Raw genomic sequence first — 114014 nt, 5'->3', positions numbered from 1 at the left:
TGATTAACCGCTACACCGCCGATCGCAAGATTCGCTCCGACGATGCTTACACCGCAGGTGGCAAGGCGGGCAAACGTCCCGACCGTGCCAGTGCCGTGTATAGCCAGCGCTGCCGGGAAGCGTTCAAGGATGTGCCGATCGTGCTGGGCGGCATCGAGGGGTCGCTGCGACGTATCGCCCACTATGATTACTGGCAGGACAAGGTTCGTCATTCCCTGTTGCTCGATTCGAAGGCTGACATTTTGCTGTACGGCAACGCCGAGCGCGCCATCGTCGAGGTCGCGCAGCGGATCAGCCGTGGAGAAAATGTTCAGTCGATCACCGATGTTCGCGGCACCGCGTTCGTGCGCAAGGACACCCCCGCAGGCTGGTTTGAACTCGACTCCACTCGGGTTGACCGCCCTGGCAAGGTCGACAAGATCGTCAATCCCTACGTCAACACCCAGGATACCAGCGCCTGCGCCGTGGAGCAGTCCAAGGGCCCGGAAGCCGAGGCGAATGATACCCAGGTCATCCATCTACTGCCGAACCCACGGTTGGAGCGGGACCGGACGGTAATTCGCCTGCCGTCCTACGAGAAGGTCAAGAACGACGCGGTGTTGTATGCGCACGCCAACCGCGTGTTGCACCTTGAAACCAATCCCGGTAACGCGCGTGCCCTGGTTCAGCGAGACGGCGAGAAGGACGTGTGGTTCAACCCGCCGCCGATTCCGCTTGATACCGAAGAGATGGATTACGTCTTCGGCTTGCCTTACGCCCGGGTGCCTCATCCGACCTATGGGGATGCGAAGATTCCTGCCTATGACATGATCCGGTTCTCGGTGAATATCATGCGCGGGTGTTTTGGTGGCTGTACCTTCTGCTCCATAACCGAGCACGAGGGACGGATCATCCAGAACCGCTCGCATGATTCTATCATTCGTGAGATCGAGGAAATCCGGGACAAGGTGCCGGGTTTCACGGGGGTTATATCTGACCTCGGCGGGCCGACTGCAAACATGTACCGGCTCGCCTGTAAAACCCCCGAGATCGAGGCGTCCTGTCGCAAGCCGTCCTGTGTATTTCCGGGCGTGTGCAGTAATTTACAGACTGACCATTCCTCTCTGATCGGGCTTTATCGCAAGGCACGTGAGCTGCCAGGCGTCAAGAAGGTGCTTATCGCCTCCGGATTGAGATATGACCTGGCGGTCCTGTCTCCCGAATATGTCAAAGAGCTGGTCACCCATCATGTAGGCGGTTATCTGAAAATCGCGCCGGAACATACGGAAGCTGGCCCGCTGAATCAGATGATGAAACCCGGGATCGGCTCCTATGATCGATTCAAGCAGATGTTCGAGAAGTACACCAAGGAGGCGGGTAAGGAGCAGTACCTGATTCCCTATTTCATCGCTGCCCACCCGGGTACGACCGATGAAGACATGATGAATCTGGCACTCTGGCTCAAGCGTAACGGCTTTCGTGCCGATCAGGTCCAGGCTTTTTACCCTTCGCCGATGGCGACCGCGACGGCCATGTATCACTCCGGCAAGAATCCGCTGCGCAAGATCGGTTACAAGAGCGAGGCGGTGACGGTCGTCAAGGGCGAGCGGCAACGTCGGTTGCACAAGGCGTTCCTGCGCTATCACGACCCCAAGAACTGGCCTCTGCTGCGCGATACGCTAACGGAAATGGGTCGCGCTGATCTGATAGGCAACAGTAAGCAACATCTGGTGCCAACCCATCAGCCTGCCTTGGAAGGCTATCACAGCGCGCGGCGGAAGAATTCCACCCCCCAGGGCAGTAAAAAAGTAGGTCGCATTCTGACGCAACATACCGGACTGCCACCGCGCGACACGGGCGGAGGACGCAAGAGTACCAGCACAAAAGGCAAAGGCAGGGGCGCTGGCAGGACTGCGGGCTGACGACTATGGTGGCGATCGGAACTGGCTATTAGCGCAGGCTGCCGATCCCGTTTAACCTTTGGCAAGGTAAATGGGGAGGCGGCCGTCATGTCATTGCTTGTCTTGTTGCACCGATTTCTCGCGTCATATGCGGCGGCCTCGGCTGGCGTCACGGACGATGGGTTAACGTGGCCTAGTTCTTGACTGCCGCGTCCATGCCACTTGAGCGGCGGTGAGTCCAGAAATCCAGTTGTTCCTTGAGTTCGGCAAGATTGACCGGTTTGGCCATATGACCGCTCATCCCGACACGACGTGCCTTGTCCTGATGTTCCGGCAGAATGTGCGCAGTCAACGCGATGATGGGCACGGCGGGACGGTTGTTTGATCGCTCCCACGCCCGAATCTGCTTGGTCGCTGAGTAGCCGTCCAGTTCTGGCATCTCGCAGTCCATCAGCACCAGGTCGTAATTACCTGCTTTGACCGCAGCAACCGCCTCCTGGCCGTTCGGCACAGTGTTGACCGTTACCTTGAGCTTGGTCAGCATGCCACAAATGACCTTGGTGGAGATGAGGTTGTCTTCCGCCACCAGCACCTTTATTTCGCTGTTTTGAGGTGGCTCGGCCGGCTCAACGGGCTCGGTGTCAGTGCTACGTGCGCGCAGCCATTCATCCACCAGGGTCGCCTTGAGGGTGTAGCTCGCAACCGGCTTGGTCAGTGTGCGCCGTATGCCAGCGTTGCGTGCAGCGATTCGGCTGGGCGTCTGGTTGGCTCCGGTCAGCATGACTACGATCAGATCGGCACTGCTGGTGGAGTCCTTGTGAACGCGCTGGGCCAGTTCCAGCCCGGTCATGCCCGGCATTGACTGATCGACAAGCATGAAATCAAAAGGCATGCCCAGATTCTCCTGGGCGCGCAGCATGGCCAGTGCTTCCTTGCCATTCGCCGCAGTGTGGGTTTGCATACCCCAGGCGGCGGTTTGTTGCTGGATGACCTTGCGGCAGGTGGCGTTGTCGTCAACGATCAATACCGAGCGATCAGCCAGGCACAGACCTTCGGGATCACGCTCATTCGCCTGCGGGATAATCTCGGCAGGTAGCGTCAGCCAGACGGTCGTGCCCTGCGCGGTGGAATGATGCACGCCAAGGCGACCATTCATCATCGCGACCAGTTGTCTGGTGACCGCCAGTCCCAGGTAGCTGTTATCCGTCTGTTCCAGCAAGCGCGAGGTATTGATGTCATGGTCCAAGAGACTGTCGAGCGCTTCCTGGGGCATGCCGTTGCCGGTATCCAGCACGGCTATTCGCAGTATCTCCTGCTCGTTGTCGTCTGCTTCGCGACCTACCACCAACAGGATCTCACCATGTGTAGTGTGGCGCAGTGAGTTGGCCAACAGGTTCATGAGGATCTGGCGCAGGCGTGTGGGATCGCCCTCCATAGTACGCGGCACGTCTGGGTGCACGAAGCTGACCAGCTCAATGCCCTGAGCTTCAGCGCGACTACGAAGGATATCCAGACAATCATTGATGAGCGCATGCAGATCGAACTGCACTTTCTCCAGCGTCATCTGGCCGGACTCCAATCGCGAAATATCCAGAATCTCATTGATCAGGTTGAGCAAGTCCGTGCCAGAGCCGTGAATCGTCTGGGCATAGTCCCGCTGCTTGGCCGACAAGGCGGTATCCAGCAGTAGCTCTGTCATGCCCAGCACCCCATTCATGGGTGTACGGATTTCATGACTGATGCGCGCGAGCAGCTCGGCTTTTGTCCGCCGTTCAGCTTGCTTGGTGGCGTCCACGTTGCGACGATTCAGAAGGGTGGCCACAATCCTTTGATAGCGCAGATGCAAGCCCCACGCGTAACACACCAGGCTTGCCCATATCAGTAGATCCGGAATGCTCTCGCTGAACAGGTCCCAGGATATGAATTGCCCCGCCACCCAGCCGGCAAGCAGCAATATATGGCCAGCAAGCATTGGTCGGCCAATTTTCGAGCCGGAAAAACGTAAATATACACTGATGCCCAGGGCGACTACTGGCACGCCGAGCTGGATCAATCCATCAAGCAGCCCGAACATGATGGGCTGGAAGACGGCAGCCAGCACCGTCAAGCCGAAGCCCGCCAACAATAGCCATAGTAGCGGCTGGTAGCGTATGCGGGTGATGCTGAACAGCATCATGGCAATGGCTGGGTAAGCCGCCAGGGCGAGCAGGTCACCGGCTCGCTCATGCATGGTCGGCAAGCGAATGATCAGCCAGCTGATATTGGTCAGGCTGCTTAAACCGAGCATGAGGCTGGCCAGCGCCAGCCACCTATGTGGGTGATCACGCCCGAACCATCCCTGCAAAAAGCCATGCAGCACCAGAGCCAGGAACAGGCCGGCAAGTAATCCCTGAAATGCCTGGTATTGGCCGTGAGCGAGCACGGCCGTGCGCGGCGCTGACAGCTCAAGGTCCGTTCTGAGTGGATGCTGATGCTGCAGCCGCACATACAGGACAGGTTCAACAAGGCCCGCAGTTTGTAACGGAAGGACGACGCCGGGATAGGGCATGGGCACCAGAGCGGGGGAGGACGGTCGGGCGGCCGGGTAGCTTAGCCTTATGGTTTCGCCTTCCAGAACGAACACCTGAAGCTGCTTTATGGCCGGGTTGTCCAATTCCAGGAACAGCAGGGCATTGCTCGGGATCGGGACTTGCACCCATAGCGCTGCCTCGCCACCAGGCAGCGTCAAGGCGCCCTCATACCCGGGGACAAAGCGGTTGGCGTAACGGTTGGAGAGAATATCTTCAAGTGCCAGGCGCCCACTGGTATCGACAAACAATCGATACTGGGAGTCCGGCACTTCCCCGGCTGCGCCAGGGGAAAGCACCAACAAGAGGCTTAACAGACTGCCAAACAGAAGCCAACTGACTTGCTTCACAACGTTCGTCCTGTCCTTGGCTTATAGAAAGCGGTGATATCTGCGGTCGAACAGTATAGCCCACCACAGGCTCAGGTCGGCTGCCGTCCTTCAGCTAATCGTCCGCCTCGCTACCATCGACCTTCCCTCTGGCGCTGTGCTGCGGAACTGACGATTAGCTTTTCCGTGCAATGGCGCGATAGCCGATATCGCTGCGGTAAAAGCAACCGTCCCAGTCGATACGACAGGCCAGATCATAGGCTCGGCGTTGGGCCTGTTCGATATCCTCACCGAGCGCGGTGGCGCACAGCACCCGTCCGCCCTGGGTGACGACCTGTTCACCCGCCAGTATTGTCCCTGCATGAAACACCTTGGCGTCGGCGTCTACAGCGTCGTTCAGGCCTTTAATAGCCACACCCTTGGCGTAAGGGCCCGGATAGCCGCCTGCGGCCAGGACAACGCCAAGACTTGGTCGAGGATCCCACTGCGCTTCGATCTTATCCAGCTCACCAGCCAGTGCCGCCTCGATCAGCGCTACCAGACTGGATTGCAGACGCAACATGATCGGCTGGGTTTCCGGATCGCCGAAACGGCAGTTGAATTCGATGACCTTGGGATTGCCCGCCTGGTCGATCATGAGGCCAGCATACAGAAAGCCCGTATAGGTATTGCCTTCCGCGGCCATGCCTTTGACCGTCGGCCAAATGACTTCATCCATTACCCGCTGGTGAATCGCCTGGGTGACGACAGGCGCAGGGGAGTAAGCGCCCATACCGCCGGTATTCGGACCGGTATCGCCATCCCCGACGCGCTTGTGGTCCTGGCTGGTTGCCATGGGCAACACGTGCTCACCATCGACCATAACGATGAAGCTGGCTTCCTCACCATCAAGAAATTCTTCGATAACTACGCGTGAACCTGCCTCGCCGAACGCATTGCCGGCCAGCATGTCGCGTACTGCCGCTTCGGCTTCTTCGAGTGTCATGGCGACGATGACGCCCTTGCCGGCAGCGAGACCGTCCGCCTTGATGACGATGGGCGCGCCTTGCTGCTGCAAGTAGGCCAGCGCTGGCTCGATATCCGTAAAGTTCTGATAGCTGCCGGTGGGTATCTGATGCCGCGCCAGAAAGTCCTTGGTGAAGGCTTTGGAGCCTTCGAGCTGGGCGGCGCTGGCGGTTGGACCGAAGCACGGCAAGCCGCGCTCTCGGAACAGGTCCACAACCCCGGCAACCAGCGGCGCTTCGGGCCCGACGATAGTCAGCGCCACGTTGGCGGCCGCAAAGTCGGCCAGCCGATCGAGCTCCAGCACGTCAATCGCTACGTTCTCGCATTTCGCCTCGATGGCGGTTCCGGCGTTACCGGGTGCAACGAAAACCTTTTCGACCCGCTCATCCTGGGCTGCTTTCCATGCCAGTGCGTGCTCGCGACCGCCACTGCCAATGATCAAAATATTCATCCAATACTCCTCAAAGAGTAATTCATTCAGGGTCTTAGCCCTGACGACCTCTCGGAAAGAGGTCGCGATCAAGCTGGTATATGCAAGGCGTCTGGGGCTTCGACACGCGCAGTTGCCTGGTGGCAATGAGCATTGGCGAAGCCGCGGACGACGCAGCAGATTCCGGCTTCAGCGCGGCCGTTATCTATTTTCAGTGTCTGAAGTGGCGCATGCCGGTAAACACCATGGCGATATCTGCCTCGTCTGCGGCGGCGATGACCTCCGCATCGCGCATGGAACCACCTGGCTGGATCACGGCGCGGATGCCCACCTTCGCAGCGTTATCGATACCGTCGCGGAACGGAAAAAACGCATCCGAAGCCATCACCGCCCCTTCGACCGACAGTCCGGCATGTTCAGCCTTGATGGCAGCGATGCGGGCCGAGTTCACGCGGCTCATCTGACCGGCGCCGACGCCGATGGTCTGCCGCTTGCTGGCGTACACAATCGCATTGGATTTGACGAACTTGGCGACCTTCCAGGCGAAGACCAGGTCGTGGATCTCCTGTTCGGTCGGGGCACGCTTGGTCACGATCTTCAGGTCCGCTTCGGTGATCATGCCGGTGTCGCGGCTCTGCACCAGCAGTCCGCCGTTGACGCGTTTGTAATCCCAATCGGCTTGCCGCTCCGCCGTCCACTCGCCACATTCGAGCAGGCGTACATTGGCTTTGGCGCTGACCACTTCACGGGCGGCGGCGCTGATGCGCGGGGCAATGATCACTTCAACGAACTGGCGCTCGACAATAGCCTTGGCGGTCTCGCCGTCAAGTTCACGGTTGAAGGCAATGATGCCACCGAATGCGGATTCGCTGTCAGTCGCGTAGGCCAGCTCATAGGCCTGGCGGATGCCACCTTCGTTGTCCGGCACGACGGCGACGCCACAGGGGTTGGCATGCTTGACGATGACGCAGGCCGGTTTGGTAAAGCTCTTCACGCACTCCAGCGCCGCGTCGGTGTCGGCAACGTTGTTGTAGGACAGCTCCTTGCCCTGAAGCTGCACTGCGGTGGCAATGCTGGCATTGGCCGGGTGCGCTTCACGGTAAAAGGCTGCTGCCTGATGCGGGTTCTCGCCATAGCGCATGTCCTGCACTTTCAGAAACTGACTGTTGAAGGTGCGTGGAAACGCGCTACGTTCTTCGGTGCTCAACGTCTCGCGGGTCTGGTCAATGGTGCCCAGATAATTGGCGATCATCCCGTCATAGGCCGCGGTATGCTCGAAGGCCTTGAGCGCGAGATCGAAGCGCTCGGCATAACTCAAGCCGCCGGATTTGAGCGACTCGATGATGCCAGCGTAATCGCCGGCATTGACCACGATGGCGACATCCTTGTGATTCTTCGCCGCGGAGCGAACCATGGTTGGGCCACCGATATCGATATTTTCGATGGCATCCGGCAGGCTGCAGCCGGGCTTGGCCACGGTGGCAGCAAAGGGGTACAGATTGACCGCGACCAGATCGATGGGCTGAATGCCATGCTGCTGCATGACCTCGCCATCGATAGCGCGTCGACCCAGGATGCCGCCATGAATCTTCGGATGCAGGGTCTTGACGCGCCCATCCATCATTTCCGGAAAGCCGGTGTAATCGGCGACTTCCACGGCCTCGATACCTTGCTCGCGCAGCAGCTTGAAGGTCCCGCCGGTGGACAGGATTTCCACCCCAAGGGCGCTGAGCTCACGGGCAAATTCTACGATTCCGTTCTTGTCCGACACGCTGATAAGCGCGCGACGTACCGGTAAGCGGGTAGTTTGGTCGGTCATCTTGGATCCAGAGTCAATGGGTTGGTCATTTCGGTTTCGGGCTGATGAAGGTATAAAACAGGAAACTGGAAGATCAGGCTTTTTGACGGTCGCTGGAGCCAGAGGCGTCACTGCAATCAATCTTCCTTCCGGGCTCCTCGCTTCCAGCTGCTTTTACAGCAGCCCGTATTGTTTGAGCTTCTTGCGCAGGGTGCCGCGGTTCAATCCAAGGACTTCAGACGCGCGGGTCTGGTTGCCTTTGACGTATTCCATCACGCTTTCCAGCAGCGGGGCTTCGATCTCGGCGAGCACCATGTTGTAGACGTTGGTCACGTCCTGGCCGTCCAGATGCTTGAAATAATTCTGCAGAGCTTGCTCGACACTGTCACGCAGGGTCTGGTCTCGCTGCATTGCGTCGTTCGAGACATAATCCATGGAGGGGTCGGTGGTCTCGTTCACAGGAAGGGTTCCGTCGATCGGGGATGTATTGATCAGGCTCATGCCGCCAGGTCTCCTTCCTGCAAGCGGTTGAAAAACGTTTGTATGCCCCGCCGTTGTTGCATGGCGCAATCAATCCGATTGAATGTGCGACGGAAATCTTCCGCGCCTGGCATGGTCTGCAAATACCAGCCCACATGTTTGCGGGCAATACGCACCCCGTGCTCGCTGCCGTAAAAGGCGTGCAAGCCGTCGAGGTGTTCGAGCATGATGTCTTGCTGCCAGCTTAACTCCGGGGTCGGAAGAAAAGCGCCATGGCGCAGATAATAGTCAATCTCCCGGAAAATCCAAGGCCGACCCTGTGCCGCTCGGCCGATCATCACCGCGTCGGCACCAGTATAGTCGAGCACCTGGCGAGCCTTGGCAGGGGAGTCGATGTCGCCGTTAGCGAATACCGGAATATCAATAGCCTGTTTGATTGCGGCAATGGTGTCGTATTCTGCGTCGCCCCGGTACAGGTCCGAACGGGTGCGACCGTGCACGGCCAACGCCTGGATGCCGCTTTGCTCTGCGATACGGGCCACCTGAACCCCGTTGCGGTGGTCGGGATGCCAGCCGGTGCGAATTTTCAGCGTCACTGGAATACTGACCGCCGCGACGACCGCTTCGAGAATATCGGCTACCAGCCGTTCGTCGCGTAGCAGTGCGGAACCGGCGGCCTTGTTACAGACCTTCTTCGCTGGGCAGCCCATATTGATATCAACGATCTGTGCACCCATCTGCTCATTCTGACGAGCAGCTTCGGCCATCATCTCAGGGTCGCCACCAGCGATCTGAACCGAGCGGGGCTCGGCTTCGCCTGTATGATCCAGGCGTTGACGAGACTTTCGGCTATTCCACAGACGGGTATCACTGGTCACCATCTCCGAGACTACCAGTCCCGCACCCAGACGCCGACAGAGCTGGCGGAACGGACGATCCGTTACACCTGCCATCGGGGCAAGAATCACGCGGTTGGTCAACTGGTAAGGTCCGATACTGATCACTGCTTATCCATCCCTGTATTGTCCAGTGTTTCGAGGCACGCCCTGAAGTCACCGCTACGTCTCAGGACCGCCGGGCAGGGTTAGAAGCATGAAAGGGCGCTAATCATACCCGCTCTGAATGACCTTATAAAGACTGTGCTGGTTGAAATTCGAACAGTAATGTCACGGCGTGCCGGTTAAGCGTGCCTTCCGGGTTGCAGTTCAAGGGGTTACGAATCCGAGGGTATAGCTGACCGCCTGTTCGCCCGGATCAAGCATGCTCAGCGCCACGTGGATCGGTGTTTGCGGCGGCATCAGCCTGGCCCCAGCCAGTTCCCCGGAAAGATACTCCTCTGGGCGGAAGCGGCGGACGGCCACCTCGTGACCGTGGGTATCGGTGAATTGCATCCGCAGCACCGGGAAGGGCTGGGCGAATTCGGCCCGGTTGTAGATGATCACGTCGATAGCCAGCGCCCTGGGGAACTCCGGATGCGGACGCACCACCAGGTTGCTGCTGCGCAGCATGCTCACATCGACCCGCGCCGGCAGTTCACAGCCGGCCAGCAGGCACACGGTTTCCATCATCGGTCGGGTGCGTTCGTCGTGGGCCAGCTCGTCGAGGTTATAGAAAATGAACTGGCCAATCAGCGCGAGCGCGGCGAGGACGCTCAGGGTTGTCCAGAGCGCGGTATGTTTGCGCCGCCTGCGGGGAGGCCTGCGCTCATCGAGTAACAACGGCTCGTCATGGATATCAGGGATATCGAACTCGCCCAGTTCGGGCTCGGGTTCGGCCGCTGCGGCTTTGCGATCAAGCGGCTTGATCCTTGCCGGCGGCGCTTCGATTGGCGGGTCGTCGGGCTCATCGTCAAGCTCATGCCAGTCGAGCTTTGGCGTAATGTATTCGGGACGATCGCGCATGAAGATGCTGGGTTCATCATCTTCGTCCGTTACCGGTTCGTTCGTCACCGGGGGCAGCGCGGTCTCCTGTCGGCTTTTTTCCAGCGAGGGTGCGACCCAGCTGTCGAGGTCGTCATGTTCCTCAGCAGGTGGCGTAACGGGGGCCGCCGGTGGAACCTGGGTAGGCTCTTCATGCAGATCGAAATAGGGATCGGCTGGAGGTGACGTGCCTGCTTCATCTTCCTCTGGCTCATCTTGCGCAGCGGCCTCATCCCAGCGCTCGTCCGGCTCAGGTGCGCCGGGCATCACTGACACGGGTCTGACATCCTCAAGGGGGATGTCCACGATGTCCGGCGGGTTGACTTCATCGATCAGCGATTCATCAAGACCGAGCGCTTCGAAATCCAGTTCGTCGAGGTCCAGGTCATCATGGATGAGAAAATCATCCGGGTCGCTACGGGGAGAAATCGGCTCGGCCGGCGCTTCAGTGACTGCGTCTGGCTTGTCGTCAGCTGCTTGCTGCCGCTGCTGTTCGGCGGCTACCGCCAAGGCGTTGTAGACCTTCAGGCATGCACCGCAACGGACATTGCCTGCCGCCGCACGCAACTGTTCTTCAGACAGGCGGAAGCGGGTCTGACAATTCGGGCATTGTGTGACCAGCGTTGCGCTCATTTACCTGTGATCCTTAGGGTCTGTTGCCATTTCATCGCGAGCCGCGTTGCTGTGTCAAATGGCACCAGGCAAGGCGCGGGACGCAGGTAATGGTTGTTCCCTTGCCAAGTCCTGCAACGCCGCATGGCGTCATTTGACGCGCAACCCGAAGGGACGGGGCCCGTTTGCCGCAGCACTGCGTTACTCGTCGCTCATTTGGAACAACCAAACTTCACTCCTCGCGCCTTGCTCTGCATCAAGCGGGCCTCCGTCGCGGCCGCGATGAAACGGCAACAGACCCTAACTCCGCCGTTACCCGTTCTTCTTGCCGGCTGTGCGCCGGCAGACATCAACAGCCTATTGTGCCTCCATGCTGGCGACTGTGTCACGGTCGACGCATGCCACTGACCCTGATCCACCCGTCGCGATCGGCAATGGGAGCGAGTACGAAGGTGTCCCGATAGGCGGCAACGATTTCCTCGGTCTGCTCGGCGAGTATGCCGGACAGCGCGATCAGCCCCCCGGGCTTGACCAAGCTGGACAGTTGCGGAGCCAGTTTGACCAGCGGGCCGGCAAGTATATTTGCTACGACGATATCAGCCGGCTCGGGCGAAAGGTCTTCCGGAAGATACAAATCCAGCGATTGTTCAGGCAGGCCGTTACGCTGGGCATTGTCGCGCGATGCCTCAAGGGCCTGCGTATCGATATCAGTGCCGACGGCATGTTCCGCGCCGAGCAGCAAGGCGGCGATGGCCAGGATGCCGGAGCCGCAACCGAAGTCGATGACGCGTTTGCCCGCTATCGCAGTACCGTCCAGCCATTCGAGGCATAGCGCGGTGGTCGGGTGGGTGCCGGTACCAAATGCCAGACCCGGATCGAGCAGCAGATTGACGGCGTCCGGTTCAGGGGCGTCGTGCCAGCTCGGTACGATCCATAGCCGTTTACCAAAACGGATCGGCTGGAAGTTGTCCATCCAGCTCCGCTCCCAGTCCTGATCCGCAATGTCCTCGAACTCATATTCGGGCAGCGGGTGCTGCCAGCGCGACTGCAAGGTCTCGATCAGTGTCTGAGGGTTGGTACCCGCTTCGAACAGCGCCAGCAGATGGGTATTGGACCACAGCGGCGTGGTGCCCAGATCAGGTTCGAAGATGGGCTGGTCTTCGGCGTCCATGAAGGTCACAGAAACGGCATCCAGGCCGAGCAGGGCGTCTTCCAGCGATTCGGCTTGTTCAGGTTTGATGGCGAGGCGCAGTTGTAACCAGGGCATAACGGGTTCCTTCAGAAAAGAGGGTGGTGCTGAATGAAAAAACCGGAATGCAGTGGTCCGCATCCCGGCTTAGTCGATAAGCTCATTCTGGTTTCTAGCGAATCAGCTTATACCCAATTTATGCTCGAGGTAGTGGATGTTCACGCCCCCCTTGCAGAACTCGGGATCACGCACCAGCTCGCGATGGAGCGGGGTATTGGTCTTGATGCCGTCCACTACCAGTTCATCCAGCGCATTGCGCATGCGGGCCAGCGCTTCATCACGGGTCGCGCCGTAGGTGATCAGCTTGCCGACCAACGAATCGTAATTCGGCGGAACCTTGTAGCCGCTGTACAGGTGCGAATCGACCCGCACACCGTTACCGCCGGGCGCGTGGAAGAACGTGACCGTTCCCGGAGAGGGCATGAAGGTCTTGGGATCTTCGGCGTTGATCCGGCATTCGATCGAGTGGCCTCGAATGACCACATCCTCCTGGGTGATGCTCAGGGGGTTGCCCGCGGCGACCAGAATCTGTTCCTTGACGATGTCGATGCCGGTCACCATCTCGGAGATGGGATGTTCGACCTGGATCCGCGTGTTCATCTCGATGAAGAAGAACTTGCCATCCTCGTACAGGAACTCGAAGGTACCGGCGCCGCGGTAGCCCAGATCGATACAGGCCTGGACGCAGCGAGCCTGCACTTCAGCCCGAGCCTTTTCATCAATGCCCGGTGCTGGCGCTTCCTCGATGATCTTCTGGTGCCGGCGCTGTAGCGAGCAATCCCGGTCACCCAGGTGTACTGCGTGGCCCTGGCCGTCAGATAGAACCTGAACCTCGACGTGGCGCGGATTGGTCAGAAACTTTTCCATGTAGACCATGGAGTTGCCGAACGCCGCGCCCGCTTCACTGCGGGTCATGCTGATCGACTTCATCAGCTCGGACTCTTCATGCACGACGCGCATGCCGCGTCCACCACCGCCACCGGCGGCCTTGATGATCACCGGATAGCCGACGCGGCGTCCGGCCGCCAGGCATTCTTCTTCATCGTCAGACAGCGGGCCGTCCGAGCCGGGCACGGTGGGTACGCCGGTTTTCTTCATCGCAGCGATTGCCGACACCTTGTCGCCCATCAGGCGAATCACATCAGCGCTGGGGCCGATAAAGGTGAAGCCTGAACGCTCGATCTGTTCAGCGAAATCGGCATTCTCGGCGAGGAAGCCGTAACCCGGATGAATACCGTCGGCTCCGGTCACTTCAGCAGCGCTGATAATCGCCGGAATGCTCAGATATGAGTCGGTGGCAATGGCCGGACCGATACACACGGTCTCGTCAGCCAGCGCCAGATGCATGAGTTCACGGTCAGCCGTGGAATGCACGGCTACGGTCTTCAACCCCAGCTCCTTGCAGGCGCGAATGACGCGCAATGCAATTTCACCGCGGTTGGCTATAAGTACTTTTTGCATCGCAGCCTCCGGGCCGGGCTCAGGCGATGCTGAACAAGGGTTGATCGAATTCCACCGGCTGGCCGTTATCCACCAGGATGGCCTGAATCACGCCGCTCTTGTCGGCTTCGATGTGGTTCATCATTTTCATCGCTTCAACGATACACAGCACCTCGCCGACCTTGACCGATTGGCCAACTTCCGCAAATGACGGCGAGCTCGGGTCGGGGGAGCGATAGAAGGTGCCAACCATGGGCGAGCGAACCAGGTGACCGGCGGGCTCAGCGGGCGTCAGGTCAGCCGGCGGAGCAGCGGCGGCAGGCGCGGCAGCTGGAGCAGCCGGAGCCGCGGCGGGCGGGGCAGAAAAATAGTGCTGCGGGCCAGCCGGTTGCTTGCTGTGACGGCTGATGCGGACCGATTCTTCGCCTTCGTGAATTTCCAGCTCGTCGATGCCGGACTCTTCAAGGAGTTCGATGAGTTTCTTTACTTTGCGTATATCCATTGATGCATGCGCTCCAGAGCAGATTAGTCGCGTTCAGATTGTTCGATTCGGTGTACAGCCGCTTGCAGCGCCAGGTCGTAACCCTTGGCACCCAGCCCGCAGATGACGCCTTCAGCGATATCGGACAGGTAGGAGTGACGGCGAAAAGGTTCGCGTTTGTACACATTGGATAAGTGGACTTCGATGAATGGGATGCTCACAGCCAGCAATGCGTCACGTATTGCGACGCTGGTGTGAGTAAAGGCTGCGGGGTTGATCAGTATGAAATCGATAGCCTCATCCCGTGCAGCATGAATACGTTCGATCAGCTCGTGCTCTGCGTTGCTCTGCAGGCACAGCAAATGATGCCCCGCGGCGGTGGCTTGCTCGCGCAGGTGCTGGTTGATCTGTTCAAGGGTAGTGGCCCCGTAAACGCCTGGTTCGCGGGTGCCAAGAAGATTCAGATTGGGTCCATGCAGAACCAGAATGCTCGCCATGTCGTTCCCACAGTCGCTTTATTGTTGGCCGATTTTAGTGCTGACCGGACAGTCAGGTGCAAAAGGGCGATTTTGCAGCAATGCCGGCACGCTGTCCAGAATACGAAGGTTATCATCAGATGCCCGCATGATGTCAGCGTTAACGCCGAAAATTAGCGGGAGGCTGTACTTACACGCGCGAGGAACTCTTCTTGAGTCACTTCGCCTTGTATCCGGGCGGCGGAAACGTCCTGACCGTTAGCATCGAAAAACACAAAGGCAGGGGGCCCGAATAGCGACTGGGCTGAAAGCCATTCACGCTGGTCCGGGGTGTTGTCCGTCAGATCAAACTTTATGCGGGTGAAGCCGTCAAGCGCGCTGCGTACGCTCGGATCGCTGAGTACCTCGCGTTCAAACACCTTGCAGCTGATGCACCAGTCGGCGTAAACCTCGACCACAGCTGGCGCACCCGCGGCGCGGGCGTCGTCGAGTTGACGTTGCAGGGCAGCTTGATCGGTGACCCGCGTGAAATACGCGCTCGATGTTGCTGGGCCTGCCACTGACGTTCCAGTGAACGGCTGCAAGGGACGCAGTGGATCAAACCCGCCAGCCAGTGCGCCCAGCAGTGCTGCACCCGAATAGAAGGCGGCAAGCAAGGCCAGCGTCTGGCTCACCCGCCCTATACCGTTGCGCGGCGTCCGATCGAACAGGCCAAGCTGCACGGCAATACCGGCCGTCAGCGCCGCCCATAGCGCCAGGCTCACTGGGCCTGGAAGAATGCGCTCCAGTAGCCATATCGAGACACCCAGCAGGCCGAAGCCGAAGAGCTGTTTGACGTTGTCGAGCCAGGCCCCCGAGCGGGGGAGCAGGGCGCTGCCGAACACGGCGACCAGCAGTAGAGGCAGTCCCATGCCCAGTGCCAGCGCAAACAGACTGGCGGCGCCGCCCAGCGCATCGCCGGTGGCGCCGATATAGATCAGTGCGCCGGCCAGCGGTGCGGAAATGCAGGGAGAGACCACCAGCGTCGAAAGAACACCCATGACCGCCGCACCAGGTACCGAGCCGCCCCGCGTCCGGCTGCCCAGGCGTTCCAGCGGCTCGCGCATGAAGGCCGGCAGCCGCAGCTCGAAGAGTCCGAACATGGCCAGCGCAAAAACCACGAAAAATACGGCAAAAGTGCCAAGCACCCAGGGCGACTGCAGCCGTGCCTGAATATTCAGGGCGGCGCCAAACAGGCCAATCAGGGCGCCGACCAGGGCAAAGCTGATCGCCATACCCAGTACATAGCTGAGGGCGAGAATGAAGGCGCGTGTGCGATCGATATCCTTGCGACCCAGCACCAGGCTGGAGAGGATCGGCAGCATGGGTAACACGCAGGGGGTAAAGGTTAACCCCAGGCCGGCGACGAAGAACAGCAGTAGCGCCAGCTCAAACCGGTCGCCGGTAAGCAGATCCTGCATGCCGGGCGATCCAACGGCAGTGCCTGTGCCGGTCGCAGCGGCGGCATCGGATGCGGTGTTGCCTGCATCGGGAAGCTCGAGCACTACTGTCTCTGGCGGGTAGCAAAGGCCTGCGTCAGCGCAGCCCTGGAAACCCACTTCCAGCTGAGTGGCTGGGTCACTGCCGGGTGCCAGTTCAATCACTGCTTCTAGCTGGTCGTAATACACCTCGACATCGCCGAAATACTCATCAGTCTTGTGTTCACCATCCGGCAGGATCACCTGCGCAATGGTTCCGTCACCGCCCAGCAGCTTGAACGCCAGACGATGTCGGTAAAGGTAATATTCAGGCGCGATATCGAACTGCACCCGCAGCTGTGAATCGGTGACGTCGACTATGCCGGGGCGGAAGGCTTCGTGTACCGGCAGGAAATCTGACTGCCCACCGCTGCCATTCAATAACCCGCCGAGGCTCTGGTTGCTCGGAGAGGCAAACTGGCCCTGCGCGGTAGTGGCGGCCAACAGGCATAGCAAAAGCAACAGGCGACGCAACAGCATGATTAATCCGGATTGAAGAGCGAGCCGACATCATAATGCTTGGGGATCGACTTGCCGAGCGACAATCGGTCTCACCGCGTAGCGGGCCTGCATAATTTTCCGGAACTATTGAGGCGCCCGGGTTCAAAGCTCAATTAGGCGGCTGCGATGTGGAAACGCATGACCGGTGATATGCTGAGGGCAATCCACAGACAGGAGCGGGAAATGAAATTCGGGAACAGGGCATCCGGCTACTCAGACGGCGGTTTCAGGGCAAAATTCGGGACCGCGGTCGCCTATGGTAAGGGTACGCTCGGCAAGTTGATCCTCGGATTGCTGGTCGCGCTGTTGCTGATTTTGTTGATTGTTGGCTGGTACTGGAGCCGGGAACCGGGGCTGGAGCCCTTGGCGCCACCGCCATCGATCGAGGCACCGCAGGTTGTCGGCAGCACCACCGCGCGCACCGTGCATGGCTTGATGACCACCCTGCTGGACAAGCCGGGCGGTTTCCTGAGTAACGACATCATGCCGCCGGGTGTATGGCTGGATAACATGCCGAGCTGGGAGTTTGGCGTGCTGGTCCAGGTGCGCGATATGACGCGCGCCCTGCGCCGCGATATGGCTCGCTCACAATCGCAGTCCGCTGAAGACCCAAGCCTGGCGATTGCCGAGCCGCTGTTCAATTTCGATAACAACAGCTGGGCGTTGCCTGCCAGTGAAAGCGAGTACCGTCGTGGAATGGATGCCCTGTCTGATTACGTCACGCGACTGGAAGCAGGTGATGCGGAGTTCTATGCGCGCGCCGACAGCCTCGCCAGCTGGGTGGGTGACGTGAGTACCCGACTCGGCTCGCTGTCCCAGCGGTTGTCCGCCAGTGTCGGGCGCGCTGAGGTCACCGACGAAGGGCGCACCTACAAGCGCACGCGCTGGATGCGCATCGACAACGTGTTCTACGAAGCGCGCGGCTCTGCCTGGGCTCTAGTGCATCTGTTACAGGCGGTTGAGCGCGACTATGCCGAGGTGCTGGCGCGCAAGAATGCGCTGGTCAGCCTGCGACAGATTATCCGTGAACTGGAAGCTACCCAGCGGCCCATGCGTAGCCCAATGGTGCTCAATGGCAGCGGATTCGGCATGACCGCCAACCATTCGTTGGTCATGGCCAACTATCTGTCCCGCGCTAACGCGGCGATGATTGATCTGCGCCGTCTGCTCGAACAGGGGTAAAAGTGGATCGACAAGCAATAAAGGCCTATCTGGCTGCCTCCGAAGCCGAACAGGTCTACAGCGTAGACCGCCATGACAGCTTGCTGGACGTGGTGCCGCGGCATCAGGTGCAACGTGAACGATTGATCACCCGCTGCACCTATGTGTTCGTATTCAATACCCGTGGCGAGCTGTGCATGCATCGCCGGACGATGCATAAACGCCTCTACCCCGGGTATTGGGATGTGGCGGCGGGCGGCGTGGTCAGCGCAGGCGAAAGCTACCGCCAGGGCGCCGCGCGGGAGCTGAAAGAGGAGCTGGGCGTATCCGGTATTCCCCTGCGCGAGCATTTTCGCTTTCACTACAATGCGCGGGAAAGCCGGATCTGGGGCGGCGTATTCAGTTGCGTGTGGGACGGCCCGGTGCATATGCAGCCGGAGGAGGTCATGGCGGTTCGCTGGGTAGACCCGCGTACACCCTGGAAGCAACCGACCGAATGGTATTCGCCGGACTCATTGCTGGCGCTGGAACTCCTGTTGTCGAGACATATCCGGAATAATCTGCATGAGCAATAAACAGAAAGGTCTTCAGGCGTTGAGTGGCCTAGTTTATTCAACGGAAGCCGGGCGTATGTGTCCGGACTGCAGGCAGCCGCTCGATGCCTGTGTCTGCGGCGCGCCGACGCTGCCCGAGGGCGATGGCATCGCCCGGGTACGACGCGAAACCAAGGGTCGCGGGGGCAAGACGGTCACCACAATCATCGGCCTGCCTCTGGTTCCGGAAGAGCTCAAGGCGCTGGCCAAGCGCATGAAGACGCGCTGCGGTTGCGGCGGTGGGGTCAAGGACGGCGTGATCGAGATCCAGGGCGACCAGGCTGAACTGCTCTGCCAGTGGCTGATCGAGCAAGGCTTCAAGGCCAAGCGCGCGGGTGGCTGAGTTCTGTTGACGCGTAATCGCAGTCGCGAGGGAACCAGGCGCCTTGAATCTTGAATAAAGCCGAGCTGCTTTCCTGCTGGCGGCATCAGCCCACGCAGCGCAGGGTGTGGGCGCTCGCCGCACCGATGATTCTGTCCAATATCAGCGTGCCCCTTGTCGGTCTGGTCGATACCGCCGTGATAGGTCGAATGGATGCTGCCTATCACCTCGGCGGCGTAGCCGTGGGTGCCACCCTGATCACCTTCATTTTATGGGGTGCCGGTTTTCTGCGCATGGGCACTACCGGCTTTGCTGCCCAGGCTTATGGCCGTAGCGATGGCGATGCGCTGCGCCTGGTGCTGCTGCAATCGCTGTGGATGGCCTGTCTGATCGCGGTCGCGGTGTGGCTTCTCCAGGAACCGCTGTTCGCCGCCGGTGTGTATTTCCTCGACAGTAGCCCGCAGCTGCTGGAACAGGCGCGGCTGTATGTCGGGATTCGTCTACTGAGTCTGCCAGCCGCGCTGGGCAATTTTGTCCTGGTCGGCTGGTTTATCGGCGCGGGCAAAGGCCGCGCACCTCTTTTCCTTTTGCTCGCCGTCAACATTACCAACGTGCTGCTGAGTATCTGGCTGGTGGTAGGACTCGGTTGGGGCGTGGCTGGCGCCGCATGGGCCACCGTGATCGGCGACTATTGTGGATTTCTCTTGGGGCTGCTGTTGCTTGCGCCCGTACTCGCCGAGCTTCCGGGTCGGTTGCGCTGGCGTGCGGCCATGCGGTTACGTGGCGCCGCGCCCATGCTGCGAACCAGCCGCGACATTCTGATTCGCACCCTGGCGTTGCAAGCAGTGTTTTATCTGCTAATGCTGCAGGGTGCTCGGCTTGGGGATGAGATGGTTGCCGCCAATGCGGTGTTGCTGAATTTCCTGCTGATCACATCACATGGGCTTGATGGTATTGCACATGCGGTCGAGGCGCTGGGCGGTCAGGCGCTCGGTAAGCGCGACCGTGCAGGGTTGAAGCGGGTGCTGGTGGTCAGTCTAGGCTGGTCGCTGCTGATCGGGCTGGGCTTTGTGGTGGGGTTCAGCCTGTTCGGCGAGCTGATCATTGCGCTGTTGACGACTATTGAATCGGTGCGGGACACCGCCGGGCGTTATCTGCCGTGGATGGCATGGATGCCTTTGGTGGCAGTCTGGAGTTATGTGCTGGACGGGTTGTTCATCGGCGCAACGCGGGCCAGGGCAATGCGCAATGCCATGTTGATCGCCACAGTGCTGGTTTATCTGCCGGCGGCCTGGCTGCTGCTGGATCTGGCTAATCACGGGATATGGCTGGGCTTTCATTTGTTCATGCTGGCGCGCGGCGTGATCCTCGGGGGCTGGTTCTGGCATCTATGGCGATCCGATCGATGGATGCCGCGCTCGATTGGTTGATCAAAGATTGGCCGGGCGCAGCCACCAGTGCAGGTAACGACCCAGATGGCAGTACGCTGGATGCCGGCTGTAGAGTAGCTCCTGTTCAATGACGTCCTGCGCGTCAGCCTGTGACTTGAAGGGTTCGGGCATATAGTCATGGAATACACGGATGCCGCTCTGGTGGATGCGATCAAGTCCGGCACTCGTTGCCCATTCAAGCGCCTCGCGCGGGTCAAGCGGCTGTTGCGGTGTCAGGCTGCGCCCACCTTCGCCAGCCAGCTGGTTGCGCTTCAATTTGCGAAACTGGCCCTTGATCAGATTCTTGTAGATAAGCGCATCGCGGTTGTACAGCGCTAGAGAAACGGCGCCTTGGGGCGTCACCAACTGACGCAGATAGCCCATGGCTGCCGCTGGCTCGGCAAGCCACTCCAGCACCGCGTGACATATCACCAGATCAAAGGTCTGGCCCCGTTGCGGTAGATCCTGCAGCGGGGCCTGCAAATATTCGACCGGATAGGCGGATGGAATGCCATCGAGTCGCTCCCGCGCACCCTCAATCATCTCCGCCGAAGGTTCGCAAAGCGTTACACGGTGTCCGCGAACGGCCAGCCATTCGCTGATGTGCCCCAGCCCGGCACCGACGTCCAACACCCGTAACGACTGATCCGCCTCACCCAGCTCCCCGACCCATTCTTCCAAGTCACGGGTAAGCACCGCCAGGCGGATCGCACCCTTGGGGCCGGCGTATATCTTGCGCGCAAAATGCGCACCCAACTGGTCGAAGTAGCGGTCAGTCATGCCTAGAGCCTGTGCAAATGAAAGCTTTTATCAGCGAGCGCAATTTAACATTTCTGCGACGCGATATGCGCGGGGATCTTTTTTTATGTAGCTCCCGCTCTTCGAAAATAGGCAGGCATAATATTATTTATCGTCATCTCCGCAAAAAAGGGGGGGGCGGTTTCGATGATATTCAACGCGTAAAAAAAAGCACTGGACGTCGGGCTTTCTTTTTACAGACTGTTTGCGGCTAATTAGTCACTAAATTAAATAATTTAAGTTTATTGCTATTAAAAATTATAGAGCCTAGTTTGGGGGGTCAATTACGACACCTAATAAAGGGATTTGTATGAAAGCCAGCTTGATGTCTTTAGCTGTTGCAGCTGCTATTGTGGCTTGGACTCCCGCTACCTTTGCTCGCGAAGCCGTTGCGCTTCCTGGTGTGGTTGGAGCGGAAGGTGAACTTAACGGTGTCGATACCACAGGTAGTGGCTCGCTGAGCATTGCCGATGGTCAAAATATCAATACCAATGACGATCTCGGAGGCGCGTTTACTACTGATTCCCATAATACCGGAGAGCTGTTGTTCCTCGGTGACTCGGTGGTGACAGGGTCAACAGGACAGCCCGGAGTTCTGTTTCTAAATATCAGTGCCGGCGCTGCCGGTAAAACAGTTACCTTCGACGGAGATGTGTTCGCGACCACCACCCAGGTCAGTGGCGAAGGGACTGTCAATTTCAATGGCGATGTAATTTCAGCGCCCGTGTTTGTTGGTGATGGATTTCTTAACCTGGGAGCTGGCAAGCTGCTGACAGGCGCTATTACAACCAATACCGCCAATACCGGTACCTTGACGCTGAACAATGGCAGCCGCATAGACGGCGCTATCGGCGGCGCAAGTGGCTTGAAGCAGATCAACGTATCAGGTGGTGATGCGTTTATCACGGGCTCTGTACAAGCTCAGCACTTCAGTCTCGGTGCGAACACTCTGGCTATCACCGGAGCACTAACGACTAACGCCGCAGGCACCATTTCAACGTCCCTGGCGGGCGACACAAAATACGGTAATATTCAACCTTCCGGCTCTTCTAACATCAGTGCAGCCGGCATCACAGTGATCCCGAAAGTAACGGGTGTTATTACACCTGGCACTACCTTTACCATTGTGGGCGGCAAGTCGGGCACGAACGGCGCTACCGTAACTGTTCTCAATACCAACCCGCTTTATACCTTTTCGAGCGTGCCTACTACTACTGGCGATGTGCTTATCAAGGTTGAGTCGGTTTCGTTGGGCTCCCCTGTTGTCGATACGGTGGCCGGCGCATTGTTAGGTACGCCTGCTGTTGCGGGTTCCGATATCGAATCCGTTCAGGGCGCCGTGCTTTCTCTTTCCGACGCCGCGGCGGTCAAAAAAGCTCTGGTTCAGATGGCCCCAAGCAACACCAACCTGGCAGCCCCCTGGGTTGCAGGCGAGACAACCCGCCTGATGGGAGACATGTTGCATGCCCGCATGGACGATATCCACAACACAGGCTGTCTGAACGATGACCCCCGGAAGGCAGGAAGCTGTGTTCCTAACAGCCAGCAGAACAATTGGTGGGCCAAGACCTTTGGTAACCTGGCTAATCAAGGCAACATTAATGACAATCTAGGGTACGACGCTAACACCTACGGTCTTGTTCTGGGTTATGACCGCCCCGTGGCCGAGAATACCCGGGCCGGCGTCAACATTGGTTATGCAAACAGCAATATCGACGGTAATGACTCCTCGGGTGAGACCAGCATCGATTCGTATCAAGTGACTGGTTATCTGAATTACACTCCTGGTCCCTGGTATGTGCAGGGCGCTTTGACCGCAGGGGTGGATCGTTATGATGGTGAGCGTCAGATTGCCTTCGCAGATGTAAACCGGGTTGCCGATTCGGACTACGATGGTAAGCAGTATTCTGCTCTGTTGTCTGCCGGCAAGCATTTTTACTTTGAAAAGAACGTCACTGTTACACCTTTTGCTTCATTGCAGGCCTCGCGTATCAAGGTCGAAAACTTCAACGAGCGCGGCGCTGGTGCCTTGAACCACAGTGTGGATGATCAGGATTATGACCTTACTCGGTCAGGTCTGGGCGTCAAGATGGAGCGCTCCATTCGATCCGGCGCCTATACTTATGCTCCTGAAATGCACTTCAAGTGGTTGCATGACTTCAGTGATACCACTACAGAGCAGACTGCAGCGCTGAGCGGTGGTGGAGCGGCATTCAATGTAAAAGGCATAGAGCAGGATCGGAATCTTTATAACATAGGTGCGGGCGTTACGATGTTGTCCTGCAACTGTGAAAGCGATTCCTGGACGGTAAAGGGACAGTACGACTATAAGTGGAATGAAAGCGAATATAAGTCGAACCAGCTTTCACTCATAGCAAGTCTGCAGTTCTGATAGGCTATCAGCGAAGATAGCCTGCGGTGATCTATCCGATTTCGGGTAGGTCAGCGCAAAGGTCGAAAAGCAATGCCTGGTCAGGGTGTGGCCGAGATTAAGCTCGGTCGACGCCCTCTACCACCTCTCACAAATCCCACTATAAAATTCGCGCTCCCCATCGCGAGCTCTCGGTCACGCAACACCCGCCGGAGCATCAATATTGCCTATCAGCCGTTAATTTTCTGAAAAAGATAATACGCCTTTCCCTTCCTCTTCAGCTTTTTGCGATTCAAGCAGAAGCTCCGGGCATAAAAAAAGCCAGCTTGTGGCCGGCTTTTTAACTTGGCGAAACGCTTATTTTTGGTAAGCGTCTACTGCCTTAACAATTTCTGCGCGGGCTTCTTCAGCGCCGCCCCAGCGATCGATCTTGACCCATTTTCCTGTTTCGAGATCCTTGTAGTGCTCGAAGAAATGCTGGATCTGCTGGATCAGCAGTTCGGGTAGATCGGTGTATTCCTGAATATCCTGGTACAACACGCTGAGCTTGTCGTGCGGCACTGCAATAACCTTGGCGTCGCCGCCGCCATCATCGGTCATGTGCAGAACGCCAACCGGACGGCTACGAATCACCGAGCCAGGCGCTACGGGATGCGGGGTGACGACCAATACATCGAGCGGGTCGCCGTCGTCGGCCAGGGTATTGGGGATGTAGCCGTAGTTGGCTGGATAGAACATCGGAGTGGCCATGAAACGGTCAACGAACAGCACGCTGCTGTCCTTGTCGATCTCGTATTTGATCGGCGCGTGGTTCGCCGGGATCTCAATGGCGACATAGATGTCGTTCGGTATGTCTTTGCCTGCGGGGATCTGGTCGTAGCTCATGTGTTACCTGATTCGGGCATGGGGAAGTGGTTGCTGAACAGCCTGACTGAATATCGGGTCAGTTATTCTTCGGTCGCACCTGCAAAATCTTGGCCGGGATTATAGAGGCATTGACGCCATAGACCAAGCGCCGGACTATAAAACCATAGTCTAAGTACCCTTCGTAGCAGCAGGCCCCGTCGCGCTTGGTGGCGAAGAGCTCTGCCGTTACGAAAACTCTCGATCAGACCGAGAATTTCTCCAGCTTGCGCTCAACCGATACGTTTTTCAGACGCACGTAGTCGGGCATACCGTTAACGAAGGGTGGGAAGTCTTCACCCTGAATCAGCGGCGACAAATATTTGCGGCAGGCATCGGTGATATGAAAGCCATCCTCGGTGATGAAATCGCGCGGCATGAACTTCTCGACATTGGCCACGTTCTTCAGTGGCGCCTCGATGATATCCCACTCATAAGGGCTGTCTTGCAGGCGGCGGATTGCCGGCATGATGGCGTTCTTGCCTTCCAGCGCAATGCGCACCGCAGCCTGACCCAGGGCGTATGCCTGTTCCACGTCGACCTTGGCGGCAATGTGCCGAGCGGATCGCTGCAGATAGTCGGCCACGGCCCAGTGATACTTGTAGCCCAGTTCCTGCTGTACCAGCTTGGCGATGGTGGGGGCTACGCCGCCCAGTTGTGCATGACCAAAGGCATCAGTCAGCCCGGACTCGGAGAGGAACTTGCCGTCACCGTTCTTGATGCCTTCAGACACCCCGATCACGCAGTAACCATAGGTCTTGACGCACTCGTTGACCCGTGCCAGAAACGCCGTCTGATCAAACTCGATCTCGGGGAACAGCAGGATATGCGGCGGCTGACCTTCACCTTCATTGGCCAGACCACAGGCCGCGGTGATCCAGCCAGCGTGCCGGCCCATCACTTCGAGAATGAATACCTTGGTTGAAGTAGCGCACATTGACTCGACATCGAACCCGGCTTCGCGGATCGAGGTTGCCACATACTTGGCTACCGAACCGAAGCCCGGGCAGCAGTCGGTGATAGGCAGATCGTTGTCGACCGTTTTCGGTACGTGGATAGCCTGAATCGGATAGCCCATGGTCTCGGCCAGCTGGGAAACCTTGAGGCAGGTGTCGGCCGAGTCGCCGCCGCCGTTATAGAAGAAATAACCAATATCATGCGCCTTGAATACTTCAATCAGCCGCTCGTATTCAGCGCGGTTGGCTTCAACGCTCTTGAGCTTGTAACGGCAGGAGCCGAAGGCACCGGAAGGGGTATGACGCAGCGCTGCGATGTTTTCTTCCGATTCCTGGCTGGTATCAATCAGGTCTTCGGTCAGGGCGCCTATGATGCCGTTGCGGCCGGCGTACACCTTGCCAATCTTGTCCGGATGCTGGCGAGCTGTTTCGATTACCCCCGCTGCCGACGCGTTGATGACGGCGGTAACGCCGCCAGATTGGGCATAAAAGGCATTCTTGACTGTCATGCTGACTCCATGTTTTGAAAGCTGATGGCCTGGTGCAGATAGGCTCTCCCTGCAACGCCCGGCGGGCGCCGCGTTCAGCGGAGGTACTGCCTACGGCAAAATGGCGGCGATAATAGCGCAAAGCCGCACGCTTTGCATGGACCTCCGGCGGGCTGTAAGGTTGCATGGGTGTGCGTGATAGTATTCTCAGCAGCGCACCTCCACCTCTTTGGCAACCTGATTCTGGATAGACGATGCACCTGCATATTCTTGGTATTTGCGGCACTTTCATGGGGTCGCTGGCCCTGCTTGCGCGGGAGCTTGGGCATCAGGTGAGCGGCAGCGATGCCAACGTCTACCCGCCGATGAGTACCCAGCTTGAGACCCAGGGCATCCGCCTCATGGAGGGCTATCTGCCCGAGCATCTCGAGCCCGCGCCTGACCTGGTCATAATTGGTAACGCATTATCCCGCGGCAACCCCGCCGTCGAGCATGTGTTGGACAAGGGACTGCCCTATGTATCCGGCCCGGAATGGCTGGCGCGGCACGTGCTTCAGGATCGCTGGGTACTGGCAGTCGCCGGCACCCATGGCAAAACCACTACCTCCAGTTTGCTCGCCTGGATACTGGAAGACGCCGGCATGGCGCCGGGGTTCCTGATTGGTGGGGTGCCGCAGAATTTCGGTGTGTCCGCGCGACTTGGTGATACGCCCTTTTTTGTCGTGGAAGCGGACGAGTACGACAGCGCCTTCTTCGACAAGCGCTCCAAGTTCGTGCATTACCGGCCCCGCACGGCGATTCTGAACAATCTGGAGTTCGACCACGCGGATATCTTCGCGGACCTGGCGGCGATCGAGCGGCAGTTCCACCATCTGGTGCGAACGATTCCGGCGAGCGGGTTGATTATTTATCCCCATGGCGAAGCCGCATTGCAACGGGTCATCCAGATGGGCTGCTGGACGCCGACGCAAACCACCGGTGAGGGCGGCAACTGGCAGGCCAGACTGCTATCGGCCGACGGGTCACAATTTGAGGTTTGGCTTGACGGGGTATTGCAGGGTGTCGCCAACTGGTCGCAAACCGGGGACCACAGTGTCGCCAATGCATTGACTGCCATGGCTGCCGCGCGACACGTGGGTGTGACGCCGCAACAGGCGATCGCCTCGTTAGCTGAATTTCGCAGCGCCAAGCGGCGCATGGAAAAACTGCTCGAGGTGAATGATATCGTTCTGTATGACGATTTCGCGCATCACCCGACCGCCATCGCCACGACCTTGGCGGGGCTGCGCGCGCAAATCGGCGACGCGCAACTGATTGCAGTGATCGAACCACGTTCCAATACCATGCGCCTCGGCAGTCACATGGCTGCGTTACCCGCCAGCGTGTCGCAGGCCAGTGAAGTGATCTGGTATCAGCCCGAAGGGCTCGATTGGTCGCTGGACGCTGTAGTTGAAGAAAGTCCGGTGCCGGCACAGGTGGAAACCAGCATCGAGCGCATCATCGATAAGATCGTTACCAACGCCAGACCTGGGGCCCGGGTGGTGGTCATGAGTAACGGCGGCTTTGCCGGTATCCATCAACGCTTGGCGACAGCCTTGGTGGCGCGGCATGGATAATAGGCGCGTTACGCTGGCGGTGACCGGCGCCTCCGGTTCGCAATACGCGCTGCGGTTGCTGGAATGTCTGGTCCGGGCAGAGGTGGATGTATCCTTTCTGATTTCTCAGGCGGCTCAGCTGGTGGTCGCCACTGAAACCGAGCTGCAATTGCCGCCCAAACCGCAGGCGCTGGAAGCCTTTCTGACCGAATACTGTACCGCTCGGCCAGGGCAGATCCGCGTCTATGGCAAACAGGACTGGATGGCTCCGGTTGCCTCAGGCTCGGGGGCGCCGGCTTCGATGGTGGTGTGTCCCTGTTCGACCGGCACGCTGTCAGCGATTGCCACCGGCGCCAGTAACAACCTGATAGAACGTGCTGCAGATGTCGCGCTCAAGGAGCGTCGCAAGCTGATTCTGGTGCCGCGTGAGTCGCCTTATTCAACGGTGCATCTGGAGAACATGCTCAAGCTGAGCCAGATGGGGGCGGTGATTTTACCGGCCAGCCCCGGCTTCTATCACAAACCGCAGTCGGTGAACGACATGGTGGATTTTGTCGTGGCGCGCATACTCAATCAGCTGGGTATCGATCAGGATTTGCTGCCCGCCTGGGGCGAATGAGGGCGTCGAAAAGGATGCCGGGCCTGATGTGACCCGGCGCGCTACCTAGACGAAATACAGGCTCAGGCCTTCGGCGATGAAGGCCGGCTTGTCGACCCCTTCGATCTCCAGCGTCGAGCGCGCTTTTACCAGCCACTGACCGGGTTTCTTCTCGGTGACGTCCAGCACTTCGCTGTGCAGCCGCACGCGCGAGCCAACCCGTACCGGCTGGATAAACCGCAGGCTGTCGAGACCATAGTTGACGGCCATTTTCAGGCCTTCAGGCCGTAGAGCGATCTCGGCTGACAGAACCGGCAGCAGTGAAAGTGACAGGAAGCCGTGCGCAATGGTGCCGCCGAAGGGCGTCTGTTTGGCTTTTTCTTCGTCAATGTGGATGAACTGATGATCCCCGGTGCATTCGGCAAACTGGTTCACGCGTTCCTGATCGATCTGCAGCCACTCGGAATGGCCCAGATCTTTTCCAATGTAGGATGTTAACTCGGATACGGGTACGGCGGTCATAGCGTTCTCCATGGCGGCGATTGTTGTGGTCTCCCTGCGGAGTCGTACTGCATGGTTGCAACTGTGTGTGGTCCGGTCAATCGAGCGACCTGGTATATAGGTTTGCTGAATGACCTGACCGCCGTGCTTCGCTATCCTGAGACTAGAGACGCTTAACCGAGAGGCTGGAATGTCAGATCACTTTGCCCTGTTTCCTTTGAAAAGCGTGCTGTTGCCATCCTGCATCATGGATCTGCAGATATTCGAGGCACGCTATCTGGATATGATCAGTCGCTGCTTCAAACAGGATCGCGGCTTTGTTGTCGTCGGGCTTGAGTCCGGCCCTGAGACCGGGTCGGGCAACTTGAGATTCACTTCTCTGGGCTGTGAGGCGCGCATAATTGATTGGCAGCAACAGGATAACGGCTTGCTCGGCATCCGGATCCAGGGCCATCGGCGCGGCAAGATCCGGGACGTCGGAGTCGCCAATGATGGCCTGGTCACCGGTGGTATCGACTGGCTGGAGGAGTCTCCGGACATGGCGCCAACAGACGAGCATGCCGACCTGCTGGCGCTGCGCGACAGCCTGCTGCAGCACCCTATGGCAGCTGGCCTGGGGTTGCCATCGGTAGAGCACAGTCAGCAGGCGCTGGCTTACCAGCTGGCCTACCTGCTCCCTTTCAGTATTGATCAGAAGGCGGCGCTGTTGGCGATGGGTTCACCAGCTGCGCGGCTGGAGCAGATAACCGACTGGTTGCAGGCTCTGCAGTCTTGATTGCTCCTGTCTTTCTGCACGCTGAGTTGTCGATATTCGCCGCCAACACGAACCGCCAGCGCAGGGGCTGTCTAAAGCACTTTGCCCCTGAGCGAGGCTGGATATGACTACTCGAAAGCCTGTTTCCGATCGACCCTGCGATCACCATGGCAGCTCCACTGCCTCAACCCTTGCGCTGGTTACCGCTGCGCTTGCTGCCTCGGCAGCGGCGGCGCGTTATCGAACGATGCGTGCCGAAGAGGAAAACCCGCCGGCCGGACAGTTCGTCGAGGTCGAAGGTGTGCGGCTGCATTATGTCGAGCGGGGCTCGGGCGAGCCCTTGGTGTTGCTGCATGGTGCGGCCAGCATGACTGCCGATTTTCTACTCAGCCCCCTGGTGCAGATGGCCGCCGAGCGGTATCGGGTCATCATCTTTGATCGCCCCGGCTACGGTTACAGCGAGCGGCCACGTTCCACCGTATGGGGTCCCGTCACACAGGCTGCGCTGTTTGAGCAGGCGTTTCGCCAACTGGATATAGACCAGCCAATCGTATTGGGACATTCCTGGGGCGCGCTAGTCGCGCTAGCGCTGGGGCTGGAATTCCCCCAATCAATGAAAGGCCTGGTGCTGATGAGTGGCTATTTGTATCCGACACGCCGGCCGGAGATTGCCCTGACCAAAATCACCGGCGTTCCGCTGCTGGGCGATCTCTTGCGTTATACCTTGTCGCCGTGGCTGGTGCGCTCTGTCTGGGGGTTGGGCCTGAAGAATATCTTTGCCCCGGGCCCAGTGCCGGCGCACTTCAGACAATTTCCGGTGTGGCTGAGTTTGCGTCCATTACCACTGCGTACAGCAGCTGAGGAGTTTGCGTTACTCAATCCTGCCACGGATAGTCTGCATGGCCGCTATGCTGACCTCGAACCACCCTGCGTGATCCTTTCCGGGGACGGTGATCGTGTGCTCAATCCAGAGGATCATTCGGCGCGTCTGCATGCGGAGCTGCCCGACTCGGATTACTGGGTGATTCCGGGAGTTGGGCACATGCCACACCATGTCGAGCCGCAGCAGGTGATGGCCGCGATTGATCTGGCGACCGAGAAGGCCGCTGATCGCAGCTAGTGCACACTGCGCAAGGCTAGAGCGGGCCGGTCAGCAACAGTAGGAAGGCAATCAGCGGACTGAGGGGGAGCAGGTATCGCAGGGCAATCTGCGGGGCGCCCATTATCGCCCCCCGATCCACTAGCCACAGACCGAACTGGCTTGCTGCGCCGGCCAGCAGTAGCGCATCCAGAGCGATCAATGGCGACGTTGTCAGGCTTATCAGCGCCGAGCCGATCAGCAGTGCGCACATAGGTACCAGATAGATCAGCCAGGCGGCCCGGTGCCAGAAGCTCTGGTCGCGGTTGCAAATGATCGTTACCGCCATGCTCAGGGTAAGCGCGCTCGACAGGATCATGCCTTCATAGGTCAAGCCGGGCAGCCAGGCGAAGGCGATGCAGATAACCATGCTCAACAGACAATAGGCGAGCTGCCGCCAGTGCCGTAATAGCACCAGCGGGATGACGATCAGCATGCCTAGCAGCGCGGGATAGACAGGTGAGATCAGCGTTGTGACCGATGCCGTGAGGGCTTCGACGCTGGCGGCGTAGCCGGCGAGCCAGGTGGTCGCAGTGAGCTCTGCTATCGCAAACCAGGGGCGGGCGAAGTGCAGCAGCGGGACGCTGATCAGGGTCAGTGCCCCGGCGGCGAAAGGCGACCAGCGCTCCTGAAGACGCAGCAGGGTCAGCAGCACGAGCCCAAGCACCGCCAGCGCTGCAAGCAGACCCAGTGCCTGGGCCCAGAAGAATTCGGGTACCGGCCAGCGCAGGGCGCGCCCGGCATAGAATCCGGGCAGGACGTAGGCCGGCGCCCAGGCGAGGGCGGACAACAGATTGACCAGCACGAAGCGCCACACGGGCATGTCGAACATGCCGGCGACCATCGGAATGATCGGGCGTATCGGTCCGACAAAGCGGCCTATCAGGATACTGAGGACGCCATAGTGGCGGAAGAAGCGCTCGCCGCGATCGATCCATTGGGGGTGACGGCGGAATAGTGACAGCCGGCGGATGTCCTGGTGAAACACCCGGCCCAGCGCGAAGCTCAGCAGATCGCCAATCACCGCGCCGGCAAATGCCCAGGCGAGGGCAACGGACACGCTTAGATCCCCACCCCCGGCCATGGCAGTGGCGGCGAGCATCAATACGACCCCCGGTACCAGCAGGCCTGCGATGGCGAGGGACTCAACCAGAGCAATCAGGAAAATAGCCAAGCCCAGCCATTGTGAGTGCGTGCTGAGCCAGGCCATCAACGCCTCAATCAAGTTTGCAGACTCCGGCGCTTCCGAGATAGTGGTAGTGCTCACCCTCCAGACGGGTGCGGCCAAGTGGGTTACGGGTGCAGTGCCGCGCATAGTCGGCGTCGACAAAGCGGTACAGCAGGTGTTCATCGCGTCCGGTCGGAATACCCAGGCGGGTGGTCTGAATGATCTCGGCGGGCCGGTAGTCGTCATCGTCAACGAAGAAACGTGAGGTATCGAACTGCTGCGCCGTCCACTCCGGTACTTTCAGTCTCAGCGCCTTGCACAGCAGAGTTTGTCCGGCGCAAAGTTTTTCCAGCGGACGTTGCTCACCATTTCGCGCGGGATTGAGTCTGTGCATCAAGGCGAGACTTTCCGGGCCGCTGATGGCGTCGGTAACCGGATACGCTGACTTGATCAGGACCGCGTTGCCGGGACCGGCGGCGCTTATATTCAGTGAGTCGCCACCGCGAGCGTAATACATGTAGATGGTGCCACCGTCCATGAACAGTGCTCGTCGGGTGTGGGTGTAGCCAAGGGAGGCGTGGCTGCCCTTGTCTTCAAGCTTGTAGGCTTCCGTCTCGATGATGCGCGCGGACAGCCAGAGCCCGTCCACCTTGTGACGGATGACTTTGCCGAGCAACTCGACAGCCACCTGCCGAGATTCGCGATGGAAAAAACTGTCTGCCAACGGTCGGGCAGAGGGCCAGGGAAGATCAGTAGCTGACATATCCGAGATCATAGCAGGTTCGCCCTGTCCAGCACCCTGGCGGACCGCTATAATGCGGCTTTTGTTCCGGCAGGCATTTCAGTATGGGCATGAATACAGAGCAGGTAACCGAATACATGACCGGGCTGGGTGGTCAGGCCCGCCAGGCTTCACGTGTTATCGCCCGGGCCAGCACGGCTGTCAAGAACCAGGCATTGCTGGCCATGGCCGACGCCATCACCGATGCCCGTGCCGAGCTGATCGAAGCGAACGCGCTTGATGTGCAGGCCGGACGCGAGAACGGTCTGGATGATGCCATGCTCGACCGTCTGGCGCTGACGCCGCAGGGGCTTGAGTCGATGGTCGAGGGCCTGCGCCAGGTCGCTGGTCTGCCGGATCCGATTGGCGCCATTCGCGACATGAAGTTCCTGCCCTCGGGCATCCAGGTGGGCCGCATGCGCGTGCCGCTGGGTGTGATTGGCATCATTTATGAATCGCGTCCCAATGTGACGGTCGAAGCGGCGAGCCTGTGTCTCAAATCCGGCAATGCCTGCATCCTGCGTGGCGGCTCCGAGTCGATTCACTCCAATCAGGCGATCGCACGCTGCATACGCCGCGGGCTGGCCAGCGCCGGCTTGCCCCAGGAGGTCGTGCAGGTCGTTGAAACCACTGACCGTGCTGCGGTGGGCGCGCTGATCACCATGCCGGAATTCGTCGATGTCATCGTGCCGCGTGGCGGCAAAGGTCTGATCGAGCGGATCAGCCGCGATGCGCGCGTTCCGGTGATCAAACATCTGGACGGTATCTGTCACGTGTATGTCGATGACAAGGCGGATCTGGACAAGGCTGAAGCCATCGCCCTGAATGCCAAGACGCACCGCTACGGCGTGTGCAATGCGATGGAAACCCTGCTGGTACACCAATCCATTGCAGAATCCTTTTTACCGCGTATCGCCCAGCGTTACGCCGAAAAGAACGTCGAGCTGCGTGGCTGTGCTGTGACCTGTGCGATTGTTACAAGTGCCGTGCCCGCCAGCGAAGAAGACTGGAGCACTGAATATCTGGCGCCGATCCTGTCGATACGGGTGGTCGAGGATATGGATGCAGCGATTGAACACATCAACACCTACAGCTCGCAGCACACCGATGCGATGGTCTCGGAGGATTACACCCGGGCCCGGCGTTTTCTTGCTGAGGTGGATTCCAGCTCGGTGATGATCAATGCCTCGACACGGTTTGCTGACGGATTCGAGTATGGTCTCGGTGCCGAGATCGGCATATCCACCGACAAGATCCATGCCCGCGGGCCTGTGGGTCTGGAAGGACTGACCAGCGAAAAGTACGTGGTATTCGGCGACGGGCATATTCGCCAGTGATCCCTATGGGAACTGCTACATGAGCCGGCGTATCGGTCTATTCGGCGGTACCTTCGATCCGATTCACAATGGTCATCTGCGCAGTGCGCTTGAGGTCCACGAGTGGTTGGGGCTGGATGAACTGCGTCTGATCCCCAGTGCCCGTCCGCCGCACCGTGAGGTACCTGGCGCCACGGCGCAACAGCGCCTGGAAATGGCCCGCCTGGCGGTGCAGCATGCTGATGGACTGGTGGTTGACGATAGAGAGCTGCGCCGCGAGCGCCCCTCCTATACAGTGGACACCCTTGAATCACTGCGCACCGAGCTGGGCGATGACGTGGCGCTGTTCATGGTGGTGGGCTGGGATGCGTTCTGTGGGCTGCCGAGCTGGCATCGTTGGACAGAATTGCTTGAGCTGGCCAGTATTGTGGTATTGCAACGCCCCGACTACGATCTCGACGCGCCTGAGGTGCTCAAGGATCTGATGGCCGGGCGCAGTGTTAACGATGCCTCCGAGGCCACTGCCTGCCATGGACAGATTGTCGGCTTGACCCAGACCCCCCTGGCGATTTCTGCTTCGCATATCCGCGGCCTGATTGCTGAAAACCGCTCTCCACGCTTCCTGTTACCGGGCTCCGTGCTTGGCTATATTGAAACCAATGGGCTATACCAGCCCACTTAATGAGGATTTACCCCCGCATGCAGATTGATGACCTGGTCCAGGTAGTAGAAAGTGCATTGGATGAGCTCAAGGCCAAGGATGTGGTACGCATCGACGTGCGTGAGCTCACCAGTGTGACTGATTTCATGATCATCGCCAGCGGCACCTCCAACCGGCATGTCAGCTCGCTGAGCGACAACGTCGTGGAGAAGGCGAAGGCAGCCGGCTGCCGTCCATTGGGCGTCGAAGGCAAGGATTCCGGTGAATGGGTGCTGGTCGATCTCGGCGACATCATTGTTCACGTCATGCAGCCGGCGACTCGCGAGTTCTATGACCTCGAACGTCTGTGGCAGAGCGCCGAGTCGCGCCGCGCGCAACAACAGGCCGCTGCCGATCCAGAGTAAAACGGGTTGCGTATACGCTTGATCAGCGTGGCGTCACGCATGCCGCGCTGGGTGGAGGAGGGATACCAGGAATACGCTAAGCGCATGCCTGCCGACTTGCCGCTGGATCTGGTGGAAATCCCCCTGTCTACCAGGGGGAAGAATGCCGACGTCGCCAGATTGATCCGCCGCGAGGGCGAGCAGATGCTGGCTGCGACTCAGCCAGGCGATCGCATTGTCACGCTTGAAGTGACGGGGAAGAACTGGTCCACCGAGCAGCTCGCCGAGCAGCTCGAACGCTGGCGCCTCGAAGCGCGCAATGTCAATCTGATGGTGGGCGGGCCGGAGGGTCTGGCTGATGAAGTGGCGGCCCGGAGCGAGCAGCGCTGGTCGCTTTCGGCCTTGACGCTCCCGCATCCGCTTGTGCGCATACTGCTGGCTGAACAGATCTATCGCGCCTGGACCGTCTTGAACCGCCACCCTTACCATAAGTGACACATGGCCAAACCGATTCACCTCAAGGACCATAGCAAGGATGCGGGCATCGTTCGCCAGCGTCTGCTTATGGCTGCGGCGGTGGTTTTTCTGCTGTTGCTGGCGCTGGTCGCGCGGATGTATTACCTGCAGGTGATCCAGTTCGAGCATCACTCCACGCTGTCTGAGAACAATCGGGTCCATGTCCAGCCGATCCCACCCTCCCGTGGCAGAATTTACGATCGCAACGGTGTCGTGCTGGCGGAAAATCGCCCCAGTTTCAGTCTGAATATCACCCGCGAGCGCACGCCGGACGTGCCAGCCACCTTCGAGTTGCTGAAATCACTGCTGGCACTCGAGGATGAGGAGATCGAGCGCGCAAAACGGCGCCTACTGCAATCGCGCAGGCCCTTTGAATCGGTCCCGGTCATGTTTGAGCTGGATGACGAGCAGATCGCGCGCATTGGGGTCAATCGTTTCCGTCTGCCCGGCGTTGAAGTTCAGGCCAGCTTCGTTCGACACTATCCTCTAGGTGAGCATTTCGCCCATGCGGTGGGCTATGTCGGGCGGATCAATGAAAAGGAAATGCAACGTATCGACCACGTTGCCTACGCCGGCACGCACTATATCGGCAAGACCGGTATTGAGCATTTTTACGAGGAATTGTTGCACGGCACAGTGGGTTACGAGGAAGTCGAGACCAACGCCCGAGGTCGCGTGCTGCGCGTACTTGACCGTACCGACCCGGTGCCTGGCAGGGATTTGACGCTGCATCTCGATAGCCGGCTGCAGGCCGTTGCAGAGCAGGCACTCGGGAAGCGGCGGGGCGCGGTTATTGCCATTGAGCCGGAGACCGGCGGGGTGCTGGCTTATGTCAGTCAGCCGGGCTTTGATCCAAATCTGTTCGTGACCGGTATAAGCTACGCCGACTACGGTGCGCTGAGAGACTCACTCGATCAGCCGCTGTTCAACCGCGTCCTGCGTGGGCTCTACCCGCCGGGCTCGACCATCAAGCAGCTGATTGCTCTTGCTGGCCTGGACACCGGGACGGTAGGACGGAACAACCGGGTCTTTGATCCCGGGTTTTTCCAGTTGCCCAATCACAGTCACAAATACCGTAACTGGAACCGCGGCGGCGACGGCTGGGTGGACATGCGCCGAGCGATCGCCCGTTCCAATGACACCTATTTCTATGACCTGGCGCACAAGCTGGGCATCGACCGCATGCACGAATACCTGACCAAGTTCGGATTGGGTACCCGCGTGTCGCTGGATATGTTTGAAGAGGCCGCAGGGCTGATGCCGTCCCGTGAATGGAAGCGGGCTGCACGCCGCCAACCCTGGTATCCGGGTGAAACCGTGATCACCGGCATTGGTCAAGGCTATATGCTCACAACGCCCTTGCAGCTGGCCCACTCCACCGCACTGATTGCTAATCGGGGTGTGTGGCGTCGGCCGCGGTTGATGATGCACGCTGAAGGGATGCCTCCCGACGAATCAGGTACCCCGGACAACATTGAATTGAAGAATCCAGACGATTGGACCTTCATTACCGACGCACTGGAAGACGTTATGCATGCACCCCATGGTACCTCGCGGGCGGCAGCGCTCGGTGCGCCATATCGTATCGCCGGGAAAACCGGAACGGCGCAGGTCGTGGCCATCGCCCAGGGCGAGCGGTACGATTCTGCCAGCCTGGCTGAGCGGCACCGTGATCACGCTTTGTATGTGGGTTTCGCGCCGGCGGATGCACCGCGAATCGCGGTAGCAGTGATGGTGGAAAATGGTGAGTCGGGCGGCCGCGTCGCTGCGCCGGTGGCCCGTCAGTTGTTCGATGCCTGGTTGGTGCCGGTGGATACGGACGCCGCGGAAGTGACCGCTGAGGCGCAACCATGATGTCCTGGGCCAGTACCCGCGCACTCACCGGCGGTGAAAAGGGATTGCAGCGTCGCGAGCCGCTGTGGCACCGGCTGCACATTGATCCATGGCTGATGCTGCTGGTGCTGACGCTTGCTGCGGTTGCTGGCTTCGTCCTGTACTCCGCCAGCAGTATGAGTATGGCCATGATGTATCGGCAGGGCGCGGCTTATGCGGTAGGCATAGCGGTGATGATAGTGATCGCCCAGTTCCAGCCGCGCTTCATGCAGCGCTGGGTACCCTTTGCGTATATTGGTGCGGTCATCTTGCTGATTGCAGTGCCGCTGATTGGGGTAGAGGCCAAGGGTGCGCAACGCTGGTTGAGCATCCCCGGATTGATGCGCTTTCAGCCATCGGAAATCATGAAGTTGATCATGCCCATGAGCGTTGCCTGGTATCTGGCCAGGCGTGATCTGCCACCGAACTTCAAGTATGTCTGCTTCAGTTTGCTGATTATCGGGCTGCCCGTGCTGTTGATCCTGAAGCAGCCGGACCTGGGAACCTCATTGTTGATCGCGTGCTCCGGCCTGTTTGCACTGCTGCTTGCCGGTCTGCGCTGGCGTTATATCCTGGGCGCGGCGGTGTTGCTGGCTCCCGCTGCAACAGGCATGTGGTTCTTCGTCATGCATGAGTATCAAAAGCGACGCGTGCTGACCTTCCTCAATCCGGAAAGCGACCCGCTGGGCGCTGGCTGGAATATCATCCAGTCGAAGGCGGCTATCGGCTCCGGAGGCGTGCTGGGCAAGGGGTGGTTACAGGGTACCCAGTCACATCTGGACTTCCTGCCAGAGGGCCACACTGACTTCATCATTGCCGCGCTGGCAGAGGAGTTCGGCATGGTCGGAGTATGCCTGCTGCTGGTAGTGTATCTGTTGATCGTATTGCGCGGTCTGTACATTGCGCAGCACGCGCATGACAACTTTTCCAAGCTGCTTGCGGGCAGTGTCACACTGACATTTTTTGTATATGTTTTCGTCAATATAGGGATGGTGAGTGGCCTGTTGCCGGTGGTCGGCGTACCCTTGCCGCTGATAAGTTACGGCGGCACCTCGCTGGTAACCTTGTTGGCGGGTTTTGGCATCCTGATGTCGATCCATACGCACCATAAATGGATGGCACAGGGAAGATGATCAAGCTGTTCCGGGAGTCAGGATTCTGCATGATAAACAATTTGACGGGATGGTCACGGCAGCAGACTGCGGCCCTGGTGTTGGCCGGATTCAGCCCTTGCCTGGTGGCCGCCGATTATGGCGAAGAGCATGTTGCGGTTGCGCCCTTCGTTGCTGAAATGCAGGCAGAGCATGGCTTTCCCGCGCAATACGTGACCAGGCTGTTGGCGCAGGCGGAACGCAAACAAAGCATTATCGACGCTATTTCGCGACCGGCTGAGCGCGTCCGGCCGTGGCATGAGTACCGCAAGATATTCATTACCGACAAGCGGATCGCTGGTGGCGTTGAGTTCTGGGAGCGCAATGCAGAGGCATTGAGTCGCGCCGAGCAGGAATTCGGCGTTGAAGCTGAAGTGATTATTGCGATCATCGGCGTGGAGACCTTCTACGGCGGTAACAAGGGCAGCCATCGGGTCATCGATGCGCTCACCACGCTCGGTTTCGATTACCCACCGCGCGCTGATTTCTTCCGTCGCCAGTTGAAATCCTACCTGGTCCTGACCCGTGAACAGCAGGTCGACCCGCTTACTCTGACTGGCTCCTATGCAGGAGCGATGGGTTTCCCCCAGTTCATCCCCAGCAGTTATCAGGCCTTCGCCGTGGACTTCGATGGTGATGGGCAGGTTGATATCTGGAATAATCAGGTCGATGCCATTGGCAGCGCCGCGAATTACTTCGCTGAGCACAAGTGGCGGCACGGAGCTACCGTGGCGGTACCTGCCACCGTGACGGGTGACCAGTTTCGCGAGGGCCTGACCATTGAAGAAGGTCTTGAAGCGAGACGCACCGTGGCTGAGCTCAAGGCGCTTGGCTGGGATATCCAGCACGAGCTGGCGGACGAAGACGAGGTGATGGCCTTCGAGTTCGACGCGGATGGGAAAATGGAGTACTGGATTGGGCTGCACAACCTGCACGTCATCACGCGTTATAACCGCAGTGTGATGTATGCAATGGTCGTGCACCAGTTAGCTGACCTGATACGTGAGGCCAAGGATCAATGAGCGCGTTGATGCACATGCGGGTCGCAGGCATGTCGCTGCTGCTGGCATGGCTTGTGGGCTGTTCATCCGCCCCGCAACCCGGTCAGGGTTCGGTGAGCAAGCCACTATTGCGACCGCTGCACGATGGCGCGCCGACGCATATTGTGGATGTGTCGACCATCCCCGACGCAGTACCGACGCCGCATACCGGCCGCTACAAGGCGTCGCCCTATAAGGTACTCGGCAAGCATTACACACCAATGCAGAACGGGCACAGCTACCGCGAGACCGGCCCGGCATCCTGGTACGGGACCAAGTTTCACGGTCAGCACACGGCGAACGGTGAAGATTACGATCTGTACGGCATGACCGCCGCGCACAAGACTCTGCCGTTGCCGACCTATGTCAGGGTGACCAACCTGGAGAACCAGCGCACCGTTATCGTGCGCGTTAACGACCGCGGCCCCTTCTATTCGAACAGGATCATTGACCTGTCCTATGCGGCCGCCAGGAAACTGGGTTTCGCCGAGAAGGGTACGGCACAAGTTCTGGTCGAGGGTATTGATCCGGTGGCCTGGCAGCAACAGAACAACCCCGGTTATCTGGTCAAAAAGAATCCACCGGTGGAGACGCTAGCGTCTGAACCAAGCGGGCAGGTGTATCTGCAGGTGGGCGCTTTTGCATCAAGCCAGGCGGCCGAACAGCTGCGCAACCAATTGCAGAGTGCGGTCAATGCGACGGTCTTTGTGATGCCGGTGCAGCAAGCCAACGGCACATTTCATCGGGTACGTCTTGGCCCAGTAGCCGATCATGACGAGGCGCAGCGGCTGATCGAGACGCTGCGTCTGGCGAATCTCGGCAGCGCCACCCTGGTTACATCCAACAAATAAGTTCGTCCAGTACCTATACCAACGTGAGTATCATGCTTAAAAAATTCATTCAAACGCTGCTGATTACCAGCACTGCACTCGCTTCCTGTGTCGCCATGGCGCAGACCCCGACACCCACGCCCGTTCCGGGACCGGCTGCCGCCTCGATGCCGATAGTGCCGACGGCACCGACGCTGGCTGCAAGCAGTTATCTGCTGGTGGATGCCACCAGCGGAGAAGTGCTGATCGAACACAATGCGGACGAGGCGCTGCCGCCCGCCAGCCTGACCAAGATGATGACCAGCTACATTGCCAGCCTTGAGATCCTGCGCGGCCAGATCAAGGAAGAGGATATGGTTCTGGTCAGCGAAAAGGCCTGGCGCAAGGGCGGCTCCAAGATGTTCATCGAAGTCGGTACCCAGGTTCGGGTTATCGATCTGCTACGCGGAATCATCATCCAGTCCGGCAACGATGCCAGTATCGCGCTGGCCGAGCACATCGCCGGTAGTGAAGAAGCCTTCGCCGATCTGATGAATGCCCATGCCCAGCGTCTGGGCATGACGCAAACCAATTTCGAGAACTCCACCGGCTGGCCAGCTGAGGGTCATGTATCCAGTGCAAGAGATCTGGCGATCCTGGCCAAGGCAATTATTCGCGACGACCCCAAGCACTACGGCATCTACAAGGAAAAGGAATTCCTGTGGCAAGGCATCAAACAGCCCAACCGCAATCTCATGTTGTGGCGTGACAGTACGGTGGATGGCCTGAAGACCGGTCACACCGAAGAGGCCGGTTATTGCCTGGTCGCCTCGGCCAAGCGTGACGATATGCGTCTGATTTCTGTTGTGATGGGCACCAGCAGCGAAGCCTCGCGCGCAGCAGAAACCCAGAAGCTGTTGACCTGGGGTTTTCGTTTCTTCGAGACCCGTACCTTCTATGAAACGGGTGAAGTACTGTCCCAGGCGCGTGTCTGGGCCGGTCAGCAGGATGCAGTCGATGTCGGTCTGAGCGAAGGCCTGGTGCTGACGCTGCCCAAGGGTCAGCTCGACAAGCTTGAAGCAAGCATTGCCATGAACAGCCGCATCAAGGCGCCTATTGCTACGGGCGACGTGCTGGGACAAGTAGAGGTGCGCGACGGAGACGAAGTGGTGCATTCCGCGCCTCTGGTAGCACTTAATGACGTAGAGCAGGCGGGTATCTTTGGCCGTCTGTGGGATAACATCCGGCTGTTCTTCTACGGGTTGTTTGACTGAATAGGAGGCATCTCATGAGCGATACGACTAGCAATGCTCCCCGTATCGAGTTCCCCTGCCAGTATCCGATCAAGGTGATCGGCGGTGCCGGGGATGGCTTTGTCGAGTTGGTTAGCGAGATTGTCGAGCGACATGCACCAGATTTCGATCGTGACTTGATCGACCTGCGTGACAGCAAGAATGGTCGATTTGTATCGATCCGGGTGGTGATCATCGCGACTGGAACCGATCAGCTCGAAGCGCTGCACGCTGAGCTCAAGGCGTCCGGTCGGGTGCAGATGGTCCTCTGATGCCGGAGCTGATTATCCGCGAACTGGGGTTGGTTGAATATCTACCCACCCTTGAAGCCATGCGCCGTTTCACCGCTGAACGCGGCGCTGACACACCTGACGAGATATGGCTTTTACAGCACCCTGCGGTGTTCACTCAGGGGCAGGCTGGCAAGGCGGAGCATGTGCTGGCTGCCGGGGATATCCCTGTTGTCAGCGTCGAGCGAGGAGGGCAGGTGACCTATCATGGCCCGGGCCAACTGGTCGCTTATCTGCTGATTGATATTCGGCGCCTCAAGATGGGGGTGCGGGAGCTGGTTACCGTTATGGAGCAGAGCCTGGTCGGTATGCTCGCCGACCACGGGATCTGCGCCGCGCCGCGTGCCGATGCACCGGGCGTGTACGTGGATGGAGCCAAGATTGCCTCACTGGGCCTGCGCATCCGTCGTGGTTGCTCCTTCCACGGTCTTGCGTTGAATGTCGATATGGATCTGGAGCCGTTCAGCCGGATCAATCCCTGCGGGTACGCAGGTCTTGCGATGACGCAGATGCGCGAGCTTGTTAGCGATCGCGCTCCTGACATGACCGAAGTCGCCACACATCTGACCGGTCACCTGAAAAGGCAGCTCGGCTACGCCTGAGCTGGGTGTCTGTAGTAGCCCGGAAGGTTTTGCTCTGCAGCGGTTGACGGGTTAAGCCCCGCCAACGCATTGCATGGGGAATCTCAACTAAGCGAGCGGATCGGAATCAGATCGGCTTGGCTGGTCTGGCCGGGCACAGAGGCCGGTTCGGCGAGACCCAGATTGTTCTTCTCGAATACCCGGTCGGCGCGATAGCTTGAGCGCACCAGCGGGCCGGAGGGCACTTCCATGAATCCCTTGGCTAAGCCGATTTCACGGTAGCGATTGAACTCCTCCGGGGTCACCCAGCGCTTGACGGACAAGTGATTTTTGGTCGGACGCAGATACTGGCCGAGCGTCACAATATCTACGCCGATGGCGCGCAGATCATCGAAGGTGGCGAGGATTTCCTCTTCGGTTTCACCCAGTCCCAGCATCAGGCTGGTCTTGGTGATCACGCCCGGACGGTGCTGTTTCGCATGCGCCAGGACATCCAGCGTCTTGCGATAACCGGCACGGGGATCGCGCACTTCATAGGTCAGACGTTCGACTGTTTCGACGTTCTGCGCAAACACTTCCAGACCTGAATCGACCACGGCTTCGATGGCACTGTGCACGCCATTGAAATCGGGTGTAAGGGCTTCCACCACCACCTGCGGCGTACGCTGCTTGATAGCGCGAATGGACGCAGCGTAGTGGCCAGCGCCGCCGTCCGGCAAGTCGTCACGGTCAACCGATGTCAGCACGATATAGCGCAGGCCCATCAGCTCCACCGACTTGGCGGTATTCTCCGGCTCATCCTGATCCAGCCAGCCGTTGGGATTACCTGTGTCAACCGCGCAAAATCGGCATGCGCGGGTGCACACGGAGCCCATTAACATGATGGTCGCGGTGCCATTGGTCCAGCATTCACCCATGTTGGGACAATGTGATTCCTGGCAGACGGTGCTCAGTTTGTGCGAGGTAACGTTGGCCTTTACCGCCTCGAAACGGTCGCCCGCTGGAATCCGAGCGCGCAGCCATTTGGGCTTCGGCTCGAACATGACCGGTTCAGCAACTTCTGCGCGTCGCTTCTGGCCATCCTTGATAGCGCGAATGCCTTGCGAATTGCGAAACTTTTCGCCACTGGCGACATGCTTGGAGACTTCGTCACTCATGGATGCCTCTCGCTCCTGTTGAATGAAGCAGATTCAATGATGACCGGCGACCGGTCAGGTCGTTGTACGCGTCGAAGCTTAACACAGGCCATAGCAGAACGGCCCGGTACGACGCTGATAGCAGACCGGTCGCAGGTCGATATTAGCGCTCGCGTAACTGCTCCAGAAGCGCATAGGTCGGATAGCCATCGGCAGGTACGCCCAGCGTATCCTGGAAACGGCGAATCGCCTTGCGTGTATTGGCACCGATGATTCCATCAGCAGCGCCGGGATCAAAGCCGCTAGCGTCCAGCCGCTCCTGTAATTCGATGCGTTCGGTACGCGAAAGAGGGCGATCATCGCGGGGCCAACTGGCCTGAATATCCGATTTGTCCTGCAATCGATCGGACATCAGCCCGATTGCCAAGGCGTAACTGGTGGAATTGTTGTAACGCAGGATGCTGCGAAAGTTACCGGTGACAAGAAACGCCGGCCCGCGATAGCCAGCCGGCAACAGCAATGATACCGGCTGTTCGGCCAGGCGGGACGGTAGGCCGGACTCAGCGTTCAGGCGCACGCCAAGGGTCGCCCATTCGGCCACTGGCTTGCGAATCGCCATGTCCGCCAGCGCGAAATCGAAGTCTCTGGGTAAGCTGACTTCGGTTCCCCAGCGTGTTCCCTGTTGCCAGTTCGAAGCGGACAGGTAGTTGGCTGCCGAGCCCAGCGCGTCGGCTGGTGATTCCCAGATATCGCGACGGCCGTCGCCATCGAAATCCACGGCGTAACTATTGAAGGTGCTGGGAATGAACTGCGTCTGGCCCATGGCGCCAGCCCAGGAGCCCAGCAGTCGTTGCGGTGACACATCGCCCTGCTGCAGTATCTTCAGTGCTTCGATGAGCTGGGTATGGGCGAAGCTCGGGCGACGACCTTCATGGGCCAGCGTGGCCAGCGACCGGATCACTGACTTGTCGCCGATGTTATTGCCGAAATTGCTCTCCAGGCCCCAGATGGCCACCAGTATATGGCGGTTGACCCCGTAGCGCTGTTCGATGGCGTCAAGGATGTCGGCATACTGCGAGAGCGCTCGACGACCCTGCGCCAGTCGCTGGGGTGACACGGCTCCGTCCAGATACTGCCAGACAGGGCGGGTGAACTCGGGCTGACTTTGATCGGCTTGCACGATAGAAGGATCGGGCTCGATGCCTTTGAAGGCGTCGTCAAATACGCTGGGTCGGATACCGGCAGCGAGCGCCTCGTCGCGAAAGGCCCTGCGCCACTCGGCAAAGCTGGGCTGCTCTGGCGTGTACGAGGCTACGATTTCGGGAATGGCAGGGGTTGCAATGGATGAAGCAGCTGTATTCGAGGCTTCGGTCGAGGAATTAGCGCAGGCTGCCAGCAACATAAGACTGGCGCCAGCGACGGTCAGTCTGCGTCCGCTGGCACGGTAGCGCATTAGCTTGTTGAGCATTGATGATTCCGGGTGTGGGTATTTTGGGGAACTGTAGCATGGCATCGATGGTGCGGGGCAGTGCGCCAATCGTCTCAGGCTGGAGTGCCCAGGCATATCTGCGCGTCTGACGAACAGACTGTTGCGGCAAGTAAAAAACCGTTGCGCTGTGCTGTTAGCGTTGCCTTCTCCTGCTATAATGCTGCGATCTGCGGCCCCCTGGCAGCGAATCTGATTTCAGACAGACAAACAATTATAGGAAGAAATGGCGTCTTCTAAGGAATATCGAAGTTGGCAGTTATGGGCGCTCGCCCTCATGGTGCCCATATTCTCCGCGGCCTGGTTGAATCACCCATCCTACGCAATGGCTGATTTTGCCATCTCTGACTTTTCAGTGATCGACGAAAGCCAACAGCTGGACGACGTCCCTCTGTTCGAGCAGCAATTTGCTTCTTCAGATCTGGACGAGTTTGTGCACTCGCCGTCGGTTACTGCGCTGCCTGATGGCGGTCTGCTCACCGTCTGGTTTGCTGGTTCGCGCGAAGGCGCAGCGGACGTTGACATCCGCTCAGCGCGTTACGATGCACTCAGCGGTCAGTGGGGCGCTGAAACGGTGCTGGTCGATCGAGAGTTGACGCGTAGCGCAGTCGGTAAACCCATCCGTAAACTGGGTAATCCTGTTGTTGCGCTGGCCCCCGATCAGCGCCTCTGGCTGTTCTACGTATCGGTGTCGGTCGGCGGCTGGGCGGGCAGCGCCATAAACGTCATGGTCTCCGAGGATCTGGGCGACAATTGGTCCAGGCCTCGCCAGTTAGTGACCTCACCCTTCGTCAACATAAGTACGCTGGTGCGTACCTCTCCGGTATTTCATGCCGATGGCTCCATTGGTCTACCGGTCTACCATGAGTTTCTCGGCAAGTTTCCCGAGTATCTGTATCTGGATACGCAAGGCCGTATTCAGGACAAGTTCCGCATTGCCGACGGCGACAACTCGCTCCAACCGACCGTAGTACCGATCGACGGCAAGCGGGCGGTGGCGTTGTTGCGTCAGGCGGGGGAGAACCCCCATGTGCTGGCAACGGTCACCGAGGATGGCGGGCAAACCTGGCGCTCTGAATGGCCGGTTACGCCGTGGAACCCCAACGCGTCGCTTTCCGCCGTCAAGTCCCACCGGGGCACGTTGCTGGTAGCGCAGAACAACCTTGTCGACGGCCGATTCCGGCTCAGCCTGGACGAAGCGAATGCTAGCCTGGAAGAGTGGTCAATGATCGCCGAGATTGACGCATCCCCGGACCGGGAGGGAGATGCCATTCCGCGTCATCTGTACGAGCCGATGCTCGCCGAGAGATTTCTCAGCTCCAGTGGAGGCGTTCGCAGGAAGTTGGTTGATGCGTATATGGATGGACTTGATCGGCGCCTGTGCAAAAAGGATCTATGCGATTTCCAGTATGAATATCCGTCATTGATTCGGGCCGGCGACGGCCGATATCACCTGGTGTATGTCTGGAACAACAGCTTCATCAAGCATGTCGCCTTTAATCCTGCCTGGGTGGAGGCACAGCTATGATCATTTTGAGTCTCCAGACCTACCTTACCTTTTCCCTCGTCTTATTCCTGTTAGTGCCTCTCGGACCACTCAGCACAAGCCGGCGTATTGGTGTGCTTTTTGGCTTGACCGTGCTCGGCATGTTGCCGCTTGTTCATGGGATGTCCCCGGCGGGCTATGTGCGCGGCGTGACCGATGATCTGGCCTGCACCAGCATGGTATGGCTGGTTGCCGCGGCGCTGATGAGGCTGGGGTTCATCGCCCCCTGGGCTCGGCCGCAGCCCCTGCAGCTGTGGATTTGCTTTGCGGTGCTAGGGGTGGTGTTGTTCCCTGCAGCTATGGGCGTGGGGATGATAGACACATACGGTTGGGGCTTTACGCCGCGCCCCATGCTCATTGGCGTGGCCGGGTTGACGCTGGTTATGGTGCTGTTACGTAATGCCGCTGGCGCGTTTCTGCTGCTCGCTGCGACCGCTGCATTCATGCTCGACGTCAAGCCATCGGATAATTACTGGGACTACCTGCTGGACCCGTTCATTTTCCTGTATTCGCTGGGAGCGTTAGCTGTGAGCGGCATTCGCTGGGTGGTGTCGCGCAGGCCGCACCTCCCCGAGTCACTACCTGCAGCGCACGACGAACTTGGTCAATCAGGGCGCACCAACGCATAGCCTGTGGCTCCCGTGATGTGGTACTGTGCGCACCACTATTTCCTGGATGCGGCTGCTCTGTCATGGCGGGTCCTGCCCGTTTCGCGAGCGTCCATCAACTTACCGCACAGGCCATTTGAAATGCGCTGCTCTATCGGCGTTACGCCACCTTAGTATTCCCTCCCCAGCCCAAGGCGACGTTATCGCCTGGCTTTGTCTGTGCGCAAATTGATCTGCGCACGGCACTCGCCGCTTATGGACCGTAGCCAGGCTCGAATTGCTACCGTTCTTCACGGGTTTCAATTGTTCACCGCAGCGGGCTGAAGGAAATGCCTGCTCTGGATGGAATCACCATGTCTCAATCGATGTCTCTGGCTTTTCGTAACAACTTCATGGGCCAGGCGCCAGCCTGGTACAAGCGAACTATTGTTGCTTTCTTGCTGCTTAACCCGCTGGTCTTGTGGGTTGCCGGACCCTATGTCACCGGCTGGCTATTGGTCGTGGAATTCATTTTTACCCTGGCGATGGCACTCAAGTGCTACCCGCTACTGCCCGGCGGTTTGTTGGCAATGGAAGCGTTGGTCATAGGCATGACGACCCCGGAAGCCTTATATGCTGAGATGCAGGCCAATTTCCCGGTCATCCTGCTGCTGATGTTCATGGTGGCGGGCATCTACTTCATGAAAGACCTGCTGTTGCTGGTGTTTACCCGAATCTTGCTGGGCGTGCGTTCGAAATCCAGTCTGGCCCTGGTGTTCTCGCTGACCGCAGCGGTTCTCTCGGCGTTTCTCGATGCGCTGACAGTAACGGCGGTGGTGATCAGCGTCGCGGTAGGCTTTTATTCGGTCTATCACCGCGTAGCCTCCGCACCCGAGAAAGCACGGGCCGAGAACCTCGACGTTCAGGTTGAGGATGAGCCGCTGGAGCTGCACCGCAACGATTTGGAAACCTTCCGGGCGTTCCTGCGCAGCCTGCTGATGCACGGTGCTATCGGCACGGCGCTCGGCGGCGTATGTACTCTCGTCGGCGAGCCGCAGAACCTGCTGATTGCGCGCGTCGCCGGCTGGGATTTCATCGAGTTCTTTGTGCGCATGGCTCCGGTGAGCATGCCGGTACTGGCTGCAGGGTTACTGACGTGTCTGCTGTTGGAAAAAACCAGTGCGTTCGGCTACGGCGCCAAGCTTCCACGTAATGTTCGCCGCGTGCTGGAAGAATTTGCCGCCAGCGAGCGCCTCAAGCGTACCAGCTCGCAGAAGGCGCAACTGATAGTCCAGGCGATTGCCGCCGTGCTGCTGGTCGTCGGTCTGGCGTTTCATCTGGCCGAGGTGGGGCTTATCGGTCTGATGGCCATTATCCTCATGGCCACCTTCAATGGGGTCACCGACGAACATCAGATCGGCAAGGCCTTCCAGGAAGCGCTGCCCTTCACCTCGCTACTCGTGGTGTTCTTCGCGATTGTGGCTGTGATCCATCAGCAGCACCTGTTCAGTCCGATTATCGCTGCGGTGCTGGCGCTGCCCACGGCAGATCAGCCGGGCATGTTCTTCCTGGCCAATGGCCTGTTGTCGATGATCAGCGATAACGTCTTCGTTGCCACGGTGTATATCAGTGAGATCAAGCAGGCACTGGATGCGGGTGCGATCAGTCGCGCGCATTTCGAGCTGCTGGCAATAGCCATCAATACCGGCACCAATCTGCCCAGCGTGGCGACACCCAACGGCCAGGCGGCGTTTCTGTTTTTGCTGACCTCGGCCATTGCGCCGCTGGTGCGGTTGTCCTATGGCCGCATGGTGGTCATGGCGCTCCCCTATACCCTGGTATTGGGCGGTGTCGGTTATTTTGCAGTCGTGACGTGGCTCTGATCCTCGGCTGATCGGAAGCTGGGCATATCACCAAATGAACGAAGGGATGTGGTTTTGATTCAGACGATCAAGCAGGAATGGCTATCCAACATACGTGGCGATCTGCTCGCCGGCCTTGTCGTAGCGCTTGCGCTCATACCAGAAGCGATAGCGTTCTCGATCATCGCCGGGGTCGATCCACGGGTCGGATTGTATGCTTCGTTCTGTATCGCGGTGGTCATTGCCTTCACCGGCGGCCGCCCCGGCATGATCTCCGCAGCCACCGGCGCGATGGCGCTGCTGATGGTCACCCTGGTCAGGGAGCACGGTCTGGAATACCTGCTGGCGGCGACGATTCTGTGCGGTGTGCTGCAGATAATCGCCGGGTATCTCAGGCTGGGTTCGCTGATGCGTTTTGTCTCGCGCTCGGTGGTGACCGGTTTCGTCAATGCACTGGCCATTTTGATTTTCATGGCGCAACTGCCAGAGCTGACCAATGTCACCTGGCATGTGTACGCCATGACCGCTGGTGGGCTGGCAATCATCTACCTGTTTCCGTATCTGCCTAAGATTGGCAAATTGGTGCCGTCGCCGCTGGTGTGCATCGTGGTGCTGACGCTGCTGGCAGTGTTCCTTGGGCTGGATATCCGCACGGTGGGAGACATGGGTGAGCTGCCCGACACGCTGCCGATCTTCCTCTGGCCGGAAGTTCCACTGACCCTTGAAACCCTGATGATCATTTTTCCCTATTCCGCCGCGCTGGCGGTGGTCGGTCTGCTCGAGTCGATGATGACGGCCACCATCGTGGATGACCTGACCGATACGCCCAGTGACAAGAACCGCGAATGCAAGGGCCAGGGTATTTCCAATATTGGCGCCGGTCTGCTTGGCGGGATGGCTGGTTGCGCGATGATTGGTCAGTCAATCATCAACGTGAAGTCCGGCGGCCGCACGCGGCTGTCCTGTTTTACGGCGGGCGTCTTGCTGCTGGTGATGGTGGTATTTCTGGGCGATTACCTTTCTATTATTCCCATGGCCGCGCTGGTCGCCGTCATGATCATGGTTTCCATCGGTACCTTCAGCTGGGATTCGTTGCGCAATCTGAAGAAGCACCCGCTATCAACCAACATCGTAATGGTGGCCACCGTGGTCGTGGTCGTCGCTACGCATAACCTTGCCTATGGTGTGTTTGTCGGCGTGCTGTTGGCGGCTATGTTTTTTGCCAACAAGATCGGCCACTTCCTTTACATTGCCAGCGATGCCAATGAGGCTGGGCGTGAGCGTACCTATACTGTCGTAGGGCAGGTATTTTTCAGCTCCAGCGACAAGTTCATCTCCTCGTTTGATTTTAAAGAAGCCGTCGATCGAGTAGTGATCGACCTGGGCCGGGCGCACTTCTGGGATATCACCGCAGTCGCTGCACTCGACAAGGTGGTTATCAAATTCCGCCGCGAAGGTACTGAAGTAGAGGTGCGCGGTCTGAATGAGGCCAGCGCGACCATCGTCGACCGCTTCGGTGTGCATGACAAGCCGGACGCCGTAGATCAACTGATGGGTCATTAACCAGTAAGGAGAACAGCGCAATGACCGAACCAAACGTACTGGCGTGCATAGACGGCTCGCTTTCTTCGGAGGCGGTGTGTGATTACGCCGCCTGGGCCAGCCTGCAGCTGGGCGCGCCATTGACCCTCCTGCACGTGCTGGATCGGACGGCGTACCCGGGTGTATCCGACCTTTCCGGCAATATCGGCCTCGGCAGTCGCGAGCATCTGTTGAATGAGCTCGCTGCTCTGGATGAAAAGCGCGGCAAGTTGATGCGCGAACAGGGCCGGTTAATGCTTGAAGCGGTGATTGAACGTGCGCGGGCCGCAGGTGTGGTCGATCCACAGAGTCGTCAGCGGCATGGTGAGCTGGTTGAAACAGTGCTCGAGCTCGAAACTGAAACCCGTTTGCTGGTCATTGGGCGTCAGGGCGAGGAGGGCGATACGCTGGGTCAGCAGGTGGGCAGTCACCTGGAAAGTATCATCCGCACGATGCATCGCCCGATATTGGTGGCCGCCGGGGATTACCGCAAACCGCAAAGCGTCATGCTGGCCTTCGATAACAGCGCCACCACGCGCAAGGGTGTCGAGATGCTGGCGGATAGCCCGCTGTTCAGCGGCATGTCCATTCATCTGGTGATGGTCGGTGCGGACACCAACGACAGCCGCGAGCCGCTCAATGCAGCACAGCAGCGACTGGAACGCGCCGGGTTCAGTGTCGTCTCGGCTATCCGCGCAGGCGAGGTGGAGTCGGTACTGCTGGGTTATCAGCGCGATAACAACATCGACATGATCGTGATGGGCGCCTATGGCCATTCCCGGATACGTCAGTTCTTCGTTGGCAGCACCACTACGCATATTCTGCAGAAAACCAACAGACCCTTGCTGCTGCTTCGTTGATGCCCTGTGCTACAGCTTCAAGCGTACGCCGGATACTTCCACCGCGATGCGTGCAAGGCTGTCCCAGGCGGAGCCGGCGTGCTGGCCCTTGATCTGTTCGTCGGCCTGCTGGGCGATGCTTAGCCAGGCTTCCCAGGCTTGGGCAGGGTGACGTTGCAGGGCCTTGCTCAATAGGGGCTTGCGCTTGTCCCATACGGGCGGACGCTGGCTGGCGAAGATGCGCTCCAGCGGGATGCCGCGAGCCAGGTCCTGGGCCATGTTGGCCAGGCTGCGTAATTCCCGGGCAATGGCCCATAGCACCACCGGTGCTTCAACGCCTTCGCCCCGCAGACCGTGCAGTACCCGCAATGCCTGCTGCGCCTCACCCTTGAGCATTGAGTCCGCCAGATTGAATACATCGAAGCGCGCGCTGTCTGCTACCGCTTCCTGTACGGTCTGCGCGTCGAGCACACCACCGTTGCAGAACAGCTTGAGCTTTTCGATTTCCTGGGAGGCAGCCAGCAGATTGCCCTCGACGCGGGCGGACAGCAGCTCCAGGGCTTCCGGGCTGGCCTGGATGCCAGCACCGGCAAGGCGGTCTCGCATCCAGCCGGGCAACTGTTGAGCGTCTATCGGCCAGATCTGTACGAAGCGCGAAGCGGGGTGCTCGATGAGCGTCTTGGCCCACTTGCTGCGCTGCGCACTGCCGTCGAGTTTCGGCAAAGTCACCAGCAACGTGGTATCCGGAGGAGGGGTGTCAAGCCAGGCGATCAGCGCTTTACCGCCTTCGTCGCCGGGCTTGCCACCGGGAATACGTAATTCGATCAACCGTTGCTGTGCGAACAGTGACAGGCTGTGACTGGCATCATACAGCTGACCCCAGTCGAAGCTGCGATCTACGTGAAATACCAGCCGTTCTTCGCAGCCAGCCTGACGGCAGGCGTGGCGGATCTGGTCGGCGGTTTCGCCGGTCAGTAGCGGATCGTCACCGCTAACGACAAATACCGGCGCCAGCCCATCCTTGAGTTGCCGGGTGAGCTGGGTGGCGTTGAGTTTCATCGGCTGCTCAAGGCGCCAGTTGATCCAGTGCCCGCTCCCGCGCAGCCAGATCACGTTCGGTCAGGCTGGACAGCCGGAACAGTACCTGACGTGTCATGTCGCGGCGCATTTCCTCGCGCAACAGCTCTTCTTCCTCGGCAGTACCGACGATATTGTCGCGATCATTCACGTAGACGCGCTGAGTAGTGAGGGTTTCCGGACCGATCAAGGGTCGACCTTCCGAGTCGTTGATCTGGAAGGTCAGATGCTGACGGATCTCATATTCAGTGGCGGACACCCGGCTGGTGTAGCTGAGCGCGACGCGTTCATGACGATCACTCAGCAGTTGCAGATGGTAGTCCGCGGCATCGGTTATACGCACGCCGTCGGTCTCCAGTGCAGTATGCAGCTGGCGGTACGTCGGGCTGTGCTCATCCGGAGCGGTGAAGCGAATCTCTTCCAGTGTGACACTGTCGACACCGGTGCCGCGCAGGTGAAAGCCGCAGCCGCTAAGCAGTACGCTGGTCGCCAACATGGCGCAACTCAGCAGGTGACGGGGACGTTTCAGCAGCATGTTGGCTCTCCGTTGCATCTTAATTGGCGACGATATTGACAAGTTTACCCGGCACCACAATGACCTTGCGAATGCTCAGCCCTTCAGTGAAACGCACCACGTTCTCGTTCTGGCGAGCGGCCGCTTCGACTGCTTCACGGCTGGCGTGCGCTGCCACTTCGAGGTGGCCGCGCAGTTTTCCGTTAACCTGGATCACCAATTGCAGGGTGTCCTGGACCAGAGCCGACTCGTCGAGCTGCGGCCAGGGCGCGCTGATGACCGGATCACTATGGCCCAGCGCCTGCCACAGACCGTGACTGATATGTGGGGTGATTGGGGCCAGCAACAGGGCCACGGTCTCGAGGCCTTCCTGCAGTAATGCGCGATCCTGGTCAGACACCTGTGGCGCCTTTTCCAGCACGTTCATCAGGGTCATCACCGCCGCAATAGCTGTGTTGAACTTGTGATTGTGCCCAATATCCTGGCTCGCCTGTTTGATCGCCAGGTGAATCGAGCGGCGCACGGCTTTCTGTTCATCGGTGAGGCTGGTGGTAACCAGAGCAGTCGGGCGACTGCCCTGGGTATGCTGGCTGGCCAGACGCCAGACGCGGCGCAGAAAACGGTGTGCGCCTTCGACGCCGGTATCCGACCACTCCAGGCTCATATCCGGCGGAGAAGCGAACATCATGAACAGACGGCAGGTATCGGCGCCGTACTGCTCAATCATCGATTGTGGATCGACGCCGTTGTTCTTCGACTTCGACATCTTTTCCACGCCGCCGATGACCACCGGCTCGCCGTCACTGGTCAGGCGTGCGGCAACTATCTTGCCCTTGGCATCGCGTTCAACGGTGACATCCGCCGGGTTGAACCAGGTCTTGCCGCCGTTGGCTTCGAGGCGGTAATAGGTTTCGGCGATCACCATACCCTGGGTAAGCAGGTTCTTGAACGGCTCGTCCGAGTCAAGCAGGCCCTCATCGCGCATCAGCTTGTGGAAGAATCGCGCGTAGAGCAGGTGCAGGATGGCGTGTTCAATGCCGCCGATGTACTGATCCACGGGCAACCAGTGGTTGGCAGCCTTGGGATCAACCAGGCCCTGCTGATAGTGCGGCGATGCGTAGCGTGCGAAGTACCAGGAGCTTTCAACAAAGGTATCCATGGTGTCGGTTTCGCGGCGGGCCGGGTTACCGCAGGTTGGGCAGCTGCACTCATAGAATTCAGGCATGCGCGCCAGCGGTGACCCTGCGCCATCGGGCACGACGTCTTCGGGTAACACCACCGGGAGTTGATCCTCGGGTACCAGTACATCACCGCAGCTATCGCAATGGATAATCGGGATCGGGCAACCCCAGTAGCGCTGCCGGCTAATGCCCCAGTCGCGCAGCCGGAACTGCGTGCGGGCCTCGCCCAATTGCTTCTGCTTCAGTACGTCGCCGATAGCGGTCAGGGCGCTATCAAAATCCATTCCGTCGAATTCGTACGAGTTGATCAGCACACCTTTCTCGGCGTAAGCATCCTGCCACGGCGCGGGGGTTTCATCACCGGCGGAGGTGCGCACCACAGGTCTGATCGGCAGGTCGTACGCGTGAGCAAAGGCGAAATCGCGCTCGTCATGCGCAGGAACGGCCATGACCGCGCCTTCGCCATAGGTCATCAGCACATAATTGGCGATCCATACCGGGAGCTTTTCATCAGTGACCGGGTGACGCACGAACAGCCCGGTGGCCAGGCCTTTTTTCTCCTGGGTGGCGATGTCCGCTTCGGCGACGCCGCCGCGTTTGCATTCATCAATGAACGCCTGCAGCTGGGGGTTGGTGGCGCCCGCCTGAGTAGCGAGGGGATGTTCTGCCGCAACCGCAACATAGGTCGCGCCCATCAGGGTGTCGGGGCGGGTAGTGAAGACCTTGAGTCGACCCGCTTCGCCGATGCTGTCAACGTCGTAGGGAAACTGTACTTCCATGCCGACGGACTTGCCGATCCAGTTGCGCTGCATGGTCTTGACCTGCTCAGGCCAGCCGGGCAGATCATCCAGAGAGGTGAGCAGTTCTTCAGCGTAATCGGTGATGCGGAAGTAGTACATCGGGATTTCGCGCTTCTCGATGACCGCACCGCTGCGCCAGCCCTTGCCGTCAATCACCTGCTCGTTGGCCAACACGGTCTGGTCAACCGGATCCCAGTTCACCGTACCGTTCTTGCGGTAGATGACGCCCCGTTGGAACAGGCGGGTGAACAGCCATTGCTCCCAGCGGTAGTACTCCGGCGTGCAGGTGGCGAATTCACGCGACCAGTCCACCGCCAGCCCGAGGCTCTGAAGTTGGGTACGCATGTAATCAATATTGGAGTAGGTCCAGCTCGCCGGCGCCACATTGTTGTTCATGGCGGCATTTTCGGCGGGCATGCCAAAGGCGTCCCAGCCCATCGGTTGCAGCACATTCTTGCCCTGCATGCGCTGATAGCGCGCGATTACATCACCGATGGTGTAGTTGCGTACGTGTCCCATATGCAGCTTGCCGCTGGGGTAGGGAAACATGGACAGGCAATAGAACGTTTCCTGGTCGGGAGTTTCGTTGACCTGGAAGGCGTTGGTCCGATTCCACTCGGCCTGGGCGGCTGCTTCGATATCGCGGGGAGAATACTGTTCTTGCATGGCGTGGGCTGGTCGACTCGTCAATGGCACAAAAAGTAATGGGGCAGGATACACCACCGGCCCTGTCACAGGTAGTCATAGCCATTCGTCGCCGCGTCTATTACCGGCTGCTGCTGCGTCTATGCTCTCTAAGGGAAGTCAGTCAACAGTTGAGGAGGTATTTGATGAAGACACCGGAGCCGGAGCCGCTATCTTGCTGGAACCGGGATTCCTCCTACGGACGTCTATTGAGAAGGCTGGATCAAGCAATGGATATGGCGCGGACCCGGCAATGGCTTGATGGCCAGGCGCCGGGTCTTACCGAATTGGAACTCAATGGTTTAAGCAAGGAAGATGTAAGGCTGCTGTGGCGGATTCTGGATTCGCTCGAAACCGGCCAGCAGCCATTACCCAATCAGCTCGAACACCCTAGACCGCTCGACGTCTGAGCAGGCACAGCAACAATCCACCCCCCATTAATAATCCCAGGGGCCAGCTCCTCCAGAGTAGAAAGGGGGTCTGCCCCTCCATCGGTTGCACTTGGCCTTTCAACGCCTGCGCCTCGAACTGCGGTATCTGTGCACGTAGCTCGCCCTTGTGGTCGATGAGTGCTGTCACCCCATTGTTGGTACCGCGAATCATCCAGCGGGCGCTTTCGATCGAGCGCATCCGCGCCATCTGCAAGTGCTGCAGTGGTCCGATGGACTTGCCAAACCAGCTGTCATTGCTGATCGAAATCAGCAGCTGACTTTGCCCGGCCAGGCGCGCGGCGAAATCGGGATACACCGCCTCATAGCAGATGAACGGCGCCAGTTCATGACCCATGGCATTCAAGGGCGGCTGTTCGGCGGCGCCACGCGAGAAGCTCGACATGGGCAGGTCGAAAAAGGCAATGACGCCGCGCAGCCACTGTTCCAGCGGCACGTATTCACCGAAGGGCACCAGCTTGTGCTTGAGGTACTGATTGTCCTCATCGCCCGCCACCACGATCCCGTTATAGATACGCATCTGTTCGCCCTGGCCCTGATCCACCGGGATGCCGGTGATCAGAGTAGTGCCCTGTTCGGCCAGATTGCTCGCCATGCCGCGCACGAATGGCAGTGCCTGACTTTGCAGGACCGGCACAGCCGTTTCGGGCCAGACGATCAGATCCACCGGCCCCTGCGCGTAACTCATGTCGCGATAGGTTGCCAGGGTATGATCGATATGTTCCGGATCCCATTTGCGTGACTGGGCAATGTCAGCCTGAATCAGTGCGACGGTCAGCGGTTCGCCGGCCGGTGATGTCCAATCCACCGCGGTCAACAGCCATCCGCCGAGCCATATGGCAGCCAGGCTGATGCCAGCCAAGGCTGCCGGGCGCAGCGTGGTCCAGGTTCGGGTTTCGCTGAGCAGACAGGCGCTCAGAACGCTCACCAGACCGACCAGCCAGACGCCGCCTATCGGCGCCCAGCCTGCCAGCCAGGTGTCGGTATGCGCGTAGCCGTGGTACAGCCAGGGAAAGCCAGTGAGAAACCAGCCGCGGAACATCTCGGTGGCAATCCACAGCAAGGAGAAGCCGATACTCGCCAGCCACACGCCAGAGTCTGGCCGGAGCCAGCGTGACCAGATCCAGGCCATGAGCCCCGGGATCAATGCCAGCCCGGCGACGAACAGGGCAGTGAGTAGCCCGGCCAGAGCGGGCGGCGCATAGCCATGCACATGGATGCTGACGTAGACCCAGGAAACGCCTGTGGCGAACAGGCCCAGCCCCCAGGCCCAGCCGCGTAGCGTGGCCTGGGCACCGTTAACCCGTTTGAGCCCTTGATACAGCAGCGCCGCCGACACCAGGCCGAGCGGCCACAGGTTGAACGGATTCAGCGAGAGCGTGCTCAATGCTCCGGCCAGCAGGGCAATCAGATGCCCAGGCCAGCCGGGACTGCGCAGCCAATCAACGCATCGGGAAATCACGAATGGCATGCCTCAGGCAGGGACGACGGTTACCCGTAGCAGGTGAACGCGGCGGCTATCGGCATTGAGCACCCGCACGCGGAAGCCATCCAGCTCGACCACTTCGTTGCGTTTGGGCAAATGGCCAAAGGCGTTCATTACCAGGCCCCCGACGGTGTCGAACTCTTCATCCGGAAACTCCGTCTCGAAGTGTTCGTTGAACTCGTCGATGGGCGTCAGACCCTTGATCAGAAAGTCGCCACTGGGAAGGGGCTTGATGAAGCTATCATCGTCAACGTCGTGCTCGTCTTCGATGTCGCCGACGATCTGTTCCAGCACGTCCTCGATGGTCACCAGTCCAGACACGCCGCCGTACTCATCGATCACGATTGCCATATGATTGCGGTTGGAGCGGAACTCCTTGAGCAGCACATTCAGTCGCTTGGACTCCGGGACGCAGGTGGCAGGGCGCAGAATGTCCTTGATGTTGTAGCGGTCGGTATCAACCTCCAGCACCAGCGGTAGCAGGTCCTTGGCCAACAGAATGCCGAGAACATCGTCGATGGTCTCGCCTATGACCGGATAGCGCGAGTGCGCCGCCTCGATCACCGCCGGCAAAAACTCACGCGGATTCTGGTTGGCCTTGATGGTGGTCATCTGCGAGCGCGGGATCATGATGTCCCGCACCTGCATATCTGACACTTGCAGAGCGCCTTCGATAATCGACAGGGCCTCAATGTCCAGGACCTCGTTGGAGTGCGCCGCGCGCAATAATTCCAGCAATTCCTGGCGATTCTGGGGTTCGTGGACAAAAGCCTGGGCTATTTTATCCAGCCAGGACTTGTGTCCGTTGGTCGATCGGTCTTCGCTCATGGGTCCTTACTCGTCGGTGGAAAGATAGGGGTCGGAAATGCCCAGTTCAGCCAATAGCTGACGTTCCAGGGTCTCCATTTCCTCTGCTTCAGCGTCTTCCATATGGTCGTAGCCAAGCAAGTGCAGGCAGCCATGGATAACCATGTGCGCCCAATGGGCCTCGGCGCTCTTGCCCTGTTCTGCAGCTTCACGCAGCACAACGGGGACGCAGACCACCAGATCGCCCAGCAGGGGAATATTCAGTTCGGGGGGCAGGTCGGATGGAAAGGACAAGACGTTGGTAGGAGCGTCCTTTCCACGGTAGTCACGGTTCAATTCACGGCTTTCGTCGGCGTCAACCAGGCGAATGGTCAGTTCGTGGCCGGGTTTGCCCCGCAGGGCAAGCCCGGCCCAGCGTCTGAGACTTTCGTCGTCGGGCTGGCCGCTGACTTCAGTCGCACGCTGAATGTCGACCTCGATGGCGTCACTGCTCATGACTGCGGTCCTTGCGCTCCTGCTTGAGTTTTTCTTTCAGGATCTCCTGCTCGCTCTCGAACCGGTCGTAGGCCTCGACAATGCGTTGCACAAGCGGATGGCGTACCACGTCCTTGGACTGGAAGTGGGTAAAGCCTATGCCTTTGACGCCTTTGAGCACTTCAGCTACGTGTGCCAGGCCGGACTTGGTGCCGCGCGGCAGGTCAACCTGAGTGACGTCACCGGTAATCACGGCGGTCGAGCCGAAGCCGATACGCGTCAGGAACATTTTCATCTGTTCCAGCGTGGTGTTCTGGCTTTCATCCAGAATGATAAAGCTGTTATTCAGCGTACGACCGCGCATGTAGGCCAGCGGCGCTACTTCGATGACCTGACGCTCGATCAGCTTGGCCACCTGTTCGAAGCCGAGCATTTCATACAGCGCGTCATACAGCGGGCGCAGATAGGGATCGATTTTCTGTGACAGGTCGCCGGGCAGAAAGCCGAGCTTCTCCCCGGCTTCCACCGCTGGACGTACCAGCAGTATGCGGCCGATCTGCTCACGCTCCAGCGCATCCACGGCGCAGGCGACTGCAAGATAGGTTTTACCCGTACCCGCCGGGCCAATGCCGAAATTGATGTCGTGTTCCTGAATCGAGCGCACATAGATCTGCTGATTGGGTCCGCGTGGCTGGATAGTCATGCGCTTGGTGCGCAGTACCACGGGTTTGTGCGAATCGGTATGCAGGGCCTCGCTCAGATTTTCGAGGCCGGATTCCTGCAGGAACAGATGAACGGTATCGGGCGTCAGTTCCGCATCCCGCGTTTCGCGGTATAGCTGCCGCAGAACGGCTTCGGCGGAGCGGGTAATCTCAGGGTCGCCAATCAGTTCAAACTGACTGCCGCGGTTGCGCACTTCGATGCCCAATCGTTGCTCGATCAGGCGGAGATGTTCGTCAAACTGGCCGCAAAGACTGGCAAAACGGCGAGAATCAACGGGTTCGATAGCGAAACGATGGATCTCGGAGGAAACGTTCAAGTTGGTCTGTTGTACCCCTTGGATTCAGGAAAACACAGCATAGCGCGCAATGCGGGCACTGCAAAGATCAGTGCCCTGGCAAATGTTTGCGCGCTTTTACTGAAGAGTGGCGCTGTCGGCGAGAGTTCCGCGCAGCGAATGAGGGAGTGCTTCGTCGATCAGAACGTCGACGAACTGCCCGATCAGTTGCGGATTGTCGCAGCGGAAATTGACGATCCGGTTGTGTTCGGTGCGGCCCTGGAGCATGCCCGGGTCCTTCTTGGAGTAGTCGGTCACCAGAATGCGCTGCAAAGTCCCCGCCATGCGGCGGCTGTTCTCGAAGCCCTGCTGGTTGATGCGATCCTGCAGGATTTTCAGACGCTGCTTTTTGACTTCCATCGGCGTGTCATCGACCAGATCCGCCGCTGGCGTGCCGGGGCGTGAGCTGTAGATGAAGGAATACGAAAAGTCGAATCCAATATCCTCGATCAGCTTCATGGTCTGCGCGAAATCCTTCTCCGTTTCACCGGGAAATCCGACGATGAAATCGGAGCTGAGCAGGATGTCCGGCACCGCCGCTTTCAGCTTGCGAATCCGCGACTTGTATTCCAGCGCAGTGTGGTTGCGCTTCATGCCGGCCAGCACCCGATCGGAACCGGATTGCACGGGGAGGTGCAGGTATTTCACCAGCTCCGGAACCTCTGCGTGCGCCTGAATCAGGCTGTCGGAGAATTCCAGCGGATGCGATGTGGTGTAGCGGATGCGGTCGATACCGTCGATCTCCGCGACAACCCGAATCAGTTCGGCCAGGTCGGCGATACGTCCATCGTGGGTCGGGCCACGGTAACCATTGACGTTCTGCCCGAGCAGGGTGATTTCACGCACGCCATTCTCGGCAAGGTGGATCGCTTCGGCCAAGACGTCATCAAAGGGGCGGCTGACTTCTTCTCCGCGGGTGTAGGGGACGACGCAGAAGCTGCAGTATTTGCTGCAGCCTTCCATGACCGATACGAACGCGGTTGGTCCGTCCACCCGGGGCTCGGGCAGGCGGTCGAATTTCTCGATCTCGGGGAAAGATACATCGACCTGCGGCTTGCGCGTGGTGCGCGCTGCGTCGATCATTTCCGGCAGACGGTGCAATGTCTGCGGACCGAACACCACGTCCACATAGGGTGCGCGGTCGCGTATGGCGGCGCCTTCCTGACTGGCCACACAACCGCCCACACCGATAATCAGATCGGGATTCTTTGCCTTCAGTGGCCGCCAGCGACCCAGCTCGGAAAATACCTTTTCCTGCGCCTTCTCACGAATCGAGCAGGTATTCAGTAAAATGACGTCGGCATCGTCCGGGCGGTCGGTCAGTTCCATTGCCTGACCGTCGCCCAGCAGGTCAACCATTCGCGAGCTGTCATACTCGTTCATCTGGCAACCGTGGGTCTGGATATAGAGTTTCTTGGCCATGGGAGATCTGCTGAGGGTATCTTGGGAAAGGCGCGATTATACACAGATGACTGGGCCTTTGTTACGCCCGGCGCTGTGGTATGATCCGCGCCCTGTAACAGGGTCTGTCGTGGCAATCGACAGTGCAGCGGGTAGACCCTACCTTCCTGTTTCCGGTTATTCACCGCATTCACAAGAGCAACTCTGAATCACTCCATGAGCAAAGATAAAGAACCTATATTTCGCGTGATATTTCACAACCAAGGGCAGGTGTACGAGCTTTATGCCCGGCATATCTTCCAGAGCGAGCTGTGGGGTTTCCTCGAAATCGAGGAGCTGGTGTTCGGCGAGCGCTCTCAGGTACTGGTCGATCCCGGTGAAGAGAAGCTCAAGACGCAGTTCGACGGCGTCAATCGCAGCTTTATCCCGGCGCATGCCATCGTGCGGATCGATGAAGTGGAGGCCGTGGGTCAGGCCAAGATCAGTGAATCCAAGGGTCACGTCGGTAACGTGATGACCTTTCCGCTGCCGCCAGGCTCCGGGCAGTAATATAGCGAGGCAGGTCTGCGGCACCAGCCCGCCAGACCTGCTTCAGTTTAGCGGCTTCACCGGGACGCCCGGTGGATTGGCGTTATTCCCGTCGCCATTGAACAGTCGGTCGTATTCTTCCTTGCGCAGTTGGTCGAGATAGTTGCGAAACAGTGTGCCGAGTACCTGCGTAGCGCCCTCGATTTCCTCCCGGTTCATCTCCGTGGCGATCTTGTCGCTGGCATCCATCGCCTCATCCTGGCCATTGATAGCGGCCATCTTGAGAATGATGTAGGCCTGCGGCAGATTGCGCTCGACGCCTTCACCCTGATAGTGCATCAGCCCAAGCCGGTACTGGGCAGCAGGGTGCCCCTGCACCGACGCTTCCTCGAACCACGTCAGCGCTGCATCCAGGTCACGCTCAATGCGTTCGCCCTGGTAGTACAGGTCACCCATCTCGAACTGCGCCTGCATATCGCCTTGCTCGGCGGCGGTTCGACAGTTATCCAGTGCCAGCTCCAGGCTTTCGTCATCCACCCGATTGAGCGCACAGCGATCTTCCGCGCTGATCAGCAAAGGGTTGCCGCTCTGCGCAACCGCGAGCAGAGGGCTGAGTGCAAGACTCAACAGAAAAGCTCGGACAGGTGTGATAGCGGGGTATTTCATCGGTTGCTCGTCATTTTTGAGAGATCAGGCTCTGTTGTTGGGTGCTGAACAGGCCCAGCGCCAGGCCCAGGGCAACAAAACCCGGAATCAACCAGCTGGCATGCTCGCCCGTTCTGAATAGCCCTTGCAGCGGCATTTCATCGCTGAACAATCCCGGTGCCAACAGGAAACTGGCGGCGATTATGCCAAGCGCCGCAGTGAGCCTGTGCCGCCGCGCGAAGAGCAGCGCAGCGAGCAACAAGGCCGCGACCCCGACCAGATTCACCAGCCACTGGTACTGCTGCTCCAGCTCCATGCGCCTGGCCAGTTCAAAGAAAGCCATCAGACCGAGAATGATCTGGCTCCAGACCATTGGCTTCCAGTGTAGCCCCAACGCCAGGAACAGGCAGGCCATGCCCAGCAACGGCAGGGTCAGATGCTGCGCTGCCAGCCCCAGCATGCGTTGCGCATGAACCACGCCGGCCTGGTCCAGACCCAGTTCGGTCAATACCAGCAACAGAGCAGCAGCTGCAGCCAGCAACAACCCGACCAGCCCTGCAGTCAGGGCGCCGCGGGCAGGCAGATGCAGCGGCTGGCGATGCAGCCACAGCCAGAAGCTCATGCCGATCAGGCTGATCGTCAGGGCGATGTAGACGAATAGGGTCATAGGATGGCGAAGGCTTTCTCGGCAGCATCGAGGGTCAGCTGCAGCTCGGTGTCGCCGTGGGCGATGGAGGTGAAGCCGGCTTCAAAGGCGCTGGGTGCCAGATACACGCCGTTTTCCAGCAGCGCGTGGAAGAAGCGCCCGAACCGTTCTGCATCGCTGGCCATGACGTCCTCGAAGGTGACGATGTTGTCTGCCCCCGAGAAGTAGAGTCCGAACATTCCGCCGGCCTGGGTGGTGACAAAGGGAATGCCAGCCGCGTCGGCGCGTTCCTGAATACCGGCGAGCATGCGACTGGTGTAGTCGGTCAGTTCATCATGAAAGCCAGGACGCTTGATCAGATTCAGCGTGGTCAGGCCCGCCGCCATGGCCAGCGGGTTGCCCGACAGCGTGCCCGCCTGGTACACCGGACCCAGCGGTGCGATCACTTCCATGATCTCACGCTTGCCGCCGAAGCAGCCGACCGGCATGCCGCCACCAATGATCTTGCCAAAGGTGGTCAGGTCCGGGGTGACACCGTAGTACGCCTGCGCACCACCGAGGGCCACGCGGAAACCCGTCATTACCTCATCGAATATCAGCACCACACCGTGTTGGTCACACAGGCTGCGCAGACCTTCGAGAAAACCGGGTGCCGGTGGCACGCAATTCATGTTGCCGGCGACGGGTTCGACGATGATGCAGGCGACATCACTGCCGACCTCCGAGAGCATTTTCTCGACCTGGGCGATGTCGTTGTAAGGCAGTGTCAGGGTGTGCTTGGCGAAGTCGGCGGGCACCCCGGCGGAGCTGGGCACGCCCTGGGTCAAGGCGCCGGATCCGGCCTTGACCAGCAAACTGTCGGAGTGGCCGTGGTAACAGCCTTCGAACTTGATGATGCTGTCGCGACCGGTATAGCCCCGGGCCAGACGTATGGCACTCATGGTGGCTTCGGTGCCGGAGCTGACCATGCGCACCATGTCCATCGACGGGACCAGCGAACAGACCAGATCCGCCATCTGGGTTTCCATCTCGGTCGGCGCACCATAGGACAAGCCATGATCAAGCTGTCGGCGTACCGCATCCAGCACGTCCGGATGGCTGTGACCAAGGATCATCGGGCCCCAGGAGCCAACGTAATCGATATAGCGCTTGTCATCTTCGTCGATGATATAGGCGCCTTCGGCATGCTTGATGAACAGCGGCGTACCGCCCACGCTTTTGAACGCGCGTACCGGTGAATTGACACCACCCGGGATGTGTTTCTGGGCGTTGGAAAAGAGTAATTCGGAGCGGGACATGGCTATTTCTCTCAAAGGGGTGTGAATAATTCGGTGAAGCCGCGGGCCCGGCGTTCGACCTCAGCCGGCGAGTCGGCAGCAAACAGGCCGTTGACCACGGCGATCATGTCAGCGCCAGCGCCGATCAGCTGCGGCGCGTTATGCAGGGTGATGCCACCAATGGCTACCAGTGGCAGGGCGAAGCGCCGACGTACCTGCTCCAGCAGCACCGGCGTTGCGGCTGGCGCGCCGGGCTTGGTGACTGACTGAAAGAAGCGACCGAAGGCTAAGTAGCTGGCGCCTGCTGCAGCCGCGTCTTCGGCAAATGCCTGACTCGCATGGCAGGTGGCGCCGATAATAGCGTCGGGCCCGAGTTGCTGGCGTGCTTCGCGCAGTGAGCCATCTTCGCGGCCCAGATGCAGCCCGACGCCCAGTTCGGCAGCCAGGGGCAGGTCGTCATTGATGATCAGCTGGGCACCGTAATAGCTGCACAGCGCCCTGAGTTGTGTCGCCTCGTCCAGGCGGCGGCCAGTATCCGCTGTCTTGTCGCGGTACTGCAGCAGGCGCGCGCCGCCGGCCAGGGCGGCGTCCACCCAGGGCAACAGCCGCTCGGCGGGCAACAAGGCATTATCGGTGATGGCGTACAGACCGCGGAGGGTCTGGCTCATGAACAGAAGTCCAGCGGCAAGCGGCGTGGTACATATTGTCCGTGGCCGGGCTGTTCGGCATCGCGCAGGGTGCGCCAGGTGTAATCAAGAGCGGTCTTGACCGCACTGACCAATTCCTCGCCCAGCGCGAGCCGGCCGGCCAGCGCACTGGCCAGGGTGCACCCTGAGCCGTGATAGCTGCCCGGCAGCCGCTGACACCTGAAGGTGTGCTGGCTACCGTCGCGGCAGTAAAGACGATTGTGAATTTCGCTTTCGTCGCCGTGACCGCCGGTAATCAACAGGTTCTGGCAGTAGGGCAGCAGCTTCCTGGCGCAGTCGTCGGCGCTGCCCTCGGGCAGTTCGGCGAGAATGCGTGCCTCGGGCAGATTCGGCGTAGCGATCCGGGCAATCGGCATCAGCCGTTCACGCATGGCGTAGCCGACATCGTCCTTGCCCAGCGAACCACCGCCGCCGGCGCGCAGCACTGGATCGCAGACCAGCGGTGCGTGCTCCAGCTGCTGCATCAGTTCCAGCACGGTATCGACCATTTCGACGGAGCCGAGCATGCCCAGCTTGACTGCCGAGACGTGCATGTCGGCAATCACCTTGTTGGCCTGAGCGAGAACCCATTCGCGGTCCAGCACGCGGAAATCGCTGACATTCTGGGTGTCCTGAACGGTCAGAGCGGTGACGGTGGGCGCAGCGTGACAACCCTGCGCCATGAGTGCTTCTATATCTGCCTGCAGGCCAGCCCCACCGGACGGATCATGACCGGAGAGGCACAGCACTACAGGGCGGGAGGGAGTAGGTATATTCATTGCTTAAGCTTATCATCATGCACTGGGTTGCGGCAGCCGGCGACCCGGCTAAAGTGACTGGAACGCGTCGTTCACTGCGTCGGCGGACCTTGCTTTCAGTGAAGGCGCGCTACAGGCAAAAACAATAACAATCCTTGATGGGATATTGCGAAATGAAAGCGATCAACCAGTGGTTCGATGAATACGGCCAAAGCCATGTCGATCCAGTCAATAAAATGCTGCACTGGATATGCGTGCCGCTCATCACCTTCAGTGTGCTGGGCATCTTCTGGGCGATCCATCCGGCCGTCGCGATATTCGCAGTGGCGCTGGCTATTGCGTTCTATCTGGCACTGTCCTGGCGTATCGCCGTGACCATGTTGCTGCTGAGCACGCTGATGTTGCTGGTGCTGAGCATGATGACCAGTGTGCTGGTGCCATCATTGGCGATTTTTGTGGTGGCCTGGATCGGCCAGTTTATCGGGCATCACATCGAAGGGCGCAAACCGTCGTTTTTCAAGGACCTGCAGTTTCTGCTGATTGGCCCGATCTGGTTGCTGGGCTTTGTCTTTCGCTCGCTCGGATTGCGTTACTGATAGTCAGTGCGGAGCCAGCGCCTGATCGAACAGTATGTGCATGAAACGGCTTACGGCCTGGTCGGGTCCATACACCGCAGCCAGACTGGCATCGGCCTGGGCGATGTGGCGCAGCAACTGTTTACGCGCCGCCTCCGGGCCGAGGAGCGTCACCAGGGTGGACTTGCCTTCGTCCTGCAGCGAATCCTTACCGGTGTCGGGCGCGCCATCGCGCAAATCGTCGAGCAGTTGAAACGCCTGGCCCAGTTCCCTGGCGAATTTCTGCAGAGTCCGCCGCTGGGAATCGGTAGCGCCGGCGACCCGCGCCGCCATGTTCAGGGTCGCACCAAAGAGCACGCCGGTCTTCAGATCATTGGTGGCGGCAATATCCTGCGCTGATCGTTGGGTAGCCCCTTCGCGGAGGTCCTTGTATTGCCCGTGTACCAGCCCCTGCATGCCTACTGCATTGGCCAGCTCGGTAACCAGCTGAGCGCGCAGCATTGCAGAAACATTTGGTAATGAAGAAACCAGGCTGAATGCCTTGGTCAGCAGGGCGATCGCCGCCAGCACCGCCACATCTTCCCCATATGCCCGGTGGATGGTCGGTCGCCCCCGGCGCACCTGGGCATCGTCCATGCAGGGCATATCGTCGATGATCAGTGAGCTGGCGTGGACCATCTCCACCGCGCAGCCCAGATCGATCAATGAGGGTGCGCTGGAACCCAGTCCCCGCGCGGCTAGCACCAGCAACAGCGGGCGTATGCGCTTGCCCGCCGGCAGAGTGCTGTCGCGCATTGCATTGGCCACCTGATCCCGGTTAGTTGGATCCGCCGGCAACCATTCTCCGAGGCGGCGATCAACCGCCTCTCTGATCGAATGCAGGTCTTGCAGGCCACTTTCCTCTGCTGCCACTGATAACGAATCCATAAGCACGCTGCTCCAGTCGGCGGTCCTTCGATCACGTTCACTTGTCGGCTGAACTGTCGCTGAAAAAACTGTTCAGAATTGACGTTCGCACTTGTTTGCAAAGTTAGCCCACATCAGGAGGTGGCGAAGTTTCCTTGCAATGCAGTGACACCTGCGCCCGAAAAAAAATCCCTCGGTGAAGGAGTGTCCATGGCCCATGGAGAGCTGGTTGACCGTAAGAACGATCATCTGGATATCGTGCTGGATCCGGGCCGCGCCATTTCGCCGTTGGTAAATCCCTTCAGCGCCTTCCGCCTCGAACACTGCTCACTCCCCGAACTCGACCTGGACGCCATCGACCTTAGCCAATCCTTTCTCGGCCGGACGCTGCGCGCCCCGGTGCTGATCAGTTCCATGACCGGTGGGGCGGAGCGTGCGCGCGGCATCAACCTGCATCTTGCCGAGGCCGCCGAACAGTTGGGCATCGCACTGGCAATCGGCTCCCAGCGCGTGGCCGTCCAGACCGGCGTCGACCATGGTTTGACCCGCGAGCTGCGCGCCCGAGCACCGAGCGTACCGCTCTTGTCCAACATCGGTGCGGCGCAGTTGGCTGAGCCACAGGGCATTGATTGGGCGCATCGGGCGGTGCAGATGATCGACGCCGATGCGCTCATTGTGCATCTGAATCCGTTGCAGGAGGCGGTGCAGAGCGGAGGTGACCGCCACTGGGTGGGCGTGCTAGCGAGTCTGCGGCGCGTAGTCCACGAGCTTGACGTCCCCGTGGTCGTCAAGGAGATCGGCGCCGGTATTTCCGCGAGTGTCGCCGCTAGCCTGGCGGAGGCCGGTGTCGCCGTAATCGATATTGCTGGCGCAGGCGGAACCAGCTGGGCCGCGGTCGAGAGCGAACGAGCGGCCAACGAAGCCGACCGCCGCGTAGCGCAGGCCTTCGCCAGCTGGGGCATTCCCACGCCGGACGCTATTCTCGCGGCTCGCCGGGTCCTGCCGCGCAGCACCTTGATTGCGTCGGGCGGCGTCCGTGATGGCGTGGATGCCGCCAAGGCCATTCGCCTGGGCGCCGATCTGATCGGGCAGGCTGCTGCGGTGTTGCACAGCGCGATCCAGTCGACCGAGGCGGTGGTCGCCCACTTTGAGATACTCATCCGTCAGCTACGGATCGCTTGTTTCTGTACCGGCAGTGAAAATCTGGCGGCGCTCAGACATGTACCCATCTTTCGGGACGGGACCTTGCTGGAGCCTTGGTCGTGAGCCACTTCGGCGTCGTAGCGCCGCCTTTCCCCAGTCATTTCAAGGTGTTCCAGGCGCTCGCGACTGAGCTGATCGAACGTGGCCATCGAGTCACTTTCCTGCATCAGGCTGATGCTGCGGCCTGGCTCGACGAAAGCAGGATCCAGTTTCATGCCCTCGGCCGCGATACCCATCCGGTGGGCAGTCTCGCTGCGACGCTGCGCTGCGCGGCGAATCCGGGCGGGCCGCTGGGTCTGCGCCGGCTAATTGGTGACATGACACGGAACACCGATATGCTGTGCCGTGAGCTGCCTGCCCAGCTCGATGCGCTGGCTATTGATGCGCTGCTCTGCGATCAGATGGAAGCCGCCGGTGGACTGGTCGCCGAGGGGTGCGGCCGGCCCTTCGTATCGCTTGCCTGCGCTCTCCCGGTCAATCGCGAGGCCGGGGTGCCTCTGCCGGTGATGCCGATGGCCTACGAAGACAGCGAGCGGGCGCGGCAGATCTATGAGGGCAGTACCCGCGTCTACGACTGGCTGATGGGCACCCACCGCCAGACGGTGGCCCGGCATGCGCAGCGTTTCGGGCTGTCGCCGCGCGAGGGACTGCACGAGTGCCTCTCGCCCAGTGCGCAGATCAGCCAGACCCTGCCCGGTTTCGACTTCCCCCGCCGGGCGCTCCCGGAACACTTTCACCACGTGGGCCCGCTGCGTTCGGTCGAGGAGGTCAGTCGGCCGCTGATCATCCAGCCAGACCCCGGTAAGCCGCTGGTCTTCGCCTCGCTGGGAACTCTCCTGGGTCACCGTTTCGGCCTGTTCAAGCGGATCGCTCGGGCCTGCGCCGGGCTCGATGTGCAATTGCTGCTGGCCCATTGCGGCGGTCTGGATGTCGGACAGGAAGATCAGCTACGGCGCGCCGGCGCGACCTGGGTCACCGATTTCGCGCCGCAGCAGGCAGTACTGGAGCAGGCCAGCGCGGTAATCACCCACGGCGGCCTGAACACGGTAATGGATGCCATTACCAGCCGCACCCCCATGCTGGTCACGCCCATTTCCTCCGACCAGGCCGGCGTGGCAGCTCGCGTCGAGCATGCCGGCATCGGTCTGAAGGCGTCGCCCCGTTTCGCCGGGCCCGGTACGCTGCGCAAAGGACTGGAGCGGCTACTGCAGGGCAGCGAGTTTTCAGCCGGGCTGGAGCGGCTTCGCGAGCAGGCACTCGTCGCCGGTGGCACGCGCGCCGCGGCGGATATTGTTGAACAGGCATTGCGCACCGGCCGGCCGGTGCCCGCGGAGAACGCCGCGTGAGCGCTGCCTGGGATCTGCTTCTGGTCGGGGCCGGCCTGGCCAACGGGCTGATTGCCTGGCGCCTCAGGCAGCTGAGGCCCGAGGTGCGCGTGCTATTGATCGAGGCCGACGCGGTGCCCGGCGGCAATCACACCTGGTCGTTCCAGGCCTCGGACCTGACGTCCGCCCAGCTGCGGTGGCTCGATCCACTGATCTGCGCCCGCTGGGACGGCTACGAGGTGCGCTTTCCGGGCTTGCAGCGACAGCTTGAAAGTCCCTATTGCAGCATCTTTTCCGAACGTTTCGCCGAGGTTATCACCACAGAGCTGGGCGACAGTCTGCGTACGTCCTCCGCGGTCCGGTCGTTGGGTCCGACCTGGATAGAGCTTGAAAGCGGCGAACGCATCGAGGCGCAGGCGGTCATCGATGGGCGGGGTGTCGAGCCCAGTCCGCACCTTGCGCTGGGTTACCAGGCATTTGTCGGCCAGGAACTGCGTCTGACGAAGGCCCATGGGCTGACGCGGCCGATTCTCATGGATGCCACGGTGAGTCAGGGGCAGGGCTACCGCTTCGTCTACGTGCTGCCCTTCGCCGCGGATCGTCTGCTCATTGAGGATACCCATTACATCGATGCGCCCGTGGTGGACGCCGCGCTATTGCGCCAACACATCGCTGCCTACGCCAGCGCTCAGGGCTGGTCCATCGAGGAGGTGGTGCGCGAGGAGCAGGGCGTTCTGCCTATCACCCTGGCAGGCAACTTTTCACAGTTCTGGCAGGCCGCAGCGGGCCAGCCCCGTAGCGGGCTGCGCGCCGGTCTCTTCCACGCCACCACCGGCTATTCGCTACCCCACGCGGTGCGTCTGGCCGAGCTGGTCAGCGCTGCGTCCGAGCTGAATGCCGATCAGTTGTTTGGCTGTATCAGGCGCCAGGCCGAGCAGGAGTGGCGGCGTCAGGGATTCTTCAGACTGCTCAACCGCATGCTGTTTCTGGCCGGAGAGCCCGACGAACGCTGGCGGGTCATGCAACGCTTTTACGGGCTACCCGCGGATCTCATCCAGCGATTCTATGCGGGCGGGCTCACTGCACCGGACAAGGTGCGCATCCTCAGCGGCAAACCGCCAGTCCCGGTTCTGGCCGCGGCCAGGGCGGCGATGGCCGTCACCCCGCAGCAGATAAGGAGCGGAGCATGAAGGCTGACAAGCGCGCTGTGGTCATCGGCGCCGGCTTTGGCGGATTGGCACTGGCTATTCGTCTGCAAGCGGGTGGTTACCAGACCACGGTGCTGGAAAAACGCGACAAGCCGGGCGGCCGCGCTTACGTTTATGAGGATCAAGGCTTCACTTTCGATGCAGGGCCGACGGTGATCACCGATCCCTCGGCGCTTGAAGAGCTTTTCACGCTGGCAGGCAAGCGTATGGATGACTACGTCGAGCTGCTTCCGGTTGCACCGTTCTATCGGCTTTGCTGGGAGGACGCGCCACCCTTCGACTATGCCAATGATCAGGCCGAACTGGACCGACAGATTGGCGAGCGCAGTCCGGAGGACGTGGAGGGCTATCGTCGCTTTCTGGCGTATTCCCGGGAGGTTTTCGAAGAAGGGTACATCAAGCTGGGTGCGGTCCCTTTCCTGTCGTTCAAGGACATGGTGAGCGCCGCCCCCCAGCTTGCACGGCTGCAGGCCTGGCGCAGTGTCTACAGCATGGTGTCGCATTTCATCAAGGACCCGCACTTACGCCAGGCGTTCTCGTTCCATTCGCTGCTGGTGGGCGGCAACCCCTTCGCCACCTCGTCGATCTATACCCTGATCCACGCTCTGGAACGGGAATGGGGGGTGTGGTTTCCACGGGGAGGCACCGGCGCGCTGATCAACGGCATGGTGCGACTGCTGGAAGATCTGGGCGGCAGGCTCGAGTTGAATGCCGAGGTGGCTGACATCGAGGTGAGCGATAACCTCGTGCGGGCAGTCAAGGTGCAGGACGGTCGCCGCTTCGAGCTGGACGCGCTAGCGTCCAATGCAGACGTAGTCCACACCTACGACCGTCTGCTGCGAAACCATCCGCGCGGCCCCCGGAACGCCCAGGCGCTCAAGCGCAAGCGTTTCAGCATGTCGCTGTTCGTGATCTACTTCGGCCTGAGCAAAGTGCCGGAAAATCTCCAGCACCATACGGTCTGTTTCGGCCCGCGCTATCGCGAGCTGATCGACGAGATTTTCAAGCGTGAAACCTTGGCCGAGGACTTTTCCCTTTACCTGCACGCCCCCTGCGTCACCGATCCCTCGCTGGCGCCGCCCGGCGGCAGTGCTCATTACGTACTGGCGCCGGTGCCTCATCTGGGCAATGCGCCAATCGACTGGGAGGTCGAAGGGCCGCGCTATCGAGACCGCATCCTTGACTATCTGGAGCAGCACTACATCAAGGATCTGCGGGCGAACCTGGTCACCTGCCGGCATTTCACGCCGGTGGATTTCCGCGATGAGCTCAATTCGCACCTGGGGTCGGCGTTCTCGCTGGAACCGATCCTCACCCAGAGCGCCTGGTTCCGTCCGCACAATCGCGATGCGACGATTCGTAATCTGTATCTGGTTGGGGCGGGCACGCATCCGGGTGCCGGCGTCCCCGGTGTTGTCGGCTCGGCCAAGGCGACGGCCGGCCTGATGCTGGAGGACAACTGATGGACGCCCTGGCAGACCACGCGACCCGCACCATTCGCAAAGGGTCCAAGAGCTTTTCCGCCGCATCACGTTTGTTCGAACCGGACACCCGGCGCAGCGCTGTGCTGCTCTATGCCTGGTGCCGGCATTGTGATGATGTGATCGACGGCCAGGTACTGGGGATGGAGCACGCCGGCGCGGCGACCACTGCGCAGGAACGTCTTGCCGAGCTGGAAGACGCCACGCGGCGGGCGTATTCCGGCGAGCCGATGAGCGATCCGGCCTTCGCCGCCTTTCAGGCGGTGGCGCTCAAGCACGCCATCCCCCAGCGGCACGCACTGGATCATCTGCGCGGCTTTGCCATGGACGTCGAAGAGCGGCGTTATCTGCGCATAGAGGATACGCTGGAATACTGCTACCACGTCGCGGGCGTGGTAGGCGTGATGATGGCGATCATCATGGGGGTGCGGGATGAGCCGACGCTGGACCGCGCCAGCGACCTGGGTATTGCCTTCCAGTTGACGAACATCGCCCGTGACATCATAGAGGATGCCGCGATCGGCCGCTGTTACCTACCGGCGGATTGGCTTGCGGAGTTCAAGATCTCGCCGCAGGAGGTGGGTGAAAGCCGTCATCGCCCGGCTGTAGCGGTGATGGCGAAACGTCTGGTGGACCTGGCCGAGCCGTATTACCTTTCGGCCCTCGAAGGGCTGCCCGCATTGCCACCAAGATCCGCCTGGGCGGTTGCCACCGCCCACGGGGTGTACCGCGAAATCGGGATCAAGGTGGTCGAGAGGGGAGAGCAGGCCTGGGATAGCCGCACCTTCACCAGTCAGGCGGATAAGCTGCGCCTGGTCGCGCGAGGAGGCTGTCAGGTATGGGCAACACGCAGGCGCGGACCTACGCCGCGCCCGGCTCTTTTTCGCCGTCCTCGATAGTCTCGTCGCTGCGAGCGAGGCGGCCATGGTGCAGTTCCCGCAGCTGGCGCCGCAGGGTAGGAATCGGCGGCGCGATCAGAAAACCGAAGGAGACGCAGCCCTCCCGACCCTGAACGGCATGATGCATCAGATGCGCCTGGTAGAGGCGTTTCAGATAGCCGCTGCGCGGTACATAGTGAAACGGCCAGCGCCGGTGTACCAGGCCATCATGGGCCAGAAAGTAAAGCATGCCGTAGGCCGTCATCCCAGCGCCAATCCACTCCAGCGGAGAGTAGCCAGCGTTACCCAGAGCAATCAGCACGATGGCCACCCCGGCGAAGACCACCGCGTACAAATCGTTTTTCTCGAACCAGCCGATGCGCGGCTCGTGGTGCGACTTATGCCAGCCCCAGCCCCAGCCGTGCATCACGTATCTGTGCGCCCACCAGGCAAAGGCTTCCATTCCCGCAACGGTGACAAGAAAGACCAGTAGATTAGTCAAAAGCCCCATGACCTGAGCTCCCGCGGAATGCCAGTGGTCATTCTAGACCGAGTTGTCAGGGCTGGGCAGGGTCATTGGTCCGCAGACTTGGACCGCTCCGCCGTGTCCGCCACAGGGTTGAGCGCCTCCAGAGCCTGGCGCAGGGCCTGGGCGGAGTCGAAGCGTTGACGCTCGACGATCCGGCTGTCATCCAGTTCAAGCCAGAGTACCTCGCTGCGCTCCTGCACATACCGGCTTGCCACCTGATCCTCTCGGTCGAGGAAGATGCGGTACGGTGCAGAGCGCATGGAGGGGACCATCATGCGGTTGGCTACGAACCGGGGAACATGGGTAATGTCTGCAACGTAGACCACCCGGCGCTGCACCAGCCAGCCCTCCGGCTGGTCCTTGATCGCCTCATTTACCAGCCCTGCAGCGCCCTTGCTTGCAGCGATGAGCATGACGCGTTCGTCCGGGCCGAAGGTGTAGGGCTCATCGAACTGATCGGATAGTGTCCAGGGCTCGATACGGTCAGCGGTCTGCGTGGTGGACTGGTCCGCCTGCACGGTGGGAATCAGCAGCAGGCTCAGGGCGAAAAGCAGCGGTTTCATGAAGCCTCCGACTCGGTTAGCGTGGTTCTAGCGTAGCCGCAGCGGGTGACGGCGTCATGCGCCAATCGATGTTCGGGGGACAGGCGGGTTAACCCGGTGTCCTTGGAGCCAGCTCTCGCCATTGTCCAGGCTGTAGGTCGTCAAGCGTCCAGTCGCCAATGCTGACCCGTACCAGACGCAGGGTAGGCAGGCCGACCGCGGCGGTCATCCGTCTTACCTGGCGATTACGACCTTCGCGGATGGTTATTTCAAGCCAGCTGGTGGGGATGCTCTGGCGAAATCGCACCGGTGGATCGCGCGGCCAGAGGTCAGGCTCGGCTATCACGCTGACGTCTGCAGGGCGGGTCGGCCCGTCATTCAGAACGGGCCCCTTGCGCAGGTTTTCCAGCTGCTCTTCGGATGGTGTTCCTTCCACCTGCGCCCAGTAGGTTTTCGCCAGCTTATGCTTCGGGTCGGTAATCCGCGCCTGCAAGCGACCATCGTTGGTCAGCAGCAGTAAACCTTCACTATCACGATCCAGCCGGCCGGCGGGATAGACGCCTGCTGCCTCGATGTAATCCTTGAGCGTCGCGCGATCCTGCCCGTCGGTGAACTGAGTCAGCACATTGAACGGCTTGTTGAAGGCGATAAGGCGCGGATTGGCTGGCGGCGCAGCGGGCTCGCGGCGCGGTTTCGCCAAGGGTCGCTTGGCTAGGTAGGGCTGTTTCGGCTTGCGCATGGTTGTGCACTGCAATGGAAAGCCAGCCATGCTAGTGCGGTTGGGGCCGCAGGTCCAGATGCCCGGCAGGCTTGGTCCGGCATCGGCGTGGCTGCAAAATTAAACAAGCTCGAGCTTGAAACAATTAACTAATCCAGCACTCAGGCCAGTCCCCCTCTTTTCAAAGAGGGGTTAGGGGAGATTCAAAGCAGCAATTCACCGGGCCAGATCGAAGCCAATCGCCTACCGTCAGCCAGGCCTGCGCAAGACGCCGTGAACCCATCCGTGGGGGCTTGACGCAAACATCCCTGTTTTCAACACTTGCGCAACCCTGACTGCCGGCGGGCTTGGTCGCGCATCGGCGTGAGGCAAAGTTTGGAACCGCTTTGGTCTTTCAGCCTTTTGGCCTTCCTATTAGGCAACTCAATTGTTTATGCGAAGCGAGGCGACAGGGTTGAGCCGACCGTCCGATGACATGGATGTCATCGACGAGCTTACAGGGACGTACTTGCAGCGTGTCGGCGCGGCCCTGACGCCTCGCGGAAGCTGACTCCGTAACTCCACCAAACGAATAACTGTTTTGCGGATAGCGTGAGAGGTGGGCCGGAGTAGGGCAGCCCGCCGGCTGCCAGGATGGCGCAAGACGCCGTGAACCCATCCCTGGGGGCCTGACGAAAACATCCCTGTTTTCGACACTTGCGCCACCCTGACAGCCGGCGGACTTGATGAGCATTGGCGTGAGGCAGAGATTTAAAACCGCTTTCGCTCTGGTCTTCCTCTCTGGCAACGCCAATGTTTATGCGAAGCGAGGCGACAGGGTTGAGCCGACCGTCCGATGACATGGATGTCATCGACGAGCTTACAGGGACGTACTTGCAGCGTGTCGGCGCGGCCCTGACGCCTCGCGGAAGCTGACTCCGTAACTCCACCAAACGAATAACTGTTTTGCGGATAGCGTGAGAGGTGGGCCGGAGTAGGGCAGCCCGCCGGCTGCCAGGATGGCGCAAGACGCCGTGAACCCATCCCTGGGGGCCTGACGAAAACATCCCTGTTTTCGACACTTGCGCCACCCTGACAGCCGGCGGACTTGATGAGCATTGGCGTGAGGCAGAGATTTAAAACCGCTTTCGCTCTGGTCTTCCTCTCTGGCAACGCCAATGTTTATGCGAAGCGAGGCGACAGGGCTGAGTCGACCGTCCGATGACATGGATGTCATCGACGAGCTTACAGGGACGTACTTGCAGCGTGTCGGCGCAGCCCTGTCGTCACGCGGCAGCTCACTCCGGCCTTATCAGCGTCAGCGGTGCATCGGCGCAGAGCGTGCCACCAGCGCCTCGACATCAAGCCCCCGCGGCAGGGTGCCGAAGGCATGCCCGCGCCCTTCGAGTCGGCTGGCGATGAAGGCGTCGGACACGGCGTGATTGCCCGCGTCCAGCAAGAGCTTCGCCTGAAGCGCGACAGCAATGTCTTCGGTCAGCTGACGGGCGCGGTACTGGATGTCCTCCTTGTCGGCGAAGGCCTGTTGCAGGCGCTGAATATGCGCCGCAAGGCGGGGATCTCCCTGGCCGTCACCGAGCTCGGCAAAGAGCACATCCAGCACGCCCGGCTCTTTTGAAAGCGCGCGTAGCACGTCGAGACACTGCACGTTGCCGGAGCCTTCCCAGATGGAATTCACTGGGGCCTCGCGGTACAAACGCGGCAGGATGGTGTCCTCGACATAGCCTGCGCCGCCGAGGCATTCCTGTGCTTCGTTGATCATTGCCGGGGCACGTTTGCAGATCCAGTATTTGCCGATGGCGGTGACCAGACGTGCGTATTTCGCCTCCTGCTCATCATGTGCATTGTCCAGGGCCTTGCCCATCCGCATGGTCAAGGCCAGGGCCGCTTCGCTTTCCAGCGCCAGATCGGCCAGGACGTTCTGCATCAGTGGCTGTTCAACCAGCGGGCGACCACCCACCTGCCGGTGCGTGCAGTGATGCAGTGCCTGGGTCAGGGCCTGGCGCATCAGCGAACTGGAGCCGATCATGCAGTCGAAGCGGGTCAGTGAGACCATCTCGATAATGGTCGGCACGCCGCGCCCGTCTTCGCCCACCATCCAGGCCAGCGCCCCGCGGAATTCGACTTCGCTGGAAGCGTTGGCCCAGTTGCCCAGTTTATTTTTCAAGCGCTGGATATAGAACTCATTGCGTGCGCCGTCGGGTCTGTGACGCGGCAACAGGAAACAACTCAGGCCCTTGTCGGTGTAGGCGAGAGTGAGGAAGGCATCGCACATCGGGGCTGAGCAGAACCACTTGTGGCCGACCAGCTCATAGGCTTCGCCCGGTCTGCCCGGGCCGACCGGATGGGCGCGGGTGGTATTGGCGCGCACATCGGTGCCGCCCTGTTTCTCGGTCATGGCCATGCCGATGGTCGCGCCGGTCTTCTCGGCGAGCGGCAGGTTGCGCGGGTCGTATTCCCCAGACAGTATCTTCGGTAACCAGACATCGGCCAGATTCGGCTGCAGGCGCAGCGCCGGAACGCAGGCGTAGGTCATGGTCATCGGACAGCTGGTGCCGGCTTCGGCCTGGTTATGCAGGTACATGGTCGCGGCGCGCGCTACATGTGCGCCAGGGCGTGGGTCCTTCCAGGGCGCAGAGGTGATGCCGGCGGCAATGCCCGCAGACATCAACTCATGATATGCCGGATGAAATTCGACCAGGTCGATGCGGTGGCCATAGCGATCGTGGCTCTTGAATACCGGTTTGTTTTCATTGGCCAGAAAGCCGGCCGTCATCAGCTGGTCGCCCGCCAGCTCGCCATAGCGCGATAGGGCTTCGTCCGCCCAGCCACCACCCTGACGCTTCACCCATTCCTGAAGCGGAAGGTCCGAACGGTACAGGTTAGTGCCTTCCAGCGGCGGTACCTGATTGGTGACGTCGTGGGTTTCCGCGAGGATAGAGAGGCTCATGGACTGGCTCCTTGGCGATGCGCACGAATGGCTGAGCTGAGCGCTGAGCATGCCACCGTTCGATCATCAGTGAAACCGGTCCGCGATGCGTTCCGGATCGATGGATCTCAGCCGTCGACCTGTCCAATAATGATTGCTTTGATGATGAAGCCGAGTACGCCCAGACCCAGCGCGAAGAACAGCACCATGGTGCCGTACCGGCCAGCCTTGGACTTCTTTGCCAGGTCCCACACGATAAATCCCATAAAAGCCACCAGGCCAAATAACAATAGTGGCAGGGCAAGAGCTTCAAACTGCTGATAATCCAATTGATTACTCCTGAGAAATAGAAAAAGCCCTGCGCATTATACCGCTCCCGGATAACGCGCTCAGCTCATGTTTGACAGCGAGCTACTGAGGAGTGATATGGGCCAGTGGAAGTTCAGTGGAGGCGACAATCTGATGCAGCATGAAGCTGGAGCGCACGCTGGAAACGCCCTCGATGCGGGTCAGGGTGCCAAGCAGAAATTGCTGGTAATGCTCCATATCTGGCACCACGACGCGCAGCTGATAGTCGGCGTCCATACCGGTGACCAGATAGCAGTCGAGCACCTCTGCGCAGCCTTTGATCACCTTTTCAAAGCCTTCGAAGCGCTCCGGAGTGTGTCTGTCCATGCCGATCAACACGAAGGCGGTGAGCTTCAGGCCCAGTCGAGCCGGGTCCAGCAAGGCCACCTGCCGGGTGATATATCCGCTGTCCTCGAGGTGCTTTACCCGGCGTGAGCAGGGTGAGGGCGACAGTCCGATACGCTCAGCCAGTTCCTGATTGCTGATGCGGGCGTCACGTTGCAGCTCGGCGAGAATTTTCAGGTCATAACGGTCGAGATTGTGTTCATTCATGGCGATGCCTTTTAAAATTGCAGGGAATGCGCGATATCCGGTGTTTAATTGCTGGATGGTAGGCTTATTGTGCAATCTTAGGCAAGAAATGGCGCGGAGGTAGGGTTATCATTGTTTCAAGTTTGAAGCCCGGGCCGAACAGTCCAACTTCTCCTTTAACCAACAGGAGAAGAGGCCGCAGATCTTACCGGATTCTGCGGCCACTCGGTCACCCAGCTCACAAGGCTGAGGAACAAAGCAGCATTTCACCAGAATGCGAAACGGACAGAACACGAAAGCGGCTGACCTTCGGGTCGGCCGTTTTCGTTTCAGGCGGGATCGGTATGTACCAGTACATCGGCTTGTGGGTAGGCCTTTTCGATGACCATGCGTACTTCTTCGCCCAGATCATGCGCCTGGGCCAATGACATGTCCGCAGGCAGTTCCACGTGAACCTGCATGAACCAGTGCTGTCCGGATTCGCGGGTGCGAAGGTCATGTACGCCCACGACGCCGGGCACCGCTCGTGCCAGCGCCAGGGCATGGGCACGGACCTCGTCAGGCAGCTCATGGTCCATCAGAATCTGGGTCGCTGCCAGACCAATCCCCACCGCGCCATAGCCGATATAGAGCGCGATCACTACACCGAACAGCGCATCCGCCCGGGCAATGCCGTAATAGGCAAGTATCAGCGCGGCGATGATGCTCAGGTTCATCAGCAGGTCCGAGCGATAATGCAGGGCATCGGCGCTGATGGCTGTGGACTGGGTGTGCTTGATCACGTGGCGCTGGATCAACAGCAGCCCGATGGTGGCGGCGATGGACACCAGCATCACCATCACGCCGAGCCAGGCCGCTTCAAGCGGTTGGGGATTGAGCAGCCGATCGATGCCCTGAATGAACACCAGTACTGCCGAGCCACTGATGAACGCCGATTGAGCCAGTCCGGCGAGGGCTTCGGCTTTGCCGTGGCCGAAGCGATGCTCCCTGTCGGCGGGTTTGAGCGAGTAACGCACCGCGAACAGATTGATGATCGAGGCCCCGGCGTCCATGAACGAGTCGATCAACGAGGCCAGCAGGCTGACCGATCCGGACATTAACCATACCGAGCCCTTGAGCGCGATCAGGATCAATGCCACCGTCACCGAAGCATAGGTGGCAAATTTAAGCAGCCGACTACGGGCCTCGGGACCCAGAACAGTTTCGGTGGCCATCAGGCGCGCTGCGAAGATAGTCCGAGCAGGGCCAGTTCCTGATGATCTGGTTTGGCCATCTGTTGGGCGCGCTCCAGCGGCAGATCCAGATTCAGTTCCTGCTTGATGATCGCCTTGAGCTTCAGCTGATCCACTTGGCCCTGGGCGTCGACGGCTTCGTTGAGGCGCTCCGGAGCGATGCTGTAGCGCTGGTCTGGCAGATAAATGGCGCCCGTCGCAAAGTCCACGGCAAAGGCAACAATACCCGGCACCAGATAGAACAGCAGGCCAATGGCGTTCAGAGCGGCTACCCCAGGATCAATGTTTCCCTGGATCTGCCCGCGGCGCTCCGGGTAGAAGAGGGTTCCGCAGGCAGCAAGCTGGGTGGCCAGCGCTGTGGTGAGCAATACACAGGCCAGTGGTTTAAGACGCATCAGTCAACTCCTCGATCCGTTATGTCGGCGGTTCATATAATACGGCAGGGCCAGTTAGAATGGCGGCCCATTTCAGCTTCCAGTGTAGCGAGTTCTATTTGAACGAGACGAGCGAACTCCCGGTCCAGAAGGTCCTGCTTGAGCTGGAGGAGGCCCTTGCAAGCCATTCCTCCGCTGTGTTGCAGGCGCCTCCGGGTGCAGGCAAAACGACACTGGTTCCGCTGAGGCTGCTGAATAATACATGGTTGGCCGGGCAAAAGATCATCCTTCTCGAGCCGCGTCGCCTGGCTGCGCGCGCTGCGGCAGAGCGTCTGGCCGACATGCTCGGTGAACCTGTGGGGCAAACTGTAGGCTACCGCATTCGTCTGGAGAGCAAGGTCAGTGCGGCCACCCGCATCGAAGTCGTCACCGAGGGCATATTGCAGCGCCTGTTGCAGGCTGATCCCGAGTTGCCCGGTGTGGGGTTGGTGATTTTTGATGAGTTCCACGAGCGTAGCCTGGACGCCGATTTGGGGTTGGCGCTGTGTCTGCAAACTCAGCAGTACCTGCGCGATGATTTGCCGTTAAGGCTGCTGGTCATGTCCGCCACGCTGGATGCCGAGGCAGTGAGCGGTCTGCTGGACGATGCCCCGTTGATCCGCAGCGAGGGCCGTCAGTACCCGGTGGCGGTGCGTTACGGTAGTGCCCCGCCAGCAGGGCAATTCATCGAGCCAGTTGTGGCGCAGCAGATACTGCAGGTGTTGGCAGAAGAGCCGGGCAGCATTCTGGTCTTTCTACCCGGTGCCGCGGAAATACGCCGGGTTCAATCGCGGCTGAAGGAAGCCCTCGCCGATCAGCCGGACGTTCTAGTCACGCCGCTTTACGGTGATCTGGATTTCGCCACCCAGCGCCAGGCTATCAGTCCGGCTGGGGCCGGGCAGCGCAAGGTGGTACTGGCAACCTCTATCGCCGAGACCAGCCTGACCATTGAGGGCATCCGCGTAGTTATCGACGCCGGGCTGTCCCGCGAACCGGCTTTCGATCCGGTGTCCGGCATGACCCGCTTGCAGACGCGACGGGTTTCACGCGCGTCAGCCGAACAACGCGCCGGCCGGGCAGGGCGTCTCGAACCGGGTGTGTGCTATCGCCTCTGGTCAGCTGATCAACACCTGCAGCTGGCTGCGCAAAGCCAGCCAGAAATGCTCCAGGCCGATTTGGCCCCGTTGGCATTGCAATTGGCCCAGTGGGGCGTGCAGGACGCAACAGAGTTGGCCTGGCTTGATCCACCACCCTCCGCTGCGTTGCAGCAGGGTCGCGAACTGCTGGAACGGCTGGGTGCATTGGAAGCGGACGCCGACGGCTGGAAACTGACCGAACACGGCGCTGCCATGGCCGCGTTGCCGATGCATCCGCGCCTGGCCCACATGTTATTGCGCGGCCACGCGCTAGGCTTAGGCAAACAGGCGTGTCAGCTGGCAGCAATCGTCGGGGAGCGGGATATCCTACGCAAGGTGCAGGATGCCGATATTGCCCGCCGTATGGCGGTGTTTGCTACACCTCAGGCGGAGCCCGCGGTTGACCGTGGCGCGCTGCAGCGTGCCCGAAAGCTGGCGTCTCAGTGGCAACGTTTGCTTGGGCCGCGGCCAAACAGCCAGCAGGTATCCGATCCGGCTGCCGAGCAATGGATTGGCGTGTTACTGGCCATGGCCTATCCCGACCGCGTTGCCCAGCGGCGTGGCGAAGCGGGCAGCGAATACCGTTTGGCCAATGGCCGGTCCGCAGCCTTCATCGAGGTGGATGCCCTGCAGCAACAACCCTGGCTCGCTGTCGCCAGCCTGGGCGGACAGGCAGCGCAACGTAGCGCCCGCATCTTCATGGCTGCCGCACTCAATCCTGACTTGTTGCGCGAATACCTGCCGGAATTACTGACCAAACAGGACACCCTGGAATGGGACCCGCGCAGCGAATCCCTGTTGGCGGAACGCCAGACTCGCCTGGGCGAATTGATATTCAATCGAGAGGCGCTACCACAGATCGATCCGGCCCAGCGCAACCGAGCGCTCTGTGATGTCGTGCGGCGCCAGGGCTTGGCATTACTGCCCTGGACGCCAGCGCTGCGCCAGTGGCAGGCGCGTATTCAGTTGCTTCGTCGGCTGGATGAGCAGGCGGGCATTGAAAGCCTCTGGCCGGACCTGTCGGACGTGACCCTGCTGGACACACTGGAAGACTGGTTGGCACCTTATCTTGATAACGTGCGCCGCCTCGCGCACTTCGCCAACCTCGACCTGACGAGCATTCTCTCTACCTTGCTGCTCTGGCCGCTGCCCAAACAGCTCGACGAGCAGGCACCGACGCACTGGGCAGTGCCTACCGGATCGAGAATTCGCATCGATTACGCCGAAGAGCCGCCGGTACTCGCGGTGCGCCTGCAGGAAATGTTCGGCAGCACCGATAACCCGCGCATCGCCGGCGGCCGGGTTGCACTAAAGCTACACCTGTTGTCCCCAGCGCAGCGCCCGTTGCAGGTGACTCAGGATCTGGCTGGCTTCTGGGCAGGCAGTTATGCCGAGGTCAAAAAGGACATGAAAGGCCGCTACCCCAAACATTACTGGCCGGACGACCCGGCGCAGGCTCAACCGACTAGTCGAGCCAAACCGCGTAAAAGCTGAGCCGGGAGCTTCAAAGCCAGTGGAAGGTTTCGTGAATGATTCAGTCGAAGTCCGGAGCAGGGCGCCCACCCGCTGCCAGGCTTGCGCAAGACGCCGTGAACCCATCCCTGGGGGCTTGACGAAAACATCCCTGTTTTCAACACTTGCGCCAGCCTGACAGCCGGCGGGCTTGGTCGAGCATTCGCGTGAAGTAGAGATTAAAACCGCTTTGGGTCTTTCTTTTGGTCTTCCTATCAGGCAACTCCAATATTCATGCGCAGCGAGCCGACAGGGTTGAGCCGACCGTGCGATGACAGGGAGGTCATCGTCGAGCTTACAGGGACGTACTTGCAGCGTGTCGGCGCGGCCCTGCCGGCTCGCGGCAGCTGACTCTGAACACAACCAAACGAATAGCGGCATTGTTGAGTCGTTTTCGGCTCGCAGAAGATGGCACCGAAATACAACCCCAGCGAATGGCCCGCATACCTCCAACATAGGATCAGCTTGGTCGCCGCGACCCGTCCGCGTACAATCCCTGCCCCTTCCAGCATTGAGGAGCCCGCCATGGACAACACCAGCCAAATCATCGAGCGCAGTAGCGAGTTGTTCGCCAACAAGCGGCTGCTCCTGGTCAATCCCGTGGCCGACGGCCTGACCAGCGAATTACCTGCCGACTGGCACGTCTGGACTTGGGACTACGCAGTCTGGCTCGGGCTGAACGCGCAACTGGACGAGGCGCATCTGAGCTTCTCGCATCTGTGCCCACAAATAGATGCACTCGACGGCGCGATTCTGGTGATGCCCAAGGCGCTTGAGCGTGCCGAATATGCGCTGGCCCAGATTGCGCCGTTGCTCAAGGCAGGCTGTCCGCTGTATCTGGTCGGTGAGAAAAAGGGCGGTATCACCCGCGCGGAAAAACTGCTGGCGCCATACGGCGACAGCGCCGAGAAGCTCGACTCGGCGCGTCACTGCCAGCTCTGGCGCATGCCGGTGAACGGTCAGGCAGCACCCTTCTGCCTGGAGGACTGGATGCGGGAAATCACCGTCGAGTTGCATGATCAGAATATCGATCTGGTCAGCCTGCCCGGCGTATTCAGCCACGGTCGGCTGGATGAGGGCAGCGAGCTGCTGTTGGAAGAGCCGGCGGCGTTACCCGCGGGCAGAGTGCTGGATTTCGGCTGCGGGGCAGGGGTGCTATCCGTGGCCCTCGGCCGGCGCAATCCCGAAACCCGTTTCGAACTGGTCGACGTCGACGCCCTTGCCCTTTACTGCGCTACCGAGACGCTCAAGCGCAATGAAGTGGAAGCCGAGGTGTATCCCTCGGACGGTCTGAGCGATGTACATGGTCGCTTTGCCGGGGTGGTCAGCAATCCACCGTTTCACAGCGGGATTCGACACGACACCAGCATTGCCGAGCGATTCTTTGAACAGATCACCCGCAATCTGCTGCCCCGCGGCGAGCTGCGGATTGTCGCCAACGGCTTCCTGAAATACCCCGCACTGGTGGAAGCGCATATCGGTCCTTGCCAGGTGCTGCGCGAGAACAATCGCTTCAAGGTGTATTCGGCGATAGCTCCCGGTTGATCTGCCCGGACCGAGTTGCTAAAGTTCCGCCCGTCTTAGGGGAGTAGTCTCTCCGGAAGCACGTCTTCCACGGCAAACGTCAACATAATCGGCCCGCAGGTCGTGGCGTTTGCGGCCCGCTGTTTCGGGTCTGACGAGACCTTTGACATGCATGCACCAACCGAGGGCGGGGGTGCGCGCATGTCATTGGTTCGCTGATCCGCCCTCTCTGGAATATCCGTGGAAGCCTTCTTCGTATCAACCGGGATTGTTGCGCTGGCAGAGATCGGCGACAAAACCCAATTGCTGGCGCTATTGCTGGCTGTTCGTTTTCGTCATCATCCCTGGCCCATTGTTTTGGGTATATTTGTCGCCACAGTGGCTAACCATGCGTTGGCTGGCGCATTGGGTCAGTTAGTCGCCAGCGTTCTCACCGATACCATCCTGCACAGCATTGTCGCCGTGAGTTTCATCGCGGTGGCCGCCTGGGCGCTGGTTCCGGACAAGCTTGAGGAGGATACGGCGCCGATTGGCCGATATGGCGCATTCATGGCGACGCTGGTCGCGTTCTTTATTGCGGAGATGGGGGACAAGACTCAGATCGCGACCGTGGTGTTGGCCGCGCAATTTGCCGATTACTTCTGGGTCGTGTTGGGAACTACGCTGGGGATGATGCTGGCCAATGTGCCGGTGGTGTTCCTGGGCAATGCGGCGGCGGGTCGCCTCCCGCTGGATCTGATTCGCCGGCTGGCGGCGGGGGCATTTCTGCTGCTCGGGCTATATTCCGCCTGGCTTGCCTATACAGGCTTCGTGTCGGGTGGTGCAGGCTAGCGCGTGTGACGCCCGGCATTGCGCCGGGCGTTTCAGTCAACGTATCTGCATATCATTGCGGACCGCAGTGACGCCTTTTACCCCGCGCGCCAGTTCAACGGCCCGATTCGCGGCCTCTCTTGAACTCACGAAGCCGGTTAGCTGGACTTCACCTTTGTAAGTCTCGACATTGATCTCACCGGCGCGGATATTTTCATCCCGGATAAGGGCGGTTTTGATCTGGGTGGTGATGACGCTGTCGTCCACGAACTCGCCAGCCGATTTCTGACCTGAAGCCACAGTACAGCCGCCCATGATGAGCAGGCTCAAGGTGAGGAACAGTGCAGTGATGTAATCCCTTGAAAGCTTCATCGAAGGTCTCCTGTTAACGATGATGTCTCTGGGTGAGACTTGGGGGTGTCGTGTTAGTTTCGACTCGCCATCTTGCCACACTCGCTGTAAGCGGTGGTCCGGCATTTCTGTCTGGCCTAATATCAACGCAGGATGTTGAGTAAGGATCGAAACCATGTGCGAACTGATGGGCATGAGTGCCAATGTACCGACCGATATCTGTTTCAGTTTCGCCGGGCTGATGCAGCGCGGTGGCGGGACCGGGCCGCACAGTGACGGCTGGGGCGTGGCCTTCTATGAAGGGTTGGGGGTGCGCTGTTTTCATGATCCACAGCCCTGTCATCAATCCGCGATCGCCCAGCTGGTCGAGTCCTACCCGATCAAGTCGGAGAACGTTATCTGCCACATCCGGCAGGCCAACGTGGGCCGCGTCGGCCTGGTCAATACCCATCCGTTCATGCGCGAGCTATGGGGGCGTTACTGGACCTTTGCCCACAACGGCCAGTTGCACGAGTTCGATGCCCCGCCGGGTCCCTTCCAGCCAGTGGGTTCCACCGACAGCGAAGCCGTGTTCTGTGAGCTGCTCAATACATTGCGCAGCCGTTTTGATTCGCCGCCTGAGCTGGACGAGCTGATTTCCTGCATGGCGGGTATCTGCGGTGAGTTTGCCCGGCAGGGCGTGTGCAACCTGATGATCAGCAACGGCGAATGGCTGTTTACCCTGTGCACGACCAAGTTGGCCTGGATAACGCGCCGCGCGCCCTTCGGTCCCGCCCAGTTGAGTGACCGTGAGCTGGCCATTGATTTTCAGGAACACACCACACCCAATGATGTGGTGTCGGTCATCGCCACGGAACCTTTGACCAGTAATGAAAAGTGGCAGCTGTATATGCCGGGCGAGTGGCGACTATGGCGCGGTGGGGAGACGGTGATGCAGGGTAACGTTCTACGCTGATACGCCCTGCTCAAGGTGCATCAGACTTATGCTCAAGGGATCGAGTTCCCTTCGCGCGGAGGTTAGAGGCTCTGAAATGCCTGTTCTAAAAGCCTTTCTATCTGAATTGAGATCTCGCTCACGCTTCAACCTGTCACATCGCCATCTGCGTTGACAGCACATCGCCCTGCGACTTGACTGGAGAGGGCAGGGACGCACGTCGTGCTGGTATTTCGCCTGGGCAGCACGCGCCCATTCCGCGCCTTGGTGACTCGCCTTACCGCCATTTGCGGATTCCTTTTATGTCAAACGTGTTTTGCTGGAGGAATGATGGCTCCCTTTACTCTCTGTGCGGGCATTCACCGTGCCCGTACCGCCACCCTGACGATGTCGCTGGCTTCCCTGATGTCCATTGGCCATGAAGCGGCAGCGACCACAGCCAATGTATCCTACGTACCCATTCCTTATCCCGTGGTAGAGCGGATGCTCGAGATGGCGAAGCTGCAGCCCGACGACCACCTGATCGATCTCGGTTCGGGCGATGGGCGTATCGCGATTGCTGCCGTAAAGAACTGGAATGCAGGTTCGGCTCTGGGTATCGATCTGGATATGGAGCGGATCGCCGAGGCACGCCAGAACGCCGAGCGGGCCGGCGTGGCAGATCGCGTGCGCTTCGAGCAGGGCGATCTGCTGGAGGCCGATCTATCAGAGGCCTCGGTGCTCACGGTCTATCAGCTCAACGCCAAAAATATCTGGCTGCAACCGGTGATACTGAAGAGTATGAACCCCGGCACGCGGGTTCTGACGCATAGCTTCGAGCTGGGGGAATGGGAGCCGGATCAGTCCGATACGGTTGAAGGCGGCACCGTGCATATGTGGACTGTGCCGGCTACCGTCGGCGGTAAATGGCAATTGACGACGGCTGATGGCACCGAAGCGCTGATACTGATTGAGCAGAGCTATCAACGGGTGGTTGGCAGTGCCGAGATCGAGGGCGAACCCATGATGCTTGCCGAGCCGCGGCTGAATGGTAACGAGATCCGCTTCTCGATTGACGCCCAACAATTCGTCGGCCGAGTGGAGGGGGATCAGATCGTCCCTGCGGAAGGTGCCAACGAGACAGCTGGCTGGAACGCCCAGCGCATCTGAAGTGCTTTCATGCCTGGCCGTGAGCGTGTTTTAGCGAACGCGTAAACGGCCTGCCTCTCCGCACGGCTTAGGCACTTCAAGCGAACTCAGCGGTCCTCACCAGACGAAACTCGATATCCTCGACCAGATAATTACCGGAGTACCCCGGTAGCGGTCGTTCACAAAACCGCATGGCCAGGCGTTCGCCCTTGGCGTAGTCGCTGTTGGCATAGTGATCGGCAACGCAGACCAGCCAGAGCTCCGGATTGATTTCAAGGTCAAGGTACGCCAGGCAGGCGAGGGAGGAGGCTGGTTGCTGTTCGGCCAGTTGCGGCAATATCTCGAACATCTGGCGCAGGGCCTGCTCAACCGGCTCGGGTTCTGCCAGAAATACCCCGTCGCGGCAGTCTTTCACCGGCACCAGAGGCGGATCCTGGCGCTGCCGGTCGGGCTGCTCGTCTGCGGCGATGCGCGCCAGCGCCTGCTGGGCGATGTCACCGAGCGCACGTTCTTCGGTGGGACTGTCGATCGGCGGGTGCGCCTTCAGCTCGAGCCGTTCGGCGGAGCGGAAAATGCGCGGAATGCTGCGGTATTGCTCCAGCCCGGGCTGGTAGCCCGGGTGACGCTGATAATGTTGCAGCAGCGTGTCGATCAGTTCGTTGTGCTCGCGATAGCGCTGATCGTCCTGCAGCTTGGTGAGGTTCTCCCGCAGCTTGTGCAGGGCATCGTGGAGTTCATCGGCACAGGAACTCACTGCGCGCCCGAAGACCTTCTTCAGCAGATGCGAGAGCAGGCGATCCGAACGTGCCAGCTCGGCCAGCACATCCGGGGTCAGGGTAGCGAACAGGTCATTGAGCTGGGATGCTTCCTTGATTGCGCGCTCGTTTTCGCGGATGCGTTGCGACAGATCGCTGACCATGCTGAACTCGTTGCGCACATAGCCGGCGAAACGCTGGGTGATCTCGCGCAACGTATCGATCAGGTGCGCGACGATCTCCTGAATCTCGGACTCGTACACTTTCTGATCGCGCAGCAAGCCGCGGTCGGCGGTGGCCAGGTAACCGGATATGGCGTGCTTGAGCTGATCGAACAGATCATCCACGGCGCCACTGGATAGGCGGCGACGGTAGTTCTGCGTGGCATGATGGAATAGCTCCGACACCACCCGGTTGACCTGTACGTAGTGATCACGCTCGTCCAGGCGGAAGACCAGCCGGTGCGCCTGCAGTTCGGCGATGGCTTTCTCGCCGTCCTGTTCGTCAACAATAACCCCTTGGTTTTCGATACAGGCGCGGCTGAGCAGGTCGCAGTGCTTGTCGAGTATCCGGATGGTGCGGGCGGCTTCGTCATACCTGGCCATTAGATCAGCTGCTCCTGTTCCTGCGCGGCTGCCTGGTCGTGTTCCCGGTCGGCCAGCTGGATGCCTTCCTGCTGACGAATGAACTCCATCTGATCCTGCAGCATCGACCAGCGCGCAGTGGCCTGGTACACGGAGGGATGGCGCTCGACCAGAAACCCTTCCTTTTCGAGAAAGCGCAGCAGCTGATTCAGGCGCGTCCGTGGATCGACCTTGCCGCGAATCTGAAAGCGCTGGGCGATACTTTCAAGCTCGGCCTGCAGAGCCGAGGAGCTTTCGATAGCACCCAGTAACTCGCTTTCCTTGAGGATGTCACGCGCGCTTAACGGATGCGCCTCCGGCGACAACTGGCGGGTCAGGCGCAGCCACATCAGCAGGGCCTCCCACTTGGTTGCCAGCGCGTAAAACTGATGGTTAAGCCGGTTGCGTACGCCCTTGTCCTCGACATCCAGGTAGACGCAGTAATAGCCGGTCATGTCGCTGGTCAAGGCGACGCCGCGACCGAGTACCGCCAGGTGCTGGTTGACCCGGTCCAGATTGTCTTCCAGCTGCAGATACAGGTAACCCGGCTCGTCGCTGACTTCGCAGAGCAACTCCCCCTGCAGCAGTTTTTCGATAACGTGGCGGAAGGTGGCGTTGCTCATGCCTTGTCTCCTTCAGTGATCCGCGAGGCGCTGCCGGAAAGCAGCTGCGCCAAAGGATTGTTGCCTGACGCCTGGCTGGCGGCAACGAAGTCGCGTACGCCGTGGTCCTTGCTCAACAGCAGGCGGTGTTTATAGCGCCGCAGGAATTCATGGGATGCGGTGGGCTGCGCGCACAGCAGCACGATATTCTTGTGGTCCATCATGCGAAACAGCTTGTCGATATTGCTGGGATGCAGCTCGCCCAGCTCGTCGATCGGCCAGGTGATGGTCACGCTTTCATCCGGACACAGGAAGCGCGACAGGCCACCGAATATCACCACCACGGCAATGCTCGACAGCCCGGTGCTGCTGGAATTGCGCAGGTCGTTATCGTTGCGGATCGGCACGGTACGACCATTCTCGGTGAACTGGATTTCCAGCTCGACCAGCGAGCCGAGATCGCTGGTAGTCATGCGGGCACTGCGGAACATCTTGTCCAGCGAGCTGAGCCCGATGCGCAGCGTTTCCGAGGGCAGATCATGGTGCCGCGTCAGCTCCCATTCATGCCAGTCGCGGGCGAAGGCCTTGAGCTGTGGCCAGAAATCGAACTGGGTGATGCGCGACAGCAGGCGGATACGGATATCCGAGATGGCTTCGAACTCGTGCTCGGTGTTGATCCGCGTTTCCAGCGTGCGCGACACCTGACTCACCCGCAGGTCGATGTCTTTCAGTTCCTCGTAGTAGCGCGCCATGGCGCCGCCGGCGCTCTTCACGTTTTCGATCAGGGCCTTGCGAATCTCGGGCAGGTCATGCTCGACGATCCGGCGCAGGTCGGCCATGGACTCGATGCGAAAGGCCTCCGAGCCCTCGGTGTGCAGGGAGGTTTGCAGGCGGGCGTTATGCAGGTGCTGCCACTTCTGGTAGACCTGTGAATCAGGGTGCTGATTGAGTGCCAGTGCGCAGAGGTTGAAGGCGGCAATCAGCGTGGCTTTGGTGGCGGCGGTAGCCTTGATCAACCGCTGCAATTCGCCGATCACCAGTGCCGCGGCCTGCAGTGACTCGGCATGTTCCGTCGCGCCGGACTGATGGTTGGCGGTATCCTCGGCCGATACCGGGATGCTGTCGCTGAGTTCGCTGGCGCTGCGTGCCAGTTGCTCCCAGCTGTGCATTTGTTCTTCGAGGCGCTTGAGGTCGGCGCCGAGCTGCTTGGCCTGATCCTTCAGCGTGGTGATGCGTGCGCCGTAGCTGGTCTTGCAATCCTTGGCCTGGCGCTCGACTTCGGTCAGCGCGTTCTGCGCCTGGTAAAGCGATTCTTTCAGCGCGTCGACGTTAGCCCAGTGGTGCGTGAGCCAATACCGGTATTCGCGTACTGGCTCCTCCATGGACTGGATCTGCTCGATACGCGCATGCAGCGCTTTTGCCCGCTGCTCGGTTTCGTGGATGGAGGCGACGTCCACTCCGGCACCGCGTAGCCGCTCGTCCCGCGCCTGATCGATGGCGGACAGGTCCTACGCGGCCGCCGCGCGGCGCTGTTCAACGGCCTGATGAATCGCTGTCAGTGCCGTTTTAGCCGAATCCAGTTGTTCATCATGCGAACGCTTGAGTGCCTCGCGTCGCTCGGCGAACTGCGTCTTTAACTGGTTGCGCCGTTGCTGTTCCTGCTCGATCCGGTTTTGCGTCTGCAGCATCAGGTCACGCAGGCATGCGCCAGCTTGCTCTACCCGTGCGGCAATGGCGTCGTTCACTTCGCGGTGGATAAGCTCGGCGCCTTGTTCGGCCTGGGCGTAGCGCTCGCCAGCGTTGGCATAAGCCTGCTTGGCACGGGAGAAGGCTTCCTTCGCCTGGCCGTGGTCCTGCTGCGCGCTTTGCCACGTATCTTCGCAGCGGCCTAGCTCCTGATTGGCCAGCTGCAGTGCCTGCTCGGCGCGGCTGAGTTGCTGTTGCAGCACTGCTTCGCTCTCGGCGGCGGCAGGCAGCGGGATCGCGGCGAGGTCGAGACTGATGCCATAGAATTCGTCTTCGCTGGTTCCGGTCAATGTCGGCGCAAGATCAGTGCGTGTCAGCAGGGCGGGGTTGATGGCTTTGCCAAGGTTCTCGTGCCAGGGTAGGCCGCTGGCGCGCAGATAAGCCAGCAGCGTGCCGTCTGCTGGATACAGCAGCGCCTGAACCTCGTCACGACGGCCTTTGGTTTGCTGCACCTCCCTCCGGGCGCCTTCGTAGAGCTGCTCGGCGCTGCGTGCGGCATTGTCTGTCTGCTCGCGCTGGTTGCGCGCCCGCTCCAGATCCTGCTCTGTCTGTTCGCGCTGTTCCCGCGCCAGGGCAACCGCATCGGTGGCGCTGCGGCGCTGGTCAAGCTCTGCTGGGCTGGGCTCGCGGGCCTGGCGTTCCTGTTCGCGGGCGTCCTCCAGCTGTGCTTCGCATTCAAGGCGCACTTGCTTGATCTGTTCGTCGAGCGATTCCAGTTCCTGCTCGCGGCTCTGCTCCAGCGCCTCTACTGCCTGCTGGTGCTGGCTGCGCAGGGCATCGCGCGCCTCCTGAGCCTGATGCTTGCGGGTTTCCAGTGCGGCCAGATCCTGCTCGAGTTGCTGGTTGATCGCCGCTTTGCGCAGATCGGCCTCATGCGCGATGTTTTCACTTTCAGCCTTGAGCACCTTCAGGCGAGCGCTGGCAGCCTCCAGATCGGAGCGCACCATGGGCAGATTCGCCAGCTCGGCTTCCCAGTGGCGAATGTTGCGTTCGTTTTCCCAGCTGTCGCGCTCCTGTTCGAGGCTCTGCACACGCTCGCGGTAGGTTTTGACCTCCGCCCGCTGCTGGCTGATCTGTTCATCCAGCGCCTCGCGTTTGCTCGCCAGCTCAGTCGATAGCGCGTCGACATCGAGATTGATGCCCGCGACCTGACGCGCGAGCAGGGCGGTCTGATCTGTGCCCAGCGCCTGCAGATTCGACAGCGCACGGCGACAGCCATCCAGTGCCAGCCGGTTCTCCTTGACCGATTCGAAATCGGTGAGCGCCTGCTTGACGGTTGTCTCGTGGGCGCCAAATTCGGTCAGGCTTTTCAGATCACTCCACAGGCCTTCGTTCTTGATGTGGCTGGGCGGTGCACCGAGGTTGACCACGTCACTGAGCAGGGAGTCGACAATCATCTCCTTGAGCCGCGCCATCATCTGGTCTTTCTTGATGGAGACGGTGGTCAGAGCGTCGATGTGCTGCATGCGCGTGCGTATCGAGCCGAGGCCGAACTGGCCGGCGAGGGTGCGCACGTCAATTCGTGAGCGGGCACCCTGAACCCGGCGGCCTCCGCCGGTAGGGTCGTTCTGGATGATCGAGCGGAAGTCGACGATGCGGTTGATCTCGGGGCTGACGCGGATATCCAGGCCTGGCACATGGTGGCGCAGGATGCTGCCGGCATCCTCGCCGCGTGCGAACAGTGTCTCCATGTCAGCATGAAAAACGCTGTCATCGGCCGCCGCCTTGACGAAGCGGTAGGCGAAGCCGGCGTCGCCTTCCTTGCGATACATGACCGCGCAGCAGCGCTCGTCATCGGCCCGTGTGTATTCGAATACCAGCATGGACTGGCGGTTGGGCAGGTAGTAATTGACGAAGCTGTCCTTGCCGGCAACCTTGTCGACCAGCCGGTTCGGCTCGTAGCCATAGAACATCGGAATTAACCGCAGTGCGGAGGTCTTGCCGGCGCCGTTGGTGCCCTGCAGATTGGTATGTCCGTCGCATTCGATGCGCACGCGCAGGCCACGAAAGTACGAATGGTGAAGAATAATGCTTTTAAGCCCGCTCATCGGAACCAGCTCCCTGGGTTGTGTGAATATCCGCGTGAGTCCGGAAAAGCGTCGGCTAGGTGCTGCTTAGCGGGTGGCGGAGAGGCAAGAATGCCGAGGCGGTATGGTAACCGCTCGGGCGTCGATCGGGGCGCTGTTTTATCGGTCAAAAAAACGATGATTGCCGGCGCGTAGCTAGGGCGGTGCCGCGCTTAAATTTACGCCGGATCATGGAAGGTCGAGTTCCATCTCGACCAGCGGCACCGCCGGCGGGCGCAATGGCCGGGATGGAACCCGGCCCGCCATGCCCAGTGCGTTCCGACGAGTTATTTTAGCGCAATGGTATAGCTGAGGATGACACGGGCCTCGTCTACATCACGCTGGTTGCTGACCTTGCTGCGCAGGCTGGCATGGCGCAGCGAAACGCCGACGTTCTTGAATGCGCCGCTCTGTACCTTGTAGTCCAGGCGTAAGTCGCGCTCCCATTCCTGGTCAGCGCCACGCTCGGCTGCGTCTATATCGCTGCCGCGCAGGTAAGCGCCAGACGCCTTCAAGCCCGGTACGCCGACCTGGCCGAAGTCATAGCTGTACTTGGCTACCCAGGTCTTTTCCCCGGCGCGCAGGAATTTGCCGATTTGCGAATCGGTGATCAGATAAGCCGTGGAGCCATCGCCATTGTTGATGAAGGGGAAGTCGCTGTCGCCGCTGAGGTGCTGGTAGCCCAGGCCGAGCGCGTGGCCCTCGACACTGTAGGTAAACAGGGCACTGCGGGCCTGGTTGTCTACACGCCCTGAAGTAGCACCGCCATCGAAGTAGCCGCGCGAGGCGTAACCGCCGACCCGGTCATCGTTGGCCCCCACCGAGCTACTGTTGAAGTAACGTAGGTCAGTCACCAGTTTGCCGATACCGAGCTCAACGGTGTGCTCGGCGCCCAGAAAGTGCTGGCGATAGTAATCCTCCAGCTCGGCGAAGAAATAGCTGCTGGTAAGGTTCTCGGCGAACACGTACTCGGCGCCGGCGAAGCGAAACTGGTTTACCCGCTCAGAACCACCATTGATACGCAGGTGTTCGTAGTCGGTTGACGCGCGCCCGCTGGCCCGGGCGATCTCGCCCAGATGCAGGATAAGGCCGCTGACCTCGTCTGAGGTCAGATGAGCGCCACGAAAGGTCTGCGGTAGCAGCCGACCGTCATTGGGGGTGAGCACCGGCAGGCTGGGTTGGAGCACGCCAAGCTTGAGTTCGGTTTCGGATATCCGCGCCTTGGCGGCAACATCGAGGCGGCTGAAATTGCTGGCAGCCTGATCGTCATCCAGCGGGAACATGATGCCGGGATTGCGCGAAATGCCGGTCTTGCCGCTACGTCCGCCACCGTCCAGTCGCACACCCAGCTGACCCAGCAGGTCGACACCGAAACCGACCACGCCTGGGGTATAACCGGAGCGCGCGTCGAGCAGAAAACCCTGTCCCCATTCTTCTGCTTTGGAATATCCGGGATTGCCGCTGCGCTGGTCCTGGTTGATAAAGAAGTTGCGCAAGGAGAGGTCAATCTTGCTGTCTGCAACAAAGCTATTGGCAATCGACAGCCCAGGCAGGGTGAACAGGCCAGCAGCGACGGCACTGGCGATCAGGGTTCTTTTCATCCGGTAATGCTCCGATAGAAGGGAGGCGCCCAGAGACAAAACGTCAAATATGGCGAGCGCCAGCGCGGCGTAACATATACGAAGCCGAAGAAATGGAAAAGTGCCGGGTAAACGATGTTACGGTGCGCGGGCAGGGGACTGCGTCAGCTAGTCAGGCGCTGCCGGCCGTGCGGGGTTTGACGGTGCAACAGCAGGCCCGGCCACGCAGGAATGCGTGGCCGGTTGCGCTCAGCGCGCCGCTTCGTATAACGGTTGAACGCGTGGAATGGCGTTACGCAGGTTCTCTATCCGGCCGCCGGAGCTGGGGTGCGTGCTGAGAAATTCCGGCGGAGCGCCCTGCGAGGCAGAACCCATTTTCTGCCACAGCGTGACCGCCGCTTCCGGCTTGTAGCCGGCGCGGGCCGCCAGCTCCAGACCAATCAGGTCGGCTTCGGTTTCGTTGGAGCGACTGTTGGGCAACATCAGACCATATTGCACGGCCGCATCGGCAGCCTGTCGACTGACTTCGCCGAGACCGAGCAGGGCGCCGACCAGCTGCGTGCCAGTCTGGCCGATGTAAGCGCGGGAAATGGCTTCGCGGCCATGTTCGCGCAGAGCATGGGCAATCTCGTGGCCCATGATCTGGGCGATTTCGTCATCAGTCAGCTTGAGCTTATCGACGATTCCGGTGAAGAAGATGATCTTGCCGCCCGGCATGCAACTGGCATTGAGCTGGTCATCTTTGATCAGGTTGACTTCCCAGTTCCAGCTGCGAGCGTCCTGACGGAAATGCGAAACCTGGGGGACGAGCTTATTGGAGATGCCGCGCAGCCGCTTGAGCATCGCCGTGTCGGTGTTCAGCACACCTTTGGACTTGGCTTCGGCGAGCAGCTCGCTATAGGCCTTGGCCGCCATCTGGTCGACCTGCTCGGCAGGCAGAGCGCTGATCATGCGCTGTTCACGATTGACGCCAACGGTCCCACCCTGAGTGGTCTGGACGGTTTCACAACCGACCAGCCAGATAAACGGCAGACACAAAAGCAGACGGGTACGCATGGGAAAATTCCTTGGCAAACGGAGCAATAGATTAGAGTTATGACCAGAGTCAGGCAACCGTGAACCTGTCAGCGGATGAGCAAGATTACTCCAAAACCCGACGGGCTACCGTTAATTCGCGGTTGTCGCCAAACGGGGAGAATACCGGATGCCGATCAGACCGGCGCGTCGGCCGTTATGGCATGCCCGCTGGGCGCGCAGCAGTGAGGCCCAAGCGTGTCGGGGTTGCTCATCACCGGGTTCACTGGATACATCATGTCAACTTGTGAATCGGCATTGAGCAGCAGCGGTTGCAGGGCCGACGGGGCGGTCGCCGCTGCCAGCCAGATGGCCTGTTCAGCACGATTGAGCGTCACCGGCATACGGTAGCCCAGGCGTTCCGGCAAGCCCTTGGCCGGTACCGTAATCAGTGCGCAGCTGTCCCAGTAGGTATCCTCATCGAGACTGTAGCGCTCCCAAATACCTGCAATCGCCAGCCCGCCCTGACGCCGTCGCAGATACCAGGGCTGCTTGCGCTGGCCCTGCGAGCGCCAGGCAAAATAACCGTCCACCGGAATCAGACAGCGTCGCTCGACCAGTGGTTGCCGGAACATGGGTTTGTCATGCATGACCTCTGCATTGACGCTGAACGGCGTGCGGCTGAGATCCCGAAGCCAGCCCGGGGTGAGGTTCCATAGCACCCGGGCGCATTCGAGCTGATTCTCGACCTTGCGGAGAATCAGCAGGCGCTGGCCGGGAGAGATATTCCAGGCGGGTTTCCAGTCCTCAGGCATATCGGCCACGGGGGCCGTAAACTGTGCGAGACGGCCGGCCATCAGGCGAGCGGCTCGTGTTCTGGCTGCTGCTCCGGCTCATCCGAATCCGGCATCATAGGTTCTGCCTGCTGCCAGGAGTGGATCAGCTCGCGCGCCAGCTCTGCATCCTCTGCCGGCACCCATAGCCCGAGCAGTCCATGCGCAGGCAACTCACCCATGGCGCCCTGCAGATATTGCCCGCTCAGATGGCAGTGTATGTGTCGCTCGGCGAGGATCTGCCGGAGCAGCTCGCCTTCGCCCATGTCAGCCGGTTGGTAGATGCATAACATGGTCAATCCTGCTCTCTGCGCAGATCGACGTGATAGTCGGTGTTGCCTTCATCCATCCACAAGGTGACATGGATCGGTTGGCAGCAGACCTGACAATCTTCCACATAGGACTGGGCGCCGCCGGACAGGTCCAGCAGCAAACTGATCGTCTCGCCGCAATGCGGACATTGCAGCACTGCTTCGTCTATCGCCTGCATATATGTCCTCCGGTGATGGTCATGATGTGTGACGGTGAGTGTAGTCCGAACGCCGATCGTACGAAACCGCGTCCGCGCCAATTGTTCCAGCCTCCCAGCGCAAGCATAATGCGCGGCTAAACCCGAACTGAAGAGGATGACATGGGCGAGTTTGATGCCATTAAGCCCTTCGAGGACAAAGATGTCCCCGAAGTGCTGGAGCGACTGAGCGAGAACAAGGATCTGCGCCGGATGCTGGCGCAATACCGTTTTGCTCGCGCGTGGCGTTGGGCGCCCGGGCTGGTCGAGCGGCTGGTCGGCTTTGGATTGCGCCGGGAGGCGCGGGGTATAAGCAGCATCGAAGCCTTGCAGCGCCGGCTTGAACCCTATCTTGATCGCCTGATCGAGCGCAGCGCGCTGGGGGTTACCTACAGTGGGCTGGAGAATCTGAGCAAGGATCAACCGCACCTGTTTCTGGCCAATCACCGCGACATCGTGATGGACCCGGCCTTCGTCAATTATGCGCTGTACCACGCCGGCCATCCGACCCCGCGGATTGCCATCGGCGACAACCTGCTGCAGCGGCCTTTTGTCAGTGATCTGATGCGGCTGAACAAGAGTTTTATCGTGCACCGCTCGGTGACCGGACGCCGCGAAAAGCTCGCCGTCTATCAATCGCTCTCGGCCTATATCAATCATTCGATCCAGACCGGCCATTCAATCTGGATTGCCCAGAGTGAAGGGCGGGCCAAGGACGGCAAGGACGAGACCGATTCGGCGATCATCAAGATGCTCTGCATGAGTCGACGCAGCGAACGTTTTGAGGACGTGATCCGCTCGCTCAATATTGTCCCGGTGTCGATTGCCTATGAATGGGATCCCTGCGATCTGATGAAGGCCCGCGAGCTGGCGCAGCGCGAGCGGACCGGCAGCTATCAGAAACAGCCGGGCGAGGACGATCGCTCTATCGCCATGGGGCTTACCGGTTACAAAGGGCGGGTGCATGTCGCCTTCGGCGAACCGATGACCGATGACTATGCGGACGCACGGGCCGTTGCCCGCGAGGCGGACCGCAGTATCTTGCTGTCATACCGGCTTTACCCGAGTAACTACCTGGCATTCGAACACATTCCGGATCTGCCGGGGTTGGCAGTCGGCGACTGGCGCAAGCAGTTCGATGCGCAGCAGCTGGCGGAGGAGCAGGCGCGTTTCGACCAGCGTCTGGCGCAATGCCCTGAGGAATACCGCAGCTGGTGGTTGGCGCAATATGCCAATCCGGTCATCAGTAAGCTGCGCCAGCAAGCGTTTCTGGATAGCCTCTGACAGTGACAGCGCGCCTCTCTGGCGCCCTGTCAGGTCAGAACTGCGTGCTGATCAGCGTCAGCACAGTGGCCAACGACAGGCACACCCCACCGACGGAATAGAACACCCTATTGATGCGCTGGGTTGCGGCGCAGGGAACGTCTCCTGGCATAGCCGGATCGGTGGCCAGCCGCTCTGCAATGCGGGCGCTGCGCAGCTGGGTGGCAACCCATAACCAGCCTCCGGCGAGACCGTAAAACAACGCCAGTCCGTTCAGGACAAAGGCGGGATTCTCCAGATAATACAGCCAGGCAGCCTGTAAAACGGGCATGCACAACCTCCAGATCAGGATCTGTTGCCGGCACCTGTTTTTCTTGTTATTGCTTGGGTACGGCGAGTAATGGATTTCCGGTAGCGAGCGAACGCTCCGATGAAAAGTCGGGGCGAAGCTTAGCGAAAATGCGTGTTGGAAACGACCGTTCCGATTGTTTTCTGACTAGCGGTTCCGGTTCAGTGGCCATCTTTGGAAACAGGCTAATCGCAACAACTGGCGTAGAATAACGTCTAATGGGGCACAGACTTGATGAGAGTGGAGTACACCATGAAGAAACATCTGTTGATGACTTGGCTGTTGGGCGCTCTACTGGTCCTGGGCGGCTGTGCCAAGGGTCTCACCGGCGATACCTATAGCCGGGAACAGGCACGCACACCTCAAACGGTCCGTATGGGCACCGTGGAGTCGGTGCGTTTTGTACAGATTGAAGGTACCAAGTCGGTCATTGGCCCGGGCGCGGGCGCAGCGGTCGGGGGTATTGCCGGTAGCGGTATTGGCGGTGGTCGCGGCAGCATGATTACCAGCGTGATCGGTGCCGTAGCGGGCGGTGTAGCAGGGGCGGCCGCGGAGGAGGGCTTTACCCGCAGGCAGGGTATCGAGATTACCGTTACTGAGGATGACGGCCATACCCGCTCCTACGTTCAGGCGGTATCCGACGATGTGTCCTTTGCCCCCGGCGAGCGGGTGCGCATCATGACGGTGAACGGCGAGTCCCGCGTAACCAAGTAGTCCCTTACGTGTAGCACCGATATGCCGTGACATTTACGGCCTGACGGCTCGGCGATTTGTCCAACCAGGACGGATCGCCGGGCCGTTTTGCTGTGCGCGCCGTGCTGAGAAGTCTCCAAATCGTGTCGATACACCGTCGGCAGCGATGCCGGTTTACGGCTGATGCGCGCGCGTTGGAGCTAAACTCCCGCTTATTCGCCTCGAAATGTATCAAATTGCTTCCCGGCTGACGGCTTCTCTTCTTATTTATTGTCTTCCTCGGTTTGCACCATCGGACCTGCTCTCCAGATCATTGCCCCCCGACTATCCTGTATGAACAATGGGCGCACGGCCATCGCGCAGCAGGTGTGCGCGGGATCAACCAAGGAGGTTGCAATGACAAGACCTAACACGACGAAGGGCGGCTGAGATGCAGCTCAGCCTGCTGGCTATCGCCCTGAACGGTCTTTGTGCGCCTTTGCTGTGGCGGATATTGCCCCGGCAGGCGTTGTGGCTGTTGGCGTTGGTACCCGCAGGCTGCTTCGCCTGGTTTGTGAGCGTCATTCCACTGGTTGCAGGCGGCGAGGTGCTGACCTCCAGCGTGGCCTGGGTGCCGTTGCTGGATGTCACCTTCACTCTGCGGCTTGATGGGCTGGCTTTGCTGTTCGCGCTGCTGATTACCGGTATTGGCGCGCTGATCGTGTTGTATTCGGGGGGCTATCTCAGCGGGCATCCGCATCTCGGCCGTTTTTACGCGTATCTGCTGATCTTCATGCTTGGCATGCTCGGCCTGGTGCTGGCGGACGACATGATGGTCATGTTCGTGTTCTGGGAGCTGACCAGCATCTCGTCTTATTTGCTGATCAGTTTCGAAAACACCAGGCCCGAAGCCCGCCGCGCCGCCTTGCAGGCTTTGTTAATCACTGCCGGTGGCGGGCTGGCGCTGCTGGCCGGTTTTGTGCTGCTGGGTATTGCCGGGCAGAACTGGCAGTTTTCCGGGCTGGATGCGGCCGTGGTGCAGGGCAGCACCTTGTTCCCCTGGATTATGGCGCTGGTGCTGATCGGCTGTTTTACCAAGTCGGCGCAGGTGCCTTTCCATATCTGGCTACCCAATGCGATGAATGCGCCGACGCCGGTGTCGGCCTATCTGCATTCGGCGACGATGGTCAAGGCGGGTATCTACCTGCTGGCGCGGCTGAATCCAACCCTGGGCGGTGGCGTTACCTGGAGTTCGATCCTCATCGGCATCGGGGCGCTGACGGCGCTGGTCGGTGCCGTTCTGGCCATTCGCCAATATGATCTGAAACGCATGCTGGCCTATACCACGGTCACCGTACTCGGCCAGTTGACCATGCTGATCGGTACCAACACCAACTACGGTTTGCAGGCCTTCGTGCTCTATTTGGTGGCCCATTCTCTCTACAAGGGCGCCCTGTTCATGGCCATCGGCGCGGTGGATCATGCCACCGGTACGCGGGACCTGCGCCGGCTCGGAGGGCTGTTCGCGGTCATGCCGTTCACCGGTGTCGCGGTGGGGCTGGCGGCCTTTTCCAACGCGGGACTGCCGCCGTTTTTCGGTTTCATCGCCAAGGAATTCAAGTACTCAGGCCTGATCGAGCTGGGCGCTATTGGCTGGGCCGTGACTATCGTGATGATCCTGACCAATGCGCTGTTGTTCGCGGCCGCGGGGCTGATATTCATTCGCGCCTTCCTCGGCCGTCGTCCGCAATATCCCACCGCACCGCATGAGGTATCGCCCTTCATGTGGCTGGGCGCGCTCCTGCTGGCAATCGGCGGGCTTGGTCTGGGTATATGGAATCACTGGCCTGAAGCCTGGCTGGTCAACACGGCGGTGCTGGCGATCTCTACCGGACCTGTCGACGTGCATCTGTATCTCTGGGGTGGTATTACCCCAGCGGTGATTGCCAGTGTGCTGACCATGGCCCTGGGCGTGCTGTTCTATCTGCAAGCCGATCGCGTGCGCTGGCTGGCCAACCAGCTCGACCGCTTCTGGCGGGTCAGCGGCGACATACTGTGGGACGGTTTTCTGGTACGGGTGTTTCAGTTGGCCGGTGCGGTGGCTGGTAACTTCCAGCACGGTTCCTTGCGGGCGCATGTTGCGCTGCTGGCGACAGTGCTGAGCCTGAGCATGCTGGGCGGGTTGTGGTTGATCCAGGCACCACTGCTACCCGCTGAGCCATTGACCCCGCTGACCCTGCCGGGAATCGTCGGCGCCTTGCTGGCGCTGGGTGGCGCGGCGGGTGCGGCTCTCAAGTCCGGGCGCCTGGCGCTGGTGGCGTCACTGGCAGCCAGTGGTCTGGGGCTCGCGCTGTTCTATCTATCGGTGAGTGCGCCCGACGTGGCGCTCACCCAGCTGATGGTCGAGACCCTGACGGTGGTCTTCCTCGCCGTGGTTCTACGGCGGATGCCGGGGCTGCCCTCGGTAGCCTCGGGATCAGGGCGCAACCGACGCTGGCAGGCGATCGCAGCCTGTACCGTCGGCGTGGCCGTCACGCTGATGATCATGGCGACAGTCAGTCAGCCGCTCCCCGGTAACATCGCCGACTGGCTGATCGATAACAGCCTGCCGGGCGGGCATGGCATGAACGTGGTGAATGTCATCCTGGTGGATTTCCGGGCCCTGGATACGCTTGGCGAAACCCTGGTGGTCGCTCTTGCCGCCCTGGCGACCTCTACCTTGCTCGGCGCTGGGCAAGCTGCGGACGTTCGCCCGAAGGGGCTGCCGGAATTCGGCTCAGTGCTGTTGCGCCAGGGTATGCGCCCATTGGCGGGCATCATGCTGGCCGTTTCGCTGATGATTCTCTGGCGGGGACATAATTATCCCGGTGGCGGTTTCATCGGCGGGCTGGTCGCGGCGACCGGTTTTGCGCTGCTGATACTGACCTTCGGCCGCGGCATCCAGCGCGGACTCGGGCGCGTTCCGCCGACCCTCATCATCGCCCTGGGTGTGGCCTGCGCGGGTGGTGCCGGGCTGGGCGCGATCCTGCTGGGCGAGCCCTATATGACCAGTCAGTGGGTGGCACCCTTCGGCGTTAAGCTCGGCACGCCGCTGCTGTTCGACCTGGGCGTGTTCCTCACCGTGTTCGGTTCGGTGGCCCATATGCTGCGCAATCTTGTCGGGAGGGCCAGCTGATGGAATGGGTTGCGGCGGTGACCGCCGGGTCAATGGCGGGTTTAGGAATCTGGATGATGCTGGATCAGCATCTGATACGGGTGGTGCTGGGCATCACCGTGTTCAGCAACGCGGTAAATCTGGGCGTGCTCGCCGCGGGCCGCCATGTCGGCGAAGCACCGGCTTTTATCGCCCCTGGTGTGGACGCCGCCGCCTTGGTCAACCCGTTACCCCAGGCGTTGGTGCTCACCGCCATCGTCATCGGGTTTGCGCTGTTTGTCTTTGCCTTGTCGATACTCAAGCGAACCTACGAACTGCACGGCAAGAATGATACCGATCAGGTCACCGCGGTGGTCGAACAGCCGGCGCCGGACGGGCAGGAGAACGGGGTGGAGCAGGGCGGCACGCTCGACGTCGATGAGCGAGATCCGTCGGCCGGAGAGCGCGAATGAATCTGCTGCTGATACTGCCGATCCTGCTGCCGCTGACGACGCTGATGTTGTGCCTGCTGGCGCGGCGCCGGCTGGCATGGGTCACATTGATCAGTCTTGTCGGCAGTACGCTTCTGCTGATCACCGGGCTCTGGCTGGTCTGGTTCGCAGCCCAGGGCAATGTGCTTAGCGGGCAGATGGGCAGTTGGCAGGCGCCCTATGGTATCAGTCTGGTGATTGATCGGTTGTCGGCGGCCATGGTGGCGATCAGCGGCGTGATTGGCCTCGGTACGCTGGTCTACATGCACCGCCAGCCGATGGCGTCGGAGTTTCTGCGCGATGCGCATCTGTTTGTTCACGGTCTTCTCACGGGCATTTGCGGTGCGTTCATCACCGCCGATATCTTCAACCTGTACGTCTGGTTCGAAGTCCTGCTGATGGGCTCCTTCGCGCTTATCTCGCTGGGTGGCGGGCAGCGCCGACTGGCCGGGGCAATGACCTATCTTGTGCTGAATCTGCTGGCTACGCTGCTGTTTCTGCTGGCCGCCGGGCTGGTGTACGGCGCCAGTGGCACGCTGAACATGGGCGAGCTGGCGCTGATCTTCCGCAGCGGCGAGGCGACCACCAGCGCGACCCTGGGCGTGACCCTGATGCTGTTGGCGTTCTCCATCAAGGGCGCGCTGTTTCCTGTGTTCGGCTGGTTGCCCGCGTCTTACCATGTGGCCTGGGTGCCGGTCTCTGCGCTGTTCGCCGGCTTGCTGACCAAGGTCGGCGTCTATGCACTGATCCGGCTGGTGACCTTGCTCTGGCCAACCCCAGGCCTGGCCCACGACATTTTATTGTGGGTCGCCTGCGCGACCATGCTGGTGGGTGTGCTGGGCGCGGCGGCGCAGACCGAGATCAGACGCATCCTGTCGTTCCACATCGTCAGTCAGGTCGGCTACATGGTGCTTGGGCTCGCCCTGGCCACACCGCTGGCACTGGCCGGCGCGGTGTTCTATCTGATCCACCACATCATCGTTAAAGCCAATCTCTTTTTTATAGGCGGGCTGGCATCGCGGCTTACCGGGTCCGAACGGTTGGCGGGCATGGGCGGGCTCTACGCTGCCAGGCCATTGCTTGCGGTGCTGTTCGCCATACCGGCGCTGTCATTGGCGGGCATCCCGCCGTTGTCCGGTTTCTGGGCCAAACTGATACTGATCCGCGCCAGTCTCGAAGCAGGTTTTGGATGGGCTGCCTTCATCGCGCTGTTGACCGGCGCCATAACGGTGCTATCGATGAGCAAGATATGGAACGAAGCGTTTCTCAAGCCGCACCCGAACGGGGACCAGGCTGTACAGGCGGATAACGGCCCCCGCAGCGCCTGGCTGGTGGCGGCAGTGCTGGCGCTAATGACGGTGCTGTTGGGTTTCGGCGCCGGGCCGGCGATGGAATATGCCTGGCAGGCTTCGCTGCAGTTGACCGAGGCGAGCGCGTATCTACAACTGCCAGCCAAGGAGGGTGCACCCTGATGCTGCTGACGCATGTACTGAGCGCCGCATTGCTGGCCTGGGCAACCCTCGGGCTGACACCGACTCGCTGGCTGTTGGCGATGCTGGTGATGTACGCCCTGTTCAGGGTACTGGGTCTGGGGGTGCCGGCGATGCGGGTATATGCCATGCGGGTCGAGGCGGGCGTTCGGTTCATACCCTGGTATGCCTACAAGATCGTTGCCGCCTCGCTTGACGTGGCAGCAGCGGTGCTGAACTGGCGTCGGACCGTCTCGCCAGCGGTGGTCCGCGTGTCACTGCAGACCGAGGACAAGCGACTGATCACCCTGATCAGCTGCCTGCTGACATTGACGCCCGGCACACTGACGTTGGATTACCTCAACCAGGTGCTGTACGTGCATGTACTGGATTCGGGCAATGCCGATTCGGTGCAGCAGGCGGTTGACGAGATTGAACAGCGTCTGGCTGGCTGGATCCACCCCTTGGGAGAGAGGCTATGAGTGCAGATCTGATTGGTGCCAGTTGGGTGCTGCCACTGGCCGGCGGCATGCTGGTCCTCAGCGCGATCATACTGGTGCTGCGGCTGTTACTGGGTCCGAGCCGGCCAGACCGCGCCGTAGCAGTGGATGCCATGACCATGGTCGGTGTTGCCGGCATTGCGGTGCTTGCGTTGTTTCGTCGTCAGGTTGAGTTGCTGGATGTGGCGGTTGTGCTGGCCATTGTCAGCTTTCTGAGTAGCGTCGCCTTTGCGCTGCTGTTCCACGGTGATGAGGGCCCCTCCAATCGCCAGATTCAGGACCGCCGGAGTGAGCGCCCATGAGCTATTTGCTGTCCGTGGCGGCCTCGGTGTTGATACTGCTCGGGGCACTGCTGAGTCTGGTCGGCGCGCTCGGCGTCTGGCGGCTGCCGGATGCCTATGCCCGTATGCATTCGGCCAGCAAAGCCGGCGCGCTGGGGGCGGTTCTGGTATTGCTAGGGGTGCTTTGTGCGACCTCCGGCATGGCATGGCTGGAATCGCTGCTGGCGATCTGCGTACTCCTGATTACCGCACCCCTGGCGGCACATGCCATTGCCCGCGCCGGGCATATGGCTGATATTCGTCCTCAGACCGGGCCGGTGGGTGATGCGCTTGAAGAAGACCGCCAGCGACAGGATGCTCCAGAGTCATGATGTGCAGCGTCTCGCTTCAGTTTGTGCGCGAGGGATCCAACAAAGAGCTGCTGTGCTTGTCCTAATGCGAGTCAAACCATGACAGCCAAACGCTGTCTGTGGATAATGATGCGCCTTCCGGTTCTTCATCCGGAACGGCGAGTCCGCCATACGAAGAAGCCTGAACGGCCATAAACGGAGTGTGTCCCGCATGACCCTGGCGCTTATTGTATTGCTACCTTTTCTTGGCTGCGTTCTGCCCCTGTTGACTGGCGAGCGCGGCCGTTCGCTGTGCGCTACGGCGACCATGCTTGCGCCGATCATTGGCCTGGTTTTGCTGTGGCGTCATGTGCCGGAGGTATTTGCCGGCGAGACGGTCGTTCAGAGCTGGCCGTGGCTGACGCGACTTGGACTGAATCTCAGTTTCCGCCTCGACGGGCTGGGCTTCATGTTCGCCTTGCTGATCATGGGCATTGGCCTGCTGGTCATTCTGTATGCGCGCTATTACCTGTCCAAGAACGACCCGATGGGGCGCTTCTTCGCGTATCTGTTGCTGTTCATGGGCTCAATGCTCGGTGTGGTGCTCTCGGAAAACCTGCTGTTGATGATGTTTTTCTGGGAGCTGACCAGTCTGTCTTCTTTCCTGCTGATCGGTTACTGGTCACATTCAAGCGATGCGCGCAAGGGCGCGCGCATGGCGCTGGCAGTGACCGGTGGCGGTGGCCTGGCGCTGCTCGGTGGCGTGTTGCTGCTGGGACAGATTGTCGGCAGTTACGAGCTGAGTGACGTGCTGGTTGCCGGTGATGTCATCCGTGCACATGCCTTGTATCCAGTGGTGCTGGTGCTGGTGTTGCTGGGCGTCTTTACCAAGTCGGCGCAGTTTCCGTTCCATTTCTGGTTGCCGCATGCGATGGCGGCACCCACACCGGTATCGGCCTATCTGCACTCGGCGACCATGGTCAAGGCGGGCGTCTTCCTGCTGGCGCGGTTATATCCGGCACTTTCCGATACCGACCTGTGGTTCTTCCTGGTCAGCATTACCGGCATGATCACGCTGCTGCTTGGTGCCTGGACCGCGCTGTTTCAACACGATCTCAAGGGCTTGCTGGCCTATTCGACCATCAGTCACCTGGGCTTGATTACGCTGTTGTTCGGCCTCGATACCCGGCTGGCGGCAGTGGCGGCGGTGTTTCACATCATCAACCACGCCACCTTCAAGGCGTCGCTGTTCATGGCCGCCGGCATCATCGACCATGAGACCGGCACCCGCGACATGCGCCGAATCAACGGTCTCTGGCGCTACATGCCGCACACCGCGACCCTGGCCATGGTGGCGGCGGCGGCGATGGCCGGTGTACCGCTGCTTAACGGTTTCCTGAGCAAGGAAATGTTCTTTACCGAGACCCTGCAGCAACACCAGTTCGGCAACTTCAGCTGGATCATTCCGCTGGTCGCTACGCTGTATGGCGTGTTCTCGGTGGCCTATTCGTTGCGCTTCATCCACGACGTGTTCTTCAACGGCAAGCCGGTGAACCTGCCGAAATACCCGCCCCATGAGCCGCCGCGTTATATGAAGGTGCCGGTGGAAATCCTCGTCGCACTCTGTCTGCTGGTCGGGCTTCTGCCTGCCTTCACCGTCTCAGCCCTGTTGGCTGTGGCGGCCAGCGCGACGCTTGGTGGCGATCTGCCGGAGTACAGTCTGTCCATCTGGCACGGCTTCAACCTGCCTTTGATCATGAGCATCGTGGCGATGGTGGTCGGTATCATCCTCTATCTCACGCGCAGACATCTGTTTGGCTGGTACGATCGGATGCCGGATCTGGATGCCAAACTCATTTTCGAGAATACGATCCAGAAGCTGGCAGGGCGTGCCGGACAGTTCACGCTGTTGCTGGAAAATGCGTCATTGCAACGCTACATGACCTGGATGTTGTGCGCGGCGCTGATCGTTACCGGTTTCTGGCTGGTACGCCTGCCGGTCTGGCAGGGCGAGGTGGCCATGGCGCCGATTGATGGCGTGACGCTGGTAGGCGCGTTGATTCTGATGGTGGCGGCCGGTGCGACGGCCATCATGCATCGACGCAGGCTGGTCGCGCTCATCATGTTGAGCGTGGTTGGGTTGATGGTCGCATTGGGCTTTGCGCGCTTCTCGGCACCGGATCTGGCGCTGACCCAGCTTTCGGTCGAGGTGGTGACCATCATCCTGTTCATGCTGGCGCTGTTTTTTCTGCCGCGTTACACGCCGCGCACCTCCTCCAACACGCGAAGCATCCGCGATATGGTTCTGGCGGGGCTGGCCGGGCTGCTGGTGGGTGGCCTGACCTTCGCCGTGCTGACTCGTCCCTATGACACTATCGCCAGTTTCTTCCTGGAGAACAGCTACAGCGGCGGCGGCGGCACCAACGTGGTCAACGTGATTCTGGTCGATTTCCGCGGCTTCGATACCATGGGCGAGGTGACCGTGCTGGCGATCGCGGCAGTGGCGATCTATGCGCTGGTGGACGGCTTGCGCCTGCGCATTCCGGATACCGACATGTTCGGTCGCGGCTGGGCTAGATCCACCCGGCCACTCATGCTGGTCAACCTGACCCGGGTGATCCTGCCGCTGGCGCTGCTGGTTTCGGTGTATATCTTCTTCCGTGGCCACAACCTGCCAGGTGGCGGTTTTATCGCGGGCTTGATTACGGCAGTGGCGCTGATTCTGCAGTACGTCGGCAGCGGCGAGCAGTGGACGACGCAGCGCTGGGGTGTGAATTATCACCATCTGGCCGGTACTGGTGTGCTCATTGCCGGTTTCACTGGCCTGGGCAGTTTTGCCTTTGGCTACCCGTTCCTGACCAGCTCATTCGGTTACTTCCACTTTCCGCTGGTCGGGGAAGTCGAACTGGCGACGGCGATGCTCTTCGACCTCGGCGTGTATCTCACCGTCGTGGGCGCTACGCTGCTGATCCTCGCCAATATCGGTAAATTGTCCGGAAGCCGCATTGCAAGGGAGACGCTGTAATGGAATTGCTGTACGCCCTGACCCTGGGCATTCTCACCATGTCCGGCGTGTATCTTCTGCTGCGTGCGCGTACCTTTCAGGTCGTCGTCGGCCTCACGCTGATCAGTTATGCGGTCAACCTCTTCCTGCTGGCCATGGGGCGTCTGCATACAGGTATGCCGGCGGTCCTTGGCAAGGCGGAGGAATACGCTGACCCCTTGCCGCAGGCACTGGTGCTGACCGCCATCGTCATCGGCTTCGCTATGACCGCTTTCTCGCTAGTGCTGGCATTGCGGGCGCAGGGCGAGTTGGACACGGACCATGTTGACGGCAAGGGAGACAATTGATGAATCAATTGCCAATCCTGCCGATCCTCCTGCCCATGTTCATGGGCGCGCTGTTGTTACTTATATCGCGAAGCAGCATGCCGTTGAAACGCGGCCTGTCGTTCCTCGCCGTGGTGGTGCAGATCCCGCTGGCCATTGCACTGATGGGGCAGGCGAGTGAAGGTATCGAGGTGTATGCCGCCGGCAACTGGGTGCCGCCATTCGGTATCGTACTGGTGGTCGATCGGCTGGCAGCGTTTCTGTTGCTGGTCACCGCTGTGCTGGCGTCCTGCTCGGTGCTGTATGCGATGCGCGGCGACGACAACCTGGGCCGCAACTTTCACTCCCTGTTCCAGTTTCAGCTGATGGGTATCAACGGCGCCTTCCTGACGGGCGATATGTTTAACCTGTTCGTGTTCTTCGAGATCTTGCTGATTGCCTCCTATGCTTTGCTGCTGCACGGCGCAGGCTCCTCACGAGTACGCGCCGGGCTGCATTATGTATTGCTCAATCTGTTTGGATCGGCGCTGTTTTTGCTCGCCGTCGGCACCCTGTATGGTCTGACGGGCACGCTGAACATGGCGGATATGGCGCAACGTATTGCCGAATTGCCGGAAGTGGATGCGCCCTTGATTGGCGCGGCGGCCATGTTGCTGCTGATCGTATTCGGGCTGAAGGCGGCCATGTTTCCGTTGTATTTCTGGTTGCCGCGCGCCTATTCAGCGGCGTCGGCGCCGGTTGCAGCACTGTTCGCCATCATGACCAAGGTCGGTATCTACTCAGTTATCCGGGTCTACTCGCTGATGTTCGGCGAAGGTGAGGGCCCGCTGGCCTGGCTGGTCAATGACTGGCTCTGGCCCGTCGGATTGCTCACCATCGTACTGGCGACCATCGGTGCCTTGGCCGCGAGCACCCTGAACGGCCTGGTCGCCTATCTGGTCGTGCTCTCGGTAGGTATCCTGATGGCCGGCATTTCGCTCGGCACGGCTGACGCCCTGACCGCCAGCCTTTATTATCTGGCACATTCCACCTGGATCAGCGGCGGATTATTCCTGCTGGCTGGCCTGCTCGCGCGAACCCGTGGGCCCAGATTTGGCGCACGCATTGTGCCGGGGCCGCAACTGCCCAAGCTGATGTTGTTCGGCGGGGTATTTTTCCTTTCGGCTATTTCGATCGTCGGCCTGCCGCCGCTGTCAGGCTTCATCGGCAAGCTGATGCTGCTGAGCTCGGCCGGCACAGGTGCCAAGGCCGGCTGGCTTTACACTGCGGTACTTGGCAGCGGACTGGTGGTGCTGGTGGCGATGAGTCGCGCGGGCAGCACGCTGTTCTGGCGACAGGATGCGGCCGCTGTGCCGGGCGAGCCCGTGGACGCGCTGCGCATGACCGCGGTGATCCTGCTGCTGCTGTGCAGCCCGATGATGGTGATCTTCGCTGAGCCCACACTGGACTATCTGAACGCCGCCTCGGCGGAAATCTTCAACCCCTCCGGTTACATTGAACGGGTCATGTCCACTCAGGCGACTAATCCGGGAGGTCAGCCATGATGAGGCCGAGAGCGTTCCTGCCGCACCCCTGGCTCAGCCTGTTTTTGCTGATCGTGTGGCAGTTGATCATGAACGACCTGGGCGCCGGTACGCTGATCATGGGCGCGGTGACGGCGTGGTTGATTCCATTGATGACCAACCCTTTCTGGCCCAACCCACCGACACTGCACAAACCACTTGTGCTGTTTCGGTTCACCTGCACGGTCTTGCTGGACATCGTTACCGCCAATATCGAGGTCGCCAAGCTGATTCTCGGCCCTAGTCGAGTTCTGCGGCCAGCGTTCGTCGAGTATCCGCTGGAGCTGACCAATGATTTCGCCATCAGCGTCTTGGCGAGCACCGTGTCTCTCACGCCCGGCACCGTGTCGTCGGACATCAGCGACGACCGCAAGACGCTGCTGATTCACGGTCTGGATGTAGCGGATGCTCAAGAGCTCATCGATAACATTAAGCAGCGCTACGAAAATCCGCTGAAGGAGGTATTCGAATGCTCCACTACGTGATCCTTGTCTGTCTCGGCATCATGTCGCTGGCGACCATTCTGAATATGGTCAGACTGGTGATCGGGCCCGATATGCCGGACCGGGTGTTGGCGCTCGATACCCTGTACATCAATGCCATCGCGCTGATCATCCTGTTCGGCCTGTATCTGGATTCGGACCTGTTCTTCGAAGCGGCGCTGTTGATCGCCGTGATGGGGTTTGTCGGAACCGTAGCCGTTTCCCGATATCTGCTGCGCGGCGACATCATTGAATAAGGAGTCATCATGAACGACACCACCTGGATCGAGTGGCTGGTCGCGGCGCTGATTCTCATTGGCAGTGTATTCGCGCTGATTGGCTCGATTGGCCTGTTGAAACTGCCGGATTTCTTCATGCGTCTGCACGGCCCGACCAAGGCCACCACACTGGGCGTCGGCGCGCTGGTGATTGGCTCGCTGATCCATTTCAGCACCAAGGGCGACGGCCTGAGCATGCATGAGCTGCTCATCACCATTTTCCTTTTCATCACCGCCCCCACCAGCGCCAACCTGATGGCCCAGGCAGCCATGCACCTTCAATTGAAACGCGTGAAGCAAACCAAAGGCGAGCCGTGGCAGCAATAAGGGGTGGCAGCTAGTTGCGCAATAGCTTGTGGATAACTCTGTGGGCAACATGTGAGTGAGGCGGTCCAGGGCAATGACAGACGAGTGCGCCACTTTCTGCGCACCCTGAGCAGAAAACTGCCCATCGCATTGTGACCCGCTTCGCGGCGTGGTTTGCAGGGATTTGAGGGTATGTTGTAAGATGCTGATTTTAAAAGAATAATTAGATATGGCACAGCTCTTGATATGTCTAAGATTCCCGGATCACTAACGATCCACGAACTTGGGCAAGGAGAGCTTTCATGCCAACACCAGCGTATCTGACTATCGAAGGCACCAAACAGGGTCTTATCACCGCCGGCACCTTCACTGAAGATTCTGTGGGCAACATTTTTCAGGAAGGTCATGAGGACCAGATTCTGGTTCAGGCTTTCGACCACCAGGTCATCATTCCACGTGACCCGCAATCCGGACAGCCGACTGGTCAGCGCGTCCACAAGCCGCTGATGATCACCAAGGTATTCGACAAGTCATCGCCATTGCTTTTCAACTCCCTGACCTCCGGCGAGCGTCTGAACACATGCCGTCTGGAGTGGTACCGCACCTCGGCCACCGGCACCCAGGAGCATTACTTCACCATCGAGCTGCAGGACGCAATCATCGTTGATGTGCAGTCGCGCATGCCGAACTGCCAGGACCCGAGCCTGTCGCATTTCACGCACCTAGAAGACGTGTACTTCACCTACCGCAAGATCATCTGGACGCATGAAGTCTCCGGCACCTCCGGTTCTGACGACTGGCGCACGCCGATCTCGGCGTAATTTTGCGAGAATCATCCGTCGACTGGCTCTGCGCCGGTCGATGGATTTTCAGCAGTCGACACCCCCAAGTTGGAAGGGCCGTGTTGCACATTGATGAGGACATCGGATGTTCGCCCCGGCCAACCAGCCCCATTTCAGCCTGGCCATTCAAGGCCTGTCGCACGACTTCAAGGTCCTTGAGTTCACCGGCCACGAAGCCCTGTGCCGACCCTATCGCTTCGAGCTGGATCTGGTCAGTGAAACCTCTGATCTGGATATCGAAAGCTTTCTGCACAAGCCTGCCTTTCTGGTCTTTGCCGCCGACGGCACTGGCGTGCATGGTCTGATCCACAGTATCGCCCAGGGCGAAGCCGGCAAGCGTCTGACGCGTTATCGCATTACCCTCGTGCCGCAACTGGCGTACCTCGCACACCGCACCAATCAGCGCATCTTCCAGCATCAATCGGTGCTGCAGATCATCGCGCAGCTACTCGAAGAGCACGGCATCCAAGGCAACACCTACCGTTTTCAGCTAGGCAGTCAGTACCCTGAGCGGGACTACTGCACCCAGTACGACGAGACCGATCTGCATTTCCTGCAGCGCTTGTGTGAAGAAGAAGGCATCCATTACCACTTCGAACACACCAATGAGAGCCACACCATCGTTTTTGGCGATGATCAGACATCCTTTCCCAAGCTGGCACCGACCCGTTTCGAACAGGGCAACGGCATGGTGGCGGATGAGCTAGTCATCAAGCGCTTCGCCCTGCGCCTGGAAACCCGGCCCAGCCGTGTCACCCGCCGCGATTACGATTTCGAAAAGCCGCGCCTGCAACTGGAAAGCGCGGCCCGGGTCTCAGCTTTACCCGATCTTGAAGACTACGATTATCCCGGCCGTTTTACTGATCGCGACCGGGGCAAGCATCTGGCCCAGCGCAGCCTGGACCGTCACCGCAGCGACTATCGCTTGGTCGAAGGCTCAAGCGACCAACCTCTGCTAGTTTCCGGCCATTTCCTTCCCCTCGCCAACCATAGCCGTGACAGCTGGAACGACCTCTGGCTGCTCAGCGAGATTCATCACGAAGGCAAGCAACCTCAAGTCTTGGAAGAGTCTGTCACCAGTGACGTCACCGCTGCCGATGGGTTCACCCAGGGCTACCGCAACCGTTTCAC

Annotated in this window: 105 protein-coding genes, 1 pseudogene and 1 riboswitch (1 of these 107 running past the window's edge); of the genes and pseudogenes, 55 read left to right on the top strand and 51 right to left on the bottom strand. The window is 60.0% G+C overall.

Features of this window, described 5'->3' with window-relative positions:
- Positions 1-1901, top strand: partial view of a YgiQ family radical SAM protein gene (locus tag FHK95_RS02595; protein WP_150303292.1) — the 3' portion only. The gene continues 313 nt to the left of window position 1, outside the view; 1901 of the gene's 2214 nt are visible here — the last part of the coding sequence; the start codon falls outside the window, past its left edge; its stop codon occupies positions 1899-1901.
- A gap of 172 nt (positions 1902-2073) precedes the next feature.
- Here the strand turns inward: FHK95_RS02595 and FHK95_RS02590 are convergent, their stop codons facing one another.
- The 11 genes from FHK95_RS02590 to dsbD form a co-directional block, all read right to left on the bottom strand.
- A complete protein-coding gene (locus tag FHK95_RS02590) occupies positions 2074-4797 on the bottom strand; it encodes a response regulator (protein WP_150303046.1) in 2724 nt (907 codons plus the stop codon).
- A 154-nt stretch (positions 4798-4951) separates the two neighbouring features.
- Positions 4952-6232 (bottom strand): phosphoribosylamine--glycine ligase, encoded by a 1281-nt coding sequence (gene purD / locus FHK95_RS02585; protein ID WP_150303045.1) that lies wholly within the window; start codon positions 6230-6232, stop codon positions 4952-4954.
- A 190-nt stretch (positions 6233-6422) separates the two neighbouring features.
- Entirely contained in the window at positions 6423-8030 is a 1608-nt protein-coding gene (gene purH, locus FHK95_RS02580) for a bifunctional phosphoribosylaminoimidazolecarboxamide formyltransferase/IMP cyclohydrolase (protein ID WP_150303044.1), read from the bottom strand.
- Positions 8031-8183: 153 nt separating this feature from the next.
- Complete coding sequence (gene fis, locus FHK95_RS02575; protein ID WP_150303291.1) at positions 8184-8444, bottom strand: DNA-binding transcriptional regulator Fis; 261 nt, start codon at positions 8442-8444, stop codon at positions 8184-8186.
- A 62-nt stretch (positions 8445-8506) separates the two neighbouring features.
- Entirely contained in the window at positions 8507-9493 is a 987-nt protein-coding gene (dusB, locus tag FHK95_RS02570) for a tRNA dihydrouridine synthase DusB (RefSeq protein WP_268977539.1), read from the bottom strand.
- A gap of 201 nt (positions 9494-9694) precedes the next feature.
- Entirely contained in the window at positions 9695-11041 is a 1347-nt protein-coding gene (locus FHK95_RS02565) for a DUF3426 domain-containing protein (protein WP_150303043.1), read from the bottom strand.
- A 364-nt stretch (positions 11042-11405) separates the two neighbouring features.
- Positions 11406-12287: a 50S ribosomal protein L11 methyltransferase gene (gene prmA, locus FHK95_RS02555; RefSeq protein ID WP_150303041.1), complete on the bottom strand. Its 882-nt coding sequence runs from the start codon at positions 12285-12287 to the stop codon at positions 11406-11408.
- Positions 12288-12389: 102 nt separating this feature from the next.
- The gene (accC, locus tag FHK95_RS02550; protein ID WP_150303040.1) at positions 12390-13730 is read right to left on the bottom strand and encodes an acetyl-CoA carboxylase biotin carboxylase subunit; all 1341 of its coding nucleotides are present in this window, start codon (positions 13728-13730) and stop codon (positions 12390-12392) included.
- 19 nt (positions 13731-13749) lie between these two features.
- Positions 13750-14211: an acetyl-CoA carboxylase biotin carboxyl carrier protein gene (gene accB, locus FHK95_RS02545; protein WP_150303039.1), complete on the bottom strand. Its 462-nt coding sequence runs from the start codon at positions 14209-14211 to the stop codon at positions 13750-13752.
- A gap of 23 nt (positions 14212-14234) precedes the next feature.
- Complete coding sequence (gene aroQ / locus FHK95_RS02540; RefSeq protein ID WP_150303038.1) at positions 14235-14687, bottom strand: type II 3-dehydroquinate dehydratase; 453 nt, start codon at positions 14685-14687, stop codon at positions 14235-14237.
- A 152-nt stretch (positions 14688-14839) separates the two neighbouring features.
- Entirely contained in the window at positions 14840-16663 is a 1824-nt protein-coding gene (dsbD, locus tag FHK95_RS02535; protein ID WP_235906694.1) for a protein-disulfide reductase DsbD, read from the bottom strand.
- 204 nt (positions 16664-16867) lie between these two features.
- On the opposite strand from dsbD, the gene FHK95_RS02530 reads away from it, so the two are divergent.
- Genes FHK95_RS02530 through FHK95_RS02515 form a run of 4 tightly spaced genes read left to right on the top strand, consistent with a single transcriptional unit; the run spans position 16868 to position 20190 of the window.
- Positions 16868-17866 carry a DUF2333 family protein gene (locus FHK95_RS02530; protein WP_150303037.1) on the top strand — a complete coding sequence of 333 codons (999 nt, stop codon included), beginning with the start codon at positions 16868-16870 and terminating at the stop codon, positions 17864-17866.
- Between the two features lie 2 nt (positions 17867-17868).
- On the top strand, positions 17869-18420 hold the full coding sequence (locus FHK95_RS02525) for an NUDIX hydrolase (RefSeq protein ID WP_150303036.1): 552 nt from the start codon (positions 17869-17871) through the stop codon (positions 18418-18420).
- Positions 18410-18781 (top strand): translation initiation factor Sui1, encoded by a 372-nt coding sequence (locus FHK95_RS02520; RefSeq protein WP_150303035.1) that lies wholly within the window; start codon positions 18410-18412, stop codon positions 18779-18781. Before FHK95_RS02525 ends, FHK95_RS02520 begins: the two co-directional genes overlap by 11 nt.
- 50 nt (positions 18782-18831) lie before the next feature.
- Positions 18832-20190: an MATE family efflux transporter gene (locus FHK95_RS02515; protein WP_235906693.1), complete on the top strand. Its 1359-nt coding sequence runs from the start codon at positions 18832-18834 to the stop codon at positions 20188-20190.
- Here the strand turns inward: FHK95_RS02515 and FHK95_RS02510 are convergent, their stop codons facing one another.
- The gene (locus FHK95_RS02510) at positions 20191-20970 is read right to left on the bottom strand and encodes a methyltransferase domain-containing protein (protein ID WP_150303034.1); all 780 of its coding nucleotides are present in this window, start codon (positions 20968-20970) and stop codon (positions 20191-20193) included.
- Positions 20971-21298: 328 nt separating this feature from the next.
- Here FHK95_RS02510 and FHK95_RS02505 point away from each other — a divergent pair, with 328 nt between their 5' ends.
- The gene (locus tag FHK95_RS02505) at positions 21299-23380 is read left to right on the top strand and encodes an autotransporter family protein (protein WP_150303033.1); all 2082 of its coding nucleotides are present in this window, start codon (positions 21299-21301) and stop codon (positions 23378-23380) included.
- Between the two features lie 336 nt (positions 23381-23716).
- Here the strand turns inward: FHK95_RS02505 and ppa are convergent, their stop codons facing one another.
- Both ppa and FHK95_RS02495 read right to left on the bottom strand, forming a co-directional pair.
- Positions 23717-24244, bottom strand: coding sequence for an inorganic diphosphatase (ppa, locus tag FHK95_RS02500; protein WP_150303032.1), 528 nt, complete (start codon positions 24242-24244; stop codon positions 23717-23719).
- Between the two features lie 223 nt (positions 24245-24467).
- Positions 24468-25727 (bottom strand): 6-phosphofructokinase, encoded by a 1260-nt coding sequence (locus FHK95_RS02495; protein WP_150303031.1) that lies wholly within the window; start codon positions 25725-25727, stop codon positions 24468-24470.
- A gap of 233 nt (positions 25728-25960) precedes the next feature.
- On the opposite strand from FHK95_RS02495, the gene mpl reads away from it, so the two are divergent.
- The gene (gene mpl / locus FHK95_RS02490; RefSeq protein ID WP_150303030.1) at positions 25961-27322 is read left to right on the top strand and encodes a UDP-N-acetylmuramate:L-alanyl-gamma-D-glutamyl-meso-diaminopimelate ligase; all 1362 of its coding nucleotides are present in this window, start codon (positions 25961-25963) and stop codon (positions 27320-27322) included.
- Positions 27315-27920, top strand: coding sequence for a flavin prenyltransferase UbiX (locus FHK95_RS02485; RefSeq protein WP_150303029.1), 606 nt, complete (start codon positions 27315-27317; stop codon positions 27918-27920). Before mpl ends, FHK95_RS02485 begins: the two co-directional genes overlap by 8 nt.
- A 45-nt stretch (positions 27921-27965) precedes the next feature.
- On the opposite strand, the gene FHK95_RS02480 is transcribed toward FHK95_RS02485, so the two are convergent.
- Positions 27966-28421 carry a MaoC family dehydratase gene (locus FHK95_RS02480; RefSeq protein WP_150303028.1) on the bottom strand — a complete coding sequence of 152 codons (456 nt, stop codon included), beginning with the start codon at positions 28419-28421 and terminating at the stop codon, positions 27966-27968.
- 169 nt (positions 28422-28590) lie between these two features.
- On the opposite strand from FHK95_RS02480, the gene FHK95_RS02475 reads away from it, so the two are divergent.
- Positions 28591-29175 (top strand): LON peptidase substrate-binding domain-containing protein, encoded by a 585-nt coding sequence (locus FHK95_RS02475; RefSeq protein ID WP_150303027.1) that lies wholly within the window; start codon positions 28591-28593, stop codon positions 29173-29175.
- Positions 29176-29278: 103 nt separating this feature from the next.
- Positions 29279-30274 (top strand): alpha/beta fold hydrolase, encoded by a 996-nt coding sequence (locus tag FHK95_RS02470; RefSeq protein WP_150303026.1) that lies wholly within the window; start codon positions 29279-29281, stop codon positions 30272-30274.
- Positions 30275-30290: 16 nt separating this feature from the next.
- Here FHK95_RS02470 and FHK95_RS02465 read toward each other — a convergent pair whose 3' ends face one another.
- The gene (locus FHK95_RS02465; RefSeq protein WP_178114687.1) at positions 30291-31517 is read right to left on the bottom strand and encodes a DedA family protein; all 1227 of its coding nucleotides are present in this window, start codon (positions 31515-31517) and stop codon (positions 30291-30293) included.
- Entirely contained in the window at positions 31510-32223 is a 714-nt protein-coding gene (locus FHK95_RS02460; RefSeq protein WP_150303024.1) for a DNA-3-methyladenine glycosylase, read from the bottom strand. The genes FHK95_RS02465 and FHK95_RS02460 overlap by 8 nt, the downstream gene beginning before the upstream one ends.
- A gap of 89 nt (positions 32224-32312) precedes the next feature.
- Between FHK95_RS02460 and FHK95_RS02455 the strand changes: the two genes are divergently transcribed.
- From FHK95_RS02455 to lipB, 11 genes are all read left to right on the top strand, one after another.
- The gene (locus FHK95_RS02455; protein WP_150303287.1) at positions 32313-33578 is read left to right on the top strand and encodes a glutamate-5-semialdehyde dehydrogenase; all 1266 of its coding nucleotides are present in this window, start codon (positions 32313-32315) and stop codon (positions 33576-33578) included.
- Positions 33579-33597: 19 nt separating this feature from the next.
- Positions 33598-34239: a nicotinate-nucleotide adenylyltransferase gene (gene nadD, locus FHK95_RS02450; protein ID WP_150303023.1), complete on the top strand. Its 642-nt coding sequence runs from the start codon at positions 33598-33600 to the stop codon at positions 34237-34239.
- Between the two features lie 17 nt (positions 34240-34256).
- Entirely contained in the window at positions 34257-34622 is a 366-nt protein-coding gene (rsfS, locus tag FHK95_RS02445; protein WP_150303022.1) for a ribosome silencing factor, read from the top strand.
- 6 nt (positions 34623-34628) lie between these two features.
- Complete coding sequence (gene rlmH / locus FHK95_RS02440; RefSeq protein ID WP_150303021.1) at positions 34629-35096, top strand: 23S rRNA (pseudouridine(1915)-N(3))-methyltransferase RlmH; 468 nt, start codon at positions 34629-34631, stop codon at positions 35094-35096.
- A gap of 3 nt (positions 35097-35099) precedes the next feature.
- On the top strand, positions 35100-36971 hold the full coding sequence (gene mrdA, locus FHK95_RS02435) for a penicillin-binding protein 2 (RefSeq protein WP_150303020.1): 1872 nt from the start codon (positions 35100-35102) through the stop codon (positions 36969-36971).
- Positions 36971-38122 (top strand): rod shape-determining protein RodA, encoded by a 1152-nt coding sequence (gene rodA / locus FHK95_RS02430; protein ID WP_150303286.1) that lies wholly within the window; start codon positions 36971-36973, stop codon positions 38120-38122. Before mrdA ends, rodA begins: the two co-directional genes overlap by 1 nt.
- 32 nt (positions 38123-38154) lie before the next feature.
- Entirely contained in the window at positions 38155-39162 is a 1008-nt protein-coding gene (mltB, locus tag FHK95_RS02425; RefSeq protein ID WP_408003586.1) for a lytic murein transglycosylase B, read from the top strand.
- On the top strand, positions 39159-40031 hold the full coding sequence (locus tag FHK95_RS02420) for a septal ring lytic transglycosylase RlpA family protein (RefSeq protein WP_150303018.1): 873 nt from the start codon (positions 39159-39161) through the stop codon (positions 40029-40031). Before mltB ends, FHK95_RS02420 begins: the two co-directional genes overlap by 4 nt.
- A 95-nt stretch (positions 40032-40126) precedes the next feature.
- Positions 40127-41263 (top strand): D-alanyl-D-alanine carboxypeptidase family protein, encoded by a 1137-nt coding sequence (locus tag FHK95_RS02415; RefSeq protein ID WP_150303285.1) that lies wholly within the window; start codon positions 40127-40129, stop codon positions 41261-41263.
- 14 nt (positions 41264-41277) lie between these two features.
- Entirely contained in the window at positions 41278-41553 is a 276-nt protein-coding gene (locus FHK95_RS02410) for an HP0495 family protein (RefSeq protein WP_150303017.1), read from the top strand.
- Positions 41553-42173: a lipoyl(octanoyl) transferase LipB gene (gene lipB, locus FHK95_RS02405; RefSeq protein WP_150303016.1), complete on the top strand. Its 621-nt coding sequence runs from the start codon at positions 41553-41555 to the stop codon at positions 42171-42173. The genes FHK95_RS02410 and lipB overlap by 1 nt, the downstream gene beginning before the upstream one ends.
- An 83-nt stretch (positions 42174-42256) precedes the next feature.
- On the opposite strand, the gene lipA is transcribed toward lipB, so the two are convergent.
- Together lipA and FHK95_RS02395 are read right to left on the bottom strand one after the other, a co-directional pair.
- Complete coding sequence (lipA, locus tag FHK95_RS02400; RefSeq protein ID WP_150303015.1) at positions 42257-43309, bottom strand: lipoyl synthase; 1053 nt, start codon at positions 43307-43309, stop codon at positions 42257-42259.
- 142 nt (positions 43310-43451) lie between these two features.
- The gene (locus FHK95_RS02395) at positions 43452-44756 is read right to left on the bottom strand and encodes a lytic murein transglycosylase (RefSeq protein WP_235906692.1); all 1305 of its coding nucleotides are present in this window, start codon (positions 44754-44756) and stop codon (positions 43452-43454) included.
- Positions 44757-45000: 244 nt separating this feature from the next.
- Between FHK95_RS02395 and FHK95_RS02390 the strand changes: the two genes are divergently transcribed.
- The 5 genes from FHK95_RS02390 to FHK95_RS02370 all read left to right on the top strand — a co-directional run bounded on the left by FHK95_RS02390 (position 45001) and on the right by FHK95_RS02370 (position 51210).
- Complete coding sequence (locus FHK95_RS02390; RefSeq protein ID WP_150303014.1) at positions 45001-46302, top strand: sialidase family protein; 1302 nt, start codon at positions 45001-45003, stop codon at positions 46300-46302.
- Positions 46299-46949 (top strand): hypothetical protein, encoded by a 651-nt coding sequence (locus tag FHK95_RS02385; RefSeq protein ID WP_150303013.1) that lies wholly within the window; start codon positions 46299-46301, stop codon positions 46947-46949. Before FHK95_RS02390 ends, FHK95_RS02385 begins: the two co-directional genes overlap by 4 nt.
- A gap of 332 nt (positions 46950-47281) precedes the next feature.
- Positions 47282-48790: a sodium/proton antiporter NhaB gene (nhaB, locus tag FHK95_RS02380; protein ID WP_150303012.1), complete on the top strand. Its 1509-nt coding sequence runs from the start codon at positions 47282-47284 to the stop codon at positions 48788-48790.
- 54 nt (positions 48791-48844) lie between these two features.
- Positions 48845-50332 (top strand): SulP family inorganic anion transporter, encoded by a 1488-nt coding sequence (locus FHK95_RS02375; RefSeq protein ID WP_150303011.1) that lies wholly within the window; start codon positions 48845-48847, stop codon positions 50330-50332.
- A gap of 20 nt (positions 50333-50352) precedes the next feature.
- Positions 50353-51210 carry a universal stress protein gene (locus FHK95_RS02370; RefSeq protein ID WP_150303010.1) on the top strand — a complete coding sequence of 286 codons (858 nt, stop codon included), beginning with the start codon at positions 50353-50355 and terminating at the stop codon, positions 51208-51210.
- Between the two features lie 9 nt (positions 51211-51219).
- On the opposite strand, the gene holA is transcribed toward FHK95_RS02370, so the two are convergent.
- From holA to leuS, 3 genes are read right to left on the bottom strand one after another with little or no spacing between them, the layout of a single operon-like run.
- The gene (gene holA / locus FHK95_RS02365; RefSeq protein ID WP_150303009.1) at positions 51220-52248 is read right to left on the bottom strand and encodes a DNA polymerase III subunit delta; all 1029 of its coding nucleotides are present in this window, start codon (positions 52246-52248) and stop codon (positions 51220-51222) included.
- 7 nt (positions 52249-52255) lie between these two features.
- The gene (locus tag FHK95_RS02360; protein WP_178114686.1) at positions 52256-52801 is read right to left on the bottom strand and encodes an LPS-assembly lipoprotein LptE; all 546 of its coding nucleotides are present in this window, start codon (positions 52799-52801) and stop codon (positions 52256-52258) included.
- 19 nt (positions 52802-52820) lie between these two features.
- Entirely contained in the window at positions 52821-55427 is a 2607-nt protein-coding gene (gene leuS / locus FHK95_RS02355) for a leucine--tRNA ligase (protein ID WP_150303007.1), read from the bottom strand.
- Positions 55428-55591: 164 nt separating this feature from the next.
- Between leuS and FHK95_RS02350 the strand changes: the two genes are divergently transcribed.
- Positions 55592-55855, top strand: a complete 264-nt coding sequence (locus FHK95_RS02350) for a hypothetical protein (RefSeq protein WP_150303006.1) — start codon at positions 55592-55594, stop codon at positions 55853-55855.
- On the opposite strand, the gene lnt is transcribed toward FHK95_RS02350, so the two are convergent.
- From lnt to miaB, 5 genes are all read right to left on the bottom strand, one after another.
- Positions 55836-57356, bottom strand: a complete 1521-nt coding sequence (gene lnt, locus FHK95_RS02345) for an apolipoprotein N-acyltransferase (protein WP_235906691.1) — start codon at positions 57354-57356, stop codon at positions 55836-55838. The two genes, FHK95_RS02350 and lnt, sit on opposite strands and share 20 nt — an antisense overlap.
- 12 nt (positions 57357-57368) lie before the next feature.
- On the bottom strand, positions 57369-58208 hold the full coding sequence (locus FHK95_RS02340) for an HlyC/CorC family transporter (RefSeq protein WP_150303004.1): 840 nt from the start codon (positions 58206-58208) through the stop codon (positions 57369-57371).
- A 6-nt stretch (positions 58209-58214) separates the two neighbouring features.
- Positions 58215-58682: an rRNA maturation RNase YbeY gene (gene ybeY / locus FHK95_RS02335; protein ID WP_150303003.1), complete on the bottom strand. Its 468-nt coding sequence runs from the start codon at positions 58680-58682 to the stop codon at positions 58215-58217.
- On the bottom strand, positions 58672-59700 hold the full coding sequence (locus FHK95_RS02330) for a PhoH family protein (protein ID WP_150303002.1): 1029 nt from the start codon (positions 59698-59700) through the stop codon (positions 58672-58674). The genes ybeY and FHK95_RS02330 overlap by 11 nt, the downstream gene beginning before the upstream one ends.
- 96 nt (positions 59701-59796) lie before the next feature.
- A complete protein-coding gene (gene miaB, locus FHK95_RS02325; protein WP_150303001.1) occupies positions 59797-61140 on the bottom strand; it encodes a tRNA (N6-isopentenyl adenosine(37)-C2)-methylthiotransferase MiaB in 1344 nt (447 codons plus the stop codon).
- Between the two features lie 195 nt (positions 61141-61335).
- Here miaB and FHK95_RS02320 point away from each other — a divergent pair, with 195 nt between their 5' ends.
- Complete coding sequence (locus FHK95_RS02320; protein ID WP_150303000.1) at positions 61336-61668, top strand: DUF1820 family protein; 333 nt, start codon at positions 61336-61338, stop codon at positions 61666-61668.
- Positions 61669-61710: 42 nt separating this feature from the next.
- On the opposite strand, the gene FHK95_RS02315 is transcribed toward FHK95_RS02320, so the two are convergent.
- The 5 genes from FHK95_RS02315 to FHK95_RS02295 are packed head-to-tail and all read right to left on the bottom strand — an operon-like array spanning position 61711 to position 65680.
- Positions 61711-62313, bottom strand: a complete 603-nt coding sequence (locus FHK95_RS02315; protein WP_150302999.1) for a tetratricopeptide repeat protein — start codon at positions 62311-62313, stop codon at positions 61711-61713.
- A gap of 10 nt (positions 62314-62323) precedes the next feature.
- Positions 62324-62959, bottom strand: coding sequence for a hypothetical protein (locus tag FHK95_RS02310; protein WP_150302998.1), 636 nt, complete (start codon positions 62957-62959; stop codon positions 62324-62326).
- On the bottom strand, positions 62956-64236 hold the full coding sequence (gene hemL / locus FHK95_RS02305) for a glutamate-1-semialdehyde 2,1-aminomutase (RefSeq protein ID WP_150302997.1): 1281 nt from the start codon (positions 64234-64236) through the stop codon (positions 62956-62958). Before hemL ends, FHK95_RS02310 begins: the two co-directional genes overlap by 4 nt.
- 11 nt (positions 64237-64247) lie before the next feature.
- Positions 64248-64883: a thiamine phosphate synthase gene (gene thiE, locus FHK95_RS02300; RefSeq protein ID WP_150302996.1), complete on the bottom strand. Its 636-nt coding sequence runs from the start codon at positions 64881-64883 to the stop codon at positions 64248-64250.
- Positions 64880-65680, bottom strand: a complete 801-nt coding sequence (locus tag FHK95_RS02295; protein WP_150302995.1) for a hydroxymethylpyrimidine/phosphomethylpyrimidine kinase — start codon at positions 65678-65680, stop codon at positions 64880-64882. The genes thiE and FHK95_RS02295 overlap by 4 nt, the downstream gene beginning before the upstream one ends.
- Before the next feature lie 152 nt (positions 65681-65832).
- Here FHK95_RS02295 and FHK95_RS02290 point away from each other — a divergent pair, with 152 nt between their 5' ends.
- A complete protein-coding gene (locus tag FHK95_RS02290) occupies positions 65833-66255 on the top strand; it encodes an Mpo1 family 2-hydroxy fatty acid dioxygenase (protein WP_150302994.1) in 423 nt (140 codons plus the stop codon).
- A 3-nt stretch (positions 66256-66258) separates the two neighbouring features.
- Here FHK95_RS02290 and FHK95_RS02285 read toward each other — a convergent pair whose 3' ends face one another.
- Positions 66259-67161: a polyprenyl synthetase family protein gene (locus FHK95_RS02285; protein WP_150302993.1), complete on the bottom strand. Its 903-nt coding sequence runs from the start codon at positions 67159-67161 to the stop codon at positions 66259-66261.
- Positions 67162-67350: 189 nt separating this feature from the next.
- Between FHK95_RS02285 and fni the strand changes: the two genes are divergently transcribed.
- Genes fni through FHK95_RS02260 form a run of 5 tightly spaced genes read left to right on the top strand, consistent with a single transcriptional unit; the run spans position 67351 to position 73256 of the window.
- Positions 67351-68406: a type 2 isopentenyl-diphosphate Delta-isomerase gene (fni, locus tag FHK95_RS02280; RefSeq protein ID WP_150302992.1), complete on the top strand. Its 1056-nt coding sequence runs from the start codon at positions 67351-67353 to the stop codon at positions 68404-68406.
- Positions 68403-69689, top strand: coding sequence for a glycosyltransferase (locus tag FHK95_RS02275; protein ID WP_150302991.1), 1287 nt, complete (start codon positions 68403-68405; stop codon positions 69687-69689). The genes fni and FHK95_RS02275 overlap by 4 nt, the downstream gene beginning before the upstream one ends.
- Positions 69686-70858 (top strand): lycopene beta-cyclase CrtY, encoded by a 1173-nt coding sequence (crtY, locus tag FHK95_RS02270; protein WP_150302990.1) that lies wholly within the window; start codon positions 69686-69688, stop codon positions 70856-70858. The genes FHK95_RS02275 and crtY overlap by 4 nt, the downstream gene beginning before the upstream one ends.
- Positions 70855-72339, top strand: coding sequence for a phytoene desaturase (locus tag FHK95_RS02265; RefSeq protein WP_150302989.1), 1485 nt, complete (start codon positions 70855-70857; stop codon positions 72337-72339). The genes crtY and FHK95_RS02265 overlap by 4 nt, the downstream gene beginning before the upstream one ends.
- Positions 72336-73256, top strand: coding sequence for a phytoene/squalene synthase family protein (locus tag FHK95_RS02260; RefSeq protein WP_206668528.1), 921 nt, complete (start codon positions 72336-72338; stop codon positions 73254-73256). The genes FHK95_RS02265 and FHK95_RS02260 overlap by 4 nt, the downstream gene beginning before the upstream one ends.
- Here FHK95_RS02260 and FHK95_RS02255 read toward each other — a convergent pair.
- The 8 genes from FHK95_RS02255 to FHK95_RS02220 all read right to left on the bottom strand — a co-directional run bounded on the left by FHK95_RS02255 (position 73219) and on the right by FHK95_RS02220 (position 80456).
- Positions 73219-73746 (bottom strand): sterol desaturase family protein, encoded by a 528-nt coding sequence (locus FHK95_RS02255; protein WP_150302987.1) that lies wholly within the window; start codon positions 73744-73746, stop codon positions 73219-73221. The two genes, FHK95_RS02260 and FHK95_RS02255, sit on opposite strands and share 38 nt — an antisense overlap.
- Before the next feature lie 62 nt (positions 73747-73808).
- Positions 73809-74327, bottom strand: coding sequence for a hypothetical protein (locus FHK95_RS02250; RefSeq protein WP_150302986.1), 519 nt, complete (start codon positions 74325-74327; stop codon positions 73809-73811).
- A gap of 88 nt (positions 74328-74415) precedes the next feature.
- Positions 74416-75045 carry a pseudouridine synthase gene (locus tag FHK95_RS02245; protein ID WP_150302985.1) on the bottom strand — a complete coding sequence of 210 codons (630 nt, stop codon included), beginning with the start codon at positions 75043-75045 and terminating at the stop codon, positions 74416-74418.
- Positions 75046-76321: 1276 nt separating this feature from the next.
- The gene (locus tag FHK95_RS02240; RefSeq protein WP_150302984.1) at positions 76322-77971 is read right to left on the bottom strand and encodes an acyl-CoA dehydrogenase family protein; all 1650 of its coding nucleotides are present in this window, start codon (positions 77969-77971) and stop codon (positions 76322-76324) included.
- 107 nt (positions 77972-78078) lie between these two features.
- Positions 78079-78279: a DUF2788 domain-containing protein gene (locus FHK95_RS02235; protein ID WP_150302983.1), complete on the bottom strand. Its 201-nt coding sequence runs from the start codon at positions 78277-78279 to the stop codon at positions 78079-78081.
- Between the two features lie 82 nt (positions 78280-78361).
- A complete protein-coding gene (locus FHK95_RS02230) occupies positions 78362-78850 on the bottom strand; it encodes an Lrp/AsnC family transcriptional regulator (protein WP_150302982.1) in 489 nt (162 codons plus the stop codon).
- A 308-nt stretch (positions 78851-79158) separates the two neighbouring features.
- Entirely contained in the window at positions 79159-80043 is an 885-nt protein-coding gene (locus FHK95_RS02225) for a cation diffusion facilitator family transporter (RefSeq protein ID WP_328592921.1), read from the bottom strand.
- Complete coding sequence (locus FHK95_RS02220) at positions 80043-80456, bottom strand: polyribonucleotide nucleotidyltransferase (RefSeq protein ID WP_150302981.1); 414 nt, start codon at positions 80454-80456, stop codon at positions 80043-80045. Before FHK95_RS02220 ends, FHK95_RS02225 begins: the two co-directional genes overlap by 1 nt.
- Positions 80457-80515: 59 nt before the next feature.
- Between FHK95_RS02220 and hrpB the strand changes: the two genes are divergently transcribed.
- The 3 genes from hrpB (at position 80516) to FHK95_RS02205 (ending at position 85477) form a co-directional block, all read left to right on the top strand.
- Positions 80516-83104, top strand: coding sequence for an ATP-dependent helicase HrpB (gene hrpB, locus FHK95_RS02215; protein WP_150302980.1), 2589 nt, complete (start codon positions 80516-80518; stop codon positions 83102-83104).
- A 543-nt stretch (positions 83105-83647) separates the two neighbouring features.
- Positions 83648-84667 (top strand): methyltransferase, encoded by a 1020-nt coding sequence (locus tag FHK95_RS02210; RefSeq protein WP_178114685.1) that lies wholly within the window; start codon positions 83648-83650, stop codon positions 84665-84667.
- Between the two features lie 26 nt (positions 84668-84693).
- A riboswitch (yybP-ykoY riboswitch) is annotated at positions 84694-84870 on the top strand.
- Between the two features lie 16 nt (positions 84871-84886).
- Positions 84887-85477 (top strand): TMEM165/GDT1 family protein, encoded by a 591-nt coding sequence (locus FHK95_RS02205; protein ID WP_150302978.1) that lies wholly within the window; start codon positions 84887-84889, stop codon positions 85475-85477.
- 36 nt (positions 85478-85513) lie between these two features.
- On the opposite strand, the gene FHK95_RS02200 is transcribed toward FHK95_RS02205, so the two are convergent.
- Positions 85514-85828 (bottom strand): BON domain-containing protein, encoded by a 315-nt coding sequence (locus tag FHK95_RS02200; protein WP_150302977.1) that lies wholly within the window; start codon positions 85826-85828, stop codon positions 85514-85516.
- Positions 85829-85982: 154 nt separating this feature from the next.
- On the opposite strand from FHK95_RS02200, the gene FHK95_RS02195 reads away from it, so the two are divergent.
- Both FHK95_RS02195 and FHK95_RS02190 read left to right on the top strand, forming a co-directional pair.
- Positions 85983-86762, top strand: a complete 780-nt coding sequence (locus FHK95_RS02195) for a class II glutamine amidotransferase (RefSeq protein ID WP_150302976.1) — start codon at positions 85983-85985, stop codon at positions 86760-86762.
- Between the two features lie 309 nt (positions 86763-87071).
- Positions 87072-87890 (top strand): SAM-dependent methyltransferase, encoded by an 819-nt coding sequence (locus FHK95_RS02190; protein WP_150302975.1) that lies wholly within the window; start codon positions 87072-87074, stop codon positions 87888-87890.
- Positions 87891-87966: 76 nt separating this feature from the next.
- Here FHK95_RS02190 and FHK95_RS02185 read toward each other — a convergent pair whose 3' ends face one another.
- From FHK95_RS02185 to FHK95_RS02145, 8 genes and pseudogenes are all read right to left on the bottom strand, one after another.
- On the bottom strand, positions 87967-89229 hold the full coding sequence (locus FHK95_RS02185) for a hypothetical protein (protein WP_150302974.1): 1263 nt from the start codon (positions 89227-89229) through the stop codon (positions 87967-87969).
- Positions 89229-89870 (bottom strand): condensin complex protein MksE, encoded by a 642-nt coding sequence (locus tag FHK95_RS02180; RefSeq protein ID WP_150302973.1) that lies wholly within the window; start codon positions 89868-89870, stop codon positions 89229-89231. The genes FHK95_RS02185 and FHK95_RS02180 overlap by 1 nt, the downstream gene beginning before the upstream one ends.
- Positions 89867-93643, bottom strand: a pseudogene (locus FHK95_RS20175) (ATP-binding protein). Before FHK95_RS20175 ends, FHK95_RS02180 begins: the two are co-directional and overlap by 4 nt.
- A gap of 305 nt (positions 93644-93948) precedes the next feature.
- On the bottom strand, positions 93949-95262 hold the full coding sequence (locus FHK95_RS02165; protein ID WP_150302970.1) for an OprD family porin: 1314 nt from the start codon (positions 95260-95262) through the stop codon (positions 93949-93951).
- A gap of 228 nt (positions 95263-95490) precedes the next feature.
- Positions 95491-96297 (bottom strand): M48 family metallopeptidase, encoded by an 807-nt coding sequence (locus FHK95_RS02160; protein WP_150302969.1) that lies wholly within the window; start codon positions 96295-96297, stop codon positions 95491-95493.
- Positions 96298-96452: 155 nt separating this feature from the next.
- Positions 96453-97112: an SOS response-associated peptidase gene (locus FHK95_RS02155; RefSeq protein ID WP_150302968.1), complete on the bottom strand. Its 660-nt coding sequence runs from the start codon at positions 97110-97112 to the stop codon at positions 96453-96455.
- On the bottom strand, positions 97112-97381 hold the full coding sequence (locus tag FHK95_RS02150) for a putative signal transducing protein (RefSeq protein WP_150302967.1): 270 nt from the start codon (positions 97379-97381) through the stop codon (positions 97112-97114). Before FHK95_RS02150 ends, FHK95_RS02155 begins: the two co-directional genes overlap by 1 nt.
- Positions 97382-97383: 2 nt before the next feature.
- A complete protein-coding gene (locus tag FHK95_RS02145) occupies positions 97384-97578 on the bottom strand; it encodes a CPXCG motif-containing cysteine-rich protein (protein ID WP_150302966.1) in 195 nt (64 codons plus the stop codon).
- Positions 97579-97719: 141 nt separating this feature from the next.
- Between FHK95_RS02145 and FHK95_RS02140 the strand changes: the two genes are divergently transcribed.
- The gene (locus tag FHK95_RS02140) at positions 97720-98880 is read left to right on the top strand and encodes a 1-acyl-sn-glycerol-3-phosphate acyltransferase (protein ID WP_150302965.1); all 1161 of its coding nucleotides are present in this window, start codon (positions 97720-97722) and stop codon (positions 98878-98880) included.
- A 34-nt stretch (positions 98881-98914) separates the two neighbouring features.
- Here FHK95_RS02140 and FHK95_RS02135 read toward each other — a convergent pair whose 3' ends face one another.
- Positions 98915-99190 (bottom strand): hypothetical protein, encoded by a 276-nt coding sequence (locus tag FHK95_RS02135; RefSeq protein WP_150302964.1) that lies wholly within the window; start codon positions 99188-99190, stop codon positions 98915-98917.
- A gap of 270 nt (positions 99191-99460) precedes the next feature.
- On the opposite strand from FHK95_RS02135, the gene FHK95_RS02130 reads away from it, so the two are divergent.
- From FHK95_RS02130 to tssI, 15 genes are all read left to right on the top strand, one after another.
- Positions 99461-99922 (top strand): outer membrane lipoprotein, encoded by a 462-nt coding sequence (locus FHK95_RS02130; RefSeq protein ID WP_150302963.1) that lies wholly within the window; start codon positions 99461-99463, stop codon positions 99920-99922.
- A 409-nt stretch (positions 99923-100331) separates the two neighbouring features.
- Positions 100332-103055 (top strand): hydrogen gas-evolving membrane-bound hydrogenase subunit E, encoded by a 2724-nt coding sequence (gene mbhE, locus FHK95_RS02125; protein WP_150302962.1) that lies wholly within the window; start codon positions 100332-100334, stop codon positions 103053-103055.
- Positions 103055-103486 carry a sodium:proton antiporter gene (locus FHK95_RS02120; RefSeq protein ID WP_150302961.1) on the top strand — a complete coding sequence of 144 codons (432 nt, stop codon included), beginning with the start codon at positions 103055-103057 and terminating at the stop codon, positions 103484-103486. Before mbhE ends, FHK95_RS02120 begins: the two co-directional genes overlap by 1 nt.
- Positions 103483-104976: a proton-conducting transporter transmembrane domain-containing protein gene (locus FHK95_RS02115; protein WP_150302960.1), complete on the top strand. Its 1494-nt coding sequence runs from the start codon at positions 103483-103485 to the stop codon at positions 104974-104976. The genes FHK95_RS02120 and FHK95_RS02115 overlap by 4 nt, the downstream gene beginning before the upstream one ends.
- Positions 104976-105455, top strand: coding sequence for a Na+/H+ antiporter subunit E (locus FHK95_RS02110; RefSeq protein WP_150302959.1), 480 nt, complete (start codon positions 104976-104978; stop codon positions 105453-105455). Before FHK95_RS02115 ends, FHK95_RS02110 begins: the two co-directional genes overlap by 1 nt.
- Positions 105452-105775 (top strand): monovalent cation/H+ antiporter complex subunit F, encoded by a 324-nt coding sequence (locus FHK95_RS02105; RefSeq protein WP_150302958.1) that lies wholly within the window; start codon positions 105452-105454, stop codon positions 105773-105775. The genes FHK95_RS02110 and FHK95_RS02105 overlap by 4 nt, the downstream gene beginning before the upstream one ends.
- Positions 105772-106125, top strand: coding sequence for a monovalent cation/H(+) antiporter subunit G (mnhG, locus tag FHK95_RS02100; protein ID WP_150302957.1), 354 nt, complete (start codon positions 105772-105774; stop codon positions 106123-106125). The genes FHK95_RS02105 and mnhG overlap by 4 nt, the downstream gene beginning before the upstream one ends.
- A gap of 190 nt (positions 106126-106315) precedes the next feature.
- Positions 106316-109108, top strand: coding sequence for a monovalent cation/H+ antiporter subunit A (locus FHK95_RS02095; RefSeq protein WP_150302956.1), 2793 nt, complete (start codon positions 106316-106318; stop codon positions 109106-109108).
- Complete coding sequence (locus tag FHK95_RS02090) at positions 109108-109434, top strand: Na+/H+ antiporter subunit C (protein WP_150302955.1); 327 nt, start codon at positions 109108-109110, stop codon at positions 109432-109434. Before FHK95_RS02095 ends, FHK95_RS02090 begins: the two co-directional genes overlap by 1 nt.
- Complete coding sequence (locus FHK95_RS02085) at positions 109434-110957, top strand: monovalent cation/H+ antiporter subunit D (protein ID WP_150302954.1); 1524 nt, start codon at positions 109434-109436, stop codon at positions 110955-110957. The genes FHK95_RS02090 and FHK95_RS02085 overlap by 1 nt, the downstream gene beginning before the upstream one ends.
- Positions 110957-111460 carry a Na+/H+ antiporter subunit E gene (locus FHK95_RS02080; RefSeq protein WP_150303282.1) on the top strand — a complete coding sequence of 168 codons (504 nt, stop codon included), beginning with the start codon at positions 110957-110959 and terminating at the stop codon, positions 111458-111460. Before FHK95_RS02085 ends, FHK95_RS02080 begins: the two co-directional genes overlap by 1 nt.
- Entirely contained in the window at positions 111445-111714 is a 270-nt protein-coding gene (locus tag FHK95_RS02075; protein ID WP_150302953.1) for a K+/H+ antiporter subunit F, read from the top strand. The genes FHK95_RS02080 and FHK95_RS02075 overlap by 16 nt, the downstream gene beginning before the upstream one ends.
- A 9-nt stretch (positions 111715-111723) precedes the next feature.
- Positions 111724-112062 (top strand): Na+/H+ antiporter subunit G, encoded by a 339-nt coding sequence (locus FHK95_RS02070; RefSeq protein WP_150302952.1) that lies wholly within the window; start codon positions 111724-111726, stop codon positions 112060-112062.
- A gap of 281 nt (positions 112063-112343) precedes the next feature.
- A complete protein-coding gene (locus tag FHK95_RS02065) occupies positions 112344-112862 on the top strand; it encodes an Hcp family type VI secretion system effector (protein WP_150299733.1) in 519 nt (172 codons plus the stop codon).
- A 106-nt stretch (positions 112863-112968) separates the two neighbouring features.
- Positions 112969-114014, top strand: a 1046-nt coding sequence (tssI, locus tag FHK95_RS02060) for a type VI secretion system tip protein TssI/VgrG (protein WP_150302951.1), incomplete at its 3' end; no start/stop codon positions are given.

It is taken from the genome of Pseudomonas saliphila (assembly GCF_008638345.1).
Taxonomy (GTDB): domain Bacteria; phylum Pseudomonadota; class Gammaproteobacteria; order Pseudomonadales; family Pseudomonadaceae; genus Halopseudomonas; species Halopseudomonas saliphila.
This window is presented reverse-complemented; position numbering and strand designations above follow the sequence as displayed.

Excerpts from the sequence above, each read along its gene's own strand:
- purD (WP_150303045.1), bottom strand. The coding sequence starts at position 6,232 with ATGAATATTTTGATCATTGGCAGTGGCGGTCGCGAGCACGCACTGGCA.
- purH (WP_150303044.1), bottom strand. The coding sequence starts at position 8,030 with ATGACCGACCAAACTACCCGCTTACCGGTACGTCGCGCGCTTATCAGC.
- fis (WP_150303291.1), bottom strand. The coding sequence starts at position 8,444 with ATGGATTATGTCTCGAACGACGCAATGCAGCGAGACCAGACCCTGCGT.
- FHK95_RS02565 (WP_150303043.1), bottom strand. The coding sequence starts at position 11,041 with ATGAGCGCAACGCTGGTCACACAATGCCCGAATTGTCAGACCCGCTTC.
- prmA (WP_150303041.1), bottom strand. The coding sequence starts at position 12,287 with ATGCCCTGGTTACAACTGCGCCTCGCCATCAAACCTGAACAAGCCGAA.
- accC (WP_150303040.1), bottom strand. The coding sequence starts at position 13,730 with ATGCAAAAAGTACTTATAGCCAACCGCGGTGAAATTGCATTGCGCGTC.
- accB (WP_150303039.1), bottom strand. The coding sequence starts at position 14,211 with ATGGATATACGCAAAGTAAAGAAACTCATCGAACTCCTTGAAGAGTCC.
- aroQ (WP_150303038.1), bottom strand. The coding sequence starts at position 14,687 with ATGGCGAGCATTCTGGTTCTGCATGGACCCAATCTGAATCTTCTTGGC.
- dsbD (WP_235906694.1), bottom strand. The coding sequence starts at position 16,663 with ATGCTGTTGCGTCGCCTGTTGCTTTTGCTATGCCTGTTGGCCGCCACT.
- FHK95_RS02530 (WP_150303037.1), top strand. The coding sequence starts at position 16,868 with ATGAAATTCGGGAACAGGGCATCCGGCTACTCAGACGGCGGTTTCAGG.
- FHK95_RS02520 (WP_150303035.1), top strand. The coding sequence starts at position 18,410 with ATGAGCAATAAACAGAAAGGTCTTCAGGCGTTGAGTGGCCTAGTTTAT.
- FHK95_RS02510 (WP_150303034.1), bottom strand. The coding sequence starts at position 20,970 with ATGACTGACCGCTACTTCGACCAGTTGGGTGCGCATTTTGCGCGCAAG.
- FHK95_RS02505 (WP_150303033.1), top strand. The coding sequence starts at position 21,299 with ATGAAAGCCAGCTTGATGTCTTTAGCTGTTGCAGCTGCTATTGTGGCT.
- ppa (WP_150303032.1), bottom strand. The coding sequence starts at position 24,244 with ATGAGCTACGACCAGATCCCCGCAGGCAAAGACATACCGAACGACATC.
- FHK95_RS02495 (WP_150303031.1), bottom strand. The coding sequence starts at position 25,727 with ATGACAGTCAAGAATGCCTTTTATGCCCAATCTGGCGGCGTTACCGCC.
- mpl (WP_150303030.1), top strand. The coding sequence starts at position 25,961 with ATGCACCTGCATATTCTTGGTATTTGCGGCACTTTCATGGGGTCGCTG.
- FHK95_RS02485 (WP_150303029.1), top strand. The coding sequence starts at position 27,315 with ATGGATAATAGGCGCGTTACGCTGGCGGTGACCGGCGCCTCCGGTTCG.
- FHK95_RS02480 (WP_150303028.1), bottom strand. The coding sequence starts at position 28,421 with ATGACCGCCGTACCCGTATCCGAGTTAACATCCTACATTGGAAAAGAT.
- FHK95_RS02475 (WP_150303027.1), top strand. The coding sequence starts at position 28,591 with ATGTCAGATCACTTTGCCCTGTTTCCTTTGAAAAGCGTGCTGTTGCCA.
- FHK95_RS02470 (WP_150303026.1), top strand. The coding sequence starts at position 29,279 with ATGACTACTCGAAAGCCTGTTTCCGATCGACCCTGCGATCACCATGGC.
- FHK95_RS02460 (WP_150303024.1), bottom strand. The coding sequence starts at position 32,223 with ATGTCAGCTACTGATCTTCCCTGGCCCTCTGCCCGACCGTTGGCAGAC.
- FHK95_RS02455 (WP_150303287.1), top strand. The coding sequence starts at position 32,313 with ATGAATACAGAGCAGGTAACCGAATACATGACCGGGCTGGGTGGTCAG.
- nadD (WP_150303023.1), top strand. The coding sequence starts at position 33,598 with ATGAGCCGGCGTATCGGTCTATTCGGCGGTACCTTCGATCCGATTCAC.
- rsfS (WP_150303022.1), top strand. The coding sequence starts at position 34,257 with ATGCAGATTGATGACCTGGTCCAGGTAGTAGAAAGTGCATTGGATGAG.
- mrdA (WP_150303020.1), top strand. The coding sequence starts at position 35,100 with ATGGCCAAACCGATTCACCTCAAGGACCATAGCAAGGATGCGGGCATC.
- rodA (WP_150303286.1), top strand. The coding sequence starts at position 36,971 with ATGTCCTGGGCCAGTACCCGCGCACTCACCGGCGGTGAAAAGGGATTG.
- FHK95_RS02420 (WP_150303018.1), top strand. The coding sequence starts at position 39,159 with ATGAGCGCGTTGATGCACATGCGGGTCGCAGGCATGTCGCTGCTGCTG.
- FHK95_RS02415 (WP_150303285.1), top strand. The coding sequence starts at position 40,127 with ATGGCGCAGACCCCGACACCCACGCCCGTTCCGGGACCGGCTGCCGCC.
- FHK95_RS02410 (WP_150303017.1), top strand. The coding sequence starts at position 41,278 with ATGAGCGATACGACTAGCAATGCTCCCCGTATCGAGTTCCCCTGCCAG.
- lipB (WP_150303016.1), top strand. The coding sequence starts at position 41,553 with ATGCCGGAGCTGATTATCCGCGAACTGGGGTTGGTTGAATATCTACCC.
- lipA (WP_150303015.1), bottom strand. The coding sequence starts at position 43,309 with ATGAGTGACGAAGTCTCCAAGCATGTCGCCAGTGGCGAAAAGTTTCGC.
- FHK95_RS02395 (WP_235906692.1), bottom strand. The coding sequence starts at position 44,756 with ATGCTCAACAAGCTAATGCGCTACCGTGCCAGCGGACGCAGACTGACC.
- FHK95_RS02390 (WP_150303014.1), top strand. The coding sequence starts at position 45,001 with ATGGCGTCTTCTAAGGAATATCGAAGTTGGCAGTTATGGGCGCTCGCC.
- FHK95_RS02385 (WP_150303013.1), top strand. The coding sequence starts at position 46,299 with ATGATCATTTTGAGTCTCCAGACCTACCTTACCTTTTCCCTCGTCTTA.
- nhaB (WP_150303012.1), top strand. The coding sequence starts at position 47,282 with ATGTCTCAATCGATGTCTCTGGCTTTTCGTAACAACTTCATGGGCCAG.
- FHK95_RS02370 (WP_150303010.1), top strand. The coding sequence starts at position 50,353 with ATGACCGAACCAAACGTACTGGCGTGCATAGACGGCTCGCTTTCTTCG.
- holA (WP_150303009.1), bottom strand. The coding sequence starts at position 52,248 with ATGAAACTCAACGCCACCCAGCTCACCCGGCAACTCAAGGATGGGCTG.
- FHK95_RS02360 (WP_178114686.1), bottom strand. The coding sequence starts at position 52,801 with ATGCTGCTGAAACGTCCCCGTCACCTGCTGAGTTGCGCCATGTTGGCG.
- leuS (WP_150303007.1), bottom strand. The coding sequence starts at position 55,427 with ATGCAAGAACAGTATTCTCCCCGCGATATCGAAGCAGCCGCCCAGGCC.
- FHK95_RS02350 (WP_150303006.1), top strand. The coding sequence starts at position 55,592 with ATGAAGACACCGGAGCCGGAGCCGCTATCTTGCTGGAACCGGGATTCC.
- FHK95_RS02340 (WP_150303004.1), bottom strand. The coding sequence starts at position 58,208 with ATGAGCGAAGACCGATCGACCAACGGACACAAGTCCTGGCTGGATAAA.
- ybeY (WP_150303003.1), bottom strand. The coding sequence starts at position 58,682 with ATGAGCAGTGACGCCATCGAGGTCGACATTCAGCGTGCGACTGAAGTC.
- miaB (WP_150303001.1), bottom strand. The coding sequence starts at position 61,140 with ATGGCCAAGAAACTCTATATCCAGACCCACGGTTGCCAGATGAACGAG.
- FHK95_RS02320 (WP_150303000.1), top strand. The coding sequence starts at position 61,336 with ATGAGCAAAGATAAAGAACCTATATTTCGCGTGATATTTCACAACCAA.
- FHK95_RS02315 (WP_150302999.1), bottom strand. The coding sequence starts at position 62,313 with ATGAAATACCCCGCTATCACACCTGTCCGAGCTTTTCTGTTGAGTCTT.
- FHK95_RS02310 (WP_150302998.1), bottom strand. The coding sequence starts at position 62,959 with ATGACCCTATTCGTCTACATCGCCCTGACGATCAGCCTGATCGGCATG.
- hemL (WP_150302997.1), bottom strand. The coding sequence starts at position 64,236 with ATGTCCCGCTCCGAATTACTCTTTTCCAACGCCCAGAAACACATCCCG.
- thiE (WP_150302996.1), bottom strand. The coding sequence starts at position 64,883 with ATGAGCCAGACCCTCCGCGGTCTGTACGCCATCACCGATAATGCCTTG.
- FHK95_RS02295 (WP_150302995.1), bottom strand. The coding sequence starts at position 65,680 with ATGAATATACCTACTCCCTCCCGCCCTGTAGTGCTGTGCCTCTCCGGT.
- FHK95_RS02290 (WP_150302994.1), top strand. The coding sequence starts at position 65,833 with ATGAAAGCGATCAACCAGTGGTTCGATGAATACGGCCAAAGCCATGTC.
- FHK95_RS02285 (WP_150302993.1), bottom strand. The coding sequence starts at position 67,161 with ATGGATTCGTTATCAGTGGCAGCAGAGGAAAGTGGCCTGCAAGACCTG.
- fni (WP_150302992.1), top strand. The coding sequence starts at position 67,351 with ATGGCCCATGGAGAGCTGGTTGACCGTAAGAACGATCATCTGGATATC.
- FHK95_RS02265 (WP_150302989.1), top strand. The coding sequence starts at position 70,855 with ATGAAGGCTGACAAGCGCGCTGTGGTCATCGGCGCCGGCTTTGGCGGA.
- FHK95_RS02255 (WP_150302987.1), bottom strand. The coding sequence starts at position 73,746 with ATGGGGCTTTTGACTAATCTACTGGTCTTTCTTGTCACCGTTGCGGGA.
- FHK95_RS02250 (WP_150302986.1), bottom strand. The coding sequence starts at position 74,327 with ATGAAACCGCTGCTTTTCGCCCTGAGCCTGCTGCTGATTCCCACCGTG.
- FHK95_RS02245 (WP_150302985.1), bottom strand. The coding sequence starts at position 75,045 with ATGCGCAAGCCGAAACAGCCCTACCTAGCCAAGCGACCCTTGGCGAAA.
- FHK95_RS02240 (WP_150302984.1), bottom strand. The coding sequence starts at position 77,971 with ATGAGCCTCTCTATCCTCGCGGAAACCCACGACGTCACCAATCAGGTA.
- FHK95_RS02230 (WP_150302982.1), bottom strand. The coding sequence starts at position 78,850 with ATGAATGAACACAATCTCGACCGTTATGACCTGAAAATTCTCGCCGAG.
- FHK95_RS02225 (WP_328592921.1), bottom strand. The coding sequence starts at position 80,043 with ATGGCCACCGAAACTGTTCTGGGTCCCGAGGCCCGTAGTCGGCTGCTT.
- FHK95_RS02220 (WP_150302981.1), bottom strand. The coding sequence starts at position 80,456 with ATGCGTCTTAAACCACTGGCCTGTGTATTGCTCACCACAGCGCTGGCC.
- hrpB (WP_150302980.1), top strand. The coding sequence starts at position 80,516 with ATGGCGGCCCATTTCAGCTTCCAGTGTAGCGAGTTCTATTTGAACGAG.
- FHK95_RS02210 (WP_178114685.1), top strand. The coding sequence starts at position 83,648 with ATGGACAACACCAGCCAAATCATCGAGCGCAGTAGCGAGTTGTTCGCC.
- FHK95_RS02200 (WP_150302977.1), bottom strand. The coding sequence starts at position 85,828 with ATGAAGCTTTCAAGGGATTACATCACTGCACTGTTCCTCACCTTGAGC.
- FHK95_RS02195 (WP_150302976.1), top strand. The coding sequence starts at position 85,983 with ATGTGCGAACTGATGGGCATGAGTGCCAATGTACCGACCGATATCTGT.
- FHK95_RS02190 (WP_150302975.1), top strand. The coding sequence starts at position 87,072 with ATGGCTCCCTTTACTCTCTGTGCGGGCATTCACCGTGCCCGTACCGCC.
- FHK95_RS02185 (WP_150302974.1), bottom strand. The coding sequence starts at position 89,229 with ATGGCCAGGTATGACGAAGCCGCCCGCACCATCCGGATACTCGACAAG.
- FHK95_RS02180 (WP_150302973.1), bottom strand. The coding sequence starts at position 89,870 with ATGAGCAACGCCACCTTCCGCCACGTTATCGAAAAACTGCTGCAGGGG.
- FHK95_RS02165 (WP_150302970.1), bottom strand. The coding sequence starts at position 95,262 with ATGAAAAGAACCCTGATCGCCAGTGCCGTCGCTGCTGGCCTGTTCACC.
- FHK95_RS02160 (WP_150302969.1), bottom strand. The coding sequence starts at position 96,297 with ATGCGTACCCGTCTGCTTTTGTGTCTGCCGTTTATCTGGCTGGTCGGT.
- FHK95_RS02155 (WP_150302968.1), bottom strand. The coding sequence starts at position 97,112 with ATGGCCGGCCGTCTCGCACAGTTTACGGCCCCCGTGGCCGATATGCCT.
- FHK95_RS02150 (WP_150302967.1), bottom strand. The coding sequence starts at position 97,381 with ATGTTATGCATCTACCAACCGGCTGACATGGGCGAAGGCGAGCTGCTC.
- FHK95_RS02145 (WP_150302966.1), bottom strand. The coding sequence starts at position 97,578 with ATGCAGGCGATAGACGAAGCAGTGCTGCAATGTCCGCATTGCGGCGAG.
- FHK95_RS02140 (WP_150302965.1), top strand. The coding sequence starts at position 97,720 with ATGGGCGAGTTTGATGCCATTAAGCCCTTCGAGGACAAAGATGTCCCC.
- FHK95_RS02135 (WP_150302964.1), bottom strand. The coding sequence starts at position 99,190 with ATGCCCGTTTTACAGGCTGCCTGGCTGTATTATCTGGAGAATCCCGCC.
- FHK95_RS02130 (WP_150302963.1), top strand. The coding sequence starts at position 99,461 with ATGAAGAAACATCTGTTGATGACTTGGCTGTTGGGCGCTCTACTGGTC.
- mbhE (WP_150302962.1), top strand. The coding sequence starts at position 100,332 with ATGCAGCTCAGCCTGCTGGCTATCGCCCTGAACGGTCTTTGTGCGCCT.
- FHK95_RS02120 (WP_150302961.1), top strand. The coding sequence starts at position 103,055 with ATGGAATGGGTTGCGGCGGTGACCGCCGGGTCAATGGCGGGTTTAGGA.
- FHK95_RS02115 (WP_150302960.1), top strand. The coding sequence starts at position 103,483 with ATGAATCTGCTGCTGATACTGCCGATCCTGCTGCCGCTGACGACGCTG.
- FHK95_RS02110 (WP_150302959.1), top strand. The coding sequence starts at position 104,976 with ATGCTGCTGACGCATGTACTGAGCGCCGCATTGCTGGCCTGGGCAACC.
- FHK95_RS02105 (WP_150302958.1), top strand. The coding sequence starts at position 105,452 with ATGAGTGCAGATCTGATTGGTGCCAGTTGGGTGCTGCCACTGGCCGGC.
- mnhG (WP_150302957.1), top strand. The coding sequence starts at position 105,772 with ATGAGCTATTTGCTGTCCGTGGCGGCCTCGGTGTTGATACTGCTCGGG.
- FHK95_RS02095 (WP_150302956.1), top strand. The coding sequence starts at position 106,316 with ATGACCCTGGCGCTTATTGTATTGCTACCTTTTCTTGGCTGCGTTCTG.
- FHK95_RS02090 (WP_150302955.1), top strand. The coding sequence starts at position 109,108 with ATGGAATTGCTGTACGCCCTGACCCTGGGCATTCTCACCATGTCCGGC.
- FHK95_RS02085 (WP_150302954.1), top strand. The coding sequence starts at position 109,434 with ATGAATCAATTGCCAATCCTGCCGATCCTCCTGCCCATGTTCATGGGC.
- FHK95_RS02080 (WP_150303282.1), top strand. The coding sequence starts at position 110,957 with ATGAGGCCGAGAGCGTTCCTGCCGCACCCCTGGCTCAGCCTGTTTTTG.
- FHK95_RS02075 (WP_150302953.1), top strand. The coding sequence starts at position 111,445 with ATGCTCCACTACGTGATCCTTGTCTGTCTCGGCATCATGTCGCTGGCG.
- FHK95_RS02070 (WP_150302952.1), top strand. The coding sequence starts at position 111,724 with ATGAACGACACCACCTGGATCGAGTGGCTGGTCGCGGCGCTGATTCTC.
- FHK95_RS02065 (WP_150299733.1), top strand. The coding sequence starts at position 112,344 with ATGCCAACACCAGCGTATCTGACTATCGAAGGCACCAAACAGGGTCTT.